Source organism: Streptomyces sp. NPDC014991 (assembly GCF_043080665.1).
In the GTDB taxonomy this organism is placed as follows: domain Bacteria; phylum Actinomycetota; class Actinomycetes; order Streptomycetales; family Streptomycetaceae; genus Streptomyces.
Map to the genome: position 1 here is coordinate 1 of NZ_JBIBVY010000029.1, position 81,053 is coordinate 81,053.

An 81,053-nucleotide genomic window follows, 5' to 3' on the forward strand; every position below is an offset into this window, starting at 1 on the left:
CCCACATGCACAACCTCGCCCTCGCCGCATGACCCGACAAGCCCAGCCTCTCGCTTCCGGCTGCTTGATCACGGCCTTGTGCAACACCCTTTAGGCGTCCGCGCCCCGGTCCGCGAATCTTGGGCGGCGGCGGTCTTCCACGGGCTGGGGGGGTCGTTGGGGGGCCTGCGCCGGGGGGGTGACGGGTCTGCCGTCGATGAGTCCGGCCCGGGCCGCGACGACCCCGGCCTGGAACCGGGTCGCGGCGCCCAGCCTGTCCATGATGCTGGAGATGTGCCGGCGGAAAGTCCTGGAGCCCACGCCGATGCGGCGGGCGACGACCTCGTCCTTGAGGCCCTGGGCCATCAGGTTGAGGATTCCGGCGTTGAGGTCGGTCAGCGTCTCCCCGTAGGAGACGGCATCGGCGTCGAAGTCCGTGCCGGCCTGCCAGGCGAACTCGTACAGGCGGTGCAGCAGGGAGATGATCAGTGGCTCGTAGACGGCGATGACGCTGGGGACGTCCTCGTCCGGCTCCTGGTGCGCCACGAACGCCACTTCGGAGCCGACCAGGACCAGGTTGTCGAAGATGTGGTTGGTCGTGCGGACCTGGGCACCCGCGTCGATCATCTGGCGCAGCCGGGCCCTGGTGGTCGTCCTGGCCCGGGCGGAGTGCGGGCACACCAGCCGGATCGGTACGCCGTTCGACGGCATGGGCAGCTCGAACGGTGGAAAGCTCTGGCTCGGCCCGCCGTCCAGGAGCTGCATGGCCAGGACTTCCGAGGTGCAGTTCCGCAGGGAATCGGTCAGGTGGAGCCATGCCTGCTGCGGGTCGAGCAGGGTGACCACTTTGTCATTGTGCTGATGAGTGCGGCGCAGGCTGCTGAAAATACCCGAGAGCGTGTGCAGTCGCTCGTGGATGCTGGCAAGTTCACGTCTTTTGTCGTTGACCGCCCGTTGCAGAGGGATGACCAGTTCGTTCTGCGCGGCGTCCGGGCAGATGGCCCGGTACCTGTCCGACTCCTCGGAGTAGCGCAGCAGCCGCAGGTTGCGCAGCAGGCTCATGGCCTGCTCGACCTCGGCCGGCGGTATTCGCAGCGCGGTCGCCACCTGGGAAATGGTGACGGGCTCGTGCGCCAGGGTGTACTGGTAGATCTGGACGACCAGTTCGTCGTCCATCTCGGAGGCGACGCGCTGGAGCCGGATCTGTCCGGCCGTGTCCGGTATGCCACCGAGAGCGGAGTCCTTCTTCACGACCGACTCCTCCCGGGCACGCTGTTCGTACGCATTCCCTTCTTGGTCGTTCTGATTTCCAGGGCGCGCACCACGACGGACGCGCGGCTCGTGTTGAGTCTCGCCATGACATTGCTCATCAGACGTCTGACGCCTTTCTCGGAGATACTCGGAATGTCGGTGCCCGACGTGCCTGGTGTCCCTGACGGCCGGCACGCTCGATCCAGGGCCGTGGGTCTGCGGCCGGGCCGGCTGCGGAGACGGTGCGAGGGTGTGGTTCCGGGGCGCGGCGGCTTCGGTGATGGTGGGGCGGCCGGTGCGGCTCACCCGTGCCACACCGGCACGGGAACCCATTCATCTTGATCAGAACATGACAGTCTGCTGGGTGATCCCATGCCGTCTCCGGTCACGGGGGGGGTGGGGCGGCGGTCCCCGGGTGGAAAGGCCCGCCGCCCCGTCCGCCGGATGCGACCGCGCATGTCACACGGCCGCGCGTCGACGGGTCAGTCGGTCGGCTGCGCCTGCGGGCGTGCCTCCGGCACGAGAACCTCCGCGGGCTTGGACTTCACCAGCCACAGGCCGGTGAACACCGCGGTGACCAGCGTGGCCGCGCCGGCGACGAGGAAGGCACTGTCGAGACCGGCCTCGAAGGACGCCCCGCTGTCCTCCCGGCTGACGACGATGGCACCGAGCACCGCCACACCGAGCACCGCACCGATCTGCCGGGTGGTGCTGCTGATGCCCGACGCGAGACCGCCCTCCTGCGGGTTGACCGACTGGATGGCGGCGCCCGTCAACGGCGACATGGTCAGGGCGAAACCGACACCGGTGACCGCCAAGCGCCACCACATGTTCGAGTAGGGGGTGTCCGCATGCACGTAGCCCAGGGTCAGCAGGCCCACGCCGGCCACCGCCAGGCCGCTGGTGACCACGATCCGGAAGCCGTACTTCGCGGCCAGCCGGCCCGCGTACGGGCTGACGATCGCCATGCCGAGCGAGATGGGCAGGGTCTTCAGGCCGGAACTCAGGATCGAATCGCCCTGCACGGCGACGAAGAACTGCGAGAAGAAGAAGACCGAACCCATCAGCGCGAAACCGACCATGACCATGGCGGTGTTGGACACCGTGAACAACCGGTTCCGGAACAGTCGCAGTGGCAGCATCGGCGTCGCGGTGCGTCCCTCCACGGCGATGAACGCACCGAGGATCACCACCGCCGCGGCGAAGCTCCCCAGGATGACCGGCGAGGTCCAGCCCTTCGCGCCGCCTTCGATCAGCCCGTAGGTCAGCGCCCCGACGCCGAGGATGGACAGGACCGTCCCCGGGATGTCGATGGCCGGCGCGTTGGGGTTGCGGGACTCGCTCAGGGTGGGCAGAGCGGCCAGCAGCAGCACCGCGCCGATGGGCACGTTGACCAGGAAGATGGCGCGCCAGTCGAAGGCGTCCACCAGGATGCCGCCGGCCAGCGGTCCCGCCGCCAGGCCGGTACCGCTGATACCGGCCCACAGGCCGATCGCCTTGACCCGCTCCTGGGGAACGGGGTACGCGGCGGCGAGCAGGGCCAGCGAGCCGGGGCTCAGCGCCGCGGCTCCGACGCCCTGCAGGACCCGGCCGAAGATCAGCCAGCCGAGCGAGGGCGCGACGGCACAGACCACGGACGCGAGGGTGAACACCACCGCACCCGACAGATACACCCGCTTGCGGCCGAAGCGGTCGGCGAAGACGCCGCCGGTCAGCAACAGCATGGCGACCAGCAACACGTAAGCGTCGACGATCCACTGGAGACCGGATAACCCGGTGTGCAGCTTGTGCTGCATGTCAGGGAGTGCTACACCGACAATAGTGCTGTCGAGCAGTACCATGAACTGCCCTACACAGGCCATGGCGAGCACTACTGCTCGATTCGATCGAACTTCCACGGACACGTGGGAACCCCTTTATGAACTGCTACCGATCTCGATGAATCCCGCGATGAGCGGGAGATGACGCCCGGCGTCAGCGGTGTGACATCGCCACTTCCAGCCATGCGCTGAACTCCCGGTGAGGCACCAGGAGTTCGCCCACCACCTGCCCGAGGTACGCGGCCTGTACCGGGTTCAGCCGGGGATCGCAGACGCTGCGGTAATTCGTGGCCAGGTACGTGTCGTTGACCTGTGTCGCGACACATTCGCTGACGTCGTCACCACTCACCTCCAGGTGGATCCCACCCGGAACGACTCCCGTATCGTTACAGGCGCCGAAGAACGCGCGCAGCTCGGATTCGATATCGCCGACCACGCGCGTTTTCACCCCGGCCGGGCTGACGACCGTATTGCCGTGCATCGGGTCACAGACGACCCGGTCCACCCAGCCCTCCGCCACCATGCGGCTCAGCATGGCGTAGACGAGGTCGTACGCCCGTCGGCGGCCCATACGGAAGATGAAGGCCAGCCGGCCCGGGACGTTGTCAGGATTGAGCACGGCGTGCAGGGCCATCAGGTCCGCCGGGGTGGCGCCGGGCCCGATCTTCACCGCGATCGGATTGGCTATCCCGGCGGCGAAGGCCACATGGGGACCGGTCAGCGATCGCGTGCGCTCGCCGATCCAGAGCAGATGTGCCGAATGGTCGTAGAGCCGGCCCTCGTCCGCGCTGCGGCGGGTCTGCGGCTGTTCGTAGTCGAGCAGCAGTGCCTCGTGCGAGGTGAAGACGCCCGAGTCCGACAGGTAGGTGAGGGTTTTCCGGGACTGTTCGTAGGCCCGGACCATGTTCCAGGGGTCGGCCGTGCGTTTGCCCGGCGCGAAGTCCGCGTCATTGACCGCATCACCGAAGTACGAGGGCAGGGAGACCCCCGCCCGCTGCTCCGACGGCGCCGAGCGGGGCTTCGCGTACTGCCCGGCGATCCGCCCGACGGTCACCACCGACCGGCCGCTCTTCATCTCGATCGCGTCGGCGATGCCGCGCAACAGCGACACGCGGTTCGCCACCGACCGGCGCGTATTGTCCCGGAACGTCTCCGCGCAGTCCCCGGCGTGCAGCAGGAACGCCGGTTCCGCCAGCCGGGCTCGCAGGAGGCGGATGTCCGAGACCGGCACCAGGGGCGCCGACCGGGCCAGTGCCACGCGGGCACGGCGCACCTCCGACTCCACCGGCCAATCCGGCTGATGGTCGCGCTCGTTCGCGGTCGATAACCCGGCAAGCCCCATGAGCAAAACCCCCGTGAAAGCCCTACAAAAGAGGAAGAGCGCAGCCTTGCTGTTACGGCAGTGTGCTATGCAGCGACTCGACAGAACTCTGGCGCAGAATCGCGTCCAGCAGGTGCGGGAAACGGTCGCTCAACTCGTCGGAGCGCAACCAGATCCGTCGGCATCTGCCGTCGACGGCCATTCTGATCACCCCGGCCTCGCGGAGGATCCGCCAGTGACTGCTCAGTGTCGATTTCGGTACTCCCAAACCTTCGACGGTGCAGGTCAGACCGGGGTTGGCGAATGCTCGCCGCACCAGCTCCAAACGCACCGGATTGCCGAGTGCGTACAACACTGAAGCAAGCGTCAGCGACTCGAGAGCAGGCTCGGGTAGCAGGCGCATAGCGGTGACCATAGCACATTGTTCGACAGTCCGGGACTGTCGAACCGTTGTCGATCACCTCGCCCTGCGGGCGTTCCCAGCTGTGGGCGGCGGGATCACCGGGTGGCCGGTTTGTCGATGACCGGCTCCCGGGACCGGTCGGTGGCCGGCTCCTCGGACCGGTCGGCGGCCAGCGCGTCCAGCCGTGTCTGCCACGTCCGTGCGCGCGGCGCCGGCCCGGCCACGGTGGAGGATCCGACCCACTCCCGCACCGGCCGGATGCCGTGCAGCGCGTTGACCGCCCAGGTCTCCAGGCCGGCCAGGTCCTCCGGGCGGGGACACGCGTAGGCGACGCGGGTACGGTGGGCGGCCGCGATCCGCAGGACCGCCGTCCGGGTGACGCTCGGCAGCAGGTCCAGGCGGTCCGCGTCGGGCGCGTACAGGGTGTCGCCTCGCCACCAGAGAACGCTGGTCGTCGACCCCTCGACCAGCCGGCCGTCCGCGGAGAGAAGGAGCGCCTCGTCGGCGCCCCGGCGCTGGGCGGCAGACCGCACCTGTGCCAGCCAGTCCAGGTCGGGGCCCTTCACGGACGGATGCCGCCGCTGGTCGGCGCCGTCGTGCACCCAGACCCGGACGGCGGCACCGCGCGGGGGCGCCGCCCGGAGCCGGAGATGAAAGGCCGGCCCGCCGTCACGGACGGTGAGTTCCATCCGGGGGAACCAGCGGCCGCGTGCCGGGATGCGACGGACCGCGGCGCGCAGGAAGGCGGAGGTGTGTTCCCGCGGTACGGCGAACAACGTGGCGCAGGCGGTGGTGAAACGGTCGAGGTGCGCGTCGAGCGCGACGACCCTGCCGTCCGACACCAGCCAGGAGTCGATGACGTCGACCGGCCCGTCCGGCGGTACGGCGGCGAACGTGCCGTCGGCCTGGGACCAGCACCAGCGCCGGCCGGCACTGCCGGAGCCCGTCACCGCCGGCGCCCGAGGGTCCGCGACGGCAGCGCCCGCAGCGAGGCGCTGGCCTTGAGCAGCATCTCGTCGAGTTCGCCCTCGGGGCTGGAGTCGAGGACGATGGCGCCGCCGGCACCGACGCTCAGCTCGTCGCGGTGGCGCACCGCCGTACGGATCACGATGTTGAGGTCCGCGGTACCGGTCAGCCCGAGGTATCCGAGGGCACCCGAGTAGATGCCCCGGGCCTCGGTCTCGAGGCCGTCGATGATCTCCATGGTGCGCAGCTTCGGCGCGCCGGTCATCGACCCGCCCGGGAAACAGTGCCGTACGCAGTCCACCGCGCTGATCTCCGGGCGCAGCACCCCCCGCACCGTGGACACCAGCTGGTGCACGGTGGCGTAGGACTCCACCGCCATGAAGCTCGGGACGCCGACGCTGCCGATCTCGCAGACGCGGCCCAGGTCGTTGCGCAGCAGATCCACGATCATGAGGTTCTCCGCCCGCGTCTTGGCGCTGTTCGCGAGTTCCGCGGCCAGAGCGGCGTCGTGGGCGGGGTCGGTGCCGCGTGGCGCCGTTCCCTTGATGGGCTTCGTCTCCACCACGCGATCGGCGTCTATCTTCAGGAAGCGCTCGGGAGAGGAGCTGAAGACGGTCACGTCACCGAGTCGCAGCAGTGCCGCGTAGGGCGCCGGGTTGGAGGCGCGCAGCCTGCGGTAGTAGGCCAGATCGTCCAGGTCGAAGGGGACCCGGACCTTGTTCGTCAGACATATCTCGTAGCTCTCGCCGGCGACGAGCTGGCGCCGGCATTCCTCGATGTCGCCCACATAGCCTTCGGGATCGCGGGCCAGCCACGGGCGCGGGTCGACGGTGTCGTCGACCGTCCCGGCCGCGTCCGCCCCATCGCCCTCCCCCGCGGTGTCGGGTCGGCCGAGCAGCGCGACCAGCTCGGCGGCGGTGTCGTCGATCCACTCCTGGGCGGACTTCCTGGTGTCCGGATCGCCGCGGTGCAGGGCGACGACGTAGGTGAGTTCGCGCTCGTGGTCGACGGCGATCAGACGGTCGGCGAAGATCCAGGTGGCGTCGGGTGTCTCGGCGGTGTGCCCGGGGCGGGAGCCGAGGTCGTCCTTCAACTCGTAGCCGAAGTAGCCGACGTAGCCGCTCGTGAAGTCGAACGGAAGCCCGGGGTCGGTGAGCCGGCGCTCGGCGAGCCGGCGCTCCAGGACGTCGAAGACGGTGCCTTTCTCCCGGTGGACGCCCTCGGCGCTCCGCACCAGCACGGCCTGGTCCGCGAGTCGGTAGGTCAGCACCTCGCTGAGCGGCCCCGAGGCGTCGCCGAGGAACGAGAACCGGGACAGTCCGGGCTCGACACGGCTGCTGTCCAGCCAGAAGGCGTACTCGGACAGCGCGAACAGCTGGGTGAACGCCGCCTCGGTGTGCACGGCGCCGGGGACCGTGAGTTCGAGCAGCTCGTAGGCGTCGCCGGCCGGGCCCGCCGGCTGTCCGGCGTCGGCGGACACCGGCGGGCTCTGCTCCGGCTCGTGCGCCGCGTCGCCGTTCGCCGCGGCGCCGGCGGCCGTGATGTCCCTGAAGTTGGCGATGATCTCGCGGCCGTACTCCGAGGCGATGGATTCCGGATGGAACTGCACTCCCCACTGGGGGCGGGTGCGGTGCCGGATCGCCATGACGACCCCGTCCTCCGCCCACGCCGTGGCCTCGATCGCCTCGGGCAGCGGCTCGTCGGCGCACAGCGAGTGATAGCGGACGGCGGTGAAGTCCTGCGGCACACCGCGGAACAGCTCGACTCCCGTGTGCCGGACCTTGGTGAGGTGGCCGTGTCGCGGCTCGGGCGCACGGTCGACCGTCGCACCGGCGGCATGGGCGATCGCCTGATGACCGAGACAGACTCCGAGCACCGGTACGTCCGCTCTGGCCAGGATGTCCCCGACATAGCCCAGATCACGCGGGATCCGTGGGCTTCCGGGGCCGGGCGAGACGACGATGTTGTCGAACTCCGTCAGGTCCAGCGTGGTCAGCGCCGGATCGTCGTTCTTGAGAACGACCGGCTCACACCCGTTCACCTCCGCGATCAGTTGGAAGAGATTGAACGTATACGAGTCGTAATTGTCGATGATCAGGCTACGCATCGGGATTCTCCCAGACGGGACGCCGGCGTACGGCGTCGGCATTGTCACCTATGGGGTGGGTCTGGCGAACTGAGCGTCCCAGGCGGCGCGGTGGTATTCGCGGGGGTCGGGTTCGACTCGGCAGGTGTTGTCGAAAATCATGACCGAGCGGTCCTCGTCGTCATAACGGGACCAGCCGGGGTCGCCTGTCGTGGCGAACCGGATCCAGCTGCCGCGCAGGAAGCGGCCGAGTTCCGCGGGAGCGTCCGGGCCGACCTGGGGTGCGAAGGCGGGATCGTCGAGCTGGTCGAAGAGGAAAGGGACCTCGAGGAAATGGGCGGCGCCGTAACGGCCGTCGAAAGCGGGCGAATCCTGCCAGGTGAACTCGTACGCGTAGGTGTTTCCGCCGGACCGGGCGTGCAGGCGGGTGAGTTCGACGGTGGAACCGCGGAAGACCCAGTTGGTCACCGCTTCGGCGAGTTGTTCGCCGAGCGGGAGATGCCCGTACAGGGAACGCGCGGCGGCACGGCACTCCTCGGAGAGGCCGTAGGAGTTCTGGGCGTCGAGCAGATCCTGCTCGGTCGCCGTGTTGAACTGCCCGTTGCGCATCAGGAAGTAGCGTGACTCGTCGCGATTGGTGCCGATCAGCAGGTCGACGGAGGACGGAATGCGTTCGCTCAGCGCCGAGTCGGTGAACAGGGTGTCGTCCACGACCGGCATGTAGGGGCTGAACCAGTAGGTGTACGGGTGCCAGCGCTGGGCGTCGCGGAAGCGGACGTCCAGGGCGCGCTGCCGGCGGCCCAGCAGTTCCTTGAGCGGGACATCACGCAGATCGGTCTCGACGCCCAGGTCGGCGAGGACCCGCTTGGCGAGCGCGTGCCCCTCCTCCGCCTCGGCGACCACCGACAGACACGGGCTCTGGAGGATGGCCCGGTGGATGAGTCCCTCTCCGGCGACGGTCCTGGCGATCGCCGAGATGATGGCGCTGCCGGAGGAGTTGCCGAAGACGGTGACGGCGTCCGGGTCGCCGCCGAAGGCAGCGATGTTCTCGCGTATCCAGCGCAGTGCGGCGACGACGTCGCGCATGCCCGCATTGGTGGTGCCTCCCGGGACGGAAAGGAATCCGTCGGCGCCGAGGCGGTAGTTCATCGCGACCACGACGACGCCCTCGCGCGCGAAGACCGACCCGTCGGCGCGGGTGGTGGAGGCGCTGCCGGATATGTAACCGCCGGCGTGCACCCAGACCATGACCGGCAGCCGGGCCGCGCCGAGGTCGGGGGTGTAGACGTTGAGGGTCAGGCAGTCGGTCCCCCACGGGTAGAGGGGCGTGGCGTCCACCAGTGAGAAGGTGTTGGGCTGCGGCGCGGCCGGACTGTACTCGAATGCCTCGCGCACGCCGTCCCAGGGCTTCGGAGGCTGTGGCGGCAGGAACCGGTTCTCGCCGAAAGGCTCCGCCGCGTACGGAATTCCCTTGAACGAAATAACGCCCTCGTGGACCCTGCCCGCGACGACACCCGAAGTCGTGGTCGCCAAGGCCGGTTCCCTCACGTTCTCCTGTGCGGCCAATGCTGGTCCCTTCCAGATACGATCTCCCGGCACCGGGGCGTCGCTGGGCAACACTAAGTAGGGGCACCGGCGATCGCAATTGCCGGAAGTGGCTGGCCTCGTTCGGCCACCGGGGGCGCGGGTCACCCGCCGTCGTACCCGGCCGGCATCCGGTCCCACGTCCGCACGCCGGCCGGTCCGGTCCTCCCGCCGTCCGGCGGGTGGCCACATGTGGCCACCCTCTTCTGGTTGTTGCGGGTTTCCACCGCGGAAATCTAGCGTCTTCGCGTCCGAATGTTGGGTGCCAACCGAGGTGAGGAATCGGTGATGGGGGAGCGTACCCAGGTGCTGGTGATCGGCGGCGGGCCGGCGGGCAGCACGGCCGCCGGACTACTGGCGCGACAGGGGGTCCAAGTGACCCTGCTGGAGAGTTCGACATTTCCGCGGTACCACATCGGCGAGTCGATCTTGCCTTCCGTGCTGCCGATTCTCGACCTGCTCGGCGTCCGGGAGAAGATCGACAAGCACGGTTTCGTACGGAAGGACGGCGCGTACTTCGAGTGGGGCCCGGAGAACTGGGACCTCAACTTCGACCACCTGACAGGCTCCGGCCGGTACAGCTACCAGGTGATTCGGTCTGAATTCGACCATATCCTGCTGGACAACGCCGCGGAACTCGGCGTGGACGTGCGGCAGGGCACGAAGGTCACCGAGATCGAATTCGACGAGGGCCGGCCGGTCAAGGCCCGCTGGGCCGCCTCCGGTGACCGCTCGGTCACCGGTGAGATCAGCTTCGACTTCCTGGTGGACGCGACGGGCCGGTCCGGCCTGATGGCCACCAAGTACCTGAAGAACCGCCACTACCAGGAGGCGTTCAAGAACATCGCGGTGTGGTCCTACTGGCGCGGGGTGAAGCCGCTCGAGCGGGGACCGGCCGGCGCGATCGCGGTCTGCTCGGTGCCGTACGGATGGTTCTGGTCGATCCCGCTGCACGACGGCACCCACTCCATCGGCCTGGTGGCCAAGCGGACGACGTTCGCCGCGGAACGGGACCGGCTCGGCAGTGTCGAGAACGTCTACTTCGACGCCCTCGCCCAGTGCCCGCGCATCGCCGAGATGGTGGAGGGGGCGGAGCGGCTGCCCGAGTTCAAGGTCGAGCAGGACTACTCGTACAGCTCGGAGCAGTTCACCGGCCCGGGGTACCTGCTGATCGGTGACGCGGCCTGTTTCCTGGACCCGCTGCTGTCCACGGGCGTGCACCTGGCCACGTTCAGCGCGCTGCTGGCCGCCGCGGCCATCTCCGCGATCGTGGACGGCGAGCTGTCCGAGGAGGAGGCCACCTCGTTCTTCGCCAAGGCCTACCGCCAGGCGTACGAGCGGCTGTTGGTCGTGGTGTCCTTCTTCTACAAGAGCTACAACCGCGAGTCGCAGTTCTTCGAGGCGGACAAGCTGACCCGGCGGGAACGGCACATGCTGAACCTGTACGAGTCGTTCCTGCACATCGTGACCGGCGTCGAGGACCTGGACGACAGCCGGGACGGGACCGCCGCGCTGGACAAGGTGGCCCAGCGCATCCGCACCGAGGGCGACGTCGACACCCAGGGCGGCATCCTCGCCGGCCACAACGAGGCGATGAACTCGATGCCCGCCTCCCCGGAGAAGGCCGTGGGCGGCCTCTACCTCGAACTGGAGCCGAAGCTGCGGATCCGGCGGCTGGTCGCGCCGGCCGTCGAGGCGGAGTGACCTCGCAGCAGAGCGTCACGCTGCTGCTGGTGCTGGCCATGGTGCTGGTGGTGGCCAAGACGCTCGGCCGGCTGCTGGCCCGGTGGGGCCAGCCCGCGGTGATCGGGGAGATCCTGGCCGGCATCCTGCTCGGCCCGACCCTGCTGCCGGGCGCGGTGCACCGCGCGCTGTTCCCGGCAGGTATCCACCTGGTCCTGAGCGCGCTGGGCAACCTCGGGATCGCGCTGTTCCTGTTCCTGATCGGCCAGGAACTCACCCGGCATCCACCGCGACGCCAGACCGGTGCCGTGCTGTCCACCACGCTCGGCTCGATCACGGTGCCCTTCGGCCTGGCGTGCCTGCTGGCCGTGACCATGGACGCGCCGTCCGGCGGCCGGACGGTGGGGTACGCCCTGTTCCTGGGTACCGCGATGTCGGTGACCGCGTTCCCGGTGCTGGCCCGGATCGTCCGCGACCGCGACCTGCTGGGCACCCCGGTGGCCGGCATCTCGCTGGCGAGCGCCGCGGCCGGTGACCTGCTGGCCTGGTCGATGCTGGCGGTCACGACCATGCTGGCCTCCGGCCGGACCCAGTGGCGGCTGCTGCTGGTGATCCCGCTGCTGGGCCTGCTGTTCGGGGCCGGCCGGCCGCTGCTGGCCAGGTGGGCGCGGTGGCGGGTGCGGCAGGCGCGGACGCGGGAGCCGTTCGTGATCGCGCTGGCCGGGCTGCTGGCCTGTGGCGCGGCGACCGAGTGGCTGGGTCTGCACTTCCTGTTCGGCGCGTTCGTGTTCGGCCTGATCATGCCGTCGGAGCCGGGCGGGCTGTGTGAGCCGGCCGGCCGCCAGCTGGGGCTGGTGACCGAATACCTGCTGCTGCCGGTGTACTTCGTGGTGGCCGGTGCACAGGTGGACCTCTCCCGGCTCGGGGCGTCCGGGCCGGCCGAGTTCGGGGCGATCATGCTGGTCGCGGTGGGCGGCAAGTTCCTCGGTGCGACGGCCGGCGCGCGGTGGGCCGGGTTCGGCTGGCGGCGGTCCGCGGTGCTGGCCACCCTGCTCAACACCAGAGGGCTCACCGAACTGATCATTCTCACCACCGGGCTGCAACTCGGCCTGCTGGACCAGCGCCTGTACTCGCTGATGGTGCTCATGGCGGTACTCACCACCGTGATGGCCGGCCCCCTGCTGCGCGTTCTGTACCCCCCTCGGCTGGTCGCACAGGACCGGGACCGCACCGGGGCGCCGGTTGCCGGCCGGTCACCGGTCACCGCCGGACCGGCTGCCGGCAGCGTCAGAGCCTGAACGACCTCGAATGGAGTGGCAGACACATGGTGAGCGAGCTGATCAATTCCGACGACCGTTTCCTGAAGATCCTCGACCGGCTGACCACCAAGTCGATCGACGACTACTACAACCCCTACCGGCTGTTCGAGTGGCCGGAGACCCTGCCGGACGACATGTGGTGGATGAGCCCCGAACTGACCACCACCCACGGCACCTCCGTCGCCGGGCGCCTGTCCGAAAAGGAGTTGTACGCGCTCTCCAAGTTCGAGAGCATCAACTTCTACAGCCTGAACGTGCACGGCATCCGTGAACTGCTCATCGAGGTCACCCGGCGCATCCACACCAAGGGATTCGAGACGCCGTCGGAGTTCTTCCACCATTTCATCGGTGAGGAGAACGAACACATGTGGTTCTTCGCCGAGTTCTGCCTGCGCTACGGCGGGAAGATATACCGGCAGCCGGCCGGGGCGAGCGCGGAGATCCCGAAGTCGGACGTGGAGAGCCTGCTGGTCTTCGCCCGGATCCTGATCTTCGAGGAACTGGTCGACCACTTCAACTCCCGGATGGCCCTGGACACCGGGCTGCACGAGACCATCCGGGCCATCAACCGGATCCACCACCAGGACGAGTCCCGGCACATCGCGTTCGGCCGAGAGCTGGTCACCGCGCTGTTCGCCGACGTGAAGCGGACCGCGACCGAGCAGGAACTGGCCGACATCGGCGACTATCTGCGCCGGTACATGACCTACAGCTTCGAATCGCTGTTCAACCCGCACGTCTACCGGGACGCCGGTCTCGCCGACCCGCTGGCCGTACGCGAGGAACTGCTGACGTCGCCCGCACGGGCGGCTTTCGAGCAGAGCATCTTCCGCAAGACCTCGAAATTCCTCGAGAAGATCGGGATCATCTGATGACCGCCCATGCCGCATCGGTCACGCGCACCGACGCGCTGGCCATTCTCGACCCGGACCAGACCGATCTGCTCCGCGAACTGGACGGCGTCTTCACCGGCTGGGGCCGGAGCGCCGGCGCCCGGGAGATCCTGCCGCCGCCGGTGTACCCCGTCGAGGACCTGGCGAAGTTCGACGTCTACACCAACTTCCCGCACCTCGCCCTGGTCGCGGCCCCGCTGGAGCTGGCGGGCGGCCCGGCGGAGCCGGCGGACGGGCGGTTCACCCCGGCCGGTCTGCGTGAGGCCCGGCTCGGCCTGCCGCACGCCACCTGCTTCGGCGCCTACCTGTTCTACGAGGACGCCGAGCTGGCCCAGGACACCCTGGTGACCCTGGTGAACCGGTGTTTCCGCAACGAGGACCACTACGTCCCGCTCCGCCGGCTGGCCAGCTTCCAGATGCGGGAGATCGTGGCACTGGGCTCCTACGACCACACACAGCGGCTGCTGGCCGAGTTCACCGAGCGGATCACCGCGTTCGGCGCGGCGCTGGGAGTGGATCTGGAGCGGGTGGCGGCGACCGACCCGTTCTTCGAGAACGACGGCGCGCGGGCGCTGCTGTCCCGGCTCAGCCCGGTCAAGTACGAGTTCCAGGCCGGTGACCTGGCCATCGCGTCCGTCAACACGCACCGGAACTTCTTCGGTGAACGCTGCCGCATCCGGCTCGCCGGCGAATCCGGCTACGCGTACACCAGCTGCGTGGCATTCGGGCTGGAGCGCTGGCTGGCCGTGCTGCTGGACGCTCACGGGAGCGCGCCGCAGGCGCTGGCGGCGGTCCGGGACGCCGCCGCGCGGCTGCCGTGACGGTGGAGGGCCGGGTCGGCATCGACATGGTCCCGTTCAGCCGGGTGCGGGAGCTGGTGCACGACGAACTCCTGCTGGCGCGGATGCTCTCCGCGGAGGAGATCCGGCTCTGCCGCGATGACACCGGTCCCGACATCCCGGGCATCGCGGGCCGGCTCGCCGCCAAGGAGGCGGTGTTCAAGCTGTTCCACACGGTCGGCCAGACCCTGCCGTGGCGCGGCATCGAGATCCTGACCGCCGACGGCGGCCGGCCGGTGGTGCGGCTCGCGGGCCGGGCCGCCGAACTGGCGCGACGCGCCGGTATCGAGCACATCGCGGTGAGCATCACCCACGACGAACCCTGTGCCGTGGCGGTGGCGTTCACGGCGGGCAACCCAGAGAACAGGAGTGCAGATGGCAGCGACAGGGATTGACGAAGTCCGCAACTGGATCCTGAAACGGCATCCGGAGCGCCAGACCATCGACGCCGAGGAGAACCTGATCCAGACCCGCCTGGTCGATTCGCTGACCTTCGTGGAGCTGGTCTACGTGATCGAGAACGCGACCGGCGTGGAGATCGACTTCGACAACATCGACATCCAGGACTTCCAGACCCTGGCCGCGATCGAGAAAGCATTCTTCGTCGCGGCCTGACCAGCACCAGGAGAGAGGCATTTCATGGAAGCCGTCTCGTACACGGCCCAGTGGACGGCCGCGGCGCGGGCGTTGGAGACCGAACGCGGCGACCGGGCGATCTTCGCGGACCCCTTCGCCCGCGAGCTGGCCGCCCCACGCGGATTCGACCTGCTGGAGAAGAACCGCGGCAGCGGACTGACCACGTTCATCGCCATCCGCACCCGATACCTGGACGAGAGCGTCGAGCAGATCCTGGCGGACAGCGACATCCGCCAGATAGTGTTCGTCGCCGCCGGCATGGACACCCGCTCGTTCCGGCTGGACTGGCCGGACGACGCGACGGTGTACGAGGTCGATTTCCCGGCGCTGCTGGAGGAGAAGCGCCGCCGGCTGACCGCGCTGGCCGCCCGACCCAGGGTGGCCCGCCGTGAGGTGGCCGTCGACCTGCGCCGGGACTGGCTGCCCGACCTGGAGCAGGCCGGTTTCGACCGCGACCTGCCCACGCTGTGGGTCGTCGAGGGACTGCTGTTCTTCCTCACCGAGGAGCAGGCGACCAACCTGCTGCGCTCCCTCGGTTCGGCCTCCGCGCCGGGCAGCTGGCTGGGCGTGGACTTCGTCAGCCAGGCGCTGCTGCGCAGCCCGTTCTCCCGCGACTTCCGCCGCAAGCTGGAGGAGGACGGCACGCCGTGGCTGTTCGGCACCGACGAGCCCGAGGAGTACCTGGCCTCGCTCGGCTGGAAGGCGCGCGACGTGAAGGAGCCCGGCGAGCCGACCACCGCGCACGAGGACTGGCCGTTCCAGGTCCAGCCCCGGGACCGGAAGGGGCCCTCACGCAGCTGGCTGGTGCGCGCCGAGTTCGTGGGGGGCTGAGCGCCGGGACCTGACCGGGACCCCGTCCGTCCGAATCCCCCTCGAGCCTGTTCGCGAGGTGCCCGGTCCCGGCTGTTCCGACCGCGTTCCGGCTCGAGGTTTTCCCCTGTCAAGCGAAAGAGATCCGGTCAGAGGGAGCGATCAGTATGGCGACCGATAGCGGGGAATGGTGGGCGGCAGCGGGCGGCTACGTGGCCGAACTGCTTTCCGTGCTCGCGAAGGAACCGGAGAAACCGGTGCTGCACCACCGCGGTTCCTGGATCACCGGGGGCGCGCACCTCAGCTCGGTGACCGGGATCTACCGCGCGCTGCACGAGTGCGGGGTGGGCCACGGCACGGTCGTCGCCGTACTGACCGCGCCCAACAGTCCCGACATACTCGGGGTGCGGCACGCGGCCCACCTGCTCAGGGCGGCCGTCGGGCACCTGCGGTCGACCAACCCGGGGTCGAGCACGGCCATGCTGTCGGCCGACGACCAGCTGGAGATCCTGCGGACCACCGGGGCAGCGGTCCTGTACGCCGACCGGGACAGCGCCGACCGGGCGGCCGAGCTGGCGCGGCGGGCCGGTGTCCCGCTGATCGGGCCCGGCGTGCCCGGCGCGCGGGAGGTCACGCCCGGCGACGATCCGGGTCCGGCCCGGCCGGTGCCGTGGTCGCCGGAGGACCTGGCGGCCATCGCGTTCACCAGCGGCAGCACCGGGCGGCCCAAGGGCATCAGGAAGTCGCGGCGGTCCTGGGACAGCGTGGTGTACGGCACGATCGCCCTGGGCCGGGAGGCCGAGCGGATCACGGCACTGATCGGCACCCCGCTGAGTCAGACGGTCGGCCAGCTGGCCGATGCCGCGCTGATCGACGGGGGCCGGCTGGTGCTGCTGGAGGAGTTCGCGCCGGATCCCTGGATCCGGGCGGTGAACGAGCACGCGGTGACCCGGACCTTCATGGCCACCAGTCATCTGTACCGGCTGCTCGACCGCCTCGAGGAGCGGGGGCTGCGTGATCCGGCGGCCGCCGGGCTGGCCGGCCTGCGCCGCATCGACTACGCCGGGAGCCCGGCGGCGCCGGCCCGGCTCGCCGAGGCGGTGAAGCTGTTCGGGCCCAGCCTGTTCCAGCAGTACGGCACCTCCGAGAGCGCCAGGATCAGCTGCCTGCTGCCGGAGGACCATGCCGACCCGGAGCTGCGGGCGACGGTGGGGCGGCCGTTCCCCGGTGTCGAGATCGGCATCAGCGACCTGGAGACGGGCGCCGCGCTGGACGACGGGCAGGTCGGCGAGGTGCGCGTGCGGTCCCCGCACGTCATGGACGGCTACCTCGACGAGGTGCTGACCGCGCGGGTGCTGCGCGACGGCTGGTACCACACCGGCGACATCGGCTACCGCGACGAGCGCGGTTATCTGCACCTGCTGGACCGGGTCGCCGACATGGCGAAGATCGACGGGGTCAAGGTGTACCCCACGGTGGTCGAGCGCGCGATGCTGACGCTTCCCGGGATCGCCCAGGCGGTCGTGTACGGCTTCCTGGGCAAGGACGGTATGGAACATCTGCACGCCGCGATCACCCTGCGGCCGGGCGCCTCGGTGGCCATCGACGCGGTGCGCGGACACCTCGGCAACATACTCTCGCCGGCGCACGTCCCCGAACAGGTGCTCGTCCTCGACGAGATCCCTCTGAACGCGGCTGGAAAGCCCGACAAGCCGCGCCTGCGACTGGAGCACGCGTCGCACGCCTGACAGCAGGCAGGACCCCAATCCGCAGCACAGATTCGGAGAACCATGCCCACGCATCTGGAACACTTCACGGCCGAGGTCACCCCGGCGCAGACACCCACGCGTACGTTCCTCGAGATCAGCAGGCAGGCCGGCAACTTCCCGACCGCCATCGCGCGCGTCCCCGAGGGGAGCGCCGAGGTGAGCGTGTGGTGCAGCAACGACTATCTCGGCATGGGACAGCATCCGCTGGTGCTGGCCGCGGTGCACGACGCGGTGGCCAAGTTCGGTGCCGGTTCCGGTGGTTCGCGCAACATCGGCGGGACGAACCACCGGCACGTCGAGCTGGAGCGGGAGCTGGCCGACTGGCACGGCAAGGACGCCGCGCTGCTGTTCACCTCCGGCTACACCGCGAACGACGGTGCGCTGACGGTACTCGCGGGAACCCCGGACAACACCGTGGTGTTCTCGGACGAGCTGAACCACGCCTCGATCATCGACGGGCTGCGGCACAGTGGCGCGACCAAGCGGATATTCCGGCACAACGACGTCGGGCACCTGGCGCGGCTGCTCGCCGACACCGACCCGGAACTGCCGAAACTGATCGTGCTGGAGTCGGTCTACTCGATGTCGGGTGATGTCGCCCCGCTCGCCGAGATCGCCGACCTGGCGCGGCGTTTCGGAGCGACCACCTTCCTCGACGAGGTGCACGCGATCGGCATGTACGGGCCCGAGGGCGCGGGTATCGCGGCGCGCGAGGGCATCGCCGACCGGTTCGACATCATCATGGGCACGCTCGCCAAGGGCCTGGGCACGGTGGGCGGTTACATCGCCGGTCCCAACGGGCTCATCGACTACGTCCGGGCCGCCTCCCGCGCGTTCGTGTTCACCACCTCCCTGCCGCCGGCCACCGCGGCGGGCGCGCTGGCCGCGGTGCGGCATCTGCGCGCCTCCGAGGTGGAACGGCAGCGGCTCGCCGAGAACGCCCGCCTGCTGCACCGTCTGCTGGACGATGCCGACATCCCCTACAAGTCCTCCGACTCGCACATCGTCTCGGCGGTGGTCGGCGACGACGCGCTGTGCAAGCAGGCGTCCGCGCAGCTGCTCGACCGGCACCGCATCTATGTGCAGGCCATCAACGCCCCCAGCGTGCGCGAGGGTGACGAACTGCTGCGGATCGCGCCGTCGGCGACCCACACCCCGACGGATGTGAAGGAGTTCGCCGAGGCGCTCGCCGGGATCTGGCGCGACCTGGGCATCCCGACCGCCTCCGTACGGCGGGGATCGTCCTCGCCCGTGAAGGAAGTGGTGTGACCCGACCCCTGGCCGCCGTGCTCGCCGACACAGCGGCACGGCGGCCGGACGCGCCGGCAGTGGTCTTCGAGGACACCCCCGTCACGTACGGGCTGCTGTGGGAGCGCGCCCGCAGTTGCGCCGCCGAGATGCGCCGGCACGGGATCGGCCCCGGTGACCGGGTCGGGCTGCTGCTGCCCAACAGCCCGCACTTCCCCGTCGCGTACTACGGCACGCTCGCACTGGGCGCCACCGTGGTCCCGATGAGTACGCAACTGCGGGCCGGCGAGATCGAGTTCGTGCTCGCCGACAGCGGCGCACGCGCGCTGGTCTGCGCCGCGGCGACGCTGGACGAGGGTGCCAAGGCGGCGGCCACCACCGGTGCCACGCTGTTCACGGTCGGCGTCGAGAACGCCGACGGGGTACGGCTGGACCCACCCGAGCCGGCTCCCCCCGTCGCCGAGCACTTCCCCAGCTCCCCCGACGACATCGCCGCCATCCTGTACACCTCGGGCACCACCGGCCGGCCCAAGGGCGCGATGCTCTCGCACCGCAACATCGTCACCAACATCGAGGTGACGGCCGTCTCGCCCTTCGCCGTCCAGTCCGATGACGTACTGCTCTGCAGCCTTCCGCTGTCCCACACCTTCGGCCAGACCTGCGTCATGAGCGTGGCCTTCCACGCCGGCGCGACGGTCGTGCTGATGCCGAGGTTCACCGCGCCCGCCGCGCTGGCACTGATGGCCCGGTACGGCTGCACCGTGTTCATGGGCGTGCCGACGATGTACCACGCGCTGCTGGAGGCGGTGCCGGACGGCACGCCCGCGCCGCGGCTGCACCGGGCGTACAGCGGCGGTTCGGCGCTGGCGGTGCCGGTGCTCGACAGGGTCGAGGAGGTGTTCGGCTGTCAGGTGTACGAGGGGTACGGGCTGACCGAGACCTCCCCCTGCGTCGCCTACAACCAGCCGGGACAGCTCACCCGGCCGGGCACCGTCGGGACACCGATCGCCGGCGTCGAGGTCGGCATCGCCCGGGCCGGTCTCGAGGACCGCATCGAGCTGCTGCCCGCAGGCGACGTCGGCGAGGTCGTGATCCGGGGCCACAACGTGATGTCCGGATATCTCGGCCTGCCCGAGGCGACGGCCGCCGCCCTCGTCGACGGCTGGTTCCGCTCGGGCGACCTGGGTGTGCTGGAGGCGGACGGCTGTCTGCGCCTGGTCGACCGGAAGAAGGACATCGTCCTGCGGGGCGGCTACAACGTCTATCCCCGTGAGGTCGAGGAGGCGCTGCTGCGGCATCCCGCCGTCGAGCAGACCGCTGTGATCGGGATCCCGGACGACCGTCTGGGCGAGGAGATCTGCGCGGTCGTCGTGATCCGGCCGGAGTTCACGGCAGGCCCGGCGCTGGCCGCCGACATCGTCGCCTGGAGCCGGGACCGGCTGGCGGGCTACAAGTACCCGCGCCGCGTCGAGTTCACCCGGGCCCTGCCCACCGGGCACAGCGGCAAGGTGCTCAAGCGCCTGCTGGTGCAGCGCTACGCGTGACGCGCGCTCGCGAGGTCAGTGGGCCGCACCGGGAACGGGCGGGGCGATGACGCCCGCTCCGGTGCCAGCTGCCGGTCACAGGCCCTCCGGTACGCCGAGTCCGGTGAGGGCGCCCACCGGATCGAGGTCGGGGGTGCCACGGGGCCACCAGTCGTCCTGGCCGGGCTCCGACTCGTAGGCGTACCACGAGCCGTCGCGGCCCAGGCGGATCTGGACGTGGCCGCGCGGGTGGGTGAGGCGGTTGCGCCAGGGGCGGAACGCCGGGAGGTCGGCGGCGAGCAGCAGCGGACGGGCCCGGTCGAAGCGGCCGGCCGGCGGATCCCAGGGCTCCTCCAGGACGGCCAGCCCCTCCGCGCCGCCCTGCCGCCAGGCCGCGACGGCCCGCGCCAGGTCGGCCGGGGTGCGGCCGGCCGCGCCGGCCAGCGTGGCGTACAGCGTGCGGGTGCCGGCCGTCAGCCCGGAACCGGGACGGGCCGCGGCGAGACGCACCGCGTCCTGCCACAGGGTCAGCCCGCCGACCGGATCGCGTCCCGTACCGAGCAGCGCGTGGGCGCGGGCGGCGGCGTCGGTAGCCAACTGGTCCAGCGCGAAGGGATCCGGGCCGCCGGGCGCCGACGGATACACCGGAGGCTGCTCAGGATGCGGCGGCACCGGCAACGCCGGGGGCAGCGGCGGAAGCCGGCGCGGTGCGAGAGCGTCCGCGGCCCGGATGCCGGGCAGGGACTCCGGCTGCCGGTCCTGGGCGGCACGGGCCGCGCGGGCGGCGCTGCGCCGGGACAGTGCGTCGAGCAGCTCCTTCTCACCCCGGCCACGGAGCAGGAGCAGCACGAACGGGTCGGCGTCGAGGAGGCGGGCCGTCTGGTAGCAGAGGGCCGCGGCGTGTTTGCAGGGGTGGCCGGAGTCGGGGCAGCTGCACCGGGGGGCGAGGTCACCGGGGCCGGGCAGCAGGCCGACGCCGCAGTCGGCGAGGGAGTGGGGCAGTTCCTTGTCGAGCAGCGCCGCGATGTGTCCCGGCCGGTCGGCCGCCACGTCCAGGAAACGCTCCCAGTCCTCGTCCTCCAGCGTCCGCAGCCGCACCTGTACGCGGTAGGGACGGGGGCGGCTGCCGCGCACGTACGCCAGCACCAGCCCCGGGGTGACGGTGATCGCGTCCACGTGCCCCTGGTCCGCGTAACCACGGCCACGCGCCAGCCGCTCGGGATCCAGCGCCCCCTGCTCCAGCGCCTCCACCCAGGCGTTGCCCCACCAGGTCCCCGCGAACGACTCCCCGTCCCCGCCGGCCTCCCGGGGCCCGAACGCCGCGAACGTACGCCGCAGTTCGGTGTCCCGGTGGGGGGTGGCCATGGTGGCGGGCACCTGCGCCGCGGCGGGCTCGCGAGCCACCGGTGCGGCAGGCGCGGGCTCAGACGTCCAGAGGGCGGGCGCCGGTGAGAGGGGCGTGGAGGCCGGAGCCGAGGGAATGGCCGGGCGTGCCCCCGGCGGAGGCGATGCGGTCGGGGGCGCGGGCGGGGACGCCGAAGACGCGGGGGCCGGGGAGGCGGGCGTCGAGGGCACGGGCGGGGAGGTGGACGTCGAAGTCGGCGGGGCGGGCGCGCGCACCGCGGAGGCGGACGCGGGCCTGGAGGCCGGTGCCGGTCGCACGGGCGCCACAGGCGTGGAGGCCGGAGGGGCCGCCGGCGGCGTGGCCGGAGACGCCGAAGCGGGCGGCTCGGTGGGTGCGGTCGTGGCAAGGCCGGGCCCCCGGGACCCCACCGGCCCACCGGACTCACCCGATTCCCCGGGCTCCGTCCCCTCCTCCGGTGTTTCCGCCCACGTGGGCATCCGGAAGGCGTTCGCCAGGTAGTGCCGCATGTCCTGTACGGCCCTGGTCCCGGCGCCCGCGCTGCTCTCCCCCGGCGCGGACGGGGAAGCCGGGCCCGAGGGACCGGAACGCGGCGGGACGCGCCGCCCACCCCGGTGCTCCCCCGCCTCCGCGCGCAGCGCCTCCCGCCGGGCCGCGCGCAGCGCCTCACGGGCGACGTCACCGGGACGCCTGCCCGCGGCGCCGGCCGAACCCGCCCGGGACGCCGAACCCGCGGCCGACGGCGCCACGCCGCTCTCCCGGCGCGTGGCGACGGCAGCCCTGAGCGCCGCGCGCGCCACATCAGCCGCCTCGGACTCACCCCCACCCGAGTGCGCCGCCCGGTCCCCCTCGCCCGCCTCCGGCTCACCGCCGGCCGGATCCGACGCGAGCGCGCCGTCCCCCGCCTCGGATTCCCCACCACCCGGCTCCGTCCGGTCGCCGTCACCCGCCCTCGGCTCATCCCCACCCGGCAGCACGCCTCGCTCTCCCCCAGCGGCCTCCGGCTCACCGCCGCCCGGAGCCACCGCACGCGTCCCCTCGCCCGGTCCCGGCTCGACCGCGCCGGAGGCCTGCGTGGCTTCCGTGGCCGGGTACCGGGCCGGATCGGTCGGGGGCCGGGTGTCGGCCTCGGCACGGTTCCTGGCCGCCCGCAGGGCCCGGCGGGCGGCGTCGCCGGGGCGGTCGGCGGCCGTCACGGCGTCCTCCGCAGGGAGACGAGGTCGGACAGTTCGCGGTCGGTCAGTTCGGTGAGCGCGGCCTCGCCGGAGCCGAGGACGGCGTCCGCGAGGGCGCGCTTCGCGGCGAGCATCTCGGCGATGCGGTCCTCCACGGTGCCCTCGGTGACCAGGCGGTGGACCTGCACGGGCTGGGTCTGCCCGATGCGGTAGGCGCGGTCGGTGGCCTGTTCCTCGACGGCCGGGTTCCACCAGCGGTCGAAGTGGACGACATGGCCCGCGCGGGTCAGGTTCAGACCGGTGCCGGCGGCCTTGAGGGAGAGGACGAGGACCGGGGTCTGCCCGCTCTGGAAGCGGTCGACCATGCGCTCGCGCTCCGGCACCGGGGTGCCGCCGTGCAGGAGGTCCACGGGGATCGCGCGCGCGGACAGGTGGGCGGTGAGGATGCGGGCCATGCCGACGTACTGGGTGAAGACGAGCGCGGAGCCGTCCTCGGCGAGCAAGGTGTCCAGCAGCTCGTCCAAGAGGGCGAGTTTGCCCGAACGGGCGGCCTGGCCGTCGGAGCGCGGCTGCTCCTTCAGGTACAGCGCCGGGTGGTCGCAGATCTGCTTGAGGGCACCGAGCAGCTTCAGCACCAGGCCCCGGCGGGCCATGCCCTCGGCGGTCTCGATGGCCAGCATCGACTCGCGCACCACCGCCTCGTACAACGCGGCCTGTTCCCGGGTGAGGGGCACTGGGTGGTCGGTCTCGGTCTTGGGCGGCAGTTCGGGGACGATGCCGGGGTCGGACTTCTTGCGGCGCAACAGGAAGGGGCGGACCAGGCGGGAGAGGCGCTCGACGGCTTCGGTGTCCTCGCCGTTCTCCACCGCGCGGGCGTGCCGGGCGCGGAAGGACTTCAGCGGGCCGAGGAGGCCGGGGGTGGTCCAGTCGAGCAGGGCCCACAGCTCGGACAGGTTGTTCTCGACGGGGGTGCCGGTGAGCGCCACGCGCGCGGGGGCGGGGATGGTGCGCAGCGCCTTCGCGGTGGCCGAGTACGGGTTCTTCACGTGCTGGGCCTCGTCGGCGACGACCATGCCCCAGGGCTGTTCGGCGAGTCGCGCGGCGGTGGAGCGCATCGTGCCGTACGTGGTGAGGAGGAAGCCGCCGCCGAGGTCGTCCAGGGTGCGGTCGGGGCCGTGGAAGCGGCGGACGGGGACGCCGGGCGCGAACCGGGTGATCTCGCGCTGCCAGTTGCCGAGGAGGGAGGCCGGGCAGACGACGAGGGTGGGTTCGGTGCGGGCCCGCTTGAGGTGCAGGGCGATGAGGGTGACGGTCTTGCCGAGGCCCATGTCGTCGGCGAGGCAGCCGCCGAGGCCGAGGGAGGTCATGAGGTCGAGCCAGGCGAGACCGCGCAGCTGGTAGTCGCGGAGGGTGGCGTGCAGGCCGGGGGGCGGGTCGGCGGGGTGCAGGCCCGCGGTGAGGCGGTCGCGGAGGGCGGCGAGCGCGCCGGCGGGAACGGCCTCGACGGTCTCGCCGTCGACCTCGGCGGTGCCGGTGAGGGCGACGGACAGCGCGTCGACGGGATCGAGCAGGCCCAGTTCGCGCTTGCGGGCCCTGCGGACGAGGGCGGGGTCGACGAGCACCCAGCGGTCCCGGAGCCGTACGACGGGGCGGTGGGCCTCGGCGAGGGTGTCCATCTCGGCCTCGCTGAGCGGGTCACCGCCGAGTGCCAGCTGCCAGCGGAACCGGAGCAGGTCCTCGCTCTCGAAGAAGCCGGTGCCGTCGGTCGCCGAGCCGGGCGCCGGCCTGACCACCGCGGCGGCGGTCAGGTCGCGGGCGAGGTCGCGGGGCCAGTGGACGGCGACTCCGGCGGCGGCCAGCCGGCTCGCGGCGACGCCGAGCAGTTCGCCCAGTTCCTCCTCGGAGAGGGCGAGGACGTCGGGTACATCCTGTTGGGCGAGCCGGTCCAGGGGCGGCCACACACGGGCGGCGCGCCGTACGGCCAGCGCCGCGTCCACGCGCGCGCGGGGGCCGAACGCCGTGTCGGCCTCCCCGGCCCACAGGGCCGCCGCGTCGGCCACCAGCGTGGGGTCGGCGAGGCTGTGCACCTGCACGATCGCGGCTCCCGCGGCGCGCGCGTCCTCGTGCGCGCCGGCGTCGAAGACGTCGTACGCGGACAGGTCCAGGCGGAGTGAGATCCGGACGCCGGCGTCCATGCCGGCGGCGACCTCGGCGGCCCAGGCGTGGGCCCCGGGCAGGGCCTGCGGCTCGCGGGCCGCGAACGGGCGGCCGGCGGCGCAGAAGGCCGCGGGGGTGCGGGGCAGGGTGTCGGCGACCGCGTCCAGGAAGGCACGGACCAGGGCCTCGGGTTCGGGCAGCCGGAGCGCGCCCGGGCCCGGGAGGGGCACGGCGTGGCCCTCGGGGGGCATGGCGGCGGCGATCGCGCGCAGGTGGGCGATGTCGTCGGGTTCCAGCGGGCCGGCCCGCCAGGCGTCGTGGCCGCAGGGGGTCAGGCCGGGGAGCAGCCGGCCACGGGCGACGAGCCGCAGGGCGTGCAGGGTGGCGGCGCCCCAGCAGGCGGTGGCCGGGTGGGCGGACGGGTCGCGGCGGGCGCGGACCAGCAGCGGCAGGGCCTCGGCGAGCGGCAGGGTCAGCGCGGGCACCTGCCGGCGGCGCACGCCGGCACCGTGGCGTCGTACGACCGTGAGCTCCTGGGCGTCGGTCCCGGCCGCGGGGGGCAGCGGGTCGCCCTCGGGGTCCCAGAAGGCGAGGCGGCCCTCGCGCGGCAGGGGCGCGGGGAGGTAGACGGACGCGAGGCGCACCGGGACCGGGCGCCCGGTGTCCGTCTCCGGGCCGCCGCCCGTGCGCTCGGCCACCGCCGCCGTGCCGTTCATACGTCCTGCCACCTCCCGTCCGCGTGCCGGATCACGATGTCTTCGACTCTACGGGCGGGGTCTGACAATCGGCTCCGGGGGCGGGGCGGGGCGGGGCCGGTGGTCAGGGGACCGTGCGGGAGACGACGAACACCATCGGGTGTTCCGGGTCGGACAGGTTGACGACCACGTCCTGGGTGGGCGCCGGGTTCTTCTGCGTGTGGGTCAGGCCCCGCCAGGGCCCGGGGCCGGTGAAGCTCCAGCCGCTGACCTTCCGGTCGCGTTCGCCGACGGCGATCTCGTTCTTCCTCAGCTGGTCCCGGCGCGCGCCCATGGCCTGGAGGAAGCTGTCCAGGCCGGCGGGGTTGGTGCGGAACTGCACGTACAGGCGGCTGGTCTTCCAGTTGTTGGTCTCGTAGTAGGCGATGTCGTCGGCGGGGTGGGGGACGGTCACCTGGTAGAGGCGGCGCTGCACCTTCGAGGGCCAGCCCGGGGTGAGGCCGGTCGCCGAGTACTTCTCCTCCTTGTCCTTGCCGCTGTTGCGGCTCTGGTTGGCGGAGATCACCAGGTAGCCGGCCGGTACGCCGATGAGCAGGACGATGATCAGCAGGGTGAGCGCCCGGCGTCTGGCCTTGTGGCGCGGGTCCTCGGCGGGCCGGCGGGGTTCGTCCGGCGGGGGGGCCTGGCGCGGCAGCGCCGCGGTCATGCCGTGTCCCGGTCGCGGCGGGACTGGGTGTAGCGCTCGTAGCGCTCGTGGCGTTCCACGCGGCGGCGTTTGGCGCGGCGGAACCGGCGGGCGACCAGCCGGGCCAGGTCGGCGGCGCCCACCATGCCGGCCTCGGGGCCGAGCTGGGCGCGGGTGATGCGGGCCTCGGGCCGGTAGCCGCGGCCGGTGAGGTGGCGTTTGAAGGCTTCCCGGGCCGGGCCGATGAGCAGGTCGTCGGCGGCCGAGACGCCGCCGCCGATCACGAAGCAGGAGGGGTCGAGGGCGGCGGCGAGGTTGGCGATGCCGACGCCGAGCCACTGCCCGATGTCCTGGAGCAGCTCCACGCACATCGCGTCGCCCTCGCGGGCCAGCTCGGTGATCATGGGGCCGGTGATGTCGCCGATGTTGCCGTTGACGTGTTCGATGATCCCGTAGGCCACCGGGGAGTCGGCGGCGGCCAGCTCCCTGGCCTCCCGGACGAGCGCGTTGCCGGAGCTGTACTGCTCCCAGCAGCCACGGTTGCCGCACGGGCAGCGGTGTCCCTGGGGGACGACCTGCATGTGGCCGAACTCGCCGGCGACACCGAACTTGCCGCGCTTGACCTGGCCGTCCTCCAGGATGGCGCCGCCGATGCCGGTACCGAGCGTGATCATGACGAGGTGGTCCTCACCACGGCCGGCGCCGAAGCGCCACTCCGCCCACGCGGCGGTGTTGGCGTCGTTGTCGACGAGGACGGGCACGGAGAGCCGGCTGGCCAGGCGGTCGCGGAGGGGTTCGTTCCGCCAGGACAGGTGGGGCGCGAACAGGACGCGGTTGCGGTCGGCGTCCACCCAGCCGGCGGCGCCGATGCCGACCGCGTGCACGTCGTGCCGGTCGGAGAGGTCCAGGACGAGTTCGGCGATGGTGTCCTCGACGACCTTGGGACTCTTGGACTTGTCCGGGGTCTCCGCGCGGAGCTTCTCCAGGATGTTGCCGTCGGCGTCCACGACGCCCGCCATGACCTTGGTGCCGCCGATGTCGATCCCCACCGTCGGCACCCGGGGCGCGGTCAGGTGGGACCGGCGTTCGCGGGTGCCGACCGTACGGAGCACGGGGGCCCGGCGGGAGCCGATGGGGGCGGTGAGGTCGCGGTAGGTGCTCATCGCTTGTCGATTCTGCCGCACGCTCACCCTGAGTGCTGCGCGGGGCGGGACGAGGGAGCGCCCGTCCGGTGCCGGGCGCGGCTCCGTCCCGGCCGGCCGCGACCCGCGCCGGGAGCCGTGGCGCCGGGCCGGCCCCGCGCCGCTCAGCTGCGCTGCAGTTCGTGGCGCAGGGCCTCCAGGTCGGTTCCTCCCGCCATCTGGCGCGTCAGCTCGTCCAGGGTGATCTCGTCCCGTGTGTGGTTGCCCACCATGGTGCCGCGCCGGAGCAGGACGAACCTGTCCCCCACCAGATACGCGTGATGCGGGTTGTGGGTGATCAGAACAACGCCCAGGCCCTCGTCGCGTGCGGCAGCCACATATTTCAGCACGACACCGGACTGCTTCACGCCCAGGGCCGCCGTCGGCTCGTCCAGGACCAGGACCTTCGCGCCGAAGTGGACGGCGCGGGCGATCGCCACGCACTGGCGTTCGCCGCCGGAGAGGGTGCCGATGGGCTGGTCGACGTCGCGCAGGTCGATGCCCATGCGGAGCAGCGCCTCACGGGTGGTGCGGCGCATGAGGCCGGTGTCCAGGCGCTTGAAGGGGCCGAGGCCCGTGCGGGGCTCGGAGCCGAGGAAGAAGTTGCGCCAGACCGGCATCAGGGGGACGACGGCGAGGTCCTGGTAGACGGTGGCGATGCCTCGGTCCAGGGCGTCCCGGGGCGAGGAGAGGGTGGTCTCCTCGCCCTCGACGCGCAGGGTGCCGGCGTCGTGCCGGTGCAGGCCCGCGATCACCTTGATCAGGGTCGACTTGCCCGCGCCGTTGTCGCCGAGGACACAGGTGATCTCACCCGCGCGGACCTCCAGGGAGACCCCTTCGAGGGCGCGGACGGTGCCGTAGCGCTTGCTGACGCCGGTCAGCTCGACGAGTGTCACTCGGAGGCCTCCGCCCGCTTGCGGACCCAGGCGTTGAGCAGGGTCGCGAGGAGCAGCATCGCTCCCAGGAAGAACTTGAACCAGTCGGGGTTCCACTCGGCGAAGACGATGCCCTTGCTGGTCATGCCGAACAGGAGCGCGCCCACGGCCGAGCCGACCGCGCTGCCGTAACCGCCGGTGATCAGGCAGCCGCCGATGACGGCCGCGATGATGTAGATCAGCTCGTTGCCGACGCCCTCGCCGGACTGGACGGCGTCGAAGGAGAAGAGCAGGTGCTGGCCGGAGATCCAGGCGCCGAGGGCGACGCCCATGTAGAGGCCGATCTTGGTCGTGGCGACCGGGACACCGACCGCGCGGGCCGCGTCCTCGTTGCCGCCGACGGCGAAGATCCAGTTGCCGGTGCGGGTCCGCAGCAGGATCCAGGAGGCGACGGCGACCAGGCCGAGCCACCACAGGATGGTGACCTTGACGCCGACGCCGCCGACGGTGAGCGTCGAGGCGAAGACGGCATGGGCGCTCGGGAAGCCCTCCATGTCGCCGATGGTCTTGGTGGAGACGGTGCCGTCGATCAGCTTGGTGAAGCCGAGGTTCATGCCGGTCAGCATCAGGAACGTGCCCAGGGTGACGATGAAGCTGGGCAGCTTGGTGCGGGTGAGCATGAGGCCGTTGAAGGCGCCGATCGCCAGGGTGACGAGCAGGGACACGCCGACACCGACCCAGGCGTTCGCCGTCATCTGGTAGCTGAACATCGAGGAGACCAGCGCCGAGGACGTCACCAGGACGCCCGCCGACAGGTCGAACTCGCCGCCGATCATCAGCAGGGCCACGGGTACGGCCATGATGCCGATGGCCGAGGAGGCGTAGAGGACCGTGCTCAGGCTGGAGGCGCGCAGGAAGCCGTCGGCGGCGCAGGCGAAGAAGACGAGGACGGCGAGGGCTCCGACGGCGGAGCCCAGTTCGGGGCGGGAGAGCAGTCGCCGCAGCGACGAGGTCCAAGGGGTCCTCTCGTCGGCGACCGGTTGTGTGGTCGCGCTCATCGCGTGCCCCGCCCGGTGTACTCCGCCAGCGCGGAGGCCTGATCCTTGGTGATGATCTGCGGGCCGGTCAGAACCGGCTTGCCGCCGCCGAGGACGTCGCCGTTGTACTTGTACAGCCACAGCAGGTCCACGGCCTGGTAGCCCTGGAGGTACGGCTGCTGGTCCACCGCGAAGCCGAGGGTGCCGTCCTTCAGCGAGGCCGCGACCGTGGCGTTGAGGTCGAACGTGTCGACCTCGGCCTTGCTGCCCGCGTCCGACCGGGCCTTGACGGCGGTGTCGGCGTAGGGCGCGCCGAGGGTGACGACGGTGTCGAGGGACTTGTCGGCCTGGAGCTTGGCCTCGATCGCGGACTGGACGTCGGGCATGCTGGTGCCGTTGACGTAGAGCTTCTGGAGCCTGCCGCGGAAGGTCTCGGCGGCGCCGTCGCACCGCTGCTCGTGACCGACGTTGCCCTGCTCGTGCAGCACGCACAGGGCCTTCTTCCTCCCGCGCCGGTTCAGCTCGTCGCCGACGGCCTCGCCGGCGATCGTCTCGTCCTGGCCGATGTGGCTGAGGGCGCCGAAGGCCTTGGACTCCTCGGAGCCGGAGTTCACCGTGATCACCGGGATGCCGGCCTTCTCGGCGCGGGCCACGGCGGCCTTCATGGCGTCCGGCTTGGCGAGGGTGACGATGATGCCGTCGACCTTCTTGTCGACGGCCGCGTCCACCAGCTGTGCCTGCTGCTGGGCCTCGTCGTCGTGCGAGTACAGGAACTTGATGTTGTCCTTGACGGCGGCCTGCCTGGCGCCGCTCTGCACGATGTCCCAGAAGGTGTCGCCGTCTCCCGAGTGGGTGATCATCGCGAAGGTCCAGCGCGGGGTGTCCACCGCGGCCCTGCCCTGGGCGGCGGCGGCCTTGCGGGCGTCCTCCGCCCGCTTGCCTCCGGTGCTGCTGCACGCCGCGAGCGACACGGAGAGTGCCCCCGCCAGCGCTATGCCTACCCAGGTCCGAAACCGTGCCACGAGGCCGTGCCCTTCTTGCTGTGCTCTTGCTCTGCTCCGACGTGCGTGAGGGGCGGGCGACCTCTGCCGTCGGCATGTCCCGGCGGTGACCTCACCAGCCCCAAACACCTCAGTATCGAACACAGGCAGCAGCCGAGACACGGCCGGGGAGCGTCTGCCGGCCGGCTTGTCCGGACATTGGCACGAAGGCACGTACGCGGACGGGGGCCGGTCAGGACCGCACGAGCAGCTGGAACTCGAAGGAGTAGCGGGTCGGGCGGTAGGTGTGGTCGCCGAACTCCACCGCGCGGCCGGTGTCGTCGAAGGTGGTGCGCTGCATGGTGAGCAGCGGGGCTCCCTCGGCCTCGGTGAGCCGCTCGGCCTCGGCGGCGGTGGCACCGCGGGCGCCGATGGACTGGCGGGCGCTGTGCAGGGTGATCCCGGCGGACCGCATCAGCCGGTACAGCCCGGTGGCCTCCAGCCGGCCGGTGTCCAGGTCGAGCAGGCCGGGCGGCAGGTGGTTGATCAGGTACGCCATCGGTTCGCCGTGCGCGAGCCGGAGCCGCTCGACGCGGTGGACGTCGCCGCCCTCGGCGACGCCGAGCGCGGCGGCGACCGTGGCCGAGGCCGGGACGACCGTGTTGACCAGCACCTTGGTCTCGGGCCGCTGCCCGGCCGCCGCCAGGTCGTCGTAGAGGCTGCTCAGTTCCAGCGGGCGCTTGACCTGGCTGTGCACGACCTGCGTGCCCACGCCCCGGCGCCGGACGAGGAGACCCTTGTCGACGAGGGACTGGATGGCCTGGCGGACCGTCGGCCGGGACAGGCCGAGCCGCGCGGCCAGCTCGATCTCGTTGCCCAGCAGACTGCCCGGGGTGAGGCGGCCCTGCTCGATGGCGGCCTCCAGCTGCTGGGCGAGCTGGAAGTACAACGGCACCGGGGAGCTACGGTCCACGCGGAGGTCGAGCGGCACGGTCGGGTCCACATCTGGTTTCGGCACGCGCCCGAGCGTAGTCCGGTGCCCGGTTGACGGGAAGTCGTGTAGTCCGATTGTCAGGACATATGAATTGACAGGGTGCGGGGTCGCCGTTCACTTTGTTTCCATGCGCATCGGGGTCATCGGTACGGGCCGCATCGGCACCCTTCACGCGAGGACGCTCAGCCGTCACCGCGACGTCGGCTCGCTGATCCTGACGGACGCGGAGCCGGCGCGCGCCCACGAGCTGGCCCACCGGCTGGGCGAGACGGCGGCGCCGGGCGTGGACGAGATCTTCAGGTGGGGCGTGGACGCGGTGGTGATCACCACGGCGACACCGGCCCACGCCGAGCTGATCGGCCGGGCCGCCCGCTCCGGGCTGCCGGTCTTCTGCGAGAAGCCGATCGCCCTGGACCTGCCGGGCACGCTGGCCGCCCTCGCCGAGGTGGAGTCGGCCGGGACGGTGCTGCACATGGGCTTCCAGCGGCGCTTCGACGCGGGCTACGCCGGCGCCCGGGAGGCCGTGCGCGCGGGCCGGCTCGGCCGGCTGCACACCGTGCGGGCCATGACCTGCGACCAGTCCCCTCCCCCGGCCGACTGGCTGCCCGTGTCCGGCGGGCTGTTCCGTGACACGCTGATCCACGACTTCGACGTACTGCGCTGGATCACGGGCCGCGAGGTGCTCGACGTCTACGCCACCGGCTCCGACGGCGGTCCCGGGATGTTCCGCGACGCGGGTGACGTCGGCACCGGGGCGGCGCTGCTCACCCTGGACGACGGCACCCTGGCCACGGCGACGGCGACGCGGCTCAACGGCGCCGGGTACGACGTACGGATGGAGCTGGCCGGGGAGCGGGACACGGTGGTGGTGGGCCTGGACGACCGCACGCCCCTGGCGTCCACCGAGCCGACCGGCCCGCCGCCCGCCGACAAGCCGTGGTCCGGTTTCGTGGACCGGTTCGGGCCCGCCTACGAGGCCGAACTAGAGGCCTTCGTGGAGGTCGTGCGGGGCGAGCGGCCCAACCCGTGCGACGGCCGGGAGGCGTTGCAGGCGCTGCGGATCGCGGAGGCCTGCGAGATCTCCCGCCGGGAGCGGCGGCCGGTGGCCCTGAGCGAGGTCCCGGACCGGGCGTCGCATCCGTACGGCTGACCAGCCCGAGCCGCACGCACGGGACCTGACGGCCGACCGGCCCCCAGTACTTCGACGGCCTCGTCGGACCCTGGGCCCTCTCGTTCGGATCATGCCGGGCTCGCGGGTCCTGGCACCGCACTTCGCCGCGTTGTCGTCGGTTGCCATGGCTCCGCCATGGCGCCCTCCTCCGCCGTGCGATGCACGGCACCAGGACCCGCTCCCTGATCCGGCCCGATCCGAACGAAAGACCCTAGGGCTCGTCGTCGTTCTCCAGCCATCCCGCGTCGTAGGCCAGCAGGGCGATCTGCACCCGGTTGTCGAGGCCGAGACGGGCGAGGATGCGGGAGACGTGGGTCTTCACCGTGGCCACGCTCATGAACAGCTCGGTGGCGATCCGGGCGTTGGCGAGTCCGCGGCCGACGGCGACGGCCACCTCGCGTTCCCGGTCGTTGAGGACGGCGAGGCGTTCCCGCGCGCGTGCGCGCCGCACGTCGGCGGCGTTGCCGGCCGCGTGCCGCATCAGCTGCCGGGTGACGGCGGGCGACAGGACGGGGTCGCCGGCCGCGACCCGGCGCACGGCGTCGACGATCTCGGCGGGCGGGGTGTCCTTCAGCACGAAGCCGGCGGCGCCGGCGCGCAGGGCGTGCAGCACCTGTTCGTCGGCGTGGAAGGTGGTGAGCACCACGACCTGGGGCGCGTCGGGCCGCGCCCGCAGCCGCCGGGTGGCGGTGAGCCCGTCCACCGACGGCATACGGAGGTCCATGAGAACGACGTCCGGCGCGGTGCGGCGCACGAGTTCCTCGGCCTCCGCGCCGTCGGCGGCCTCCCCGACGATGTCGATGTCCTCGGCCCCGCCGATCATCAGGGCCAGTCCGGCCCGTACGAGGGGGTCGTCGTCCACGAGGAGGAGTCTGATCGGGGTCGCAGTCATGGGGTCACGTAATCACGGCGGGGAGCGGGAACGGACGGGGCGGACCGGTACCTCGGGGCACCCGCCACGCCCGTCACGCCCGGGCCCACGGAAGCCACCCCCGCACCTCGAACCCGCCGTCGGGCCCCGGGCCGTGCGTCAGGTGTCCTCCCGCCAGCGTGGCGCGTTCCGTGAGGCCGATCAGACCCTGGCCGGAGCCGGGGACCGGCGGGACGCGGGCCGGCGGGGCGGCGTTGGTGACGGTGACGGTCAGGCCGTCGCCGGGGGCGCCGGCGAGGCGGACCGTGACCTCGGTGCCGGGGGCGTGCTTGCGGGCGTTGGTGAGGGCCTCCTGGGCGATGCGGTAGGCGGTGCGGCCGACGGAGGCGGGGACGGCGGCCGGGTCGGTGACACGCCGGTCGAGGGTGACCTTCGTGCCGGCCTCGCGGCACTCGGCGACGAGGGCGTCCAGCGCGGCCAGGGTCGGCTGGGGCCGCCCACCGGACGGCTCGTCGGCGTCACCGGTCCGCAGGACGCCGATGATCTCCCGCAGGTCCTGGAGGGCCTCGTGGGCGCTCTCCCGGATCACGCCGGCGGCACGCGCGATCTCCGCCCGGGACGCGTCGGGCCGGAACTCCAGCGCGCCCGCATGGACGCTGAGCAGGGTGAGCCGATGGGCCAGGACGTCGTGCATCTCGCGGGCGATGGCCTCCCGGGCCAGCCGCTGGGCCTGCTCGGCACGCAGCCGTGCCTCGGTCTCCGCCCGCCGGGCCCGGTCCCTGAGGCTCAGCATCAGCATCCGCTTGGAGCGGACGAACATGCCCCAGCCGGTGACGGACAGGGTGAGCAGGGAGGTGAACGCGACGATGCCGGCGTAGGGCAGGTCGGGGTCGGGCCGCCACCAGAAGAAGAGCGGGACCTGCGCGAGGCCGGCACCACCGATCCAGGCCACGTACCGGAAGGGCCGGTGCACGGCGAGGGTGAACAGGGCGACCAGCGCCGCGCCGCCCGAGGTGTTGGACAGCGCGCCGACCGGGATCATCGCGACGGCGAGCCCGACCGGCCGGCGGCGGCGCAGCCAGAGGGCGGCGCAGGCGAGGGCGCCCAGGACCTGGTCGAGGACGGCCAGGGAGTGCGGCAGCCCCGGTTCGTCGGCCAGGGACCGGGCGGCCGCCAGGCCGATGCCGACGGCCAGCAGGAAGGAGGAGAAGTCGACGACCCAGTCGCGCGCCGTACGCCGCGGCCGCCGGCCGGACGTTCCGGCGTCCGGGTCCAGTTCGTGGATCAGGGCGGACGGGAACAGCCACCGGCGGCCGGCGAACTCCCCCGGCGCCCGGGCCGGTTCGTCAGTGCTCACGGTCGGCGAATCTACGCGCGGACCGCGCACCGTGGCCGCTGCGCGCCCGGATCACCGACCGAAGTCGCGGCGCCGTGAACTTTCGGCGGCGGGCGCCCGCCCCCGAACAGCCTTGTGACGGTACGGAATCCGCCCCGCGGCCGATGTGCGGGGAAAGCCGCGGAGCGAGACTCGTACCGTGAAAGCGCTACTGGAATTCCTCGGATTCGTCGCCTTGGTGCAGGGGGCGCTGGGCCTGGTGCACGAGTTCACCGACTGGGACATCGGTCTCGTGCAACGGCTCGACTTCCTCGACGGCTACGGGGTCTACGCGAGCGTCGCGCTCCTGGTACTGGCGTTCGCGCTGTTCGCCGTCGCGGAGAGCCGGGAGCCCGGCTGAGCGCGGGCCGGACGCACTGTTCCGCCGGACGCAGCGTTCCGCCGGCCGAACCGCTCGCCGGCCGGACGGCCTCAGCAGCCGTAGTCGATCAGGTCGAACGAGGCGTAGTGGTCGGCGGTGTAGTAGTCCTCGTCGTAGGCCTTGCCCGTGATGACGCGTCGGGCGCCGCGGGTGGAGGAGCCGGGGGTCTTCACCGTGTACTCGTGGTAGTAACCGCTCGTCTGCCGGGGCAGGACGCCCTCGCGGTTCTGGAAGACGGTCCCGTCCTGCGAGTACGGGAAGGGGCCGCCCTGGTCGATCAGGCGCAGGGTGGTGTAGGCCTGCGACGGCAGGTCGCCGTAGCAGACGCTGCCGACGGACGCCGCGGCGGCGTCCGCCGTGGTGGCGGTGACGCTGCCGCCCACGAGGAGGGCGGACAGGAGTGCGGCTGCGGCGCCGATGCGGGTCGCGCGTGGGGGGAAGTTCATGGCTTCATGATGACGCGCGTAGAGATTGGCATGTCAACGTCAATGTTGAAGATTTTCCCATCACGTCACGCGCGTTCTCGGGAAGTTAACCCGGCCGGGGCCCTCCGGAAAGCCCGTACGGCCGTACTGCGGGCGCGGGGTCCGCCGCCCCCCTCGGACCCCGCACCCGCCCGCCGCTCATCGGTGCCCGCGCACCCCGCGCCTCACCGGCTCACCCGGTGTGGGTCGAGAACATGCCGCCCGTCGGCCCCTGCTTGTCGCCGCCCTGGGCCTTCTTCAGGGCGTTGGCGAGGCTTTCGATGGTGAGCGACTGGAGGATCACCCGGCCGCTGCCCTCCAGGGTGGCCAGGGACAGGCCCTCGCCGCCGAAAACGGCGTTCATGATGCCCTGCCGGTTGAGGCCGCCGACGCGCTGGACGCCGTACTCGATGCCCTCCTCGAAGGCCACCACACAACCGGTGTCGACCTCGATACGGCCGCCGAAGTCGGCCGGATCGAGGTCGATGAAGTTACCCGCGCCGGCGATGATCACCGTGCCGTGACCGGTGAACTTCTCCAGGACGAAACCCTCGCCGCCGCTCCTGCCGGTCCGCCCGCCGGCGAAGGCGATGCCGAACTCGACGGTGGACTCGGCGGCCACGAAGGCGTCCTTCTCGGCGAACCACGCGCGCGTGCCGTTCAGCTCCAGGGCGCGCATCTCGCCCGGGAGCACGCCCGCGAAACCGACCGTGCCCTCGCCGCCCTGGGCGGTGAAGTACTGGAACGCGAGCGACTCGCCCGCGATCATGCGCTGGCCCACCTGCATGGCGGTACCCATGGCCTGGCGCAGCATGCCGCCCATGCCGGCGCCCGAGCCGTTCTGTTGTTGTCCGCCGCCGCCGGAGGGTCCGGACAGCCGCGTCTCCATGGTCACGTTCGTCGTCTTGAACAGGAACTTCCCGGCCTCGCAGTACACGGTCTGGCCGGGGTGCAGGTTGACGACCGCCATCTGCATGGCGTTGCCGACGATCTCTTGCTGAAGGGTCACACGCACAGAACGCGGGAGGGGGACGGAAGAGTTCCGGCAGGCGCCGGCGGGGTGCGCGGGGGCGACGCGCGGGCGCCCCGGTGCCGTCCGGCCGGGGGCGCCCCGCGCGCGTGCGCGCAAGGCGCTGATGTCGCCGCGCCCCGCGCGCGGGGCGGGGATCAGCCGCCCAGCTCCTGGTGGCGGGCGGCGAGGCCGCTCGCGCCCTGCTCGGTGAGGGAGCCGAACAGGCGCAGCCGGGAGATGCCGCCGTCGGGGAAGATGTCGATCCGCGCGTGCGTGCCCGCCACCGGCTCGGGCAGGACGAAGCGGTGGCCGGTGTCGGGCTGGAGGCGGGTGCGCGGGAGGATCTCCGTCCAGTCGCCGTCCTCGCCGTCCCGCACGGACACCGACGCCCAGCCGGCGCTGTTGCCCTTCAGGTAGGCGGTGTCGATCTCGACCGCCCGGATCAGGGACTGGGCGGCGAGCCGGTAGCGGATCCAGTCGTTGCCCCGGTCGCGGCGGCGGCGGGTCTCCCAGCCGTCGTCCATCTTGCGGGAACGGCCCGGCTGGATGGTGTTGGTGGCCGGGGAGTAGAAGCGGTCGGAGGCGTCCTCGACCCGGCCACCGTTCTCCAGGGCGACCACGTCGAAGGTGCCGAGGGCCGCCAGCCACTCCGGGTCCGGGACGACCTCGCCGTACACGCGCAGGCGGGCGATGCCGCCGTCGGGGTGCTGGTTGATCCGCAGGTGCGTGAAGCGCTGCTCGGCGGCGACCTCGAAGCCGTTCGCCGCGTGGCCGCCCACCGGGGTGCGCGGCACGAGGGTCGTCCACTTCACGTCGTCGCCCAGCAGCTCCTCCGGGGCCGGCGAGCCCGGTACGGAGGTGCCCTCGACGGAGACGGCCTGCGGATGGTTGCCGCGGAAGTGGGCGGTGTCGACGACGATCCCGCGGATCACCCCGGGCGCGCCGAGACGGACCAGCGCCCAGTCGTGGTCCTCGGCGGCCGGCCAGGGGTGCGCGGTGGAGACACCGCGGCGGCGGCGGGTCTCCCAGCCGTCCATGATCTTGCCCTTGTGGCCGAAGTGCTCGGGGTCGAACTCGGCGCGCCCGGGCACCAGCAGGTTCTCCCGCTCGGCGAAGAACTCGTCGTTGGCGGCGATGACACCGGCCCCGAGCCGGCGGTCGGCGAGGTCGGCGTGGTGGGTGAAGGGGAAGTCGGCGGTGCGGTAGTCCGCGTACGGGTCGCCGCCTCCGTAGGGGTTCGCGTCGCCGGTGAAGCGGGCCGGGGAGGAGTGGTGCAGCGCCGTCACGGTGATCAGGGGTTCCTTTCGGGGGTCGGCGAGGTGCGGGAGCGGGGGTGGCACGCGGGGCGGCTCATCGGGGGCGTGCGAGCAGGGTGCCCCTCGGCTCGGTGAACGCGCCGTCGGCGACGACGCGCTCACCGCGCAGCCAGGTGGACCTGACGACGCCGTACAGCGTCCTGCCGGCGTAGGCGGTGACCCGGTTGCGGTGCTGGAGGCCGGCCGGGTCGACGGTGAAGGTCTCGTCGGGGTCGAGGACGGCGAAGTCGGCGTCGCGGCCGGGCGCGATGGCGCCCTTGCGCACGTCCAGGCCGGCCAGGGCGGCGGTCCGGGTGGACATCCAGCGGACGACGTCCTCCATGGTGTGGCCGCGCCTGCGGGCCTCCGTCCACACGGCGGAGAGGCTGAGCTGGAGGCCGGAGATGCCGCCCCAGGCGGTGGCGAAGTCGGCGGTCTTCAGGTCGGCGGTGGACGGCGAGTGGTCGGTGACCACGCAGTCGATGGTGCCGTCGGCGAGCGCCTCCCAGAGCAGGTCCTGGTTGGCGGCCTCGCGGATGGGCGGGCAGCACTTGAACTCACTGGCACCGTCGGGGACTTCCTCGGCGGTGAGGGTGAGGTAGTGCGGGCAGGTCTCCACGGTGAGGCGGACGCCCTCGGCGCGGGCGGCGCGGATCAACGGCAGCGCGTCGCCGGAGGACAGGTGCAGGACGTGCACGCGCGCGTCCAGCCGCCGGGCCTGGCCTATCAGGGCGGCGACGGCCGTGTCCTCGGCGTCGCGCGGACGGGAGGCGAGGAAGTCGGCGTAGCGGGGGCCGCCGTGCTGCGGGGCGGCGGCCAGGTGGTGCGGGTCCTCGGCGTGCACGATCAGCAGCCCGTCGAAGCCCGCGATCTCCGCCAGGGACCGGGCGAGCTGGGCCTGGTCGAGGTGCGGGAACTCGTCCACGCCGGACGGGGACAGGAACGCCTTGAAGCCGAAGACGCCGGCGTCGTGCAGCGGGCGCAGGTCCTTGACGTTGCCGGGCAGGGCGCCGCCCCAGAAGCCGACGTCGATGTGGGCCTTGTCCCGGGCCACGGCCTGCTTGGTGCGCAGGTGGTCGACGGTGGTGGTCGGGGGCAGTGAGTTGAGCGGCATGTCGATCAGGGTGGTGATGCCGCCGGCCGCCGCCGCGCGGGTGGCCGTCCAGAAGCCCTCCCACTCGGTGCGGCCCGGGTCGTTGACGTGCACGTGGGTGTCGACCAGTCCGGGCAGCAGGACGTGGTCGCCGAGGTCCTCCAGCCGGGCCGTGGCCGGGACCCCGGTGTCGTACGGCAGGACGGCCGTGATCGTGCCGGCGGAGACGGTGACCGTGGCGGCCCGCGTCCCCTCCGGGGTGATGACGCGCGTCGAGCGCAGCACCAGTTCAGCGTCGGACACCCGAACCCCTCTCTGTACCCGCCGTTCTACATCCGGGAAACGGGATGTACACCTACACAACGGACTTCAACGTTCTGTTGAAGGAGTCTTCACTCCCGCTTCCCCGCCGTCAAGAGGCACACTTCTGGACAGCGGGCGACCGCCATCCGCCCTGGACGATTCCACAAAGCGGAATTAAGATTCCAGCAAGCAGAACGTAGCTACGCACAACCGGGCAGTCAACCGGCCGCCGGGTAGGCTTCTGCCCTCCCGTCAGTCCCGAAAGGAACGCGCCGTGCCGACGTCCAGCGCCAGCACCACCGACTCCGCCAAGCCCTCCGCCGCCGGCGGGGTGCAGTCCCTGGAGCGTGCCTTCGACCTGCTCGAGCGGATGGCGGACGCGGGCGGCGAGGTCGGCCTGAGCGAGCTGTCCGCGGCCAGCGGGCTGCCGCTGCCGACCATCCACCGCCTGATGCGCACGCTGGTCGCCTGCGGCTACGTACGGCAGCAGGCCAACCGGCGCTACGCACTGGGCCCCCGGCTGATCCGGCTCGGCGAGTCCGCGTCCCGCCTGCTGGGCACCTGGGCGCGGCCCTACCTGGCCCGGCTGGTCGAGGAGACCGGCGAGACCGCGAACATGGCGCTTCTCGACGGCGACGAGATCGTGTACGTCGCACAGGTGCCGTCGAAGCACTCGATGCGGATGTTCACGGAGGTCGGCCGGCGGGTGCTCCCCCACTCGACCGGGGTGGGCAAGGCGCTGCTGGCCGGGGTGCCGGACGACGAGGTGCGGGCCCTGTTGGCCCGTACCGGCATGCCCGCGGCCACCGACAGGACCATCACCACGCCGGAGGGCTTTCTCGCGGCACTGGAGGAGGTACGACGGGCGGGATACGCCGTCGACGACAGCGAGCAGGAGATCGGGGTGCGGTGCCTGGCGGTGTCCGTGCCGCAGTCCCCGACGGCCGCGGCCATCTCGATCTCCGGGCCGGCGGGACGGGTCACCGAGGCGGCGACGGACAAGATCGTGCCGGTGCTCCAGCAGGTCGCCGTCGAACTGTCCCAGGCACTGGCGAGTTCGGGCGCCTAGGCCCTCTCGTTCGGATCATGCCGGGCTCGCGGGCCCTGGCACCGCTTCCTGATCCGGCCTGATCCGAACGAAGGTTCCCGGGGCTTCGGGCGCGGGGCCGGGGACGGAAACCCCGGGCCCCCAGGTCGCCCAGCCGTCCGCGCCCGGCGGCCGGGTCCGGGGACCGGCGTTCTCACGTTCCCGGTGCGTCCCCACGCCCTCGACGGCGCGTTCTTGGCGCTGTCACGTCCTCGGTGGGCCGCCGAACAGGTCCACCGCGTCGCGGACCTCCCTCAGCCCCCGGGACAGGGCGCTGACCGAGCCGATCGCCGCGGCGACCAGTAACAGGGAGCTGCGCAGGCGCGGGATCTCGGGCGAGCCGCCGCAGGCCATCGCCGCCAGCGCCGCGAGTTCGTCCTCGGCTATGGCCCGGTCGGGAAAATCCGCCGGATGCGCGGCGAGTTCGCGGCGCAGCCGGGACACCGCGGTCCGCAGTCCCGCCACCCTCGGGTCCTCGTCGCTGCCGGTCACCGGCCTCTGCCCCAAGCTCCGCAACACAGCCCTCCCCCTGCCACGCCGTCGTGCGCGGGCCAGTAAACGCCACCCCGTGCGGGAGCGCCACAGCGCGGACCGAAATTCAGCCCTACGGAATCCGCGCCGGAAAACCCGGCCGGTTCCGTCCCTGTCGGGTATGCAGGACCCATGACGGAGAACCACGATCCGCGGACGGACGTCGCCGGTCTGCTGCTCGCCGCCGGTGGCGGCAGCCGGCTCGGCGGACGGCCCAAGGCACTGCTGGCGCACCGGGGGCGGCCCCTGGTCGAGCACGCGGCCGGGGTGCTGCGGGCGGCCGGATGCGGACGGATCCACGTCGTGCTGGGCGCCCGCGCGGACGAGGTGAGACGGCGTGCCGGGCTGGCCGGCTGCGTGCTCGTGGACAACCCGGACTGGGCCGAGGGCATGGGGTCGTCCCTGCGCGCGGGCCTGGCCTCGCTCGCCGGTACGGGGGTGCGCGCGGCGCTGGTGAGCCTGGTGGACCAGCCCGGTATCGGACCCGCCGCGGCGGCCCGGGTGCTCGGCGCCTACGAGGACGGGACCTCGCTGGCCGCGGCCTCCTACGACGGGGTGCGCGGGCATCCGGTGCTGTTCGGCGCGGCCCACTGGGCGGGCATCGCGCGGACGGCCACCGGGGACCGCGGGGCGCGGGCCTACCTGAAGGCGCACGAGGACCGGATACGGCTCGTGGAGTGCGCGGACGTGGCCGAACCGTACGACATCGACACCGAGGCCGACCTGGGCCACCTGGAGTGAGCGGGGTGGCACCGTGCGCCACCTTGCCTCGACCGGGAGAATCTCGACATCAACAAACCATTGAAGTTCCACGATGAGGAAATTAGTATCCACTGATCAGAAGCGTCCGACCGCACCATGGGCGCCCACAGTCCTGTTCGTGCCCCTTGGCACGAGGTGCCACCGCTGAAGGAAGTGACAGCTCATGTCCGCACCAGCGCCGTCCCCGCTGGCCATCGTCGACGCCGAGCCCCTGCCCCGGCAGGAAGAGGTCCTCACGGACGCCGCGCTCGCCTTCGTGGCGGAGCTGCACCGGCGGTTCACCCCGCGCCGTGACGAACTCCTGGCCCGCCGGCCCGGGCGCCGCGCCGAGATCGCCCGCACCTGCACGCTCGACTTCCTGCCCGAGACGGCCGCGATCCGCGCGGACGACTCCTGGAAGGTCGCCCCGGCCCCCGCCGCGCTGAACGACCGGCGCGTCGAGATCACCGGGCCCACCGACCGCAAGATGACCATCAACGCGCTCAACTCGGGGGCGAAGGTCTGGCTGGCCGACTTCGAGGACGCCTCCGCGCCGACCTGGGAGAACGTGGTCCTCGGCCAGCTCAACCTGAGCGACGCCTACACCCGGAACATCGACTTCACCGACGAGCGCACCGGCAAGTCGTACGCCCTGCGCCCGGCCGCGGAACTGGCGACCGTCGTCATGCGCCCGCGCGGCTGGCACCTCGACGAGCGGCACCTCGTCGACGCCGACGACCGCCAGGTGCCGGGCGCCCTGGTCGACTTCGGGCTGTACTTCTTCCACAACGCGCAGCGCCTGCTCGACCTCGGCAAGGGCCCGTACTTCTACCTGCCGAAGACGGAGTCGCACCTGGAGGCCCGGCTCTGGAACGACGTGTTCGTCTTCGCGCAGGACCACGTCGGCATCCCGCAGGGCACCGTCCGCGCCACCGTGCTGATCGAGACGATCACGGCCGCGTACGAGATGGAGGAGATCCTCTACGAACTGCGCGACCACGCCTCGGGGCTCAACGCCGGCCGCTGGGACTACCTGTTCTCCATCGTGAAGAACTTCCGTGACGGCGGCGCGAAGTTCGTCCTCCCGGACCGCAACGCGGTCACGATGACCGCCCCGTTCATGCGGGCGTACACCGAACTCCTCGTCCGCACCTGCCACAAGCGCGGCGCGCACGCCATCGGCGGCATGGCCGCGTTCATCCCGTCCCGCAGGGACGCGGAGGTCAACAGGGTCGCCTTCGAGAAGGTCCGCGCCGACAAGGACCGTGAGGCGAACGACGGTTTCGACGGTTCCTGGGTCGCCCACCCCGACCTGGTGCCGATCGCCATGGAGTCCTTCGACAGGGTCCTCGGCGACCGGCCGAACCAGAAGGACCGGCTCCGCGAGGACGTGCACGTCGACGCCGCCGACCTCATCGCCGTCGACTCGCTCGACGCCAGGCCGACGTACGCGGGCCTGGTGAACGCCGTCCAGGTCGGCATCCGGTACATCGAGGCCTGGCTGCGCGGTCTCGGCGCGGTCGCCATCTTCGGCCTCATGGAGGACGCGGCCACCGCCGAGATCTCCCGCTCCCAGATCTGGCAGTGGATCAACGCGGGCGTCGAGTTCGAGAACGGCGTCAAGGCCACGCCGGAGCTGGCCCGCAAGGTGGCCGCCGAGGAACTCGACGCCATCCGCGAGGAGACGGGCGCGGAGGCGTTCGCGGCCGGACACTGGCAGGAGGCGCACGACCTGCTGCTGCAGGTCGCCCTGGACGAGGACTACGCCGACTTCCTCACCCTGCCGGCGTACGAGCGGCTGCGGTAGCCGGTCCCGGCCTTCCGGCTCACCGAGGACGCACCGTCCCGTCCTCCTCCGTCCCCGCCCTGCCGTGCAGGTCGGGGACCCACTTCAGCCAGTCCGGGCGGCCCGCCTGCGTCCTCGCGGCGCGGGCGGCCTCCTCGGCGGCGAGTTCCGCACGGCTCGGGAAGTCGGTGGGCAGCCACTCGGCGGAGAGCCGGACGCGGGCCAGGAGGTAGCCGACGTAGGCGTCGCGGACGTCGTCGGGGGTGGCGAACCCGGCGTCCTCGGCCAGCCACGCGTCCGGCACCTCGGCGACGATCCCGCGCAGCAGTTCCTCGGTGACGCGGGGCGCCAGTTCCACGTCGGCGGCGCGCACGTCGGGGCCGTACTGGCCGAGGGCGTGGTGCCGGAAGTCGTACGCCCTGCCCGGGGCCGTGGTGTCCCAGCGGTGGTGGAAGACGAGGGCGGCGCCGTGGTCGATGAGCCACAGCCGCGGGGGCGCGGTGCCGAACGTCGGCCAGACCATCAGGTTGGAGCTGTGCACCGTACGGTCGACGTTGGCGGTCAGGGCGTCGAGCCACACGATCCGGCCGGCCTCCAGCGGATCCACCGGGAAGAGCCGCGCGATCTCCGGGGTGAGGTCCCGGGCGCCCGGCAAATAGTCCATGCCGAGGTTGACGCCCGCGCTGGCACTGTGCAGCTCGCGCACCTCCTGGTGCGGCTCGGCGGCGGCGATGGCGGGGTCGAAGCGGACGAGGACCAGCTCCGGGAAGCGCAGGCCGAGCGCGCGGGCGAGTTCTCCCACGATGACCTCGGCGACCAGCGCCTTGTGCCCCTGCGCCGCACCGGTGAACTTGACGACGTAGGTGCCGAGGTCGTCGGCCTCGACGACGCCGGGGACGGAGCCGCCTGAGCGGAGGGGGGCGACATATCGGGTGGCGGTGACCTCTCTCAACATCTTCCACGACCCCATCGCTCATTCGCCTCGCGTTCCCCGGCGACTCTCCTGCGGTGCCCTTCGGGGGCACGTCCCCGATCAGCCCTGGGGAGCAAGCGGGGGGTTTCGGCCGGCACGCTGGTCTCCCCGTCTCCCCAGCGGTCCGTCCAGGGCGGTGCGCCCCATGCCTCCGGCCTCCGGCATGAAGTGAGCATAGTAACCGCGTGTGACAGCCGGGGAGGAGCGTCTCGCCGCCCCGCTCGGCTTCCGGGGTGCGGTCTGTCAGGCCGCGAGCACCCGTTCCGATCCACGCACGGCTATGCCGCCGCCCGGACGCCGATCGAGTCCAGGGCGGCGGTCACCGTCGCTCGCAGCGTCGCGGCGTCCGCGCCGGCGCGGGAGCGCAGGTTGACGCCGTAGGCGAGCAGCGTCAGCAGATCGCCCTGCGCTCCCTCCAGCAGCACCACGAGGCCATCACCGCCCGCGGCGCCCGCCTGGTGGCCGTCTCCCCGCAGATCCCCGACGAGTCCCTCACCCTGAGCGAGAAGCACGACCTCGCCTTCGACGTGCTCAGCGACATCGGCTCCGACACCGCCAAGCAGTACGGCCTCGCCTTCGACCTCCCCGACGACCTCGCCGCCGTCTACGACAAGCTCGGCTTCGACCTCCAGCGCGTCAACGGCGGCCACCCGCGCACCCTCCCGCTGCCCGCCACCTACGTCATCGACCGCGACGGCACCATCCGCTGGGCCTTCGTCGACACCGACTACACCACCCGCGCCGAACCGGCCGACATCATCGCCGCCCTCGACGCGCTGAACTGAGCCGGGGCGGAGCCGTTGCCGTCGGTGACCGGATGATCTGCCGCGCCTACGGGAATCATCCGCGGACGAACGGGGCCGGCTCGGCCGGGCGCAGGCGCAGGCGCGGAGAGAGTGACGGCCGAGGAGGGGTGCAGCGGGCGGCGGTCACCCGTCGGCGGACTCCATGACCCAGCCGCGCCGGATCGTCCACACCCTGCCCTCCGACGTGGCGCCGCGCATCCCGTCCAGCACGCCCGGTCCCGCGGCGGTTACCAGGCGCGTGTCCCCCGCGGCCGCGAAGCCGAACGTGCGGCGCGGGTCCCAGCCGGTGCTGTGCCGGAGCCGACGGCTCAGCTGGGCCCAGCCGACGGGCGCCGCGGCCACCACCCAGGCGTCCGGCTCCGGGTCGGTCAGCCTGCGGGCCTGGCGCAGCCACGAGGCGGCGTCCTCCGGCCAGTCGACGACCGCGGCGAGCTGCCCGCCGCGTTCCTGCCAGGCGTCGGCGAACGCCGCGGCGGCAGCCCTCGACGCGGCGTCCCGGCCGTGCCCCAGGGCGACACTGCCGCCACGGACTCCGCAGGCTTCCAGCAGTGCCAGCACGCGCTCGAGTTCGCGGCCGGTGTGCGGCCGGGGAGCGGTCCAGGGCCCGTATCCGGCGAGCACGGCCGGGTCCAGCCGGGGTGAGGGCTCGCTCATGACGGCTCCCCCTTCCGCCATGCCCGGTGGCGAAGGGGCAGGCAGACCGCGCACGGCCGGTACCCCGCGGCGAGGGCGGTGGCCTCGTCCGCGAAGAACACACGGTGGCGCACGTAGTTCCCGCGAGTGATGTGCCGCAGAGCGGACGGGCAGTCCAGTCGTCCGTAGATGCGTCCGCGCCGGTAGCCACCGAACCGGCCGGGCACGTCGCTGCGGTACGGCCGGCCGTCGCCACCGGTCAGCGTGTACCCGCGAGCGGCCGCCGCCGCGGGGGCCGTGTCGTCGAGCCGTCGTCTGTCCACGGAGGCACTGTGCATCATTCCGGGCGGCCGTACCAGCGGTATTCGGACGTCGACCGCGCCGCCGCCGGCACGGTTCGTCCCCCCGGGCGGCTCGGTGTCAGCCGGTGCGCAGGGGGTTCGGCAGGGGCAGATAGCGGGCGTCCGCGCCGGCCGCGCCGGTCCAGCGCAGCAGCAGGTTGGTCTTGCCCGGCAGGGTGGGCGCGGTCAGCAGGGCGGGGATCTCGGGCAGATGGTGCCGGGCGAGTGCGCGGCGGACGGCGGGCCACGGGTCGAGGCCGGGGTGGTGGTCGGCGAGGGCGCCGGCGATCTCGGTGAGGTGGTTGACGACCAGGCAGTACACCAGCCGTTCCCAGCCGGCGGCGCGGGACACGTCCGGCAGCAGCTTGGCGCCCTCGGCGTCCCGGAACAGGGCCTGCACGGGCGTACCGGACGCGTCGACGGCGACGAGGGTGTTCTGCAGGTGGGCCTCGAGGACGACCCCGTGGTCACCGAAGGCGGTCAGGGCGGGCGGGAGGACCTGCCGCAGGTACGCCTCCCACCAGCCGGCCGGGTCGGCGGTGGCGGCCAGCGGACTGCCGTCGAAGCCCTCGGCGAGGGCGGCGGCGAGCAGCGGGGTGGCGCCCGGCACGAGGTGGTCGCACAGCCCGTCCCGGACCAGCACGGCCAGCTCCTCGAAGGCGAAGGCGGCGGTGCGGTAGCCGCGGTCGCTGAGCCAGGCCGCGGGCGGGCCCATCGCCGCGAAGGCGCGCCCGGCGGCACTGTCGGTACGGCGGAGCCCGAGCAGGTCGTGGCGCCACAGCCGGCGGATGTCGTTGGTGATGCGCACGTCCAGGCTGAACTTCAGGAACAGGTCGCGGCCCGGCTCGTACACCGTTCTGACCGCCGCCGTGGGCCAGGCGTGGAACGCGCTCGTGCCGAGCCGCAGCAGACGGCCGTCGGCGAGGGCGGGGGCGAGGTCGCGGGCGACCAGGTCGAGCTGCCAGGGGTGGGCGGGCAGCAGCCGGTAGCCGGGCGGGGCCGTGCCGAGGGCGTCCAGGGCGGTCGTGTCGCCCTCCTCGGCCACCTGGTCCTCGCGGACGCCGAGCAGCACCAGCGGGAAGCGGGCGTGCGCCTCGGGGGCGTACGGCAGCCAGGACGCGGCCGGGCCGCCGCCGCGTGCCTTGGGCGCCGGGTGGTGGGGATGGCCGGTGAGCAGGGACTGCTCCGATCGCAGATACGGGTCTTCGGGGGGCGTGGCCCGTTCGCGGGCGGTGAGCAGGGCGGCGACGGTGTCCCTGCTGTCGATCATCTCGGCGGGCAGGTCGCCGCCGGGCAGTCCCGTGTGCCGGCGCAGCTCCTCGGCGACCAGTTTGACCAGCTCCGGATGGCCGATCCGGCGCCAGACCCCGGCCGTGCGCACCTCGGGGTCGGCGGGGCGCCGCCCGGCCCGCACCCGCAGCAGCCGTCCGCCCGGCAGCCGGTGGACGCGCCGCTCCCCGGCGTACGCGAGCGGTTCGGCCACCTCCCGCAGGAGGCAGTTGAGCAGAGGCGCTGCGGCGTACGCGTCGGCGCGGCGGCCGGTCTCACCGGCGGAGGGTGTGAGGTCCACGCGTTCTCTTCGTCCGTCGTCGTCCGTCGTCGTCCGTGTCCATGTCCGGCGTCCGTCGTCCGGAGGGGCCCGCGGCCGTCCCCGCGCACGCCGGGACGTCCTCCGGGAGCCGGTCGCGATCAGTATGGCTGTCGTCCCCGACAATCGTGCCGTGCCCCGCGTACCCGAGGAGCCGCCCGTGGACCGTCCCCCGACCGCCGAGACCGAGGTCGCCGACGAGCTGGCCGCCGTCCGGCCCGGCCTGCTGCCCCGGTACGCGGCCGAGCTGCCGGGTGCCCGCGCCGCCGTGCTGACCCGCCTGTGGCGGGCGCTGGTCCATGAGCCGCTGCCGTGGCTCACCCGCCGGACGCCCGGGCCGCACGGCCTCGCCCTGCGCCTCGCCGACGGCCGCACGCTGCACGGCCCGCACGCGGACCCGTACGCCACGGGGGCGTACGTCACGGCGGTCCGCCTCGGCCGGGAGCGGTACGCGGACCCGGCGCGTCTGATGACCGCCCTCGGGGTGCCGCACGCGTCCTCCTTCGCGGCCGAACTGGCCCACAGCGTGGCCTCGCTGGCGCTGTCCCGGGCCGGTGCGGATCACCCGAAGGAGTGGCCGGCGCACGACTGGGAGTGGGAGCAGCGGGTCGTCGACGGGCATCCGTTCCACCCCAACTGCCGTGCGCGGCCCGGGTTCTCGGTGGCGGACCAGCTGGCGTACGGCCCGGAGCACGGGCCGGTGGTGGAGCTGGGGACGGTGCCCGTGCCGGCGGACCGGTGTCTGGTGACCGGTGACTGGCCCGCCGAACTGCGCGACGGCGCACGGCTGCTGGTGCCGGTGCACCCGTGGCAGGCCGCGCATGCGCTCCGGCGGCCGTACGACCCCTGGCGCCCGGCCCGTCCGCTGATGTCCCTGCGCACGCTGGCGCTCCCGGGCGGTCCGCATGTGAAGACCGCGCTCAGTGCCCGGCTGACGTCGTCGGTGCGGGACATCTCCGCGTACTCGGTGGAGGCCGCCGCGGTGCTGTCGTCCCTCGGCGAGGAACTGGCGGCGCGTACGGACGGTCTGCTGCACGTGACCCGGACCCTCGGCGCGATCACCGCCGGCTCGCCCGCGCTGGCGGCACTGCTGCGCGAGTCACCCGAGGTGTACACGAACCCGGGCGAACGCGTGCTCCCGGTGGCCGCGCTCGCCGGCACGTCCCTGCCCGGTGATCCCGCCTGGCTGGCCGCGTTCACCCGGCTGGCGCTCACGGTGGGTCTCGGGCTGCTCGACCTCGGGGTCGCGCTGGAGGCCCACGGGCAGAACCTCCTGGTGATCCTCGCCGCCGACGGCAGTCCCCGGCGGCTGGTCTACCGGGACCTCGCCGACATCCGCATCAGCCCCGCCCGGCTGGCCCGCCACGGCGTCCCGGCGCCGGACCTGACCGGCCGGCTGATCACGGACGACGCGACCACCCTGCGCCGCAAGCTGTTCGGCTCCCTGGTGGCCGGGGCGCTGGCGGGCACGGCGGGTTCGGGACCGGCTCTGGCCTCGGCCCTGACGGCGGCCCTGCCCGGCCTGCCGCACACCCCGGACCTCGCGGCCCTGCGTGACGACCCACTGCCCGCGAAGGCGCTGACACTGATGCGTCTCTCGCCCGGCCGCACCGGGGACATCTGGGCGGCCCTGCCCCCGCCCCGCTCGACGACGTTCCCGGCGCCGAGCTGATTTTGCGTCATATTGAGTGGCGGAAAACCGCGTTGGCCTCACGCCCATCGCCCGGCGGTGTACCCCTGAGGTGCCAGCCCGGACACGAGAACCCCGAGAGCCGCAGATGACTGACGTCGACCGCAGTGACAGCCTGATGTCGCCGATCCAGCCCGAACAGCTGGACCCGGGCGCCGTGATCGCGCAATCGCTGGACAACCAGTGGGTCCCCGCACAGCTCACCAGGAAGATGATCGAGCACGGCCGCTCCCTGGACCAGGTGGGCCGACAGCGCATCCGGGAGGTCCGGGCCGAGTACTTCCGCAGCCTCATCAACGCCAGCCAGGTCGTCATCAACCGGGCCTACTTCTACAACAACGACGCGATCAGCCGCGACCTCGCGGAGGAGGGGGAGGCCCGCGCGGCACACCGCAGGCTCCTCGCCTCCGGAGCCATCGTCCCCTTCCTCCTGAACGAACGGCATCCGGCCGAGGAACCGCCCGCCCATCTCCACGTGCGGCGCGACGGGTTCAGCGCCTGGCAGGAGACACTGGCGGGCATGGCCGCCAGTGACCGGGTGCGCTGTGTGCGCATGTCCTGGGACGACTCCCCCGGCGACCAGGAGAACCGCGACCGCACCATGATCCGGCTGTACCAGCCGTTCACGGAGAAGGTCCAGGGACTCACCGCCAAGGACATCGACGTCCTCGCCGCCCAGGTCGGAGTGGCCCGCGAGGACGCGGACCGGTTCGGCGAACGGCTCGGCGAGGTGGTCGGCTTCAGCAACAGCCGCCGCGTGCGCAGGCAGCAGGTCGTCCGCAACACCCTGTACGAGGAGTTCGTGTCCGTCCCCGGGACGAACGTCGCCGAGGGCAGGTACGACCGCGACAAGCCGTTCGCCGCGGAGATAAAGCAGCTGCTGGACCTGATCTACAACGTCAACCTGGCCGACGCGCTGGGGCGTTATCCCCTCACCCCGGTCGGCAGCCTGCGGCGGGTGGTGCTCCAGGAGGCCCGCGAGGCGAGGGCCGCCACCGTCGGCGTCGTCCAGGATCCGGAGCAGCTGCTGACGTTCCTGCGGCGGCAGTCCTTCGCCGCGGTCCAGGACCGGCTGACGCCCCGGGCGGTGAACGACCTGACCCTGCACGACATCTGGCGGCTGCGGCAGAGTTCCGTCTGGAACGCCTACATCGAGGCGTTCGGCGCGCTGACCGCCGCTCCGGAGGCGTTCCACGAAGGCGCCGGACAGGTCTTCGACTGTTACGTCCGGCTCAACTCGGAGATTTTGAAGCTGGCGCGGGAGCGCCGGCAGGCCCGGGCGGCCGCCTGGCGTCCGGTCGTCGAGGTCGTCGTCACCGTGGGCGCGGCCGTGTTCACGGCGGTCAGCGGCAACGATCTCTGGGAGGTGGCCGGTTCGGTGGTGCCGCTGACCGTGAGCGGTTCACTGACCGGCTCGGTGCAACTGGTGCTGCGCAACCGCCTGGCCGGACGGCAGGAGCAGCGGTTCGCCCGCGAGATCGCCACCGTACGGCTGGCCAGTGAACGAGAATGGGCTCAGTTCCACGACCTGGTACAGCGTCTGCCCGGCTACCGGGACACGGGCGGCCCGGCCCCGGGTGGCACCGCGTCGACGACCACCCAGGACAACGAAGACCTGCCCGAATACTGACCCGGAGTACGCCTTGCCCAGTCTGCCGAGCCCCCGATGAACCGGTACGAGGCCCTGCGCCGAGAGGTACCGGAGTGGTTCCGCGACGATCCCGGGGGGATCCGCATCCTCACCGACCCGGCGCTGATCCGCGACGCCCGGCGCCGGATGACCACCGTTCGGCCGGGCGGGGACGGCGGGCCGCTCGGGGTCCTGTGGGCACGGCTGCGGGCAGCGCTCCGGCCGGTCCCGGCCGGTGTGGTGTCGGCCGGACGTTACCTGTGGTATCTGCGCGACCCGGTGCGCTTCCCCGACGGCCGCCTCGGCCTGTACGACCGGATCGTGCCGCCCCCGGGTTCGTCGCCCGGCGTGGTGGTCCTGCCGCTGGCCGGCCCCGAGAAGAGGGTGGTGCTGATCGAGCACCACCGTCACGCGACCCGGAGCCGGCACTGGGAGGTGGTGCGCGGCTTCGGGGATCCGGGGGCCACGCCCGAGCAGAACGTCGCCCGGGAGCTGCGGGAGGAGATCTCCGCCACGGCGACGGCGGTGATCCCGCTGGGTGAACTGCATCCGGACACCGGGCTGCTGGGCCACAAGGTCGCCCTGTACGCGGCGTGGGTGGACGGCGTCGGGGAGGTCGAGCAGGGCGAGGCCATCCGCCGGGCGATCACGGTGACACCGGCCGAGGCGGAGGAGATGGTGGCCGACGGGCGGATCACCGACGGCTTCACCGTCGCCGCGCTGTACCGGGCCCGTCTGTCGGGGGTGTTCGGGACGGGGGCGCCGGGCGGCGGAGCGTGAGCGCGGCCGGGCAACGGACGCCCGGCGTTTTGGAGTCCGGCCGGTCTGATCAATAGGATCCGGCGATGATCAGAAGACAACGGCTGGCGGCGGGAGTCTGCGCTCTGCTCGCCGCCCTGACGGCCGGGATCGCGTTCCCCGCCGGAGCGGTCGCCGACGAGACGGAGCAGGCCGCTCCCAAGGTCGAACTGGTGCTGGACGTCAGCGGTTCCATGCGTACCCGCGACATCGACGGCGGCACCCGGATGGCCGCGGCGAAGCAGGCGTTCAACGAGGTGCTGGACGCGACCCCGGAGGAGGTCCGGCTCGGCATCCGCACCCTCGGCGCCAACTACCGCGGCAACGACCGCAAGGAGGGCTGCAAGGACACCGAGCAGCTCTACCCGGTCGGCCCGCTGGACCGGACCGACGCGAAGACGGCCGTGGCCACGCTGGCACCGACCGGCTGGACGCCGATCGGACCCGCGCTGCTGAAGGCGGCGGACGACCTGAACGGCGGTGACGGCACCCGCCGTATCGTCCTGATCAGTGACGGCGAGGACACCTGCCAGCCGCTCGATCCGTGCGAGGTGGCCCGGGAGATAGCCGCCAAGGGCATCGGGCTGACCATCGACACCCTCGGCCTGGTGCCCGACGCGAAGACCCGTGACCAGCTCAGCTGCATCGCGGACGCGACCGGCGGCACCTACACCTCGGTGCGGCACAAGGAGGAACTGACCGACCGGGTCGGTGATCTGGTGGACCGGGCGGCCGACCCGGTGGTCACGCCGGTGGCGACCGAGGGCGCGGCGCAGTGCGCGAAGGCGCCGGCGCTGAAGTCCGGGCTGTACACCGACCGCGAGGAGTTCGGGCAGCAGCGCTGGTACCGGGTGGACGTCGAGCCGGGCCAGGAGCTGCGCGCCTCGGTGAGCGTGGCCGACGACCGGGCCGTCCGCCCCGACTACGGGGTGCTGCTGCGGGCGGTGACCGTGCACGGACGTGAGATCGTGCGCGGCGAGGCCGCCGGCACCGGCCGGACGGACACGGTCTCCACGGGCCTGCGCTATCCCAGGCCGGACAGTGACGACGACGCGGCGCCGGCGGAGACGGTGTGTCTGCAGGTCACCAACTCCTTCTCGGCCGCCGCGGGTGTGAAGACCACGCCGGGCCTGCCGCTGGAGCTGACCGTCGACATCGTGGACGGGCCGTCGGGCCACCACGACGTGGCCTCCTTCGGGCTCGGCCGCGGCTGGTGGCTGCTGGGCGCGCTGGTGCTCGCCGGCTTCCTCGCCGGTCTGCTGTGGGGCTGGCTGTCGCGCTGGCGGGTCGCCGTCTGGAGGACGAACTGATGCGTATCACACGTGTGCTGGGCGCCACGCTGCTGGCGCTGGGGCTGGCCGCCGGGCCGGCCGCCGCCGACTCCTCGCCGTCCCCGGGCGCCTCCGACGACGGCAAGGCGCCCACCCGGGCGGGTACTTCGTTCCGTACGGCGACGGAGATCGAGCAGGGACAGCGGGCCACCGCGTCCGGCTCCACCGGTGACTACCTGTACTGGTCGTTCCCGGCGGACACCGGGCAGCGCCCCACCGTCAGAGCGACCGTGAAGCTCCCCGGCACGCACGGCTCACAGGCGTGGCAGCTCGACGTGTACGACGGGCTGCGGCGCCGGCAGGCCTGCCAGTACGGCGCCCAGACCCGCACCGCCGCGCAGGGCACCGGATCGGTCGAACTCGCCTGCGTGCTGCGCACGGTGCGCGGCTGGTCGGAGCCGTGGGCCAACGACCCGCTGCCCGGCACGTACTACGTCCGGCTGACCGTGGTGGACCTCGGCGCCTCCGACCTCGGGCAGCCGGTGAGCGCCGAGGTACGCGTCGACACCAAGGACATCGGCGGCGCGGCTGCCGTGGACGGTTCGCTGGGCAAGCCGCTCGTCCCCGGGATCGCCGTCAAGGCCGATGAGGACAAGGACGGTTCGAAGGCAGCGGTGCTGTCCAGCTTCGGTTCGGACGACGGCTGGTCCTCGGGCTGGTGGTCCGACCGCTGGGTGTGGACCGCGGTCGGCGGCATACTGGCCGCGCTCGCCGGCATCGGCGGGTACGCGCTGACGCGCGGACCGGGGCGGCCGTCCCGGGTACCGCCGAACGTGTAGCCCGCCCCGCGTGAAGGCCCGCCCACCGGCGGGCCTTCACTTGTCAGCCGGGGTCGCGGGTGACGTCCGCCTCCCGGCGCGCCTCACGTCTTCCGGAGTGTCTCGGCGAGGGGTCCGTCGCCGGTCACCGTCACCCGTCCCTCCCGTACCGCGTCCGGCAGGCCCACCTCTCCCCGGGCCAGGGCCTCGCAGGTCGCCGCGTCCATCGTCAGCCGCGCCGCGGGCTCACCGGGCGCGGGCCCGTCGCCGTACACCGGCCCGGTCCCGGCGCCGACCCGCAGATGGAAGTCACCTTCGTCCAGGCGTACTTCGACGAACCCCTCGCCCTCCAGCGCGCGCAGCAACGGCAGCGCGAACCAGTGCGCGCGGACCGCGTCGGTCGGGCGCCGCTCGCCCAGTTCGGCCTCACCCCAGCTGCCCAGCGCCTGCAACACCGGCAGCAACCGCCGCCCGCGGTCCGTGATCTCGTACACGTACGCCGCGCCCGGCGGGGGCAGCCGCCGCCTCGTGGTGAGCCCGTCCCGTTCCATGTCCTTCAGCCGGGAGGCGAGGACGTCCGTGCTCACGCCGGGCAGGTCCGCGTGCAGGTCCGTGTAGCGACGGGGGCCGGCGAGCAGTTCCCGGACGATCAGCAGGGTCCAGCGGTCGCCGACGAGGTCGAGCGCGCGGGCCGCGGAACAGTACTGGTCGTAGCTTCGGCGAGGTGGCATGCGACGCAGTCTAGACATGTTGTTGGACTTTCCAAGCTCCCACTTGGTAAAACCAAGTAACACGAGTTCCCGGAGGGACGCATGGAGTTCCGGCAGTCGAACAAGCTCAGCGAGGTCTGCTACGAGATCCGCGGCCCGGTGATCGAGCACGCCAACGCGCTGGAGGAGGCGGGGCACAGCGTGCTCCGCCTGAACACCGGCAACCCCGCGGCCTTCGGCTTCGAGGCACCCGAGGAGATCATCCAGGACATGATCCGGATGCTGCCGCGGGCCCACGGCTACACGGACTCCCGCGGCGTCCTCTCCGCCCGGCGCGCGGTGGCCCAGCGCTACCAGACCCTGGGCCTGGACGTCGACGTGGACGACGTCTACCTCGGCAACGGCGTCTCGGAGCTGGTCACCATGGCCGTCCAGGCCCTGGTCGAGGACGGCGACGAAGTCCTTGTCCCGGCACCGGACTTCCCACTGTGGACGGCCGTCACCACCCTGGCCGGCGGCAAGGCCGTCCACTACCTGTGCGACGAACAGGCCGACTGGAACCCCGACCTGGCCGACATGGCGTCGAAGATCACCGACCGGACCAAGGCCGTGGTCATCATCAACCCCAACAACCCGACCGGCGCGGTCTACCCGAAGGAGGTCGTCGAGGGCATCCTCGACCTCGCACGCCGGCACGGCCTGATGGTGTTCGCCGACGAGATCTACGACCAGATCCTGTACGACGACGCCGTCCACCACTCGGCCGCCGCCCTCGCCCCCGACCTGGTGGTGCTGACCTTCTGCGGCCTGTCCAAGACCTACCGCGTGGCGGGCTTCCGCTCCGGCTGGCTGGTGGTCACCGGCCCGAAGCAGCACGCGAAGAACTACCTGGAGGGCCTGACCATGCTGGCCTCCATGCGGCTGTGCCCCAACGCCCCCGCCCAGTACGCCATTCAGGCCGCCCTCGGCGGACGCCAGTCCATCCGCGAACTGACCGTGCCCGGCGGCCGGCTGCACGAACAGCGGACCGTGGCCTGGGAGAAGCTCAACGAGATCCCCGGCGTGTCCTGCGTCAAACCCAAGGGCGCGCTCTACGCGTTCCCGCGCCTGGACCCCAAGGTGCACCGCATCCACGACGACGAGAGGTTCGTCCTGGACCTGCTGCTGCGCGAGAAGATCCAGGTCGTCCAGGGCACCGGCTTCAACTGGCCCTCCCCCGACCACTTCCGCATCCTCACCCTGCCGTACGCCGACGACCTGGAGGCGGCGATCGGCCGGATCGGACGGTTCCTCAGCGGGTACCGGCAGTAACCGTCCCGCCCGTCTCGCGTGTCTGCGCGAAGTCCACCCCCGTCGACGACCGGGGATTCCACGCGGAACGGGCCACAAGCCATCGGTGCGCGCCCGACCAGCGCCGCACCGCCCGCCCCTGGTCTCGTTCCCGGCGCAGGAGACGCACCAGGGGCGGGCGGTGTTCTCGTACGGATTCCGCCGCGCCGGCCGTGCGCCGGCCCTGCCGAGGCACGGCCGGCGCACGGCCGCTGGACACGGCGCGGCAGCCGTCGCCGGCCCCGGCGGACCGGCCGCGGCGCGCGTGCATCCGGGCCGGGGTGCCGGGTGCCGCGGCGGCCTGCCCGACGCACGGCTCACCGCCGTCAACGAGGGCCCCGGAAACCGCGTGTTCGCGGGACACCCGGGCCCGCAGGTCCACGACGGCAAGGCGGACGGCGTCGAGGGTGCGGGAGACGGGCACCCCGCCTCCCCCACCCTGCCCGGCCGGGCGGCCGTGGCCGTGGCCGTGGCCGTGGACCACCGCTGCACGCCCCCGGCACGAAGAGCGCCGACACCTGGTGCGTACGGCGGCACAGGCCGTGGTCCGGGCACCGCACGACACCCACGGCACGGTCCTCCCGGTCACGGACGCGCCCCGCGGGACGGCCACGATCGACACCTGCGGGGAGACCCTCACCATGGCCGCCCCGCACCGCACACCCACCGGGTCCCGAGGGCGGCCGTCTGGCGCAGTCCGTCCTGCGGGCGGCGGCGGCCCTGTGACACCGTGCCGTCATGGGTGACCTCCTTCTCGTCCGGCACGGTGAGACCGAGTGGTCGCGGTCCGGCCGGCACACCGGCTCGACCGACGTGCCCCTCACCGACCAGGGGCGCGACGAGGCACGCCGGCTGGCACCGCTGATCCGCTCGCACCGCGTCGCGGCGGCCTTCGTCAGCCCCCTGCGCCGGGCCCGGGAGACCGCCCGGCTCACCGGCCTCCCCGACGCCCTCGTCGACAGCGACCTGCGCGAATGGGACTACGGCGGCTACGAGGGCGTGACCACCGCGGAGATCCAGCAGAACCGGCCCGGCTGGTTCCTCTTCGCGGACGGCGTCGCGCCCGGCCCGCCGGACCACCCGGGCGAGACCCCGGAGCAGGTCGGGGAGCGCGCCGACCGGATCCTGGCCAGGGCCGACGCCGCGTTCACCGGCACCGAGGGGGCCGTCGTCCTGATCGCCCACGGCCACCTCCTCCGCGTCCTCACAGCCCGCCGCCTCGGCCTCCCGGCCCGGCACGGCGCACTGTTCCAGCTGGCGACGGGGGCGTTGTGCCGGCTCGGCACGGAGCACGGGCGGCCGGTGGTGGCGGGGTGGAACATCCGGCCCCGGGAGTAGGGGTCCACCGCACGTACGGGATGCGGGAGGTGGCGTGCGGGGTGCTGGACACCTCCCGTCCCGGGCGCCCTTCGCCGTCCGCCCTCCGGGGTGCGTGCCGGCCGTTGTCGGACCCGGCCCGTACTCTGCGAAGAGGCCGGACCACCCCGTGCCCCGTGCCCCGACGGCCCCGGAAGGAGCGTCCCGTGACCCGACCGCCCACCGCCGCGCAGCGCCGCGTGATCGAGGCCGCCGATCCGGTCACCGGCCGGCTGCGTGGTACGGAGTCCCAGCTCGCGGCGCTGGTGAAGCAGGGGCTGGCCTTCCGGCATCCCCGGCCGCCGCACGCCCACTTCCTCACCCCGGCCGGCCACCGCGTCCGGGAGGCGGTGCCCGAGGTGCCTGCCGAACCCGTGGCGGACACCGGGGTGTTCGCGGCGCGGGTCGGCGGCGAGGAGGAGCCGCCCGCCGGTCCGGCCCGGCTGCGTGAGGTGCACAGTGCCTGGCAGGGGCTGCTGGAGCTGCGCCGGATGACCGGTGCGGACGGTGCGGTGGACCGGCCGTGCGGCTGGGAGCGGGCGCATCTGGTGCGGGCGGCGGCGCTCGCCCTGGAGGCGGCCGGGCACCGTCCGGCAGGAGGGGACGCGGACGGATACCGGGTGCGGGCGACCCCGCAGCCGGAGGCGGTCGCGGTGTACGCGCCGGACGCGCGGACCCTGACGGCCTGCGCGGTCACGCTGGAGCGGGCCGGCTGGCAGGCGGGCGAGTACAGCGAGCCGCGGACGGGAGTGCGCTATCTGCTGGCCTCGCCCCGCCGGGTCTGAACGGCGTGCCAGGATCGGTGCGTCGGGAGTCCGAACGTGAGAGGGGCGAGCAGTGTCCGAACCGTTTTCCGTGCGGGTGACCGTCCGCGGCTACGAGACCGATGCCCAGGGCCACGTCAACCAGGCGGTGTACGTCAACTACGCGGAGCACGCCCGCTGGTCCCTGCTGAGTGCGGCCGGCGTGACCCAGGCCCGGCTGATCGGACGGGGTGTCGGCCCGGTGGCGCTGGAGACGACGATCCGCTACCGGCGCGAGCTGCTCGCCGGTGACGAGATCGACATCACCTGCGCGTTCGAGTGGGGCGGCGGCAAGACCTTCCGGATGTCCCAGGAGATCCGCAGGACGGACGGCACGGTGGCCGCCGAGGTCACCGCGGTCGCCGGTCTGCTCGACCTGGAGGTGAGGAGGCTGGTCGCCGATCCGGGCGCGGTGTTCGAGGAACTGGCGGCCGAACCGGCCCTGTTCGGCCTGTAGTCGCTGAAGGGTGACGGCCGGGGGACACGGGTCGTCTCCGTCTCCCCCGGCCGCGTGAACGGGGTGGCCGCCGGTTCAGTGCGCGGCGGCTATCTCCTCCCCCGCCTCCATCGGGTGGGTGACGTCCTGGGCCTCGTGGCCCTTGCCGAGATGGTTGAAGAGGAGGTTGAGGACGACGGCGGTGACGCAGCCGGTGGAGATGCCCGAGTCCAGGACGATCCTCGCGGTCTCGGGGAACGCGTGGTAGAACTCCGGCGCGGTGATCGGGATGATGCCGACCGCGAGGGACACGGCGACGATCAGGACGTTGTTGTCCCTGTCCAGGCCGGCCCGGACCAGGGTCTGGATCCCGCTCGCGGCGACCGAGCCGAACAGGACCACGCCGGCGCCGCCGAGGACGGGCCGGGGTACGACGGCGATGAGCGAGGCGGCCATGGGACACAGGCCCATGAGGACCAGGAAGCCGCCGCCGGTGGCGACGACGTACCGGCTGCGGATGCGCGTCATCGCCACCAGGCCGATGTTCTGCGCGAACGCGCTGCACATGAAGCCGTTGAAGAGCGGGCTGAGGGCGGAGCCGAGGGTGTCGGCACGCAGGCCGGCCGCGATCGTCCTCTCGTCGGCGGGACGTTCGACGATCTCGCCGAGGGCCAGCATGTCGGCGGTCGACTCGGTCATCGAGACCACCATCACCACGCACAGCGAGAGGATGGCGGCGAGCTGGAACTGCGGGGCGCCGAAGTGGAACGGGGTCGGGAAACCGGCCACGTCGGCATCGGCGACGGGGCCGAAGTCGGTGACGCCGAAGGGGATGGCGATGAGCGTGCCGGTGACCAGGCCGAGCAGGACGGCGATCTGCTTGACGAAGCCGCGGGTGAAGCGGCGCAGCAGCAGGACGATGGCAAGGGTGGTGCCGGCGAGGGCCAGACAGGTGGTCGAACCGTAGTCGGGTGCCTGGGGGTCGGGGCCCTGGGCCCAGCCGAACGCGACCGGCAGCAGGGAGACGCCGATGAGGGTGATGACGGATCCGGTGACGACCGGCGGGAAGAAGCGCACGGCCTTGCAGAAGGCCGGGGCGGCGAGGAAGCCGAGCAGGCCGGCGACGACGACCGCGCCGAAGATGACCGGCAGGGCGTCCGACTTGTCCTTGGTGGAGGCGACGACCGCGGTCATGGGGGCGACACCGGCGAAGGTGACGCCGTTGACGAAGGGCAGCCGGGCGCCGATCTTCCCGATGCCCAGGGTCTGGAGGATGGTGGCGAGGCCCGCGGTGAACAGGCAGGCGCCGGTGAGGAAGGTCAGGTCGGTGGCGGAGAGGCCGACGGCCGCGCCGACGATCAGTGGTGGGGCGACGACTCCGGCGTACATGGCGGCCACGTGCTGCAGGCCGCTGGTCACCATTTTGAGGGCGGGGAGTTTCTCGTCAACAGGATGGGCGGCCACGGCTGCTCCTCCGAGCGGGTAACACGTCGTCACCGACGCGGGTTTCATGGAGGTGGTGCGTGTGGTCGTGCGGGACCGTGACGGGGGCGGAACGTGAGCGGTGCGGCGGTGACCGCTCCGGGGCGCGCGTCCGCGCGCACCCCGGAGACGGTCGGCCGTGGATCACGCTCGGATCCACGCCTCCGGCCGGAGGCCGTCCCCTCCGGCCGGAGTTCTGTGGCGGGCCGGCCGTGCGGCGGCCGGCCCGGGTGCCGCGGTGGTCAGCCCCGCGCGGTGATCCGGGCGAGGCGCCGGGCCTCCTCGCGGGTGGAGGCGGCGATGGTGTCCTCGTCGGCGGTGAGCAGGCGGCCGTTCTCGACGATCTGCCGGCCGTCGACGAAGGAGGCGGTGACCGGGGCGGCGGCGCCGAGGACCAGCGCGGTCACCGGGTCGGCGATGGAGGCGTGGGCGAGCGTGTCCATCCTCCACAGCACCAGGTCGGCCAGCTTGCCGGGCTCCAGGGAGCCGATCTGCCCGGCCCGGCCGAGGACCCGGGCGCCGCCGTGGGTTCCGAGCCACAGGGCCTGGCGGGCGTTCAGCGCGGCCTCGCGGTGGGCGCCGAGGCGGTTGATCAGCAGAGCGTTGCGCAGTTCGGTGTGGAGTTCCCCGGACTCGTTGGAGGCGGTGCCGTCGACCCCGAGGCCGACCGGGACGCCCGCCCTCAGCATGTCGGGGACGCGGGCGATGCCGGCGGCGAGGCGGGCGTTGGAGGAGGGGCAGTGGGCGACGCCGGTCTTCGTGCGGGCGAACGCGGCGATGTCGGAGTCGCTCATGTGGACGCAGTGCGCCATCCACACATCCTCGCCGAGCCAGCCGGTGGACTCGAAGTAGTCGGTCGGGCCCATGCCGAACAGCTCGTGGCAGAACTTCTCCTCCTCCACGGTCTCCGAGCCGTGGGTGTGCAGCCGTACGCCGAGCCGCCGGGCCAGTTCGGCGCCCTCGCGCATGAGTTCGGTGGAGACGGAGAACGGGGAGCAGGGGGCCACGGCCACCTGGGTCATGGCGTCGAAGGAGGCGTCGTGGTGCGTGCGGACGGTCTCCTCGGTGGCGGCGAGGGCGCCCTCCAGGGTCTCGACGGCGAAGTCCGGCGGCAGGCCGCCGTCCTTCTCGCTGCGGTCCATGGAGCCGCGGGCCAGCGTGAAGCGGACGCCGAGTTCGGCGGCGGCCCGGATGATCGAGCCGGACAGGTCACCGGAGCCGCGCGGGTGGACGTAGTGGTGGTCCATGGCGGTGGTGACACCGCCGCGGGCCATCATGGCGAGGGACCCCTGGGCGGCGGTGTACGTCATCTGCTCGTCGATGCGCGCCCAGGTGGGGTAGAGCGCGACCAGCCAGTCGAACAGGTTGTGGTCGGTGGCGAGGCCCCGGGTGATCCACTGGTAGAAGTGGTGGTGGGTGTTGACCAGGCCGGGGGTGGCCAGATGGCCGGTGGCGTCGATGCGGCGCACCACGTTCTCCAGGCCTTCGGGGGCCCGGCCGGCGCCGACAGACTCGATCCGGTTGCCGGCGAGGACGAGGTGCCCGGAGGCGTGCTCGGTGCCGCCCGCGTCCACGGTCGCGATGGCACAGTTCTCGATGACGGTGCGCTGGGCTGCCGGTGCTGCCATGGTGCTTCCTTGTCATTCGGTGGCGGCCCGTGGCCGGGGAGGGGGGCCACGGGGAGGGCACGGCAGGACCCTAGGAGGATTTGAGTGCCGGGGCCGGCCCGCGGCCCCGGGTGCCGAGATGGTGGAAGAACAGGTTGAGCAGGACCGCGACGAGGGCGCCGGCGCTGATGCCGGAGCCGAGCACGGTCTGCGCCCAGGCCGGGAAGCCGGCGTAGAAGGTGGGTGCGGCCAGCGGAATGATGCCGGCGCCGAGTGCCACGGCCACGAGGATGATGTTGGAGCTGTCGTCCAGGCCCGCCTCGGACAGCGTACGGATGCCGCTGACGGCGATGGAGCCGAAGAGCACGATGCCCGCGCCGCCGAGGACCGGCATGGGGACCAGGGAGACGACGGCGCCGAGGACCGGGAAGGCGCCGAGGACGAGCAGGGTGCCGCCGGCGACGGCGACGACGTAGCGGCTGCGTACCCGGGTGAGGGAGACGACGCCGACGTTCTGGGCGAAGGCGGAGGTCGGGAAGCCGCCGAAGACGGGGCCGAGCAGGGTGGCGATGCCGTCGGTGCGCAGGCCGCGGGTGATGGTCGTGGCGTCGGCGCGGCGGTCGCAGATCTCGCCGAGGGCGAGCATGCCGGCGGAACTCTCGGTCATCAGCACCAGCATCACGATGCACAGGGAGAGGATGGCCGCGGGCTGGAACTCGGGGGCTCCGAAGGCGAACGGGGCGGGGAGGGCGGCGACGGGCGCGGACTGGAGGCCGCTGAGGTCGGCCATGCCGAAGGGGATCGCGGCGAGGGTGCCGACGAGCAGCCCGAACAGCAGGGCGACCTGTCTGACGAAGCCCCTGCCGAAGCGCTGGATCAGCAGGATGACGGCGAGGGCGAACCCGGCGAGCGCCAGGTGGCGCATGGCGCCGAAGTCGGCGGCGGTCGCGTCGCCGCCCTGCGCCCAGCTCACCGGGACGGGCATCAGGGTGACGCCGATCAGGGTGATGACGACGCCGGTGACGAGGGGCGGGAAGAAGCGGAGCAGGCGGCCGAAGAACGGGCCGAGGGCCAGGCAGAAGGCGCCGGCGACCATCACCGCGCCGTAGACGGCGGGGAGTTGGTGTCCATGGCCGTTGGCCTCGGCGATGGCGAGGATGGGGGCGATGCCGGCGGATGAGGCGGCGTTGACGAAGGGCAGCCGGTTGCCGACGAGTCCCCTCACGCCGATGGTCTGGAGGATGGTCGCGACGCCGGCGATGAGCAGGCTCGCGGCGATGAGCCGGGTGCGGGCCGCGATGTCGAGTCCGCAGGCCTGGCCGATGATGAGCGGAGGAGTGACGACGCCCGCGTACATCGCGGCGATGTGCTGGAGAGCGGCGGGGACGAGCCGCGTCGGGTGGAGCTTCTCGTCCACCGGGTGCACGGACGTGACGGCGTCCTCGGTGTGCACCGGCGGGGTGGAACACGGGGCTGTGGCGGGCCCCTTCGCAGGCTGTGCCATTTCGTTCCCTCCGGTGTGGCGCGCCCCCGGCCGTGGTGGCGGGGCCGGGGGCGCGCGTCCCGCGTCAGAGGTTGGTCATGTCGACCGGGATCTTCGCCTCGCAGCCGTCCCGGAGGACGGTCGCCTCGATCAGGCCGTAGGGCCGGTCCGCGGCGAAGTAGACCTCGTTGTCGTTCTCGAGCCCGAACGGGCCCAGGTCGACGAGGAAGTGGTGCTTGTTCGGCAGGGAGAAGCGCACCTCGTCGATCTCGCTGCGGCTGTTGATGATGCGTGCGCCCATCTGGTACAGCGTCTGCTGCAACGAGAGGGAGTAGGTCTCGGCGAAGGCCTGGAGCATGTGCTTCCTGACCTGCTCGTACGACTTCTCCCAGTGGGGCGCCTTCTGCTCGTCGTCGGTCCAGTTGAACCGCCAGCGACTGGAGACCTCGGTGGCCAGGATGCGGTCGTACGCCTCCTGGAGGGTGGTGTACCTGTCCTTGACGTAGCCCCAGAACTCGGAGTTGGTCGAGTTCATCACGACCAGGTCCTTCAGGCCGGAGACGACCTCCCACCGCTCACCGTCGTAGGTGATCTGGGTGACGCGGGTCTCCTGGCCCTTGCGGACGAAGGAGTGCTTGACCTCGTCGGCGCCGATGAACCTGGAGCCGGCGTCGGAGGTCTCGATCCGCTCCCAGGCGTACTCCTCGATCCGGATCCGCGCCGTCCTGATCGGCTCCTGCGAGGTGACGAAGTGGCGGGCGAGGTGGATGCCGAACTGCTCGGCGGACTCGATGCCGTGCTCCTTGGCGAACGCGAACACCGTGTTCTTGGTGGTGTCGGTCGGAAGGACGTTGGCGTTGGAGCCGGAGTAGTGGACCTCCTCCATGTCGCCGCTCAGCGCGACCGACACGTTCAGGTCCTTGATGTGATGGGTGGCGCCGTCCCGCGTGATCCTGACGACCCGGTTCTCGGCCTTGCCGTACTGGTTCTGTCCCAGGATGACGGGGCGGGCAGGGCGGGAATTGTCGGTCATGTAGCTAGCTCCCTCGGTAAACGGAGTAGCCGAACGGGTTGAGCAGCAGCGGTACGTGGTAGTGCTCGCCCGGTACGACGGCGAACGTGATCGCCACCTCCGGGAAGAACACGCCGGGTCCGCTGTCCCGGTTCGCGGGGGCGTCCTGCTGCGCATCGGCTTGCTTCTTCGCGGATTGCTCTTCGAAGTACGGCTCCACGGCGAAGTCGAGCCGTACGTGGGTCGTCCCTTCCGGCAGGGCCGGCAGGTCCTTGCACCGGCCGTCGGTGTCGGTCGCGGAGCCGCCGAGCGTCTGCCAGTCGGCTGCCGCGCCGCCGCGGGCGGCGAGCCGGACGGCGACGCCCTCGGCGGGGCGGCCGGCGGAGGTGTCCAGGATGTGCGTGGACACGGAGGCGGTGGTGCTGGTGCTCATGGTGTCAGGCGTCCTCTTCGACGAGTCGGGCCAGGCGGATGCGGTTGATCTTCCCCAGCTCGGTGCGGACGATCTCCCGTTCCTGTTCCGGCGCGTTGCCGATACGCTCCTTGACCGCGTCGCGCATCTGCTCGGCGGTCCGGCCGGTGGCGCAGACGAGGAAGACGTGGCCGAACCTCTCCTGGTAGGCCAGGTTGAGTTCGAGCATCTCGGCCTTGAGTCCGGCGGAGGCGCCGGCCATGCCCCGCTGTTCGCGGGCGGAGGTCGGGTCGCCGGGCCGGGGGCGTCCGATCGGCGGGTGCCCGGCCATCGCCTCTTCCAGGTCCGCGGTGGTCAGCTCGGCCGTGGCGGCGTCGCCGGCGGCGTAGAGGTCGTCCGTGGTGGCGTAGGGACGGGCGGCGGTCAGGCGCCGGGCCCACTCGGTGGAGGCGCACACCTCGTGGAGGGCGGCGAGGGCCGCCGGCTCCTCCAGGGCGTTGAACCGGGCCAGGCCCGGGGGCGTGGAAGTCGACGTCACGGGAGCCTCCGTGGCCACGATGGGCCGTCGTGCTGAACGGGCTGCCGATAGCTAACGCCCTCGGAAACATCACGTCAACACTTTGTTGAAAATTCCGCGTAACAAGAGAGGCCCGGCCCCGGGCGGCACATCGGCCCCCCGTCCCCGGGCCCGTCAGGCGCCCTTGTCCCGGTTGAGGTAGTTGTAGACGGTGAAGCGGCTGACGCCGAGCGCGCCCGCCACCGTCTCCACGCCGTGCCGCACGGCGAACGCGCCTCGCGCCTCCAGGATCCGTACGACCTCCTGCTTCGCCTTGCGGTCGAGGTCGGCCAGCGGCCGGCCCTGTCTGCGCTCCATGGCGGCGAGGATGTGGTCGAGGGAGTCGGCGAGCTGGGGCAGGCGCACGGCGACGACGTCGGCGCCCTGCCAGGCGAGGACGACGTCCTCGGGGCCGGCCTCGTCGGGCGGGAGCATCTCCCCGCCCATGGCGTCGACCAGCGGTTTCACGGCCGCGATGAAGGGCTCGTCCCCGGTCACCTCCCCCCCTCCCCGGTCTCGTCGCCGTCGATCACGTTGATCTGGAGCGAGACCCGGGTCGCGCCGGCCCGGAGGGACTCGCGCAGCAGCGCGTCCAGCGCGGTGAGCACGCGGTCGGCTCCGCCCTCGGCCGTGTTGCCGAACGGGCCCACGTCGACGGCGTCCAGCCCGGCCGCCTCGATGACCTCCCGGGCCACCAGGGCGTGCGCGGGCGCCTCGTCCAGGTCGAAGGGCTCGGTCGTGAACTCCACTCTCAATCGCACGGGCTCAACCTAACGCGCGGGGCGGTTCCTGGGCAGCCCGGCCGGACTCCGCGGCCGGCCCCCCTTGACAAGCGGCGGGACCCGGCGGCAATCTTCCATCAAGCAGAAATAAAATTCCATCATACGGAATAGCGACCACGGAAGGGAGCGCGGCCGGGAATGCCAGGTTCTGAGTGGTGCACAGCCGCAGACCAGCGCTTCGACGTCAACCTGTCGATCCTCTTCACGGAACTCCCGCTCCTGGAGCGTCCCGCGGCAGCCGCCGCGGCGGGCTTCTCCGCGGTCGAGCTGTGGTGGCCCTGGACCGACTCCCCCACCCCCGAGCGTTCCGACCTGGACGCCCTGAAGAAGGCGGTCGAGGACGCGGGCGTTCGGCTCACGGGGCTGAACTTCTACGCCGGACAGCTGCCCGGCCCGGACCGCGGCGCCCTGTCGGTGCCCGGCGAGCAGTCGGAGAGGTTCCGCGCCAACATCGACGTGGCGGCGGACTTCGCGGCTTCCCTGGGCTGCGGGGCGCTCAACGCGCTCTACGGCAACCGCGTCGAGGGCGTGGACCCGGCCGAGCAGGACGCGCTCGCCCTGGAGAACCTGGTCCTGGCGGCCCGGGCCGCCCACCGCATCGGCGCGATCCTGCTGGTCGAGGCGCTCAACAAGCCCGAGTCGCCGCTCTACCCGCTGGTGTCGGCGCCGGCCGCGGTCGGCGTCGTCGACGCGGTGAACGCGGCGACGGGCCTCGGGAACGCGAAGTTCCTCATGGACCTGTACCACCTGTCCATGAACGGCGAGGACCTGCCGGCGGTCATCGACCGGTACGCGGCGAGGACCGGGCACGTGCAGATCGCCGACAACCCCGGCCGCGGCGCCCCCGGCACGGGTTCGCTCCCGCTGGCGGAGCTGCTCGACCGGCTGGGCAAGGCCGGTTACGACGGCTGGGTCGGCCTGGAGTACAAGCCCGGCGACCGTCCGAGCGCCGAGGCCTTCGCGTGGCTTCCGCGCGCGGCGCGCCGAACCCCCGACCCTGCAGAGCAGTGAGAGAGGCACCTCCGAAGATGAGCAACCTCCCCAAGATCGCGTGGATCGGCCTCGGCATCATGGGCTCCCCCATGGCCGAGAACCTGATCAAGGCGGGCTACCAGGTCACCGGCCACACCCTGGAGCAGGACAAGCTGGACCGCCTGGCCGCCGCCGGCGGCACGGCCGCCCCCTCGGTCGCCGAGGCCGTGCGCGAAGCCGACGTGGTGATCACGATGGTGCCCGCGTCCCCGCAGGTAGAGGCCATCGCCTACGGTCCGGACGGCATCCTGGAGAACGCGCGGCAGGGCGCCCTGCTGATCGACATGTCGTCCATCACCCCGCAGACCTCCGTCGACCTGGCGAAGGCCGCCGAGGGCAAGGGCATCCGGGTGCTGGACGCCCCCGTCTCCGGCGGCGAGGCCGGCGCCGTCGAGGCCGTGCTGTCCATCATGGTCGGCGGCCGGCAGGCCGACTTCGACGAGGCCAGGCCGGTCTTCGAGGCGCTCGGCAGGACCATCGTGCTGTGCGGCCCGCACGGTTCCGGCCAGACCGTGAAGGCCGCCAACCAGCTGATCGTCGCCGTGAACATCCAGGCCTGCGCCGAGGCCGTGGTCTTCCTGGAGAAGTCGGGCGTGGACCTGAAGGCCGCGCTCGACGTCCTCAACGGCGGCCTGGCCGGGTCCACCGTGCTGACGCGGAAGAAGGACAACTTCCTCGCCCGCGACTTCCGGCCCGGCTTCCGTATCGACCTGCACCACAAGGACATGGGCATCGTCACCGACGCCGCCCGCACCGTCGGAGCGGCCCTGCCGGTCGGCGCCGTGGTCGCCCAACTGGTCGCGTCGCTGCGCGCCCAGGGCGACGGCGGCCTGGACCACTCGGCCCTGCTGCGGGCCGTGGAGCGCCTGTCCGGCGCCCAGGTCTGACCGGCCGCGCGAGACTTCCGGGCCGCGGTGCCGCCGACACCTGTCCTGTCGCGCCCGGGCGGCAGCGCGGCCCGGAACCAACTTCAACAAAGTGTTGACGCTCAGTTGCCTCACTTCTAGGCTCCACCAAGCGGAAGTAGATTTCCGCTGCCACCCGCACGGAAGTGCCACCGCACGGAAGGTCCCCGATGTCCAAGCGCGTGCTGACGACAGAGTCCGGCGCCCCGGTCGCCGACAACCAGAACTCCGCCTCCGCCGGCATAGGCGGCCCGCTCCTGATCCAGGACCAGCACCTGCTGGAGAAGCTCGCGCGCTTCAACCGCGAGCGCATCCCGGAGCGTGTGGTGCACGCCCGTGGCTCCGGCGCCTACGGCCACTTCGAGGTGACGGACGACGTCACCGGCTTCACCCACGCCGACTTCCTGGACCGCATCGGCAAGCGCACCGAGGTGTTCGTGCGCTTCTCCACGGTCGCCGACTCCCTCGGCGGTGCGGACGCCGTCCGTGACCCGCGCGGCTTCGCCGTGAAGTTCTACACCGAGGAGGGCAACTACGACCTCGTCGGCAACAACACCCCGGTGTTCTTCGTCAAGGACCCGATCAAGTTCCCGGACTTCATCCACTCGCAGAAGCGGGACCCGTTCACCGGCCGGCAGGAGCCCGACAACGTCTGGGACTTCTGGGCCCACTCCCCCGAGGCGACGCACCAGGTGACCTGGCTGATGGGCGACCGCGGCATCCCGGCGTCGTACCGTCACATGGACGGTTTCGGCTCGCACACCTACCAGTGGACGAACGCGGCGGGCGAGGCCTTCTTCGTCAAGTACCACTTCAAGACCAACCAGGGCATCCGCTGCCTGTCCGCCGAGCAGGCCCGGGAGATCGCGGGCCAGGACCCGAACTCGCACCAGACGGACCTGCTCCAGGCCATCGAGCGGGGCGTGCACCCGTCCTGGACCCTCTACGTGCAGCTCATGCCGGCGGCCGAGGCGGCCGGCTACCGCTTCGACCCGTTCGACGTGACCAAGGTCTGGCCGCACCGCGACCACCCGCTCCAGCGCGTGGGCCGCCTGGTCCTCGACCGCAACCCGGACAACGTGTTCGCCGAGGTCGAGCAGGCCGCCTTCTCCCCGAACAACTTCGTGCCCGGCATCGGCCCCTCCCCGGACAAGATGCTCCAGGGCCGCCTGTTCGCCTACGCCGACGCCCACCGCTACCGCCTCGGGGTCAACCACACCCTGCTCCCCGTGAACGCCCCGAAGGCGGTCCCGGGCGGGGCCCTCAACTACGGCCGCGACGGCCTCATGGCGCTCAATCACCAAGGCCGGCACGCCAAGAACTACGAGCCGAACTCCTACGACGGCCCGGCCGAGACCGGCCGCCCGCTGTCCGCCCCCCTCGCGGTCCACGGCCACACGGGCACCCACGAGGCTCCCCGGCACACCAAGGACGACGACTTCCTCCAGGCGGGCGAGCTGTACCGCCTGATGTCGCGGGAGGAGAAGTCCCGCCTGGTCGCGAACATCGCCGGCGGCCTCTCGCAGGTCTCCCGCGACGACGTGATCGAGAAGAACCTGGCCCACTTCCACGCCGCCGACCCCGAGTACGGCAAGCGCGTGGAGGAGGCGGTCCGCGCCCTGCGCGAGGACTGACCCCGGGACCACCGAGCAGCGTACGGGATCTGACGGGAGGTCATGGTTCCGGACGCGGCCCGCGCGGCAGGCCGGACGGCCCTGATGAGGGGTGGTCGCCGGCCCGGAGCGCGGGCAGGGCGAGGACCGCGGTGGCGTGCGAGCCAGTGCGGTGGTGAAGGACCCGGATCCCCTTCTCGACCAGAGGGAAGGGCACCCGGCTCCGTCGCTCCCACCGCGGTCCCACCCAGCCCCGTCAGCGGGGCCCGCCCACCCCGTCCGGCGGCGCGAACGACCTGTCGCGCCCGGCCTCGCGCCGTCGGACGGCCACCACACGGTGCCCGCAGCGCCCCCTGGCCCAGGGGGCGCTTTCGCGCGTGCCCGGCCGCCCGGGGTGCGCGGGCGGCGCTTCCGCAGCACGCTGAAGCCATGGGCAATCCGACGCAGTACCCGCACATCGTGGTCCATCCACCCGCCCTGGACGGCTCCCGGCGCGTCACCGAGGGGGACGTCATCCTCGGGATCGCGTCCCATCTGGACGACGTCGTGGAGATCCTGCGGCTCACCGACCTGGACCGCGTCGAGGTGGAGGAGAGCGATCTCATCGAGTGGCAGGGCGGGGGGCCGGACGACTGGCCCGGCCTGTCGGAGCACGAACTGTAGGCGCACGAACTGTAGGCGCACGAGCTGTACCGGCACGTACGGCAGCGGCCGTACCCGGGCCGCGCAACCTCAAATCAACCTCTGAACACTGCCGCGGGGGCTTCAACCGGGCCTGCCGTCGGGCAGATTATCGGCACGCGGGGCCCGCCGACACGGGGGCGGCGGACCCCGCACGGGGGCGTCACGTGGACCGTACGGGCCGTACGCCGTCGATCCTCCGGTGGGGCGGGACGCGGGCGACGGGGGCCGCTTCCGTTCGGCCGGCGCGACGGGACCGGCCGGGCCGGTGTGCGGGCACGGGAAAGGGGCGGCCGTCCTTCCGGGCGGCCGCCCCCTGTGTGCGCCGGACGTGTCAGACCTTCAGGGGCCTGACCGACGTCGGCGCGTGGCCGGGCTCGGTGGCCAGGTCCTCGAACTCGGAGATGTCGCTGATGTCCATGGTGCGGCTCATCGCGATGTTGGTGATCCGCTCCAGGATCGCCTCGACGACCACCGGCACCCGGTACTCGGCGGCCAGCTTCTTCGCCCGCTCGAAGGCGGCACCCAGCTGGTCCGGCTCGGTGACCCGGATGGCCTTGCAACCCAGCCCCTCGACGACCCTGACGTGGTCGACGCCGTAGGCGCCCAGCTCCGGCGCGTTGATGTTCTCGAACTCCAGGTTGACCTGGAAGTCGATGTCCAGGCCGAGCTGTGCCTGCCGGATCAGGCCGAGGTAGGCGTTGTTCACCAGGACGTGCACGTACGGGATCCGGTGCTGGGCGGCGACCGCCAGCTCCTCGATCATGAACTGGAAGTCGTAGTCGCCGGAGAGCGCGACGACCGGCGAGTCCGGGTCGGCCCTGGCGACGCCGATCGCGGCCGGGACGGTCCAGCCGAGCGGGCCGGCCTGTCCGCAGTTGATCCAGTGGCGCGGCTTGTAGACGTGCAGCATCTGCGCGCCGGCGATCTGGGAGAGGCCGATCGTGGTGACGTACCGGGTGTCCGGGCCGAAGGCCCGGTTCATCTCCTCGTACACGCGCTGCGGCTTCATCGGCACGTTGTCGAAGTGCGTACGGCGCAACAGCGTCGCCCTGCGCTCCTGGGTGGAGGCCACCCAGGAGGAGCGGTCCGGGAGCCGGCCCGCCGCCCTCAGCTCCTTCGCCACCTCCACGAACAGCTCCAGCGCGGCCTTCGCGTCGGAGACGACCCCGTAGTCCGGCGGGAAGATCCTGCCGATCTGGGTGGGCTCGATGTCGACGTGGACGAACGTGCGGCCCTGCCGGTAGACGTCCAGCTTGTAGCCGGTGTGGCGGTTGGCCCAGCGGTTGCCGATGCCGAGGACGAAGTCCGACTCCAGGAAGGTGGCGTTGCCGTACCGGTGGGAGGTCTGGACGCCGACCATGCCGGCGTTCAGTTCGTGGTCGTCGGGGAGCGTGCCCCAGCCCATCAGGGTCGGGATGACGGGGGTCCGGGTCAGTTCGGCGAACTCGACCAGCAGGTCGGCGGCGTCGGCGCCGATGACGCCGCCGCCGGCGACGATGACCGGGCGCTCGGAGTCGAGCAGGAAGGAGATGGCCTTCTCGATCTGGGCGCGGGTCGCGGCCGGCTTGTGGACGGGGAGCGGCTCGTACGTCTCCGCGTCGAACTCGATCTCGGTGAGCTGCACGTCGATCGGCAGGTCGATCAGGACCGGGCCGGGCCGGCCGGAGCGCATCAGGTGGAAGGCCTGCTGGAAGACGCCGGGGACCTGCGCGGCCTCCAGGACGGTCACCGCCATCTTCGTGACCGGCCTGGCGATCGAGGCGATGTCGACGGCCTGGAAGTCCTCCTTGTGGATGACGTGCGTCGGCGCCTGGCCGGTGATGCACAGGATCGGGACGGAGTCGCCGATGGCCGAGTACAGACCGGTGATCATGTCGGTGCCGGCGGGGCCCGACGTGCCGATGCAGACGCCGATGTTGCCCGGTCCGGTGCGGGTGTAGCCCTCGGCCATGTGCGAGGCGCCCTCGACGTGGCGGGCGAGGGTGTGGCTGATGCCGCCGCCCTCCTTCAGCGCCTTGTAGAACGGGTTGATCGCCGCGCCCGGCACACCGAAGGCGTCGGTGACGCCCTCGCGCTTGAGGATCTCAACTGCCGCGCGGGCAGCGGTCATACGGGCCATCGAGTACTCCTGCTTCGGCTGTCGGATGCGTACTCCCGTCGCGCCCCGCGATGAGCACGGTCTCCAGTGATCGACGTTCCGCATATTTCGCATTGCGGAATATTATTTCTACTATCTGGAAGCAATGTAGGGGGACGGGAAAGGGTCGTCAAGAGTGGTCCGCGGAGCGGCGGGCGCCGGACAGGCGTTGCGGCGGCCGGGACGAGCGACGGGCCCCGGACGGGTGCGCCGCCGACAGCGCACTCGTCCGGGGCCCGCCGTGAACCGTTCAGCGGATGCTCGGTGACCGTCCTCTCACACCCCGTACGTCTCCCGCAGTTCCACCTTGCGCACCTTGCCCGACACCGTCATGGGGAAGGAGTCCAGGATCCGCAGCCTGCTGGGGATCTTGTAGTGCGCGAGCCGGCCCGCGCAGAAGGAGCGGAGGTCCTCCAGGGTGAGCGGGTCCGCGGGGTCGGCCGGGACGACACAGGCGAGGACCTCCTCGCCGTACCGCTCGTGGGGCACCCCGACGACCTGGACGTCCCGGATGCCCGGGTGGGCGTGGAGGAACTCCTCGATCTCGCGCGGGTAGATGTTCTCGCCACCCCGGATGATCATGTCCTTGATGCGGCCGACGATCTCCACGTAACCGTCCTCGCGCATCACCGCGAGGTCCCCGGTGTGCATCCAGCGGCCCGCGTCGATCGCCTCGGCGGTCTTCTCGGGCTCCTCCCAGTAGCCGAGCATCACGCTGTAGCCGCGCGTGCACAGCTCGCCCGCCGTTCCCCGGGGCCGGGTCACTCCGGTGGCCGGGTCGACCACCTTGACCTCCAGGTGGGGCAGGACCCGGCCGACGGTGGCGGTGCGGTGCTCCAGGTCGTCCTCGATCCGCGTCTGCAACGACACCGGTGACGTCTCCGTCATGCCGTAGCAGATGGAGACCTGCTCCATGTGCATCTCGGTGACCACCCGCTTCATCACCTCCACCGGGCAGGGCGAGCCCGCCATGATGCCGGTGCGCAGGGAGGACAGGTCGTAGGAGGCGAAGTCCGGCAGGTTCAGCTCGGCGATGAACATGGTCGGGACGCCGTAGAGGGACGTGCAGCGCTCACGCTGTACGGCGTCCAGGGTGGCCCCGGGGTCGAATGACGGGGCCGGGACGACCACGCAGGCGCCGTGCGAGGTGGCCGCGAGGTTGCCCATGACCATGCCGAAGCAGTGGTAGAACGGCACCGGGACGCAGATCCGGTCCCGCTCGGTGTAGGCGATCGACTCCCCCACGAAGTAACCGTTGTTGAGGATGTTGTGGTGGGAGAGGGTGGCACCCTTCGGGAAGCCGGTCGTGCCCGAGGTGTACTGGATGTTGATCGGGTCGTCGCAGGACAACGCGGCCTCCCTGGCCCGCAGTTCCTCCCGCAGCCCGTCCCGCCGGCGCGCGCCGCGCGCGGTGAACTCCCGCCAGCCCGGGTCGCCGATGTACACGGTCTCCCTCAGCCGTGGGCACGCGTGCCGCACCTCCTCCACCATCGCCCGGTAGTCGCTCGTCCGGTGCCGCAGGGAGGCGAACAGCAGGGAGATCCCGGCCTGGTCGAGGACGAACCGCACCTCGTGCGTGCGGTATGCGGGGTTGATGTTGACCATGACGGCGCCGACCCGGGCGGTGGCGTACTGCACCAGCACCCACTCGGCGCAGTTGACCGCCCAGATGCCGACCCGGTCGCCCTGGGCCACCCCGCTCGCCAGCAGCGCGCATGCCAGTTCCTCGACGTCGGCGGCGAACTGTCCGTACGTCCAGCGCCGCCCGGACGGGACGTCGACCAGCGCCTCGCGGTCCGGCCACGCGGCCACGGCCCGGTCCAGACTGGCGCCGATGGTGTCACCGAGCAGGGCGGTGGTGCCCGTCCCGTGGGTGTACGACAGCTCAGGGGCCTCTGTCACCGGAAGTCCTCCTCGCGGTACTCGTTCCGCGAGCCCGCGGCCGTGGCCTCGCGCAGCTCGATGCGGCGGATCTTGCCGGAGACGGTCTTGGGCAGCGTGCCGAACTCCAGCCGCCGGATGCGCTTGTAGGGGGCGAGCACGCTGCGGGAGTGCTCGAAGAGGATCTTCGCGGTGCCGGGGCCCGGCTCCCAGCCCGCGGCCAGGACGATGTACGCCTTCGGCACGGCGAGGCGCAGTTCGTCCGGGGCGGGCACGACGGCCGCCTCGGCCACCGCCTCGTGCTCCAGCAGCGCGCTCTCCAGCTCGAACGGGCTCACCTTGTAGTCGGAGGCTTTGAACACGTCGTCACTGCGCCCGACATAGGTGAGATACCCCTCTTCGTCGCGGGAGGCGATGTCACCCGTGCGGTAGTAGCCGCCCGCCATGACCTCCGCCGTGCGGTCCGGGTCACCGTGGTAGCCGGTCATCAGGCCGACCGGACGCTCGGTGAGGTCGAGCGCGATCTCGCCCTCGGTGGCGCCGGGCGCGCCGGAGACCGGGTCGAGGAGTTCCACTCGGAAGCCGGGGCTGGGACGGCCCATCGAGCCGGTCTTCAGCGGCTGGCCGGGGCTGTTGGAGACCTGGACCGCGGTCTCGGTCTGACCGAAGCCGTCCCGGACGGTCACGCCCCAGGCCCGCCGGACCTGCTCGATGACCTCGGGGTTGAGCGGCTCGCCGGCCGCCAGCGCCTCGCGGGGCGGGGTGCGCAGCAGGCCGAGGTCGGCCTGGATGAGCATGCGCCACACGGTCGGCGGCGCGCAGAACGTGGTGACGCCGGCCCGGTCCATCTCGGACATCAGCCGGGCAGGATCGAAGCGGGTGTAGTTGACGACGAAGACGGTCGCCTCCGCGTTCCACGGGGCGAACAGGTTGGACCAGGCGTGCTTGGCCCAGCCGGGCGAGGAGATGTTCAGATGCACGTCGCCGGGTCGCAGGCCGATCCAGTACATGGTGGCCAGGTGCCCGATCGGGTACGAGGTGTGGGTGTGCTCGACCAGCTTGGGGCGGGCGGTCGTGCCCGAGGTGAAGTAGAGCATCAGCGGGTCGTCGGCGAGGGTGGGGCCGTCGGGGAGGAACTCGGCGGACCCCGGACAGGCGTCCTCGTACGGCTCCCAGCCCTCCTCCGGCAGGCCGCCGACCGCGATCCGCGTGTAGGCGCCGGGCACGTCGGCGAACTTGGCCGTGTCCTCCGCCCGGACGATCACGTGCTTCACCCGGCCCCGGTCCACCCGGTCGCGCAGGTCGGCCGGGCCGAGCAGCGGGGTGGCCGGGATGACCACCGCACGCAGCTTCATCGCGGCCAGCGCGGTCTCCCACAGCTCGGACTGGTTGCCGAGCATGACGAGGACGCGGTCCTCGGCGGCGACACCGCGCTCGCGCAGCCACCGGGCCACCCGGTTGGAGCGGTCGGCCAGTTCGGCGAAGGAGAGCCGGGTCTCGCTGCCGTCCTCCTCAACGATGTGCAACGCGGTCCGGTCGTTGCCGTCGGCGATCACGTCGAACCAGTCCAGCGCCCAGTTGAAGTGCTCGGGCCGCGGCCAGGCGAACCCGCCGTAGGCGGTGGCATAGTCCTCGCGGTGCTCCAGCAGGAAGTCCCGTGCACCCCTGAAGGCGTCGCTCGCCGTCGTCATCTGTCCTCCCATGTTCCCGGCCATTGCCGGGCGGCTCTCCGGCATCGTCTAATCCGTGATGCAGGTCTCACTACCCCCGAACGGGGGTGAGGACTGCCGAAGGGGCGGACAAGGTGACGGCAGACGCGATGGGCGGGGTAGTGATCGGTGGCGCGCTCGCCCGGCTGCGGCGTGCGACGGGCCTCCCGGTCGCCTTCGGCGGGCTGGTGGAGTCCGGCCGGCCGCGGATCCGCATCAGCGAGCTGAGCGGCACGACCACGGCCGCGCTGCACGCGCTCGCGGTCATCTCCGGCAGCGGGCTCGGCGGCAGGGCGGTGGCGCTGGCCCGGTCGTGCGCGGTGACGGACTACTCCGGCTCCCGGCAGATCAGCCACGAGTACGACGTACCGGTGGCCGCCGAGGGTATCCGCTCGGTGCTCGCGGTGCCGGCCGTGGTGCGGCACCGGGTGCGCGGGGTCCTGTACGGCGCGCTGCGCCCGGCCGAACCGCTCGGCGACCGCACGCTGGGCGCGGCGATGGCGGTGGCGCGGGACGTGGAGCAGGCTCTGGTGGTGCGGGACGAGACGCGGGGACCGCTGGCCGCGGCCCGGCCGGAGCCGGCCCGCGCCGGTTCCGGCCGGGGCGCGGGGTGGGAACAGGTGCGCGAGGCGCACGCCGCGCTGCGGGCCCTGGCCCCCCGGATCACCGATGCGGGCCTGCGGGCCGAACTGCTCGCCGCGTGCGGGCTGCCGACCGCGCCGCCACGAGCCGGTGGCGTGACCCTGGCGCCACGTGAGCTGGACGTGCTGTCCTGGGTGGCGGCGGGCGCCACCAACACCGCGGTGGCCGAGCGGCTGGGTCTGCGCCCGGAGACGGTCAACGGCTGTCTGCGCTCGGCGATGCGGAAGCTGGGCGCCCACACACGAGGGGAGGCGGTGACCGCGGCCCGCGGGGCGGGGCTGCTGCCGTAGCGCGGAGGAAACATGCCATTCATACGGCGGCGCTTTGAATTTCCCTCTGCTTGACCGTTTGTTATTTCCCTCACCACGGCTTCCGTCCGAATTTCCTGGATCGTTGCCTAGAATTTGGCCCGGACACGACACACGAGGGGAGCGGTGACCGTGCGACGGGACTTCCAGGAGCCTGCCAGGTGCCGCCCCGACCTGGTCATCGGTCGCGAGGAGCTGTTCGACGGCGCCCGTGGTCAACTCGCCTCCGGGGGCAGTGTGCTGCTCCACGGCCCCGCCGGAATAGGGAAATCCACCGCCCTGCGGGCATTGGCCGAGGAATACGGCGCCACCGCCCGCACGGTCTTGCGCTGCTCGGCGACGGAGTCCGAATCACACCTTCCGTTCCTGGCCCTCGCCGACCTCCTCGGTCTGGTCCTCGACGACATCGCCCCGCGGCTGCCGGCCGCCCAGCGCACCGCCCTGGAGTCGGCGCTCACCGGCCGCGGCGAGTCCAGCCTCCAGCGTGACGGTCTCGCCCTGCGCCTGGCCGTGCTCTCCGCGCTGCGCGCCCTCGCCGCCGACGGGCCGGTGCTGATCGTCGCCGACGACCTCCAGTGGCTCGACCCGGCCAGCGCCGAACTGCTCGGCTTCGCCGCCCGTCGCCTGGAGGGCACCCCGGTGCAGTTGCTCTGCGCCGTACGCACGGAAGGTCAGGCCAGCCAGGAGTACGACCGCCACCTGCACTCCTGTCCGCCGGACACCCTCGCCGTCCGGCTGGGCGCGCTCTCCCGCGCCCAGGTCGCCCAGTTGCTCGGCCACCGCGGCCACGGGGGCCTGTCCCGGTCCACGGTCCGCGAGATCCACCGCACCAGCGGCGGCAACCCGCTGTTCGCCCTGGAACTGGGCCGTGCCCTCGCCGAGAGCCCGACCCCGCCCCGCCCCGGCGAGCCGCTGCCGGTGCCGACCTCGCTGCGCGCCCTGGTGCTCAGCCGCCTGGACATGCTGTCGGTGGAGGCCCGCCGCACCCTGCTGGTGGCCAGCGCCGGCGCCCGGCCCACCCTTGCGCTGCTGCACGCGGCAGGCCGGGGCAACGCCGAGGCCGAGTGCGCCCAGGCCGCCGAACTCGGGCTGCTGGCCACCGACCCCGACGCACCGGCCGTACGGTTCGCGCACCCGCTGATATCCGCCGCGCTGTACGCGGAGACCCCTGCCCAGGAGCGGCGGGCCGCGCACGCGGCGCTGTCCACAGCGGCCTCCGACCCCATCGAGCGGGCCCGGCACCTGGCCCTCGCCACCACCGGCACCGACCCGGAGGTCGCCGCCCGGCTCGCCGAGGCCGCGGCCCTCGCCCGCGATCGCGGCGCACCCTCGGTCGCCGCCCAGCTCGGGCTGCTCGCCGCCCGGCACACCCCCGCCGACGGGACGCCGAGGCAGGAGGAGCGCCGGCTCCAGGCCGCCGAGGACGCGATCACCGCCGGTGAGGTCGACCTGGCCCGGGACATCGCCCGCGAGGTGCTGACCCGCGCGACCGTGCCCGCCGACCGGGTACGGGCCTGGATGATCGTCATCGACAGCGCGGGCCACACCATGGCCGAGGTCGACACCGTCTTCCCGCAGGCCCTCTCCGACGCCGGCGAGGACCCCCGGCTGCTCGCCCTCGTCCACTACCAGCTGGCCTGGCGGGCGCTGATCGTGGAGGGCGACTTCACCGAGGCCCGGGAGGCCGCCGCGCACGCGGCCGGACTGGCCGCGTGCGGCGGCGACCGGCGCACCGAACTGCTCTCCCTCGCCTTCCAGGCGCAGACCGAGACCCTGATGGGCCATCCGGAGGCGCCCCGCACGATCAAACGGGCCCTGCGGGAACCCCAGGACCCGCGGGTCGCCTGGCATCACAACGGCGCGGGCAGCGCCCGGTTCCGCTGGCTGGTCATGGGCGACCAGCTGGCCGAGGCCCGGGCCACGGTCACCGCGCTGCTGCGCGAGGTCCGCCGGCGCGGCTCCGTGGAGAGCGAGGTGCACTTCCTGCGCGGCCTCGCCGAGACGGAACTGCGCGCCGGGCACTGCGGGCGCGCGCTCGACCTGGCCCGCGACAGCCTGCGGCTCGCCCGGGACTCCGGCATCGGCGAGACCGCCTCCGCGATGCTGACCTCGCTGGCGGAGGCCTCCGGCGGCGATGTGGACCGGGCGCTGGCACTCGCCCGGGAGGCGGTGGAGCACGCCGAGGAGGACGGCGACCAGATGTACCTGTCGCGGGCGCTGGGCGCCCTCGGGTACGCCCAGCTGGTGGCCGGGGACCCGGCGGGCACCGTCCGTTCGCTGCGCCGGGTGCGCGGGCTGGAGCTCGCGCTCGGCATCACCGACCCGGCCCGGGGCCGCTGGCAGGGCGACCTGGCCGAGGCACTCGTCCGGACGGGTGAGCCCGGCGAGGCGCAGGACGTCATCGACGTCAGCCGCGAACACGCGCTGCGGCTCGGCAGGGAGAGCGTCCTCGCCGTCCTCGACCGCTCCGAGGCCCTGGTGCGTGCCGCGCAGGGCGACCCGGAGGCCGCGCTCGCCCAGCTGACGTCCGCTCAGGACCGGCTCGGCAAGCTCGGCTACGGCCTGGAGGAGGCGCGGGCCGCGTTCGCGCGGGCCCGGTTGCGGAGCAGGCACCCGGCCGAGGGAGCGCGCCGGACCGGTACGGCCAACCCCTTCGACGAGGCCGCCCGGATGTTCCGGCGCTGCCGGGCGCTGCCCTGGTTGCGCCAGGTGGACGAAGCGCTCACCACCCCCGAGCGGGAAGTGGCGCCGGCCGTGCCGGAGGCGCTGCACGCCCTGGACGTGCTGGCCGCGATGGAGCGTCAGGTGGCCGCGCTGGTCATGGAGGGCGCCACCAACCGGGAGATCGCCGCCCGGCTGTTCATCAGTGTCAAGACGGTGGAGGCGACCCTGACCCGGGTCTACCGCAAGCTGGGGATCCGGTCGCGCGTCGACATCGTCCGATTGGCGGCGGGTCACCGCGCGAACTGAGCGGCGCCCTTGTTAACTGAACCGGACCGAGGGTTTTCCCTCACCCAGCCCCCTAGGGGGTTCCCTCATTGGGAGCCGAGGGTTCCGGGTCCTAGCGTAAAGGGCGTGCCGCTCGCCCGGGCACATGGGGGTCGGTCCCCTCTTCGAGTTCTCGACCGCGCTCGAGCAGGGGACCCCCGCCCCATGCACTCCCCACACCCGCGCGACCCCCCACCGGTGCAACCCCCACTGAGGAGACTCATGTTCGGGACCAGACGTGTGAGAGAGACCGCCGCGACCCTGGTGGCCACCGCTGCCGCCGCCGCGACCGCGCTGCTCGCCGCGCCCACGGCGAGCGCGGCCCCCCAGCCCGTCGTCGGCGGTACGACGACCACGACGACCGCGTACCCGTTCATGATGCAGATCACCGACGCGTCCCAGAACCAGTTCTGCGGCGGCACCCTGGTGGCGCCCAGGAAGGTCGTGACGGCCGCCCACTGCATGGTCGGCGAGACGACCGGCAGCGTCCGCGTCGTCGGCGGCCGGACCTACCTGAACGGCACCAACGGCACGGTCGGCAAGGTCAGCAGGATCTGGATCGACCCGGACTACTCGGACGCCACCAACGGTGACGACGTGGCCGTACTGACCCTGTCCACGTCGATGCCGTACACCCCGGCGTCGTACGTCTCCTCCTCCCAGACGGGCGTCTACGCGGCCGGCACCACGGCCCGGATCCTCGGCTGGGGCACCACCTCGGAGAACGGCGGCTCCTCCAACCAGCTGCGGACCGCGACCGTCCCGGTCGTGGCCGACTCCAGCTGCCGTTCCTCCTACGGTTCGGACTTCGTCCAGTCCGACATGGTCTGCGCCGGATACACCTCCGGCGGCGTTGACACCTGCCAGGGCGACAGCGGCGGTCCCCTGCTCATCGGGGGCGTCCTGGCAGGGATCACTTCCTGGGGCGAGGGGTGCGCGGAGGCGGGTTACCCGGGTGTCTACACCCGGCTGGCCACCTTCTCGGACCTGGTGACCGCGCAGGTCAACTCGTGACCCGGAAGACTTCCCGAGCATCCCTCGGGTAACCGCCGGGGGGGGGGGGGGGGGGGCCCCCCCCCCCCCCCCCCCCCCCCCCCCCCCCCCCCCAGGCGCCCCCCCCCCCCCCCCCCCCCCCCCCCCCCCCCCCCCCCCCCCCCCAACCCCCCCCCCCCCCCCCCCCCCCCCCCCCCCCCCCCCCCCCGCCCCCCCCCCCCCCCCCCCCCCCCCCCCCCCCCCCCCCCCCCCCCCCCCCCCC

At 72.3% G+C, this 81,053-nt stretch carries 70 protein-coding genes and 1 pseudogene; 32 read left to right on the forward strand and 39 right to left on the reverse strand.

What is annotated here, in order from left to right; all coding sequences use genetic code 11:
• Positions 1-90 precede the first annotated feature (90 nt).
• From ACF1BE_RS31530 to ACF1BE_RS31560, 7 genes are all read right to left on the reverse strand, one after another.
• Complete coding sequence (locus ACF1BE_RS31530) at positions 91-1,230, reverse strand: response regulator transcription factor (RefSeq protein WP_392202414.1); 1,140 nt, start codon at positions 1,228-1,230, stop codon at positions 91-93.
• A 482-nt stretch (positions 1,231-1,712) separates the two neighbouring features.
• The gene (locus tag ACF1BE_RS31535; RefSeq protein WP_392202415.1) at positions 1,713-3,092 is read right to left on the reverse strand and encodes an MFS transporter; all 1,380 of its coding nucleotides are present in this window, start codon (positions 3,090-3,092) and stop codon (positions 1,713-1,715) included.
• A gap of 112 nt (positions 3,093-3,204) precedes the next feature.
• Positions 3,205-4,392 (reverse strand): 3-deoxy-7-phosphoheptulonate synthase, encoded by a 1,188-nt coding sequence (locus ACF1BE_RS31540; RefSeq protein ID WP_392202416.1) that lies wholly within the window; start codon positions 4,390-4,392, stop codon positions 3,205-3,207.
• 52 nt (positions 4,393-4,444) lie between these two features.
• Complete coding sequence (locus ACF1BE_RS31545) at positions 4,445-4,774, reverse strand: ArsR/SmtB family transcription factor (protein WP_392202417.1); 330 nt, start codon at positions 4,772-4,774, stop codon at positions 4,445-4,447.
• Positions 4,775-4,869: 95 nt separating this feature from the next.
• A complete protein-coding gene (locus ACF1BE_RS31550; RefSeq protein WP_392202418.1) occupies positions 4,870-5,724 on the reverse strand; it encodes an aminotransferase class IV in 855 nt (284 codons plus the stop codon).
• Complete coding sequence (gene pabB / locus ACF1BE_RS31555; RefSeq protein WP_392202419.1) at positions 5,721-7,847, reverse strand: aminodeoxychorismate synthase component I; 2,127 nt, start codon at positions 7,845-7,847, stop codon at positions 5,721-5,723. The genes ACF1BE_RS31550 and pabB overlap by 4 nt, the downstream gene beginning before the upstream one ends.
• 48 nt (positions 7,848-7,895) lie before the next feature.
• Complete coding sequence (locus tag ACF1BE_RS31560; RefSeq protein WP_392202420.1) at positions 7,896-9,359, reverse strand: carboxylesterase/lipase family protein; 1,464 nt, start codon at positions 9,357-9,359, stop codon at positions 7,896-7,898.
• 339 nt (positions 9,360-9,698) lie between these two features.
• On the opposite strand from ACF1BE_RS31560, the gene ACF1BE_RS31565 reads away from it, so the two are divergent.
• The 10 genes from ACF1BE_RS31565 to ACF1BE_RS31610 all read left to right on the forward strand — a co-directional run bounded on the left by ACF1BE_RS31565 (position 9,699) and on the right by ACF1BE_RS31610 (position 20,151).
• Positions 9,699-11,114, forward strand: coding sequence for an NAD(P)/FAD-dependent oxidoreductase (locus ACF1BE_RS31565; RefSeq protein ID WP_392202421.1), 1,416 nt, complete (start codon positions 9,699-9,701; stop codon positions 11,112-11,114).
• Positions 11,111-12,391: a cation:proton antiporter gene (locus ACF1BE_RS31570; protein ID WP_392202422.1), complete on the forward strand. Its 1,281-nt coding sequence runs from the start codon at positions 11,111-11,113 to the stop codon at positions 12,389-12,391. The genes ACF1BE_RS31565 and ACF1BE_RS31570 overlap by 4 nt, the downstream gene beginning before the upstream one ends.
• A 26-nt stretch (positions 12,392-12,417) precedes the next feature.
• Entirely contained in the window at positions 12,418-13,284 is an 867-nt protein-coding gene (locus ACF1BE_RS31575) for a diiron oxygenase (protein ID WP_392202423.1), read from the forward strand.
• Complete coding sequence (locus ACF1BE_RS31580; protein ID WP_392202424.1) at positions 13,284-14,126, forward strand: hypothetical protein; 843 nt, start codon at positions 13,284-13,286, stop codon at positions 14,124-14,126. The genes ACF1BE_RS31575 and ACF1BE_RS31580 overlap by 1 nt, the downstream gene beginning before the upstream one ends.
• Positions 14,123-14,539, forward strand: coding sequence for a holo-ACP synthase (locus tag ACF1BE_RS31585; RefSeq protein WP_392202425.1), 417 nt, complete (start codon positions 14,123-14,125; stop codon positions 14,537-14,539). The genes ACF1BE_RS31580 and ACF1BE_RS31585 overlap by 4 nt, the downstream gene beginning before the upstream one ends.
• A complete protein-coding gene (locus tag ACF1BE_RS31590) occupies positions 14,520-14,759 on the forward strand; it encodes a phosphopantetheine-binding protein (RefSeq protein ID WP_392202426.1) in 240 nt (79 codons plus the stop codon). Before ACF1BE_RS31585 ends, ACF1BE_RS31590 begins: the two co-directional genes overlap by 20 nt.
• A 24-nt stretch (positions 14,760-14,783) precedes the next feature.
• Positions 14,784-15,611: a class I SAM-dependent methyltransferase gene (locus ACF1BE_RS31595; protein ID WP_392202427.1), complete on the forward strand. Its 828-nt coding sequence runs from the start codon at positions 14,784-14,786 to the stop codon at positions 15,609-15,611.
• Positions 15,612-15,757: 146 nt separating this feature from the next.
• Positions 15,758-17,338 (forward strand): class I adenylate-forming enzyme family protein, encoded by a 1,581-nt coding sequence (locus ACF1BE_RS31600; RefSeq protein WP_392202428.1) that lies wholly within the window; start codon positions 15,758-15,760, stop codon positions 17,336-17,338.
• A gap of 42 nt (positions 17,339-17,380) precedes the next feature.
• A complete protein-coding gene (hemA, locus tag ACF1BE_RS31605; RefSeq protein WP_392202429.1) occupies positions 17,381-18,628 on the forward strand; it encodes a 5-aminolevulinate synthase in 1,248 nt (415 codons plus the stop codon).
• A complete protein-coding gene (locus ACF1BE_RS31610) occupies positions 18,625-20,151 on the forward strand; it encodes a long-chain fatty acid--CoA ligase (protein ID WP_392202430.1) in 1,527 nt (508 codons plus the stop codon). The genes hemA and ACF1BE_RS31610 overlap by 4 nt, the downstream gene beginning before the upstream one ends.
• Positions 20,152-20,226: 75 nt before the next feature.
• On the opposite strand, the gene ACF1BE_RS31615 is transcribed toward ACF1BE_RS31610, so the two are convergent.
• From ACF1BE_RS31615 to ACF1BE_RS31650, 8 genes are all read right to left on the reverse strand, one after another.
• Complete coding sequence (locus ACF1BE_RS31615) at positions 20,227-22,293, reverse strand: SWIM zinc finger family protein (RefSeq protein WP_392202477.1); 2,067 nt, start codon at positions 22,291-22,293, stop codon at positions 20,227-20,229.
• Positions 22,294-22,685: 392 nt separating this feature from the next.
• A complete protein-coding gene (locus ACF1BE_RS31620) occupies positions 22,686-25,541 on the reverse strand; it encodes an SNF2-related protein (protein WP_392202431.1) in 2,856 nt (951 codons plus the stop codon).
• Positions 25,542-25,644: 103 nt separating this feature from the next.
• Positions 25,645-26,226 (reverse strand): sugar kinase, encoded by a 582-nt coding sequence (locus ACF1BE_RS31625; RefSeq protein ID WP_392202432.1) that lies wholly within the window; start codon positions 26,224-26,226, stop codon positions 25,645-25,647.
• Positions 26,223-27,368: an ROK family glucokinase gene (locus ACF1BE_RS31630; protein ID WP_392202433.1), complete on the reverse strand. Its 1,146-nt coding sequence runs from the start codon at positions 27,366-27,368 to the stop codon at positions 26,223-26,225. The genes ACF1BE_RS31625 and ACF1BE_RS31630 overlap by 4 nt, the downstream gene beginning before the upstream one ends.
• Positions 27,369-27,511: 143 nt before the next feature.
• Positions 27,512-28,282: an ATP-binding cassette domain-containing protein gene (locus ACF1BE_RS31635; protein ID WP_392202434.1), complete on the reverse strand. Its 771-nt coding sequence runs from the start codon at positions 28,280-28,282 to the stop codon at positions 27,512-27,514.
• Positions 28,279-29,319 carry an ABC transporter permease gene (locus ACF1BE_RS31640; protein ID WP_392202435.1) on the reverse strand — a complete coding sequence of 347 codons (1,041 nt, stop codon included), beginning with the start codon at positions 29,317-29,319 and terminating at the stop codon, positions 28,279-28,281. Before ACF1BE_RS31640 ends, ACF1BE_RS31635 begins: the two co-directional genes overlap by 4 nt.
• On the reverse strand, positions 29,316-30,320 hold the full coding sequence (locus ACF1BE_RS31645) for a sugar ABC transporter substrate-binding protein (RefSeq protein ID WP_392202436.1): 1,005 nt from the start codon (positions 30,318-30,320) through the stop codon (positions 29,316-29,318). Before ACF1BE_RS31645 ends, ACF1BE_RS31640 begins: the two co-directional genes overlap by 4 nt.
• 211 nt (positions 30,321-30,531) lie before the next feature.
• Positions 30,532-31,269 (reverse strand): GntR family transcriptional regulator, encoded by a 738-nt coding sequence (locus ACF1BE_RS31650; protein WP_392202478.1) that lies wholly within the window; start codon positions 31,267-31,269, stop codon positions 30,532-30,534.
• A gap of 130 nt (positions 31,270-31,399) precedes the next feature.
• Between ACF1BE_RS31650 and ACF1BE_RS31655 the strand changes: the two genes are divergently transcribed.
• The gene (locus ACF1BE_RS31655) at positions 31,400-32,422 is read left to right on the forward strand and encodes a Gfo/Idh/MocA family oxidoreductase (RefSeq protein WP_392202437.1); all 1,023 of its coding nucleotides are present in this window, start codon (positions 31,400-31,402) and stop codon (positions 32,420-32,422) included.
• Positions 32,423-32,654: 232 nt separating this feature from the next.
• Here the strand turns inward: ACF1BE_RS31655 and ACF1BE_RS31660 are convergent, their stop codons facing one another.
• Together ACF1BE_RS31660 and ACF1BE_RS31665 are read right to left on the reverse strand one after the other, a co-directional pair.
• Complete coding sequence (locus tag ACF1BE_RS31660) at positions 32,655-33,335, reverse strand: response regulator (protein ID WP_392202438.1); 681 nt, start codon at positions 33,333-33,335, stop codon at positions 32,655-32,657.
• Positions 33,336-33,408: 73 nt separating this feature from the next.
• A complete protein-coding gene (locus tag ACF1BE_RS31665; protein ID WP_392202439.1) occupies positions 33,409-34,671 on the reverse strand; it encodes a sensor histidine kinase in 1,263 nt (420 codons plus the stop codon).
• A 178-nt stretch (positions 34,672-34,849) separates the two neighbouring features.
• Between ACF1BE_RS31665 and ACF1BE_RS31670 the strand changes: the two genes are divergently transcribed.
• Positions 34,850-35,050, forward strand: coding sequence for a hypothetical protein (locus tag ACF1BE_RS31670; RefSeq protein WP_392202440.1), 201 nt, complete (start codon positions 34,850-34,852; stop codon positions 35,048-35,050).
• Positions 35,051-35,121: 71 nt separating this feature from the next.
• On the opposite strand, the gene ACF1BE_RS31675 is transcribed toward ACF1BE_RS31670, so the two are convergent.
• The 4 genes from ACF1BE_RS31675 to allB all read right to left on the reverse strand — a co-directional run bounded on the left by ACF1BE_RS31675 (position 35,122) and on the right by allB (position 39,238).
• A complete protein-coding gene (locus ACF1BE_RS31675) occupies positions 35,122-35,517 on the reverse strand; it encodes a ribonuclease domain-containing protein (protein WP_392202441.1) in 396 nt (131 codons plus the stop codon).
• Between the two features lie 211 nt (positions 35,518-35,728).
• Positions 35,729-36,544, reverse strand: coding sequence for an AIM24 family protein (locus ACF1BE_RS31680; protein WP_392202442.1), 816 nt, complete (start codon positions 36,542-36,544; stop codon positions 35,729-35,731).
• Positions 36,545-36,702: 158 nt separating this feature from the next.
• A complete protein-coding gene (gene alc / locus ACF1BE_RS31685; protein ID WP_392202479.1) occupies positions 36,703-37,833 on the reverse strand; it encodes an allantoicase in 1,131 nt (376 codons plus the stop codon).
• Between the two features lie 64 nt (positions 37,834-37,897).
• Entirely contained in the window at positions 37,898-39,238 is a 1,341-nt protein-coding gene (allB, locus tag ACF1BE_RS31690) for an allantoinase AllB (protein ID WP_392202443.1), read from the reverse strand.
• Positions 39,239-39,512: 274 nt separating this feature from the next.
• Between allB and ACF1BE_RS31695 the strand changes: the two genes are divergently transcribed.
• Complete coding sequence (locus tag ACF1BE_RS31695; protein ID WP_392202444.1) at positions 39,513-40,307, forward strand: IclR family transcriptional regulator; 795 nt, start codon at positions 39,513-39,515, stop codon at positions 40,305-40,307.
• 222 nt (positions 40,308-40,529) lie between these two features.
• On the opposite strand, the gene ACF1BE_RS31700 is transcribed toward ACF1BE_RS31695, so the two are convergent.
• Positions 40,530-40,817, reverse strand: coding sequence for a DUF5955 family protein (locus ACF1BE_RS31700; RefSeq protein WP_392202445.1), 288 nt, complete (start codon positions 40,815-40,817; stop codon positions 40,530-40,532).
• Between the two features lie 171 nt (positions 40,818-40,988).
• Here ACF1BE_RS31700 and ACF1BE_RS31705 point away from each other — a divergent pair, with 171 nt between their 5' ends.
• Both ACF1BE_RS31705 and aceB read left to right on the forward strand, forming a co-directional pair.
• Positions 40,989-41,597 (forward strand): NTP transferase domain-containing protein, encoded by a 609-nt coding sequence (locus ACF1BE_RS31705; protein WP_392202446.1) that lies wholly within the window; start codon positions 40,989-40,991, stop codon positions 41,595-41,597.
• A 184-nt stretch (positions 41,598-41,781) separates the two neighbouring features.
• On the forward strand, positions 41,782-43,404 hold the full coding sequence (gene aceB, locus ACF1BE_RS31710) for a malate synthase A (protein WP_392202447.1): 1,623 nt from the start codon (positions 41,782-41,784) through the stop codon (positions 43,402-43,404).
• 19 nt (positions 43,405-43,423) lie between these two features.
• Here the strand turns inward: aceB and ACF1BE_RS31715 are convergent, their stop codons facing one another.
• Complete coding sequence (locus ACF1BE_RS31715) at positions 43,424-44,338, reverse strand: HipA family kinase (RefSeq protein WP_392202448.1); 915 nt, start codon at positions 44,336-44,338, stop codon at positions 43,424-43,426.
• A 296-nt stretch (positions 44,339-44,634) separates the two neighbouring features.
• Positions 44,635-44,784: a hypothetical protein gene (locus ACF1BE_RS31720; protein ID WP_392202483.1), complete on the reverse strand. Its 150-nt coding sequence runs from the start codon at positions 44,782-44,784 to the stop codon at positions 44,635-44,637.
• Here ACF1BE_RS31720 and ACF1BE_RS31725 point away from each other — a divergent pair.
• Positions 44,755-45,141: pseudogene (locus ACF1BE_RS31725) on the forward strand (peroxiredoxin-like family protein); the annotation flags it as partial. The gene ACF1BE_RS31720 and the pseudogene ACF1BE_RS31725 sit on opposite strands and share 30 nt — an antisense overlap.
• Before the next feature lie 144 nt (positions 45,142-45,285).
• Here ACF1BE_RS31725 and ACF1BE_RS31730 read toward each other — a convergent pair.
• From ACF1BE_RS31730 to ACF1BE_RS31740, 3 genes are all read right to left on the reverse strand, one after another.
• Positions 45,286-45,816 (reverse strand): ABC transporter substrate-binding protein, encoded by a 531-nt coding sequence (locus tag ACF1BE_RS31730; protein WP_392202449.1) that lies wholly within the window; start codon positions 45,814-45,816, stop codon positions 45,286-45,288.
• Complete coding sequence (locus ACF1BE_RS31735; protein ID WP_392202450.1) at positions 45,813-46,118, reverse strand: Ada metal-binding domain-containing protein; 306 nt, start codon at positions 46,116-46,118, stop codon at positions 45,813-45,815. The genes ACF1BE_RS31730 and ACF1BE_RS31735 overlap by 4 nt, the downstream gene beginning before the upstream one ends.
• A gap of 97 nt (positions 46,119-46,215) precedes the next feature.
• A complete protein-coding gene (locus ACF1BE_RS31740; RefSeq protein ID WP_392202451.1) occupies positions 46,216-47,706 on the reverse strand; it encodes an IucA/IucC family protein in 1,491 nt (496 codons plus the stop codon).
• 178 nt (positions 47,707-47,884) lie between these two features.
• Here ACF1BE_RS31740 and ACF1BE_RS31745 point away from each other — a divergent pair, with 178 nt between their 5' ends.
• The 5 genes from ACF1BE_RS31745 (at position 47,885) to ACF1BE_RS31765 (ending at position 53,952) form a co-directional block, all read left to right on the forward strand.
• Positions 47,885-49,396, forward strand: a complete 1,512-nt coding sequence (locus ACF1BE_RS31745; protein WP_392202480.1) for an IucA/IucC family protein — start codon at positions 47,885-47,887, stop codon at positions 49,394-49,396.
• 106 nt (positions 49,397-49,502) lie between these two features.
• Entirely contained in the window at positions 49,503-51,044 is a 1,542-nt protein-coding gene (locus ACF1BE_RS31750) for a hypothetical protein (RefSeq protein ID WP_392202452.1), read from the forward strand.
• Between the two features lie 36 nt (positions 51,045-51,080).
• On the forward strand, positions 51,081-51,824 hold the full coding sequence (locus tag ACF1BE_RS31755) for an NUDIX hydrolase (protein WP_392202453.1): 744 nt from the start codon (positions 51,081-51,083) through the stop codon (positions 51,822-51,824).
• A 65-nt stretch (positions 51,825-51,889) separates the two neighbouring features.
• Positions 51,890-53,152 carry a VWA domain-containing protein gene (locus ACF1BE_RS31760; protein WP_392202454.1) on the forward strand — a complete coding sequence of 421 codons (1,263 nt, stop codon included), beginning with the start codon at positions 51,890-51,892 and terminating at the stop codon, positions 53,150-53,152.
• Positions 53,152-53,952, forward strand: coding sequence for a hypothetical protein (locus ACF1BE_RS31765; RefSeq protein ID WP_392202455.1), 801 nt, complete (start codon positions 53,152-53,154; stop codon positions 53,950-53,952). The genes ACF1BE_RS31760 and ACF1BE_RS31765 overlap by 1 nt, the downstream gene beginning before the upstream one ends.
• Before the next feature lie 83 nt (positions 53,953-54,035).
• On the opposite strand, the gene ACF1BE_RS31770 is transcribed toward ACF1BE_RS31765, so the two are convergent.
• Positions 54,036-54,662 carry a winged helix-turn-helix transcriptional regulator gene (locus ACF1BE_RS31770; protein ID WP_392202456.1) on the reverse strand — a complete coding sequence of 209 codons (627 nt, stop codon included), beginning with the start codon at positions 54,660-54,662 and terminating at the stop codon, positions 54,036-54,038.
• An 81-nt stretch (positions 54,663-54,743) separates the two neighbouring features.
• On the opposite strand from ACF1BE_RS31770, the gene ACF1BE_RS31775 reads away from it, so the two are divergent.
• The 4 genes from ACF1BE_RS31775 (at position 54,744) to ACF1BE_RS31790 (ending at position 58,586) form a co-directional block, all read left to right on the forward strand.
• Positions 54,744-55,952, forward strand: a complete 1,209-nt coding sequence (locus ACF1BE_RS31775; protein ID WP_392202457.1) for a pyridoxal phosphate-dependent aminotransferase — start codon at positions 54,744-54,746, stop codon at positions 55,950-55,952.
• A gap of 756 nt (positions 55,953-56,708) precedes the next feature.
• Positions 56,709-57,308 (forward strand): histidine phosphatase family protein, encoded by a 600-nt coding sequence (locus tag ACF1BE_RS31780; protein WP_392202458.1) that lies wholly within the window; start codon positions 56,709-56,711, stop codon positions 57,306-57,308.
• 185 nt (positions 57,309-57,493) lie between these two features.
• Positions 57,494-58,111 (forward strand): hypothetical protein, encoded by a 618-nt coding sequence (locus ACF1BE_RS31785; RefSeq protein WP_392202459.1) that lies wholly within the window; start codon positions 57,494-57,496, stop codon positions 58,109-58,111.
• 52 nt (positions 58,112-58,163) lie between these two features.
• The gene (locus ACF1BE_RS31790; protein ID WP_392202460.1) at positions 58,164-58,586 is read left to right on the forward strand and encodes an acyl-CoA thioesterase; all 423 of its coding nucleotides are present in this window, start codon (positions 58,164-58,166) and stop codon (positions 58,584-58,586) included.
• A gap of 75 nt (positions 58,587-58,661) precedes the next feature.
• Here ACF1BE_RS31790 and ACF1BE_RS31795 read toward each other — a convergent pair whose 3' ends face one another.
• The 8 genes from ACF1BE_RS31795 to ACF1BE_RS31830 form a co-directional block, all read right to left on the reverse strand.
• Positions 58,662-60,077: a nucleobase:cation symporter-2 family protein gene (locus ACF1BE_RS31795; protein ID WP_392202461.1), complete on the reverse strand. Its 1,416-nt coding sequence runs from the start codon at positions 60,075-60,077 to the stop codon at positions 58,662-58,664.
• Positions 60,078-60,289: 212 nt separating this feature from the next.
• Entirely contained in the window at positions 60,290-61,675 is a 1,386-nt protein-coding gene (locus ACF1BE_RS31800; protein ID WP_392202462.1) for an 8-oxoguanine deaminase, read from the reverse strand.
• Positions 61,676-61,745: 70 nt separating this feature from the next.
• Positions 61,746-63,158 (reverse strand): nucleobase:cation symporter-2 family protein, encoded by a 1,413-nt coding sequence (locus ACF1BE_RS31805; RefSeq protein WP_392202463.1) that lies wholly within the window; start codon positions 63,156-63,158, stop codon positions 61,746-61,748.
• Between the two features lie 64 nt (positions 63,159-63,222).
• Positions 63,223-64,170 carry a factor-independent urate hydroxylase gene (gene pucL / locus ACF1BE_RS31810; RefSeq protein ID WP_392202464.1) on the reverse strand — a complete coding sequence of 316 codons (948 nt, stop codon included), beginning with the start codon at positions 64,168-64,170 and terminating at the stop codon, positions 63,223-63,225.
• 4 nt (positions 64,171-64,174) lie between these two features.
• Entirely contained in the window at positions 64,175-64,582 is a 408-nt protein-coding gene (gene uraH / locus ACF1BE_RS31815) for a hydroxyisourate hydrolase (protein ID WP_392202465.1), read from the reverse strand.
• A 4-nt stretch (positions 64,583-64,586) separates the two neighbouring features.
• Positions 64,587-65,099, reverse strand: a complete 513-nt coding sequence (gene uraD, locus ACF1BE_RS31820) for a 2-oxo-4-hydroxy-4-carboxy-5-ureidoimidazoline decarboxylase (protein ID WP_392202466.1) — start codon at positions 65,097-65,099, stop codon at positions 64,587-64,589.
• A 153-nt stretch (positions 65,100-65,252) separates the two neighbouring features.
• Complete coding sequence (locus ACF1BE_RS31825) at positions 65,253-65,564, reverse strand: helix-turn-helix domain-containing protein (protein WP_392202481.1); 312 nt, start codon at positions 65,562-65,564, stop codon at positions 65,253-65,255.
• A gap of 47 nt (positions 65,565-65,611) precedes the next feature.
• Complete coding sequence (locus tag ACF1BE_RS31830) at positions 65,612-65,878, reverse strand: hypothetical protein (RefSeq protein WP_392202467.1); 267 nt, start codon at positions 65,876-65,878, stop codon at positions 65,612-65,614.
• A 159-nt stretch (positions 65,879-66,037) separates the two neighbouring features.
• On the opposite strand from ACF1BE_RS31830, the gene ACF1BE_RS31835 reads away from it, so the two are divergent.
• From ACF1BE_RS31835 to ACF1BE_RS31850, 4 genes are all read left to right on the forward strand, one after another.
• Positions 66,038-66,910, forward strand: coding sequence for a TIM barrel protein (locus ACF1BE_RS31835; RefSeq protein WP_392202468.1), 873 nt, complete (start codon positions 66,038-66,040; stop codon positions 66,908-66,910).
• A 17-nt stretch (positions 66,911-66,927) separates the two neighbouring features.
• Positions 66,928-67,818: a 2-hydroxy-3-oxopropionate reductase gene (locus tag ACF1BE_RS31840; protein ID WP_392202469.1), complete on the forward strand. Its 891-nt coding sequence runs from the start codon at positions 66,928-66,930 to the stop codon at positions 67,816-67,818.
• A 188-nt stretch (positions 67,819-68,006) separates the two neighbouring features.
• Positions 68,007-69,470 (forward strand): catalase, encoded by a 1,464-nt coding sequence (locus tag ACF1BE_RS31845; protein WP_392202470.1) that lies wholly within the window; start codon positions 68,007-68,009, stop codon positions 69,468-69,470.
• 408 nt (positions 69,471-69,878) lie between these two features.
• Entirely contained in the window at positions 69,879-70,112 is a 234-nt protein-coding gene (locus tag ACF1BE_RS31850; RefSeq protein WP_392202471.1) for a hypothetical protein, read from the forward strand.
• A 352-nt stretch (positions 70,113-70,464) separates the two neighbouring features.
• Here the strand turns inward: ACF1BE_RS31850 and gcl are convergent, their stop codons facing one another.
• The 3 genes from gcl to ACF1BE_RS31865 form a co-directional block, all read right to left on the reverse strand.
• Entirely contained in the window at positions 70,465-72,243 is a 1,779-nt protein-coding gene (gene gcl, locus ACF1BE_RS31855) for a glyoxylate carboligase (RefSeq protein WP_392202482.1), read from the reverse strand.
• A 303-nt stretch (positions 72,244-72,546) separates the two neighbouring features.
• Positions 72,547-74,172 (reverse strand): AMP-binding protein, encoded by a 1,626-nt coding sequence (locus ACF1BE_RS31860; protein WP_392202472.1) that lies wholly within the window; start codon positions 74,170-74,172, stop codon positions 72,547-72,549.
• Positions 74,169-75,842 (reverse strand): AMP-binding protein, encoded by a 1,674-nt coding sequence (locus ACF1BE_RS31865; protein ID WP_392202473.1) that lies wholly within the window; start codon positions 75,840-75,842, stop codon positions 74,169-74,171. Before ACF1BE_RS31865 ends, ACF1BE_RS31860 begins: the two co-directional genes overlap by 4 nt.
• 113 nt (positions 75,843-75,955) lie before the next feature.
• Here ACF1BE_RS31865 and ACF1BE_RS31870 point away from each other — a divergent pair, with 113 nt between their 5' ends.
• The 3 genes from ACF1BE_RS31870 (at position 75,956) to ACF1BE_RS31880 (ending at position 80,812) form a co-directional block, all read left to right on the forward strand.
• On the forward strand, positions 75,956-76,792 hold the full coding sequence (locus ACF1BE_RS31870; protein ID WP_392202474.1) for a LuxR C-terminal-related transcriptional regulator: 837 nt from the start codon (positions 75,956-75,958) through the stop codon (positions 76,790-76,792).
• A gap of 144 nt (positions 76,793-76,936) precedes the next feature.
• Positions 76,937-79,780 carry an AAA family ATPase gene (locus ACF1BE_RS31875; protein WP_392202475.1) on the forward strand — a complete coding sequence of 948 codons (2,844 nt, stop codon included), beginning with the start codon at positions 76,937-76,939 and terminating at the stop codon, positions 79,778-79,780.
• A gap of 240 nt (positions 79,781-80,020) precedes the next feature.
• Positions 80,021-80,812 carry a S1 family peptidase gene (locus ACF1BE_RS31880; protein ID WP_392202476.1) on the forward strand — a complete coding sequence of 264 codons (792 nt, stop codon included), beginning with the start codon at positions 80,021-80,023 and terminating at the stop codon, positions 80,810-80,812.
• The last annotated feature ends 241 nt before the right edge of the window (positions 80,813-81,053 follow it).

Bases quoted from the DNA above. Each gene is read 5' to 3' on its own strand.
- ACF1BE_RS31535 (WP_392202415.1), bottom strand. From the start codon at position 3,092: ATGGCCTGTGTAGGGCAGTTCATGGTACTGCTCGACAGCACTATTGTC.
- ACF1BE_RS31540 (WP_392202416.1), bottom strand. From the start codon at position 4,392: ATGGGGCTTGCCGGGTTATCGACCGCGAACGAGCGCGACCATCAGCCG.
- ACF1BE_RS31545 (WP_392202417.1), bottom strand. From the start codon at position 4,774: ATGCGCCTGCTACCCGAGCCTGCTCTCGAGTCGCTGACGCTTGCTTCA.
- pabB (WP_392202419.1), bottom strand. From the start codon at position 7,847: ATGCGTAGCCTGATCATCGACAATTACGACTCGTATACGTTCAATCTC.
- ACF1BE_RS31565 (WP_392202421.1), top strand. From the start codon at position 9,699: ATGGGGGAGCGTACCCAGGTGCTGGTGATCGGCGGCGGGCCGGCGGGC.
- ACF1BE_RS31575 (WP_392202423.1), top strand. From the start codon at position 12,418: ATGGTGAGCGAGCTGATCAATTCCGACGACCGTTTCCTGAAGATCCTC.
- ACF1BE_RS31580 (WP_392202424.1), top strand. From the start codon at position 13,284: ATGACCGCCCATGCCGCATCGGTCACGCGCACCGACGCGCTGGCCATT.
- ACF1BE_RS31590 (WP_392202426.1), top strand. From the start codon at position 14,520: ATGGCAGCGACAGGGATTGACGAAGTCCGCAACTGGATCCTGAAACGG.
- ACF1BE_RS31595 (WP_392202427.1), top strand. From the start codon at position 14,784: ATGGAAGCCGTCTCGTACACGGCCCAGTGGACGGCCGCGGCGCGGGCG.
- ACF1BE_RS31600 (WP_392202428.1), top strand. From the start codon at position 15,758: ATGGCGACCGATAGCGGGGAATGGTGGGCGGCAGCGGGCGGCTACGTG.
- hemA (WP_392202429.1), top strand. From the start codon at position 17,381: ATGCCCACGCATCTGGAACACTTCACGGCCGAGGTCACCCCGGCGCAG.
- ACF1BE_RS31620 (WP_392202431.1), bottom strand. From the start codon at position 25,541: ATGAACGGCACGGCGGCGGTGGCCGAGCGCACGGGCGGCGGCCCGGAG.
- ACF1BE_RS31625 (WP_392202432.1), bottom strand. From the start codon at position 26,226: ATGACCGCGGCGCTGCCGCGCCAGGCCCCCCCGCCGGACGAACCCCGC.
- ACF1BE_RS31630 (WP_392202433.1), bottom strand. From the start codon at position 27,368: ATGAGCACCTACCGCGACCTCACCGCCCCCATCGGCTCCCGCCGGGCC.
- ACF1BE_RS31640 (WP_392202435.1), bottom strand. From the start codon at position 29,319: ATGAGCGCGACCACACAACCGGTCGCCGACGAGAGGACCCCTTGGACC.
- ACF1BE_RS31655 (WP_392202437.1), top strand. From the start codon at position 31,400: ATGCGCATCGGGGTCATCGGTACGGGCCGCATCGGCACCCTTCACGCG.
- ACF1BE_RS31660 (WP_392202438.1), bottom strand. From the start codon at position 33,335: ATGACTGCGACCCCGATCAGACTCCTCCTCGTGGACGACGACCCCCTC.
- ACF1BE_RS31675 (WP_392202441.1), bottom strand. From the start codon at position 35,517: ATGAACTTCCCCCCACGCGCGACCCGCATCGGCGCCGCAGCCGCACTC.
- ACF1BE_RS31705 (WP_392202446.1), top strand. From the start codon at position 40,989: ATGACGGAGAACCACGATCCGCGGACGGACGTCGCCGGTCTGCTGCTC.
- aceB (WP_392202447.1), top strand. From the start codon at position 41,782: ATGTCCGCACCAGCGCCGTCCCCGCTGGCCATCGTCGACGCCGAGCCC.
- ACF1BE_RS31715 (WP_392202448.1), bottom strand. From the start codon at position 44,338: ATGTTGAGAGAGGTCACCGCCACCCGATATGTCGCCCCCCTCCGCTCA.
- ACF1BE_RS31730 (WP_392202449.1), bottom strand. From the start codon at position 45,816: ATGAGCGAGCCCTCACCCCGGCTGGACCCGGCCGTGCTCGCCGGATAC.
- ACF1BE_RS31750 (WP_392202452.1), top strand. From the start codon at position 49,503: ATGACTGACGTCGACCGCAGTGACAGCCTGATGTCGCCGATCCAGCCC.
- ACF1BE_RS31755 (WP_392202453.1), top strand. From the start codon at position 51,081: ATGAACCGGTACGAGGCCCTGCGCCGAGAGGTACCGGAGTGGTTCCGC.
- ACF1BE_RS31760 (WP_392202454.1), top strand. From the start codon at position 51,890: ATGATCAGAAGACAACGGCTGGCGGCGGGAGTCTGCGCTCTGCTCGCC.
- ACF1BE_RS31765 (WP_392202455.1), top strand. From the start codon at position 53,152: ATGCGTATCACACGTGTGCTGGGCGCCACGCTGCTGGCGCTGGGGCTG.
- ACF1BE_RS31770 (WP_392202456.1), bottom strand. From the start codon at position 54,662: ATGCCACCTCGCCGAAGCTACGACCAGTACTGTTCCGCGGCCCGCGCG.
- ACF1BE_RS31775 (WP_392202457.1), top strand. From the start codon at position 54,744: ATGGAGTTCCGGCAGTCGAACAAGCTCAGCGAGGTCTGCTACGAGATC.
- ACF1BE_RS31780 (WP_392202458.1), top strand. From the start codon at position 56,709: ATGGGTGACCTCCTTCTCGTCCGGCACGGTGAGACCGAGTGGTCGCGG.
- ACF1BE_RS31795 (WP_392202461.1), bottom strand. From the start codon at position 60,077: ATGAAACCCGCGTCGGTGACGACGTGTTACCCGCTCGGAGGAGCAGCC.
- ACF1BE_RS31800 (WP_392202462.1), bottom strand. From the start codon at position 61,675: ATGGCAGCACCGGCAGCCCAGCGCACCGTCATCGAGAACTGTGCCATC.
- ACF1BE_RS31805 (WP_392202463.1), bottom strand. From the start codon at position 63,158: ATGGCACAGCCTGCGAAGGGGCCCGCCACAGCCCCGTGTTCCACCCCG.
- pucL (WP_392202464.1), bottom strand. From the start codon at position 64,170: ATGACCGACAATTCCCGCCCTGCCCGCCCCGTCATCCTGGGACAGAAC.
- uraH (WP_392202465.1), bottom strand. From the start codon at position 64,582: ATGAGCACCAGCACCACCGCCTCCGTGTCCACGCACATCCTGGACACC.
- ACF1BE_RS31825 (WP_392202481.1), bottom strand. From the start codon at position 65,564: ATGGGCGGGGAGATGCTCCCGCCCGACGAGGCCGGCCCCGAGGACGTC.
- ACF1BE_RS31835 (WP_392202468.1), top strand. From the start codon at position 66,038: ATGCCAGGTTCTGAGTGGTGCACAGCCGCAGACCAGCGCTTCGACGTC.
- ACF1BE_RS31840 (WP_392202469.1), top strand. From the start codon at position 66,928: ATGAGCAACCTCCCCAAGATCGCGTGGATCGGCCTCGGCATCATGGGC.
- ACF1BE_RS31845 (WP_392202470.1), top strand. From the start codon at position 68,007: ATGTCCAAGCGCGTGCTGACGACAGAGTCCGGCGCCCCGGTCGCCGAC.
- ACF1BE_RS31850 (WP_392202471.1), top strand. From the start codon at position 69,879: ATGGGCAATCCGACGCAGTACCCGCACATCGTGGTCCATCCACCCGCC.
- gcl (WP_392202482.1), bottom strand. From the start codon at position 72,243: ATGACCGCTGCCCGCGCGGCAGTTGAGATCCTCAAGCGCGAGGGCGTC.
- ACF1BE_RS31865 (WP_392202473.1), bottom strand. From the start codon at position 75,842: ATGACGACGGCGAGCGACGCCTTCAGGGGTGCACGGGACTTCCTGCTG.
- ACF1BE_RS31880 (WP_392202476.1), top strand. From the start codon at position 80,021: ATGTTCGGGACCAGACGTGTGAGAGAGACCGCCGCGACCCTGGTGGCC.